Source organism: Gordonibacter sp. 28C (assembly GCF_003339845.1).
Classification (GTDB): Bacteria; Actinomycetota; Coriobacteriia; order Coriobacteriales; family Eggerthellaceae; genus Gordonibacter.
In genome coordinates, this window is record NZ_PPTR01000008.1 from 56,680 (window position 1) to 171,708 (window position 115,029).

100 protein-coding genes and 1 other RNA gene (1 of these 101 only partly in view) are annotated in these 115,029 nt (G+C 65.0%); 63 read left to right on the plus strand and 38 right to left on the minus strand.

Features of this window, described 5'->3' with window-relative positions:
* A protein-coding gene (locus tag C1878_RS10850) for an ABC transporter ATP-binding protein (protein ID WP_199519334.1) crosses the window boundary here: on the plus strand, positions 1-866 show its 3' portion. Its footprint begins 25 nt before the window's first position; only the last 866 of its 891 coding nucleotides appear in the window; its start codon lies beyond the left edge, outside the window; its stop codon occupies positions 864-866.
* Positions 863-2,347 carry a hypothetical protein gene (locus tag C1878_RS10855; RefSeq protein ID WP_114601646.1) on the plus strand — a complete coding sequence of 495 codons (1,485 nt, stop codon included), beginning with the start codon at positions 863-865 and terminating at the stop codon, positions 2,345-2,347. The genes C1878_RS10850 and C1878_RS10855 overlap by 4 nt, the downstream gene beginning before the upstream one ends.
* Positions 2,348-2,690: 343 nt before the next feature.
* Here C1878_RS10855 and C1878_RS10860 read toward each other — a convergent pair whose 3' ends face one another.
* Positions 2,691-4,151 (minus strand): radical SAM protein, encoded by a 1,461-nt coding sequence (locus C1878_RS10860; protein WP_114601647.1) that lies wholly within the window; start codon positions 4,149-4,151, stop codon positions 2,691-2,693.
* Between the two features lie 114 nt (positions 4,152-4,265).
* On the opposite strand from C1878_RS10860, the gene C1878_RS10865 reads away from it, so the two are divergent.
* The 15 genes from C1878_RS10865 to C1878_RS10935 all read left to right on the plus strand — a co-directional run bounded on the left by C1878_RS10865 (position 4,266) and on the right by C1878_RS10935 (position 18,820).
* Positions 4,266-4,925 carry a TetR/AcrR family transcriptional regulator gene (locus tag C1878_RS10865; RefSeq protein ID WP_158539792.1) on the plus strand — a complete coding sequence of 220 codons (660 nt, stop codon included), beginning with the start codon at positions 4,266-4,268 and terminating at the stop codon, positions 4,923-4,925.
* 177 nt (positions 4,926-5,102) lie between these two features.
* An RNA gene (gene ffs, locus C1878_RS10870) (signal recognition particle sRNA small type) lies at positions 5,103-5,198 on the plus strand.
* A gap of 36 nt (positions 5,199-5,234) precedes the next feature.
* Positions 5,235-6,071 carry a VTT domain-containing protein gene (locus C1878_RS10875; protein ID WP_114601649.1) on the plus strand — a complete coding sequence of 279 codons (837 nt, stop codon included), beginning with the start codon at positions 5,235-5,237 and terminating at the stop codon, positions 6,069-6,071.
* Between the two features lie 20 nt (positions 6,072-6,091).
* Complete coding sequence (gene dnaX / locus C1878_RS10880) at positions 6,092-8,407, plus strand: DNA polymerase III subunit gamma/tau (RefSeq protein ID WP_114601650.1); 2,316 nt, start codon at positions 6,092-6,094, stop codon at positions 8,405-8,407.
* A 64-nt stretch (positions 8,408-8,471) separates the two neighbouring features.
* Positions 8,472-8,819: a YbaB/EbfC family nucleoid-associated protein gene (locus tag C1878_RS10885; RefSeq protein ID WP_114601651.1), complete on the plus strand. Its 348-nt coding sequence runs from the start codon at positions 8,472-8,474 to the stop codon at positions 8,817-8,819.
* Between the two features lie 15 nt (positions 8,820-8,834).
* Positions 8,835-9,431 (plus strand): recombination mediator RecR, encoded by a 597-nt coding sequence (gene recR, locus C1878_RS10890; protein WP_114601652.1) that lies wholly within the window; start codon positions 8,835-8,837, stop codon positions 9,429-9,431.
* A 381-nt stretch (positions 9,432-9,812) separates the two neighbouring features.
* Positions 9,813-11,159 carry a molybdopterin-guanine dinucleotide biosynthesis protein B gene (mobB, locus tag C1878_RS10895; protein WP_241963705.1) on the plus strand — a complete coding sequence of 449 codons (1,347 nt, stop codon included), beginning with the start codon at positions 9,813-9,815 and terminating at the stop codon, positions 11,157-11,159.
* Positions 11,160-11,161: 2 nt separating this feature from the next.
* On the plus strand, positions 11,162-12,310 hold the full coding sequence (locus C1878_RS10900) for a 4Fe-4S binding protein (RefSeq protein ID WP_114601653.1): 1,149 nt from the start codon (positions 11,162-11,164) through the stop codon (positions 12,308-12,310).
* A 447-nt stretch (positions 12,311-12,757) separates the two neighbouring features.
* Complete coding sequence (locus C1878_RS10905; RefSeq protein ID WP_114601654.1) at positions 12,758-13,195, plus strand: Rrf2 family transcriptional regulator; 438 nt, start codon at positions 12,758-12,760, stop codon at positions 13,193-13,195.
* Between the two features lie 141 nt (positions 13,196-13,336).
* Positions 13,337-14,665, plus strand: a complete 1,329-nt coding sequence (locus tag C1878_RS10910) for a cytochrome c biogenesis protein/redoxin (RefSeq protein WP_114601655.1) — start codon at positions 13,337-13,339, stop codon at positions 14,663-14,665.
* A gap of 174 nt (positions 14,666-14,839) precedes the next feature.
* Entirely contained in the window at positions 14,840-15,676 is an 837-nt protein-coding gene (locus C1878_RS10915) for a transporter substrate-binding domain-containing protein (protein ID WP_114601656.1), read from the plus strand.
* 132 nt (positions 15,677-15,808) lie between these two features.
* Positions 15,809-16,462, plus strand: coding sequence for an amino acid ABC transporter permease (locus C1878_RS10920; protein WP_114601657.1), 654 nt, complete (start codon positions 15,809-15,811; stop codon positions 16,460-16,462).
* A gap of 16 nt (positions 16,463-16,478) precedes the next feature.
* Complete coding sequence (locus C1878_RS10925; protein ID WP_114601746.1) at positions 16,479-17,270, plus strand: amino acid ABC transporter ATP-binding protein; 792 nt, start codon at positions 16,479-16,481, stop codon at positions 17,268-17,270.
* 225 nt (positions 17,271-17,495) lie between these two features.
* Positions 17,496-17,963, plus strand: a complete 468-nt coding sequence (locus tag C1878_RS10930; protein ID WP_114601658.1) for a YbaK/EbsC family protein — start codon at positions 17,496-17,498, stop codon at positions 17,961-17,963.
* Positions 17,960-18,820, plus strand: a complete 861-nt coding sequence (locus tag C1878_RS10935; RefSeq protein WP_114601659.1) for a histidine phosphatase family protein — start codon at positions 17,960-17,962, stop codon at positions 18,818-18,820. The genes C1878_RS10930 and C1878_RS10935 overlap by 4 nt, the downstream gene beginning before the upstream one ends.
* Positions 18,821-18,929: 109 nt before the next feature.
* Here the strand turns inward: C1878_RS10935 and C1878_RS10940 are convergent, their stop codons facing one another.
* The 9 genes from C1878_RS10940 to C1878_RS10980 form a co-directional block, all read right to left on the minus strand.
* Positions 18,930-20,633 carry a helix-turn-helix transcriptional regulator gene (locus tag C1878_RS10940; RefSeq protein WP_114601660.1) on the minus strand — a complete coding sequence of 568 codons (1,704 nt, stop codon included), beginning with the start codon at positions 20,631-20,633 and terminating at the stop codon, positions 18,930-18,932.
* Between the two features lie 104 nt (positions 20,634-20,737).
* Complete coding sequence (locus tag C1878_RS10945) at positions 20,738-21,967, minus strand: MFS transporter (RefSeq protein WP_114601661.1); 1,230 nt, start codon at positions 21,965-21,967, stop codon at positions 20,738-20,740.
* A gap of 79 nt (positions 21,968-22,046) precedes the next feature.
* The gene (locus C1878_RS10950) at positions 22,047-22,391 is read right to left on the minus strand and encodes a 4Fe-4S dicluster domain-containing protein (RefSeq protein ID WP_114601662.1); all 345 of its coding nucleotides are present in this window, start codon (positions 22,389-22,391) and stop codon (positions 22,047-22,049) included.
* A 2-nt stretch (positions 22,392-22,393) separates the two neighbouring features.
* Positions 22,394-24,646 (minus strand): molybdopterin-dependent oxidoreductase, encoded by a 2,253-nt coding sequence (locus C1878_RS10955; RefSeq protein WP_114601663.1) that lies wholly within the window; start codon positions 24,644-24,646, stop codon positions 22,394-22,396.
* Positions 24,647-24,992: 346 nt separating this feature from the next.
* Entirely contained in the window at positions 24,993-26,456 is a 1,464-nt protein-coding gene (locus C1878_RS16905; RefSeq protein WP_241963706.1) for an SDR family oxidoreductase, read from the minus strand.
* Between the two features lie 148 nt (positions 26,457-26,604).
* Positions 26,605-27,945 (minus strand): MFS transporter, encoded by a 1,341-nt coding sequence (locus tag C1878_RS10965; protein WP_114601664.1) that lies wholly within the window; start codon positions 27,943-27,945, stop codon positions 26,605-26,607.
* 44 nt (positions 27,946-27,989) lie between these two features.
* Positions 27,990-28,838 (minus strand): MerR family DNA-binding transcriptional regulator, encoded by an 849-nt coding sequence (locus C1878_RS10970; RefSeq protein WP_114601665.1) that lies wholly within the window; start codon positions 28,836-28,838, stop codon positions 27,990-27,992.
* Positions 28,839-28,860: 22 nt separating this feature from the next.
* Complete coding sequence (locus C1878_RS10975) at positions 28,861-29,526, minus strand: GNAT family N-acetyltransferase (RefSeq protein ID WP_114601666.1); 666 nt, start codon at positions 29,524-29,526, stop codon at positions 28,861-28,863.
* 365 nt (positions 29,527-29,891) lie between these two features.
* Positions 29,892-30,881, minus strand: a complete 990-nt coding sequence (locus C1878_RS10980; RefSeq protein ID WP_114601667.1) for an endonuclease domain-containing protein — start codon at positions 30,879-30,881, stop codon at positions 29,892-29,894.
* A 440-nt stretch (positions 30,882-31,321) separates the two neighbouring features.
* On the opposite strand from C1878_RS10980, the gene ptcA reads away from it, so the two are divergent.
* The 3 genes from ptcA (at position 31,322) to aguA (ending at position 35,124) form a co-directional block, all read left to right on the plus strand.
* Complete coding sequence (ptcA, locus tag C1878_RS10985) at positions 31,322-32,356, plus strand: putrescine carbamoyltransferase (RefSeq protein WP_114601668.1); 1,035 nt, start codon at positions 31,322-31,324, stop codon at positions 32,354-32,356.
* 19 nt (positions 32,357-32,375) lie between these two features.
* Entirely contained in the window at positions 32,376-33,878 is a 1,503-nt protein-coding gene (locus C1878_RS10990; protein WP_114601669.1) for an APC family permease, read from the plus strand.
* 130 nt (positions 33,879-34,008) lie between these two features.
* A complete protein-coding gene (gene aguA / locus C1878_RS10995; protein ID WP_114601670.1) occupies positions 34,009-35,124 on the plus strand; it encodes an agmatine deiminase in 1,116 nt (371 codons plus the stop codon).
* Between the two features lie 54 nt (positions 35,125-35,178).
* Here aguA and C1878_RS11000 read toward each other — a convergent pair whose 3' ends face one another.
* Positions 35,179-36,066 (minus strand): C39 family peptidase, encoded by an 888-nt coding sequence (locus tag C1878_RS11000; protein ID WP_114601671.1) that lies wholly within the window; start codon positions 36,064-36,066, stop codon positions 35,179-35,181.
* Between the two features lie 327 nt (positions 36,067-36,393).
* Between C1878_RS11000 and C1878_RS11005 the strand changes: the two genes are divergently transcribed.
* Positions 36,394-37,203, plus strand: coding sequence for a GyrI-like domain-containing protein (locus C1878_RS11005; protein ID WP_114601672.1), 810 nt, complete (start codon positions 36,394-36,396; stop codon positions 37,201-37,203).
* Between the two features lie 710 nt (positions 37,204-37,913).
* Here C1878_RS11005 and C1878_RS11010 read toward each other — a convergent pair.
* From C1878_RS11010 to C1878_RS11035, 6 genes are all read right to left on the minus strand, one after another.
* Positions 37,914-39,326, minus strand: coding sequence for an aldehyde dehydrogenase (locus C1878_RS11010; RefSeq protein WP_114601673.1), 1,413 nt, complete (start codon positions 39,324-39,326; stop codon positions 37,914-37,916).
* A 121-nt stretch (positions 39,327-39,447) separates the two neighbouring features.
* On the minus strand, positions 39,448-40,635 hold the full coding sequence (locus C1878_RS11015) for an iron-containing alcohol dehydrogenase (RefSeq protein WP_114601674.1): 1,188 nt from the start codon (positions 40,633-40,635) through the stop codon (positions 39,448-39,450).
* 151 nt (positions 40,636-40,786) lie between these two features.
* A complete protein-coding gene (locus tag C1878_RS11020; RefSeq protein WP_114601675.1) occupies positions 40,787-41,314 on the minus strand; it encodes a D-alanyl-D-alanine carboxypeptidase in 528 nt (175 codons plus the stop codon).
* 128 nt (positions 41,315-41,442) lie between these two features.
* On the minus strand, positions 41,443-43,485 hold the full coding sequence (locus C1878_RS11025; RefSeq protein WP_114601676.1) for a hypothetical protein: 2,043 nt from the start codon (positions 43,483-43,485) through the stop codon (positions 41,443-41,445).
* Between the two features lie 59 nt (positions 43,486-43,544).
* A complete protein-coding gene (locus C1878_RS11030) occupies positions 43,545-44,408 on the minus strand; it encodes a hypothetical protein (protein ID WP_114601677.1) in 864 nt (287 codons plus the stop codon).
* Positions 44,409-44,608: 200 nt separating this feature from the next.
* Positions 44,609-46,075, minus strand: coding sequence for a hypothetical protein (locus tag C1878_RS11035; protein WP_158539793.1), 1,467 nt, complete (start codon positions 46,073-46,075; stop codon positions 44,609-44,611).
* Positions 46,076-46,342: 267 nt separating this feature from the next.
* Here C1878_RS11035 and C1878_RS11040 point away from each other — a divergent pair, with 267 nt between their 5' ends.
* From C1878_RS11040 to C1878_RS11125, 18 genes are all read left to right on the plus strand, one after another.
* Complete coding sequence (locus C1878_RS11040; RefSeq protein WP_114601679.1) at positions 46,343-47,773, plus strand: S1C family serine protease; 1,431 nt, start codon at positions 46,343-46,345, stop codon at positions 47,771-47,773.
* A gap of 203 nt (positions 47,774-47,976) precedes the next feature.
* Positions 47,977-48,756, plus strand: a complete 780-nt coding sequence (pyrH, locus tag C1878_RS11045) for a UMP kinase (protein ID WP_241963707.1) — start codon at positions 47,977-47,979, stop codon at positions 48,754-48,756.
* A 75-nt stretch (positions 48,757-48,831) separates the two neighbouring features.
* Positions 48,832-49,389, plus strand: a complete 558-nt coding sequence (frr, locus tag C1878_RS11050) for a ribosome recycling factor (protein WP_114601680.1) — start codon at positions 48,832-48,834, stop codon at positions 49,387-49,389.
* 175 nt (positions 49,390-49,564) lie between these two features.
* The gene (locus tag C1878_RS11055) at positions 49,565-50,344 is read left to right on the plus strand and encodes an isoprenyl transferase (protein ID WP_114601681.1); all 780 of its coding nucleotides are present in this window, start codon (positions 49,565-49,567) and stop codon (positions 50,342-50,344) included.
* Positions 50,345-51,286: a phosphatidate cytidylyltransferase gene (locus tag C1878_RS11060; protein WP_114601682.1), complete on the plus strand. Its 942-nt coding sequence runs from the start codon at positions 50,345-50,347 to the stop codon at positions 51,284-51,286.
* Positions 51,287-51,295: 9 nt separating this feature from the next.
* The gene (gene dxr, locus C1878_RS11065) at positions 51,296-52,561 is read left to right on the plus strand and encodes a 1-deoxy-D-xylulose-5-phosphate reductoisomerase (protein WP_114601683.1); all 1,266 of its coding nucleotides are present in this window, start codon (positions 51,296-51,298) and stop codon (positions 52,559-52,561) included.
* A gap of 45 nt (positions 52,562-52,606) precedes the next feature.
* Entirely contained in the window at positions 52,607-53,314 is a 708-nt protein-coding gene (locus C1878_RS11070; RefSeq protein ID WP_114601684.1) for a hypothetical protein, read from the plus strand.
* Positions 53,315-53,571: 257 nt separating this feature from the next.
* Entirely contained in the window at positions 53,572-54,681 is a 1,110-nt protein-coding gene (locus C1878_RS11075) for a site-2 protease family protein (protein WP_114601685.1), read from the plus strand.
* A 406-nt stretch (positions 54,682-55,087) separates the two neighbouring features.
* On the plus strand, positions 55,088-56,155 hold the full coding sequence (gene ispG, locus C1878_RS11080) for a flavodoxin-dependent (E)-4-hydroxy-3-methylbut-2-enyl-diphosphate synthase (protein WP_114601686.1): 1,068 nt from the start codon (positions 55,088-55,090) through the stop codon (positions 56,153-56,155).
* Positions 56,152-57,909 carry a proline--tRNA ligase gene (locus C1878_RS11085; RefSeq protein WP_114601687.1) on the plus strand — a complete coding sequence of 586 codons (1,758 nt, stop codon included), beginning with the start codon at positions 56,152-56,154 and terminating at the stop codon, positions 57,907-57,909. The genes ispG and C1878_RS11085 overlap by 4 nt, the downstream gene beginning before the upstream one ends.
* The gene (locus tag C1878_RS11090; protein ID WP_114601688.1) at positions 57,909-58,634 is read left to right on the plus strand and encodes an HAD family hydrolase; all 726 of its coding nucleotides are present in this window, start codon (positions 57,909-57,911) and stop codon (positions 58,632-58,634) included. Before C1878_RS11085 ends, C1878_RS11090 begins: the two co-directional genes overlap by 1 nt.
* A 284-nt stretch (positions 58,635-58,918) precedes the next feature.
* A complete protein-coding gene (gene accB / locus C1878_RS11095) occupies positions 58,919-60,811 on the plus strand; it encodes an acetyl-CoA carboxylase biotin carboxyl carrier protein (protein ID WP_114601689.1) in 1,893 nt (630 codons plus the stop codon).
* Positions 60,811-62,163 carry an acetyl-CoA carboxylase biotin carboxylase subunit gene (gene accC, locus C1878_RS11100; RefSeq protein WP_114601690.1) on the plus strand — a complete coding sequence of 451 codons (1,353 nt, stop codon included), beginning with the start codon at positions 60,811-60,813 and terminating at the stop codon, positions 62,161-62,163. Before accB ends, accC begins: the two co-directional genes overlap by 1 nt.
* Positions 62,160-62,507, plus strand: coding sequence for an Asp23/Gls24 family envelope stress response protein (locus C1878_RS11105; RefSeq protein ID WP_114601691.1), 348 nt, complete (start codon positions 62,160-62,162; stop codon positions 62,505-62,507). Before accC ends, C1878_RS11105 begins: the two co-directional genes overlap by 4 nt.
* A gap of 21 nt (positions 62,508-62,528) precedes the next feature.
* The gene (nusB, locus tag C1878_RS16910) at positions 62,529-63,209 is read left to right on the plus strand and encodes a transcription antitermination factor NusB (protein ID WP_241963708.1); all 681 of its coding nucleotides are present in this window, start codon (positions 62,529-62,531) and stop codon (positions 63,207-63,209) included.
* Position 63,210: 1 nt separating this feature from the next.
* Positions 63,211-63,501, plus strand: a complete 291-nt coding sequence (locus C1878_RS11115; RefSeq protein ID WP_114601692.1) for an exodeoxyribonuclease VII small subunit — start codon at positions 63,211-63,213, stop codon at positions 63,499-63,501.
* 18 nt (positions 63,502-63,519) lie between these two features.
* Positions 63,520-65,394 carry a 1-deoxy-D-xylulose-5-phosphate synthase gene (gene dxs, locus C1878_RS11120; RefSeq protein WP_114601693.1) on the plus strand — a complete coding sequence of 625 codons (1,875 nt, stop codon included), beginning with the start codon at positions 63,520-63,522 and terminating at the stop codon, positions 65,392-65,394.
* Positions 65,395-65,660: 266 nt separating this feature from the next.
* Positions 65,661-66,713 (plus strand): inorganic phosphate transporter, encoded by a 1,053-nt coding sequence (locus C1878_RS11125; RefSeq protein WP_114601694.1) that lies wholly within the window; start codon positions 65,661-65,663, stop codon positions 66,711-66,713.
* 106 nt (positions 66,714-66,819) lie between these two features.
* Here C1878_RS11125 and C1878_RS11130 read toward each other — a convergent pair whose 3' ends face one another.
* Together C1878_RS11130 and C1878_RS11135 are read right to left on the minus strand one after the other, a co-directional pair.
* Entirely contained in the window at positions 66,820-66,996 is a 177-nt protein-coding gene (locus tag C1878_RS11130; RefSeq protein WP_114601695.1) for a YegP family protein, read from the minus strand.
* 122 nt (positions 66,997-67,118) lie between these two features.
* On the minus strand, positions 67,119-67,628 hold the full coding sequence (locus C1878_RS11135; RefSeq protein WP_114601696.1) for a GNAT family N-acetyltransferase: 510 nt from the start codon (positions 67,626-67,628) through the stop codon (positions 67,119-67,121).
* Between the two features lie 252 nt (positions 67,629-67,880).
* Between C1878_RS11135 and C1878_RS11140 the strand changes: the two genes are divergently transcribed.
* The 4 genes from C1878_RS11140 (at position 67,881) to rpsA (ending at position 71,778) form a co-directional block, all read left to right on the plus strand.
* A complete protein-coding gene (locus C1878_RS11140; protein WP_114601697.1) occupies positions 67,881-69,155 on the plus strand; it encodes an ammonium transporter in 1,275 nt (424 codons plus the stop codon).
* A gap of 28 nt (positions 69,156-69,183) precedes the next feature.
* Positions 69,184-69,522 (plus strand): P-II family nitrogen regulator, encoded by a 339-nt coding sequence (locus tag C1878_RS11145; protein ID WP_114601698.1) that lies wholly within the window; start codon positions 69,184-69,186, stop codon positions 69,520-69,522.
* 307 nt (positions 69,523-69,829) lie between these two features.
* Positions 69,830-70,255 carry a Fur family transcriptional regulator gene (locus C1878_RS11150; protein ID WP_114601699.1) on the plus strand — a complete coding sequence of 142 codons (426 nt, stop codon included), beginning with the start codon at positions 69,830-69,832 and terminating at the stop codon, positions 70,253-70,255.
* Between the two features lie 293 nt (positions 70,256-70,548).
* Entirely contained in the window at positions 70,549-71,778 is a 1,230-nt protein-coding gene (gene rpsA / locus C1878_RS11155; protein WP_114601700.1) for a 30S ribosomal protein S1, read from the plus strand.
* A gap of 109 nt (positions 71,779-71,887) precedes the next feature.
* On the opposite strand, the gene C1878_RS11160 is transcribed toward rpsA, so the two are convergent.
* The gene (locus tag C1878_RS11160; RefSeq protein WP_114601701.1) at positions 71,888-73,825 is read right to left on the minus strand and encodes an acyltransferase family protein; all 1,938 of its coding nucleotides are present in this window, start codon (positions 73,823-73,825) and stop codon (positions 71,888-71,890) included.
* Between the two features lie 197 nt (positions 73,826-74,022).
* Between C1878_RS11160 and mnmA the strand changes: the two genes are divergently transcribed.
* From mnmA to uvrB, 3 genes are all read left to right on the plus strand, one after another.
* Positions 74,023-75,093 carry a tRNA 2-thiouridine(34) synthase MnmA gene (gene mnmA, locus C1878_RS11165; protein ID WP_114601702.1) on the plus strand — a complete coding sequence of 357 codons (1,071 nt, stop codon included), beginning with the start codon at positions 74,023-74,025 and terminating at the stop codon, positions 75,091-75,093.
* The gene (coaE, locus tag C1878_RS11170; RefSeq protein ID WP_114601703.1) at positions 75,090-75,686 is read left to right on the plus strand and encodes a dephospho-CoA kinase; all 597 of its coding nucleotides are present in this window, start codon (positions 75,090-75,092) and stop codon (positions 75,684-75,686) included. The genes mnmA and coaE overlap by 4 nt, the downstream gene beginning before the upstream one ends.
* Positions 75,687-75,764: 78 nt before the next feature.
* Entirely contained in the window at positions 75,765-77,915 is a 2,151-nt protein-coding gene (gene uvrB / locus C1878_RS11175) for an excinuclease ABC subunit UvrB (protein ID WP_114601704.1), read from the plus strand.
* A 39-nt stretch (positions 77,916-77,954) separates the two neighbouring features.
* Here uvrB and C1878_RS11180 read toward each other — a convergent pair whose 3' ends face one another.
* The 3 genes from C1878_RS11180 to C1878_RS11190 form a co-directional block, all read right to left on the minus strand.
* The gene (locus tag C1878_RS11180) at positions 77,955-79,259 is read right to left on the minus strand and encodes an MFS transporter (RefSeq protein ID WP_114601705.1); all 1,305 of its coding nucleotides are present in this window, start codon (positions 79,257-79,259) and stop codon (positions 77,955-77,957) included.
* 269 nt (positions 79,260-79,528) lie between these two features.
* Positions 79,529-80,410 carry a glycoside hydrolase family 25 protein gene (locus tag C1878_RS11185; protein ID WP_114601748.1) on the minus strand — a complete coding sequence of 294 codons (882 nt, stop codon included), beginning with the start codon at positions 80,408-80,410 and terminating at the stop codon, positions 79,529-79,531.
* A gap of 415 nt (positions 80,411-80,825) precedes the next feature.
* The gene (locus C1878_RS11190) at positions 80,826-81,569 is read right to left on the minus strand and encodes a biosynthetic peptidoglycan transglycosylase (RefSeq protein WP_114601706.1); all 744 of its coding nucleotides are present in this window, start codon (positions 81,567-81,569) and stop codon (positions 80,826-80,828) included.
* A gap of 229 nt (positions 81,570-81,798) precedes the next feature.
* Here C1878_RS11190 and C1878_RS11195 point away from each other — a divergent pair, with 229 nt between their 5' ends.
* A complete protein-coding gene (locus C1878_RS11195; protein ID WP_114601707.1) occupies positions 81,799-82,209 on the plus strand; it encodes an Rrf2 family transcriptional regulator in 411 nt (136 codons plus the stop codon).
* Between the two features lie 9 nt (positions 82,210-82,218).
* Here C1878_RS11195 and C1878_RS11200 read toward each other — a convergent pair whose 3' ends face one another.
* The 4 genes from C1878_RS11200 to C1878_RS11215 all read right to left on the minus strand — a co-directional run bounded on the left by C1878_RS11200 (position 82,219) and on the right by C1878_RS11215 (position 85,032).
* Entirely contained in the window at positions 82,219-82,932 is a 714-nt protein-coding gene (locus tag C1878_RS11200) for an ABC-2 transporter permease (RefSeq protein WP_114601708.1), read from the minus strand.
* A 74-nt stretch (positions 82,933-83,006) separates the two neighbouring features.
* A complete protein-coding gene (locus C1878_RS11205; protein WP_114601709.1) occupies positions 83,007-83,708 on the minus strand; it encodes an ABC-2 transporter permease in 702 nt (233 codons plus the stop codon).
* Positions 83,705-84,592 carry an ABC transporter ATP-binding protein gene (locus C1878_RS11210; RefSeq protein ID WP_114601710.1) on the minus strand — a complete coding sequence of 296 codons (888 nt, stop codon included), beginning with the start codon at positions 84,590-84,592 and terminating at the stop codon, positions 83,705-83,707. Before C1878_RS11210 ends, C1878_RS11205 begins: the two co-directional genes overlap by 4 nt.
* Positions 84,593-84,660: 68 nt before the next feature.
* Positions 84,661-85,032, minus strand: a complete 372-nt coding sequence (locus tag C1878_RS11215) for a GntR family transcriptional regulator (protein ID WP_114601711.1) — start codon at positions 85,030-85,032, stop codon at positions 84,661-84,663.
* 292 nt (positions 85,033-85,324) lie between these two features.
* On the opposite strand from C1878_RS11215, the gene C1878_RS16915 reads away from it, so the two are divergent.
* Genes C1878_RS16915 through C1878_RS11230 form a run of 3 tightly spaced genes read left to right on the plus strand, consistent with a single transcriptional unit; the run spans position 85,325 to position 86,568 of the window.
* On the plus strand, positions 85,325-85,726 hold the full coding sequence (locus C1878_RS16915) for a hypothetical protein (protein WP_241963709.1): 402 nt from the start codon (positions 85,325-85,327) through the stop codon (positions 85,724-85,726).
* Positions 85,710-86,156: a PIN domain-containing protein gene (locus tag C1878_RS11225; protein ID WP_158539794.1), complete on the plus strand. Its 447-nt coding sequence runs from the start codon at positions 85,710-85,712 to the stop codon at positions 86,154-86,156. The genes C1878_RS16915 and C1878_RS11225 overlap by 17 nt, the downstream gene beginning before the upstream one ends.
* A 46-nt stretch (positions 86,157-86,202) precedes the next feature.
* On the plus strand, positions 86,203-86,568 hold the full coding sequence (locus C1878_RS11230) for an arsenate reductase family protein (protein WP_114601713.1): 366 nt from the start codon (positions 86,203-86,205) through the stop codon (positions 86,566-86,568).
* Positions 86,569-86,634: 66 nt separating this feature from the next.
* Here C1878_RS11230 and dtd read toward each other — a convergent pair whose 3' ends face one another.
* Positions 86,635-87,081, minus strand: coding sequence for a D-aminoacyl-tRNA deacylase (dtd, locus tag C1878_RS11235; protein ID WP_114601714.1), 447 nt, complete (start codon positions 87,079-87,081; stop codon positions 86,635-86,637).
* Positions 87,082-87,265: 184 nt separating this feature from the next.
* On the opposite strand from dtd, the gene bilS reads away from it, so the two are divergent.
* The 10 genes from bilS (at position 87,266) to C1878_RS11285 (ending at position 97,104) form a co-directional block, all read left to right on the plus strand.
* Positions 87,266-87,787 carry a flavodoxin family protein BilS gene (bilS, locus tag C1878_RS11240; protein WP_114601715.1) on the plus strand — a complete coding sequence of 174 codons (522 nt, stop codon included), beginning with the start codon at positions 87,266-87,268 and terminating at the stop codon, positions 87,785-87,787.
* A gap of 58 nt (positions 87,788-87,845) precedes the next feature.
* Complete coding sequence (locus C1878_RS11245; RefSeq protein WP_114601716.1) at positions 87,846-88,106, plus strand: TfoX/Sxy family protein; 261 nt, start codon at positions 87,846-87,848, stop codon at positions 88,104-88,106.
* A gap of 110 nt (positions 88,107-88,216) precedes the next feature.
* Complete coding sequence (nrfD, locus tag C1878_RS11250; RefSeq protein ID WP_114601717.1) at positions 88,217-89,212, plus strand: NrfD/PsrC family molybdoenzyme membrane anchor subunit; 996 nt, start codon at positions 88,217-88,219, stop codon at positions 89,210-89,212.
* A gap of 17 nt (positions 89,213-89,229) precedes the next feature.
* On the plus strand, positions 89,230-89,634 hold the full coding sequence (locus C1878_RS11255) for a GntR family transcriptional regulator (RefSeq protein ID WP_114601718.1): 405 nt from the start codon (positions 89,230-89,232) through the stop codon (positions 89,632-89,634).
* The gene (locus C1878_RS11260) at positions 89,621-90,589 is read left to right on the plus strand and encodes an SPFH domain-containing protein (RefSeq protein ID WP_241963710.1); all 969 of its coding nucleotides are present in this window, start codon (positions 89,621-89,623) and stop codon (positions 90,587-90,589) included. Before C1878_RS11255 ends, C1878_RS11260 begins: the two co-directional genes overlap by 14 nt.
* Positions 90,590-90,887: 298 nt before the next feature.
* Positions 90,888-91,661 (plus strand): DmsC/YnfH family molybdoenzyme membrane anchor subunit, encoded by a 774-nt coding sequence (locus C1878_RS11265; protein ID WP_114601720.1) that lies wholly within the window; start codon positions 90,888-90,890, stop codon positions 91,659-91,661.
* Between the two features lie 22 nt (positions 91,662-91,683).
* On the plus strand, positions 91,684-94,311 hold the full coding sequence (locus tag C1878_RS11270; RefSeq protein WP_241963711.1) for a molybdopterin-dependent oxidoreductase: 2,628 nt from the start codon (positions 91,684-91,686) through the stop codon (positions 94,309-94,311).
* Between the two features lie 13 nt (positions 94,312-94,324).
* Positions 94,325-94,903 (plus strand): 4Fe-4S dicluster domain-containing protein, encoded by a 579-nt coding sequence (locus C1878_RS11275; protein ID WP_114601721.1) that lies wholly within the window; start codon positions 94,325-94,327, stop codon positions 94,901-94,903.
* A gap of 102 nt (positions 94,904-95,005) precedes the next feature.
* The gene (locus C1878_RS11280) at positions 95,006-95,776 is read left to right on the plus strand and encodes a molecular chaperone (protein ID WP_114601722.1); all 771 of its coding nucleotides are present in this window, start codon (positions 95,006-95,008) and stop codon (positions 95,774-95,776) included.
* Between the two features lie 26 nt (positions 95,777-95,802).
* The gene (locus tag C1878_RS11285; RefSeq protein WP_114601723.1) at positions 95,803-97,104 is read left to right on the plus strand and encodes a radical SAM protein; all 1,302 of its coding nucleotides are present in this window, start codon (positions 95,803-95,805) and stop codon (positions 97,102-97,104) included.
* 73 nt (positions 97,105-97,177) lie between these two features.
* On the opposite strand, the gene C1878_RS11290 is transcribed toward C1878_RS11285, so the two are convergent.
* The 4 genes from C1878_RS11290 to C1878_RS11305 form a co-directional block, all read right to left on the minus strand.
* A complete protein-coding gene (locus C1878_RS11290; RefSeq protein WP_114601724.1) occupies positions 97,178-98,683 on the minus strand; it encodes a basic amino acid/polyamine antiporter in 1,506 nt (501 codons plus the stop codon).
* A 120-nt stretch (positions 98,684-98,803) separates the two neighbouring features.
* On the minus strand, positions 98,804-99,760 hold the full coding sequence (gene hdcA / locus C1878_RS11295; protein ID WP_114601725.1) for a histidine decarboxylase, pyruvoyl type: 957 nt from the start codon (positions 99,758-99,760) through the stop codon (positions 98,804-98,806).
* Between the two features lie 324 nt (positions 99,761-100,084).
* Positions 100,085-100,405 carry a type II toxin-antitoxin system RelE/ParE family toxin gene (locus tag C1878_RS11300; protein ID WP_114601726.1) on the minus strand — a complete coding sequence of 107 codons (321 nt, stop codon included), beginning with the start codon at positions 100,403-100,405 and terminating at the stop codon, positions 100,085-100,087.
* A gap of 2 nt (positions 100,406-100,407) precedes the next feature.
* Positions 100,408-100,725: a type II toxin-antitoxin system Phd/YefM family antitoxin gene (locus tag C1878_RS11305; RefSeq protein ID WP_114601727.1), complete on the minus strand. Its 318-nt coding sequence runs from the start codon at positions 100,723-100,725 to the stop codon at positions 100,408-100,410.
* 192 nt (positions 100,726-100,917) lie between these two features.
* On the opposite strand from C1878_RS11305, the gene C1878_RS11310 reads away from it, so the two are divergent.
* Entirely contained in the window at positions 100,918-101,688 is a 771-nt protein-coding gene (locus tag C1878_RS11310; protein ID WP_114601728.1) for a MerR family transcriptional regulator, read from the plus strand.
* A gap of 132 nt (positions 101,689-101,820) precedes the next feature.
* On the opposite strand, the gene C1878_RS11315 is transcribed toward C1878_RS11310, so the two are convergent.
* Both C1878_RS11315 and C1878_RS11320 read right to left on the minus strand, forming a co-directional pair.
* The gene (locus tag C1878_RS11315; protein WP_114601729.1) at positions 101,821-103,344 is read right to left on the minus strand and encodes an ATP-binding protein; all 1,524 of its coding nucleotides are present in this window, start codon (positions 103,342-103,344) and stop codon (positions 101,821-101,823) included.
* A 37-nt stretch (positions 103,345-103,381) separates the two neighbouring features.
* Positions 103,382-104,932, minus strand: a complete 1,551-nt coding sequence (locus tag C1878_RS11320) for a VWA-like domain-containing protein (protein ID WP_114601730.1) — start codon at positions 104,930-104,932, stop codon at positions 103,382-103,384.
* A 115-nt stretch (positions 104,933-105,047) separates the two neighbouring features.
* Between C1878_RS11320 and C1878_RS11325 the strand changes: the two genes are divergently transcribed.
* Positions 105,048-107,093 carry a leucine-rich repeat domain-containing protein gene (locus C1878_RS11325; RefSeq protein WP_241963712.1) on the plus strand — a complete coding sequence of 682 codons (2,046 nt, stop codon included), beginning with the start codon at positions 105,048-105,050 and terminating at the stop codon, positions 107,091-107,093.
* A 45-nt stretch (positions 107,094-107,138) separates the two neighbouring features.
* Here the strand turns inward: C1878_RS11325 and C1878_RS11330 are convergent, their stop codons facing one another.
* Positions 107,139-108,464, minus strand: coding sequence for an MFS transporter (locus tag C1878_RS11330; RefSeq protein ID WP_114601731.1), 1,326 nt, complete (start codon positions 108,462-108,464; stop codon positions 107,139-107,141).
* Positions 108,465-108,789: 325 nt separating this feature from the next.
* Between C1878_RS11330 and recN the strand changes: the two genes are divergently transcribed.
* Positions 108,790-110,508, plus strand: coding sequence for a DNA repair protein RecN (gene recN / locus C1878_RS11335; protein WP_114601732.1), 1,719 nt, complete (start codon positions 108,790-108,792; stop codon positions 110,506-110,508).
* Here recN and C1878_RS11340 read toward each other — a convergent pair.
* The 3 genes from C1878_RS11340 to C1878_RS11350 all read right to left on the minus strand — a co-directional run bounded on the left by C1878_RS11340 (position 110,505) and on the right by C1878_RS11350 (position 114,830).
* Positions 110,505-111,947: an MFS transporter gene (locus tag C1878_RS11340; protein ID WP_114601733.1), complete on the minus strand. Its 1,443-nt coding sequence runs from the start codon at positions 111,945-111,947 to the stop codon at positions 110,505-110,507. The genes recN and C1878_RS11340 overlap by 4 nt on opposite strands.
* 119 nt (positions 111,948-112,066) lie before the next feature.
* Positions 112,067-112,594, minus strand: a complete 528-nt coding sequence (locus tag C1878_RS11345; RefSeq protein ID WP_114601734.1) for a PadR family transcriptional regulator — start codon at positions 112,592-112,594, stop codon at positions 112,067-112,069.
* A gap of 262 nt (positions 112,595-112,856) precedes the next feature.
* Positions 112,857-114,830, minus strand: coding sequence for an MDR family MFS transporter (locus tag C1878_RS11350; RefSeq protein ID WP_114601735.1), 1,974 nt, complete (start codon positions 114,828-114,830; stop codon positions 112,857-112,859).
* Positions 114,831-115,029 lie beyond the last annotated feature (199 nt).

Consider the following 115,029-nt stretch of genomic DNA (forward strand, 5'->3'; position numbering starts at 1 on the left):
GAGTGTCTAAAACCTACGCTGGCAACATCCGTGCCGTTGAGGATGTTGTTTTAGAGATAGGCCAAGGGATATTCGGGTTGCTCGGTCCGAACGGTGCGGGTAAGACCACGCTCATCAGGCTTATCGCCACGCTGTTGAAGCCCACGGCGGGCAGCATCGAGTTCGACGGTTGCGACACGCTGCGCGATCGCAGACGCTTTCGCGCACGTCTCGGCTACCTTCCCCAGCGATTCGGCCTCTATCCAAACCTCACGGCGCGCGATCATATTCTCTACTACGCCTCGCTCAAGGGCGTCAAGGGTCGGGAGGCGCGCGAGGAAACGGAGCGGCTGCTTGCGGCGGTGGGTTTGTCGGCGGATGCCGATCGATGCGTCGGCGCCTTTTCGGGCGGCATGAAGCAGCGAGTCGGCATCGCCGGCGCCCTCGTGGGGTCGCCTCGGCTGCTGGTGGTGGACGAGCCTACGGCGGGTCTCGACCCCGAAGAACGCATCCGGTTTCGCAGTATTCTGGAGGAAGCGTCCCGCGATGCGGTGGTCATCTTGTCTACGCACATCCTGCAGGACGTTGAACTGGGCTGCTCGCGGCTGGCCGTGGTTTCGCGGGGGCGTCTAGTTGCGGATGCGACGCCCGATGAGTTCGTCGCTTCGGCGCAAGGGAGCGTGTGGGAGGCAATCGCCTCGCCGCAGATTCTCGACGAGCTAAAGCGCGTTCGCACGGTCACGTCCGTAAAAGAACTCCCCGACGGAACGATGCGCATGAGGTACGTCGGAGAGGCGGCGAAAATCGGTGAGACGCCGGTTGATCCGCAGCTGGAAGACGCCTATGTCAACCTGATGCAAACGAGCAGACAGGGCGCGTGCGTATGAGTTCCGCGGCAGTTGCATTCAAGGCCGAGGTCGGCTTTCTATGGAAATCGCCTGCGCGTGTGGTTTGCCTGCTTTTGGTTGTCGCGGTGGGAATGGTGCTGGGCATGTCCAACTCGTGGCAGGGCTCCGATAAGAAACTTGCTGGTGATTTGTTCCAATTCGCGGCCATGGTGGCAGGGTTGGTGGCTTGCGGCTGGTCGGCGGGTCTTGTACTCGACGATCGGAGCGCCTGTCGTTTCGAGACGGTCGTATCTTCGGGGCGTGGCGCGGCGCGATACTTGGGCGCGAAGCTTTCGGCCGTGATCGCCGTGCTTTTATTGCCTGGGCTTGCCTTGGCGTTCGGGTCGCTCGTCGTGTGCATCGTTTTGCGTGGGTCGGCCGAACTGGCGCCTTTCCTAGCGGGATTCGCCTTCGTTTATCTTCCCATCGTCGTTTTCGCCTCTTGTTTCGGGGCGTGCGCGGGCACGTTGACGCGCAGCCGTATGGTGGGCATCGCGTTGTTCGCGATGCTCTGGGTGGCCGGCGTTCTTTACCTTCCGCCGGAAGCGAAGGTCGTCGACGTGACAGGGGAGGCTTTGAACTCGGCTTTCTTCCAAGAGGGCGTATCGCCGGACGATGCGTGGCTTCAAGATGTGCCGGAGGACGTCGCGCGAGAGGTGGTCGATTTCGATCGAGCGAGCCGGGCCTATTCGCGGTACAACCCTCTGTTTCTCGGGGTAGGTGCCATAGTGTCGATTGCCGCGCTTCTGATGTGGTTGCTCCGACGTTGGCGTGTTGATGCCTCCGCGCTTGTCGCAGGCGTTCGGGCTGAGAGGTTCCTTGCGGTGCCGTTGCCGCCGTGCTTGCTCGTCCTGCGCGCGATGAAGGCCGGCAAGCTCACGGCTTTGGCGTTCGCCGTGCTGTTGGCCGGTGCCGCGTTCATGGCGGCGAACGTTGCCTCGTCGGTCGATGCGCGTGTGGAGTCGGGCGTGCTATGCGTTTCGCTGGCACCTCTTGCGTTCTCGCTCGCCTATGCGGGCGTGTACGCTGCCGATGCGAAGGTGGGAACGTGCGAGGCTCATCGATGCCTTCCGCATCCCGGCAGGCCTTATGCGCACAGGTTAGTATTTGTGTCGGTTGCCGCCTTGGGCACGGTAGCCCTTCAAGCCGTCGGCTTCCAAGGTGTTCTGGGCATGGATTTCGCGTCGATCCTCATGATGGGCTTGGCGCCCACCTTGTTCATGGGCGGTATCGCCTATGTGCTCGGTGTTGCTACGGGCAGCGAGTCGGCCGCGGCGACGATCGCGGCGGCGTTGTGGGCGCTTCTTCATCTCCCGCCGGTTGCTGCCGTGTTCTCGCTGCCCGGCCTTGCATGGCTGTATCCGTTTGCTGTTGCGGACGCCGGGTGGGCGGCTCGCCTGCCCGTGCTCGCAGTGGGGCTCGCATTGTTCGCTTTGGGTCAAGCGCTGCTGGGCAAAACAGAGCGGCCGCTGGTCAAATAACCAGATGGCAGACGTTTCGAATGCCATCTGGTTATTTCAGAGCTTTCATTGCGGGATCGTGATTGGGCCGATGCATGGAGGTGGACGTATCCTGCACAAAATTCTGCGATGTTTGATGATCCGTTGCGCCAGCCATTCCTCTAGGATTTGCCTGGCTTGAGAAAAGCCTGTTCAAGCGATTGGCGCATAAGGGGGCACGGACGGCTGCGCCCCCTTATGCGCCCTTTCGAATCGTTCGAGGTCAAACGTCGCGGGTTTTTGTGCATTTCGCATCCGATTCCGTGCAGGAAGGCGCGTGATGGCGGCTCGTTGCTACGCTCGAGCCGCCATCCGGAGAAGCAGGCTACGCCGCCGGTTCGCCGGCCTGCGCCTCGTCGTCCAGGGGCTTGCGTTGCCGGCCCAGGCGGTCGAACTTGCTCTTGTCGGTGTCGGCCATGCCTTGGCCGGGGTCGTGGCGCTTGTCGAACTGCGGATCGGCGGGGTCGGTCCAGATGCGCTCGGCCACGGGTGCCCACTCCTCGATGGAGTTCGCGCACTTGGCGCACAGGTCCCGCGCGCTTTCCTTGGCCTGCAGGTCGGTGGAGTGCGCGCCGGCGGCTTCAACCATGTTCGCCAGCGCGTCCTGGTTCTCCAAGATGGGGCAGGGGCGCAGCAGGTTGTCGTTGAACGGCTGCTCCCGGTAGTACTCCATGAAGATGGGCGATTTGAGCGCGTCGAGCAGCGACGTCTCGCGGATGTTCGCGTTGGCGTAGTGCGCGAACACGCACGGCTCCACGTCGCCGGCGGCGTTGATGTGCAGGTAGCGCCGACCCCCTGCGATGCAGCCGCCCACGAACTCGCCGTCGTTTTGGAAGTCGAGCGTGAACAGCGGCTTCTTGCTGCGCATCTCGCGGACGAAGCGGTAGAGGTGCTCGCGTTGGTCGGCCCGCACCATCAACTCGGTGGGCGCGTCCACGCCCACGGGCATGTAGGTGAATATCCAAGCGAACAGGACGCCCTGGTCGATCATCCAGTCGAAGAACTCCTCGGACGCGATGGAGTCGGCGTTGGCGGACGTGTAGCAGCACGAGACGCCGAAGGGGAGGCCGTGCTGTTTGAGCAGCTGCATGGCCTTGCCGACTTTGGCGTACGTGCCTTCGCCGCGACGGCCGTCGGTGGCCTCCTCGAATCCCTCCACGCTGATGGCGGGGATGAAGTTCTTCACGCGCAACAGATCTTGGCAGAACTCCTCGTCGATAAGCGTGGAGTTGGTGAACGAGAGGAACGAGCAGTCGGGATGCGCCTCGCACAGTGCGATGAGGTCGCGCTTGCGCACGAGCGGCTCGCCTCCCGTGTAGATGTACACGTAGGTTCCCAGCTCCGTGCCCTGGCGGATGATGGAGTCCAGCTCGTCGTACGAGAGGTTCTCCTTGTGGCCGTACTCGGCGGCCCAGCAGCCGGTGCAGTGCAGGTTGCAGGCGCTCGTGGGGTCCATGAGGATGGCCCAGGGGATGTTGCAATGGTGCTTCTCGCGCATGGCCTCCTGCTTGGGCCATGCCATGAGGTTGCCGTCGATGAGGAACGTCTTGATGAAGTCGTTGCGCATCGCGGGGTTCAGCTCCAGCACGCGCATGATGAGCTGGTACCAGTTGTTCTGCTGGTCGATGGCGCTGCGGAAGGCGGTTCTCTGGCTGGGGAACAGGTCGGCCGGCGCCACCTTGTCCAGCATGTCCATGATCTTGGTGGCGTTGCGCTCGGGGTCTTCCAGAAGATAATCGAGCGTCTTCTCGAAGGCCGCGTGCTTGATTTGTTCGGTTGCCCTCATCGTGCACGTCCTTTCGTACGGCAATTATTCCACATATGTTGAATAATCATCTTATGTAGATTATAGTAACGAGGCGAAGAAGGGCAATCACCAGTTTGGAAACGAATGCGGCATATGCCGCGTTTTGCAGGGAATTGGGGTTCGATCACCTTGGCCGACAAGACGAAAAACTGCGTTTCGCGGATGGGCGACCGCCGCGTCGTCCGCACGAAGAGGGCCATCCGCGAGGCGTTCCTGAACTTGCTGCATGCAGAGGATTACGATCGGGTGACTATAACGGCCGTGGCGCACGAGGCCGACATCGACCGCAAGACGTTTTACTTGCATTACGATTCCGTCGACGACGTGTTGGACGAGATCATACGCGAGAGGGCCGAGCAGATAGTCGCCTCGTTGCGAGAGGAATCCTTGGCGCAGGGCGGGGGCGTGGACGTTGCGGACCTGTTCGCCCGGTTGAGCGTGGCGCTGGTGCAGGATTATTCGATAACCGAGAACATGGTGAGGCGCGTATCGTCGGAAAAGCTGCTCAACAAAGTGGAGGGCCCGCTCACCGAGGCTATCGTCGAGTGCGACGCGTTGGGCTTGGCCTCGGCCATGGGCCCGTACCTGAGCTTCGGCGTGTCGTTTCTCTGCGGAGGGCTGCTCTCGGCGTACCGCCACTGGCTCGCGATCGATTCCGACGTGCCGCTTGAGAACCTAGCCGCCTTGACGAGCGCGGCCATTCTTTCGGGAGTCGAGGGCTTCCTGCAAGGAGTTCCGATCGAGGCGAAGTAAGGGCGTTGCCGAGAGCGGTCGGCGGCCTGTTCGTGCGGAGGGGCGTAAGAAGCCGGGTTTTCACGGAGGACCTGCATAGGCGCTTCTTGTCTGTGGACATTTGGTTGCTTCATGGGCCGTTGCGAGGCGGGAGTTCGGCGCATCCTCTATACTGGAGCGGTTGTTATTTGAGTATCTCGAATGGGCCGGGGCGGCGCCATGTTCCGAACCTGGTCAGGTCCGGGAGGAAGCAGCCATAAGGGACCGCTGACGAGCGCCCCTGCCTATTCGAGATACTTTTTTGTATCAGGCTGTGACCGCGAGGACGACATGGACATCATCAACTTCTTCGTCAATCTGCTCTCCGATCCGCGGGGGGCTATCGCGGGTTGGATCATCGCGCTGGGACCGCTGTGGGTGTACTCGCCGCTGTTCCTCATCGTGTTCGTGGAAACGGGCCTCGTGTTCTTCCCGTTCTTGCCGGGCGACTCGCTGCTGTTCGCGGCGGGCGTGTTCTCGGCCGACGGCGGCGGCCTCAACGTTTGGGCCACGCTCATCGTGTTCTACGTGGCCGCCATACTGGGCAACACGTCGAACTACTGGATCGCACGGGTCTTCGGCGCGCGCATCATCGATTCCGGCAAGGTGAAGGCGCTCACGCCCGAGCGCATGGCCAAGCTCGACCACTTCTTCGCCAAATACGGTGGGCTCACCATCGTCATCACGCGCTTCATGCCGTTCTTTCGCACGTTCGCCCCGTTCATCGCGGGCACCGGCCACATGAACTTCGCGAAGTTCACGTTGTTCAACGTTATCGGCGGCGTGTCGTGGGTGAGCCTGTTCGTGCTGGTGGGATACTTCTTCGGCGGCATTCCGCTCGTGCAGGACCACTTCGAGGTCATCGTGCTGGGCATCGTGGCCGTGTCGGTGGCGCCGGCCATCGTGGGCGCCGTCAAGGCGGCCATGAGCTCGCGCAAAAAGAAGGCGGCCGACGGGCGCACCCAGGCGCAGGCCGAGCTCGACGCGGAACTGGCCGAAGAGTTGGAACTGCGCGGCGCGCATACGGCGACGGCCGGGGAGCCGGCTTCCGGCAAGCACGCGGCTCCGGCGGCAGGCCAGGAGGCGCCGCGCGGCGCGCATGCGAAGGCGGAGTCTGAAACGGAGTAGCAGGGAAGCGAGCATACGCGATGGCAGAGGCACTTTACCGTAAATACCGGCCGCAGATCTTCGAGGACGTCGTCGGCCAGGAGCACATAGAGCGCACCATCAAAAACGCGATCGAGCAGGACAAGGTGAGCCATGCCTACCTGTTCACGGGCCCGCGCGGCACGGGCAAGACCACCACGGCGCGCCTGTTGGCGAAGGCGCTTCTGTGCGAGCACGGCCCCACGCCCGAGCCCGACGGCACGTGCGACGACTGCGTGATGATAGCCAACGGCGAGCACCCCGACGTGTACGAGTTGGACGCCGCGTCGCGCACCGGCGTGGAGAACGTGCGCGAGGAGATCATCGGGCGCGTTCAGTTCGCTCCCACGCGCGGACGCTACAAGATCTACATCATCGACGAGGTCCACATGCTGTCGACGGCGGCGTTCAACGCGTTGCTGAAGACGCTCGAAGAGCCGCCGAGCCACGTGGTGTTCATCCTGGCCACCACCGACCCGCAGAAGGTTCCCGAGACCATCCACTCGCGCTGCCAGCGCTTCGACTTCCGGCGCATCTCGGCCGAGTCCATCGTGTCGCGGCTGGGCGCCATCTGCGTGGCCGAGGACGTGGAGTTCGAGGGCGAGGCGCTCGACCTCATCGCACATCGCTCGGAGGGCGGGCTGCGCAACGCGCTCACGTCGCTCGAGCAGCTCATCGCGTTCGGCGAGGGCAAGGTCACGCTGGAGGTGGCCGAGCGCTTGCTGGGCGGTTTGGACACGAACGATCTGGCCGAGATCATGCGCGCCATCGGCACGCGCGACGTGGCCACCTGCTTCCGTTGGACGGCGGACTACATCGAGACGGGCGCCGACCTCGCGCAGTTCACCCGCGATCTGGCCGAGCACGTGCGCAACATGTACGTGCTGACGCTGGCGGGCGCCGACGTTGCCCTCGAGGTGAGCGACGCCACGCGGCGCGAGCTGGCGCTGGAAATGCAATGGTTCGGCGCCGATCGGCTCGCGCGTCTGCTGGGCGTGCTGGGCGACCTTTCCGCCGAACTCAAAACGTCCACGAACCCCCGCTTGTCGTTCGAGATCGCGCTCACCCGCATGGTGCGCCCCGACTCCGACCTGACGCTCGAGGCGCTCGCCGAGCGCGTCGAGGCGCTGGAGAGCGGCCACTCGGCCGTCGCGCACGTTAGTTCCGCCGTCCTACCGGACGGCGGAACGGCCGACGCTGCGGCGCGCCCCGGCACCCGATCTGCGGCCGCTGGCGAAGGCTTGCGTACCGAAGTACGCGGCGCCTCCGCCATCGACCCCAGCTCGGGCACCGGGACGCCCCTCGCTGACGTTGGTGGACCTGCGGGTGGGCAAGAGCAACCCGCGGCGGGTGCCTTCGCCGGGGGTCAACCAGCGGCGAGTGCGCACGCGCCCCAGACGGATGCGCAATCTAGCTCCGATGTCGCGCAACCTGGCCCTGCGGCCGCGCAACCTGCTGCCGCTCCGGTGCAGCAGGCGAGCGCTCCGGCCGCGTCCCAGCCTGCCGCCGTGCAGGCCGCGTCCGTGGCCGGTGCGGGCTCCGCTCCTTCCGCGGAGCTCGCCGCGAGCCTGCAGAACCCCGCGGCCCTGCAGCGCATCTGGCAGGCCGCGCTCTCCACGCTCAAGAAGAACAAAGCCGCGTACGGCGTGCTGTTTCTGAACACGAAGGCCCTTTACCGAGCGGACAAGGGCCTGCTGGTCATAGAGTTCCCCGCCGAAAACTCGTTCGCGTTCAAGGCCGTGCAGAAGCCCGACGTGCAGGACGCCGTTCTGGCGGCGCTCGTGCAGGCGTGCGGCGCGGCGCTGCCGTTCACGTACGTTCAAGGGTCGGGCGCCGAGGTCGCCGCTCCCGCGGCCGCGACGGCTGCCGAAGCCGCGGTCCCCGCCGCGACGTTCTCGGCTCCCGCCGCGACCGCCGCCGCGCCGGCCCAGGCTTCGCCGGCTCCCGCGCAGCAGACGGCCCCGCAGCCGTCGACGCCTCCCAAACCCGATCCGGCGCCCCTCGACGCGTACGACCTGCCTCCGTACGACGACGAGATCGTTCCGTACGACGATTACGATTCCCCTGCTCCCCCGAGCGGCGGGGCGGGTTCTGCGCCGGCTCCTTCCGGGGCCGGCGGGTCTGCAAGCTCCCTGCGGCAGCCGTCGACCGCGCCCGAGCCCTCGGCCTCCGCGCAGCCCGGCCTGCCGCCCGAGCCCGACGCCCGCACGTCGCCTTCCGTGGATGCGATGGCGCCCGTGCAGTCGCCCGACGAGCTGGAGGCCATCCTGGCGGCCGGCTTCGGCGATGGCGTGATCGTGGAAGAAGTGAGAGAATAGCGCGAGGAAACGACCGCGGCAAGCAAGCGGTATCCGATAGACGAAGATCAGATAGGAGACGACGATGTCGAAGCGAGGCGGGTTCCCCGGAGGCGGCGGCATGGGCAACATGGGCGCCATGATGAAGCAGGCCCAGAAGATGCAGGCCGATTTGGCCAAAGCCCAGGAAGAGATCAAGGACATGGAGTTCGAGGCCACGGCCGGCGGCGGCATGGTGAAGGCGGTGGCCACGGGCGACATGGCCATCAAGAGCATAACCATCGACCCCGAGGCCGTGGACCCGGAGGACGTGGACCTGCTGCAGGACATGGTGCTCGCGGCGGTGAACGAGGCCCTGCGCGGCATGTCCGACGTGAGCGCCCAGCGTCTGAATTCCGTAACCGGCGGTATGAACATTCCCGGCTTGATGTAGGTTCGGGCAGAGACCGTGTACGCAGCGCCGTCCATCCAGAAGCTTCTCGACGAGTTGGAGCGCCTGCCCGGCATCGGCCCGAAGTCGGCGCAGCGCATCGCCTACTGGATCCTCAACACCGATAGGGCCACGGCGCTGCGTTTGTCCGAGGCCATCGCCGAGGTGAAGGACCAGGTGCATTTCTGCAAGCGGTGCTTCAACTACGCCGAGGAGGCCCTGTGCGACATCTGCCGGTCTTCCAAGCGCGACGCGAGCATCATCTGCGTGGTCAGCGAGCCTCGCGACATCCCGCCCATCGAGCGCACGGCCGTGTTCTCGGGCGTGTACCACGTTCTGGGCGGGGCGCTGTCGCCCATGGAGGGCGTCGGCCCCGACGACCTGCGCATCGCCGAGCTTATGAAGCGCCTGGCGTCGGGCGAGGTGCAGGAAGTGGTGCTGGCCACGAACCCCAACGTGGAGGGCGAGACGACGGCCGCCTACCTGGCGCGCCTCATCAAGCCGCTCGGCGTGAGCGTCACGCGTCCCGCCAGCGGCCTTCCGGTGGGCGGCGATCTGGAATTCGCCGACGAGGTGACGCTCGGCCGCGCCATCGAAGCGCGTCGGCCGCTGTAGAGCGGGGCCGGGAGCCGCAAATCAGCGTTTTCGGCGGCCTCCCTTTAGGGCAAGGGCTCAGCCCTTGCCCTAGGAGACCGGCGCAGCAGCGCTCCGTTCCCCTTCGAGAAGGCAAGAGGCCGCCGCGCTTTCGCGCGGCGGCCTCTTCGCACCCAAGAAAAGACAAAGGGTTCTGCCCCCTCCAAAAAACAGAACCCTTATCTTTACCGAAGCAACTAAGCCTCTGTAAATGCAGTGCTTAGTATACCACCCTCCTCCACAAAATCACAACACTTTTTTTCGGCGAAAGAACCCTCGAGCGTCGGGTGCGCCTCTGCTGCTCATACGTGAGGGGCGCAGCCGACGCGCCATGCTATACTTATGCGCCGAAAGGACGAGTGCATGAACATGGTGAACATTCCAAGCCCGGCCCTGGCTATCGTGGGCCGCCACAATTCAGGCAAGACCACGCTCATCGAGCAGCTCATCGCCGAGCTGGTGTCGCGCGGCCACGACGTGGGCAGCGTGAAGCACCACAGCCACGTGGGCTTCGATATCGACTACCCCGGCAAGGACTCGTACCGCCATCGCGCCGCCGGCGCGAGCGAGACGGTCATCGCCGCTCCGGGGCAGATCGCCCGCATCAAGTCGGTGGAGGGCGAGGTGGAGTGCTCCGACATCGTGCGCAGCATGTACGGCCACGACATCGTCATCGTGGAGGGCTACCGCAAGAGCGGCCTGCCCACCATCGAGATCATGCGCTCCGGCAACGAAGCCGATTCCCGCGTGGCCGACGTGTTCGCCGAGGGCGCGCGGCGCGGTTGGCCCCTGGGCACCGATTTCACGCAGTTCACGCGCGGCACCGTCCCGCCGGCCGACGACGAGGAGGCGCGGGCGGTTCTGAGCCAGACGGGAGGGGACGGCGAATCGGCGGCCGAGGGCTCGCACTTCAAAGTGCAGCACCCCGACCATGTTGACATCTCCAACAAACTGCCCACGTCCGACACGGTGGCGGTGGCAACCGACATCGAGGAGGCCATCCACGCCGCAGAGCTGTACAACGTGCCGGCGTTCGACCTGACCGATATTCCGGGCCTCGCCGACTTCGTGGAGCAGCACTACGTGCGGCCGCGCGTCACCGTGGTTATCCAGGCGGGCGGCGAGAGCCGGCGCATGGGCCGCAGCAAGGCAACCGTGCCGTTCGCGGGACGTCCGCTCATATCCCGCCTGGTGGAGCGTTTGGCGCCCGTGTCCGACGATCTCGTCATCACGACGAACGAGCCGGACAACCTGGCGTTCCTCCATGGGGAGTTCCCGCAGTACCGCATCCAGCTCGTGTGCGACGCGTTCGACTTCCGCGGCGCGCTGCCGGGCCTCTACACGGCCATGCAGGCCGCCCGCAACCCCTACGTGGCCGTGGTGGCGTGCGACATGGTGTTCGCGTCGGGGTCGCTCGTGGTGGCGGAAGCCCTTGCCATGAACGAGTCGGGGGCCGACGTGGTGGTGCCCGTGAACAAGCACGGCTTCGAGCCGTTCCACGCCATGTACCGCCGGATGGCCTGCCTGCCCGCCGTGCGCCGCGCGCTCGACCGGGGCGAGAAGCGCGCCCAGGCGTTCTTCGACGACGTGAAGGTGCTGGAGTTCCCGCAGAGCAAAGTGCTGGAGGCAGAGCCCATGGGCGGCTGCTTCATCAACGCGAACACCCCCGACGAGCTGCACGCGCTCGAGGAGTCGTTCCTGGAAGGATAGGCATGCCCAACCTTGTCGATATCGTGGAAGTGGCCGAGGCTCTGGAGAGCAAGGCCGTTTTCCTGGCCCCCGATCGTTGCACGGTGGTGCGCAACCGCCATTCGTCGTGCCGGAAATGCTCCGACGCATGCCCCACGGACGCCGTGGGCGCGGTGGACAACGTGCTCTCGCTGGACAACGAGCTGTGCGTGGCCTGCGGAGCGTGCACGGTCGTGTGCCCCACCGAGGCGCTGATCCCGCTGCGTCCGCTCGACGAGGACCTGGCGGAAGCCGTGGCCAACGCCGTGGTGGCCTCCGAAGGACGCGCCGTGTTCGCGTGCGCGCGCATCGCGTCGAAGCACAAGGGCGACCCGTCGAAGTTCGCAGCGGTCCCGTGCCTCGCGCGCATGGAGGAAAGCGTGCTGCTTGAGCTGGCCTCCCGCGACGTGCGCGACATCTTGCTGGTGGACGGCACGTGCGCCACGTGCAAATTCCGAGCGAACGTGCCCGGCATCGACGCCACCGTGGCCTCGGCGAACCAGCTGCTGGCGGCCCAAGGGTCGGACATCCGCGTAGAGCGCGCCTCGGAATTCCCCGACGACGTGCTTCTGGAGGACCAGCGCAGCCTGCTCGGCGCCTCGCGCCGCGGCTTCTTCTCGCAGGCCAAGGGCACCGCCCTGACCGCAGCCGAGAAGACCGTGGAGGTTGCCTTCATCAAGAAGGGCGGCGCGGCGGGCCCAACGCTCCGCGAGCGGTTGCGCATGTCCGATGCCGGCACGTTGCCGCAGTTCAATCCCGTGCGGCGCATGCACGTGCTCGACGCCATGGACAGCCTGGGGCCGTCGGTGGTGCCCGAGGTGGACACCCGCCTGTTCGGCAGCGTGCAGGTGGACGCGGAGGCCTGTTCGTCGTGCGGCATGTGCGCGGTGTTCTGCCCCACGGGCGCGCTCAAGAAGAGCGACCTGGTTCCCGAGGAAGGGGAGGGCAGCTTCCTGGAGTTCTCGGCGTCCGACTGCGTGCAGTGCAACCTGTGCGCCGACGCCTGCTTGAAGAGCTGCCTGGAAGTGAGCCCCGTCGTGTCCACCGACGAGCTGTTCGACTTCGAGCCGCGCCTCATCCACCTGCCGAACCCGCCCGCGCGCCCCGGCATCCTGTCCAGCCTGAAGCGCTAGGGGCGGTGGGCGCTACGAGGGAGCGTTCTGGAAGCTTGCCGAAAAGAACCGACCCTCGTGCGCGATGTCCTTTCAAGACGCGGCCGGAGACGCGGCCGGCGGCTGCAAGGATTTCCGCCTCCGATGCACAAAAAGTGGCGACGTTCGACGATGAGACGCCCCTAACAAGACCCGTGGAATGACAGCCGGAAAGGCTTCACATCGCTGACCTGGCGGTTCGTTTCGGCGGACTGCGAGCCTGCCGGTTTGCGAATCGGGAAAAGTCGGACGTCGGCACTTTTTGTGCAAAATCGGTCCGTTTCCATGCTGAACGGGGGCCGGCGCGGCCGTGTTTGTGCATTTCCTGAACTGTACCTTTCTTTTATACAGAATATACTGTATAAGTAACAGAAACAGTTGAAGCGAAGGCCCGGCGGTGTCGGGTCGGTGCGAAAGCGGGCGATGGGAATGAACAGCGATTTCATAGTGGCGGTGCATGCCTTGGTGTTCCTGAACCACAAGCAGGGCGTCGTGTCGAGCGAGGCGCTGGCGGAGAACGTGTGCACCAATGCGGCGCGCGTGCGCAAGATCATGGCGCCGCTCAAGCGCGCCGGATTCGTCGAAACGCGGGAGGGCAACGAGGGCGGCTACCGGTTCGCCGGCGACGCGGCCCGAACCGATTTGGCCTCCGTCGCCGAGGCGCTGGACGTGCGCTTCGTGGAGGCTCGATGGCATAGCGGCGATGCCGACAAGGAGTGCCTGGTCGCCTCGGGCATGGCCGGCATCATGGACGACATCTTCGCCGATTTGGACGCCGGGTGCCGCGAGCGTTTGAGCCAGATCACGGTCGGTTCCATCGACAGGCGCATTTTCGGCGACGGGGCGGGCGCGCCGAAGTCTGCGTAGCCCGGCCTCGGGCAATCGAACTCTGGGACGGCTGTCCGGCCGTTCCGTCTGATGGGGCGGCCATGGGCGCGTCCCTGCTTCGCCCTTCTCTTTTCCGCGATCGGCGCGCCAACGCGTCGACGACGACCGCTAGGAGCAACCATGGGTTTCTCGCTTGAAACGAGCGTTCCGGCGCTGACCGTGTTCGTGCAAGGGCTGTTGAGCTTCTTCTCTCCGTGCGTGCTGCCGCTCATCCCGCTGTACGTGGGCTACTTGGCCGGCGGGGCTGCAAAGAGGAGCGACGACGGCACCATCGAGTACCCTCGCAAGAAGGTGCTGGTGAACACGCTGTTCTTCGTGGTAGGCGTGAGCTTCGCGTTCTTTTTGCTGGGCTTCGGCTTCACGGCGCTCGGGCAGTTCTTCACGGGCAACCAGCGCGTGTTCTCGGTGGTGGCCGGCATCGTGATGGCGGCGTTCGGCCTGTACATGCTGGGCGCGTTCGGCAAGACGCGCGTCATCGAAACCGAGCGCAGGCTGCCGTTCAACCTGGGCCGATTCGCCATGAACCCGCTGGTGGCGCTCGTGCTGGGCTTCACGTTCAGCTTCGCGTGGACGCCGTGCGTGGGGCCCGTGCTGGCCAGCGTGCTGCTGTTGGCGTCGTCGAGCGCCTCCGCGGCTATGGGCTACGCGCTCGTGGGCGTGTACACGCTGGGCTTCGTGCTGCCGTTTTTGGCGGTGGGCCTGTTCACGGGAGAGGTGCTGCGCTTCTTCCGCACGCACGGCAACGTGGTGAAGTACACGGTTAAGGTGGGCGGCGCGCTGCTCATCGTCATGGGCCTTATGACCGCGACCGGGTGGATGAACGGGGTGACGAGCTATCTCTCGTCGTTCGGCGCCGCGCCGTCCGCGCAGGAACAGCCGGCGGAGGCGGGCGGTTCGGGCGACAAAGCCGGAGATTCGGCCAGCGCAGGCAGTGGCACGTCCAAGGGCGAGTCGGGCGGCAGCGCGGGCTCGTCCAACGCGAGCGCCCAGGCGGCCCCGCTTTCCGATGTGACGCTGGTCGACCAGAACGGGACGGAGCACAAGCTGTCCGACTACCGCGGCAAGACGGTGTTCCTGAACTTCTGGGCCACCTGGTGCGGCCCGTGCCAACGCGAGATACCCGACATCGAGGCGCTGTACCGCGACCGCGGCGAGAACGAGGGCGATCTGGTGGTGCTGGGCGTGGCGAACCCCAAGACGGCGGACCGCCCGCAGAACAGCGACGTGTCCGTGGACGAGGTCAAGGCGTTCATCGACAAGGAGGGCATGACGTATCCGGTGCTCATGGACACGTCCGGCCAGCTGTTCAGCGCTTACAGCGTGAGATCGTTCCCCACCACGTTCATGATCGACAAGGACGGCAACGTGTTCGGCTACGTGGCGGGAACGCTGACCGCCGACGTTATGAACAGCATCGTGGAGCAAACCATGACGGGCGTGCGCAAGTAGGGCGCCGCGCCGCTGGCGCCCGAGCAAAGCGCGGATATCGGAGAAGCGTGTACGTTGCGAATTCCTATGCTATACTTGCGCAAGCACTTTAGCGCAGTAAAGTAGAAAAGCAGCCGAGGGGCGCGCGACCGGGGGAAGCGGGCGTCGGCTGCGGGGACACGGGAGGATGAACCTATGAAGAAGAATCTCAAGGCGCTCGTCGTCGCGGCGGCGACGCTCGCGCTCACGGCGGTTGTGCTGGCCGGCTGCTCCGGCGGCGGCGACGCGCAGAAGTCCGAGGGAACGGGAGACGGCGCCGCGGACGCCACCACGTTCACCGTCGGCTTCGACAAGGCGTACCCGCCCTACGGCTTCGTGGGCGACGACGGCGAGTTCGCCGGCATCGACCTCGACATGGCCAAGGAAGTGTGCGAGCGCAACGGCTGGGAGCTGAAGCTGGAGGCCATCGACTGGGATGCCAAGGACGCGCTCATCGACAGCGGCGCCATCACGTGCATCTGGAACGGCTTCACCATCGAAGGCCGCGAGGCCGATTACGCCTTCACCGAGCCGTACATGCTCAACGAGCAGGTCATCGTGGTGAAGAAGGACAGCGACGTGAAGTCGATCGACGACCTGGCGGGCAAGACGGTCATGACGCAGGTCGATTCCGCCGCGCTCGACGTGCTGGAGGGCGAGGACTACGCCGACGCCGTGGCCAAGTTCGCCGCGCTCGACACCATCGCCGACTACAACACGGCGTTCATGCAGCTTGAGTCCGGTGCCGTCGACGCCGTGGCCTGCGACCTGTCCATCGCCGACTACAACATGGCGGGCAACGACAAGTACGTGAAGCTGGCCGATCCGCTGTCGTCCGAGCATTACGGCGTGGGCTTCAAGAAGGGCAACACCGAGATGGCCGACAAGGTTACGGCCACGCTCAAGGAAATGTACGAAGACGGCACCATCAAGCAGCTGTGCGAGAAGTACGCCGAGTACGGCGTGTCGTTCGACAACTGGGTGCTGAAGTAGGTCGATGCGGTTTCGCGGCAGCCGCCGCGCAAGCGCCATGCGTACGCCGCGAAGGGCGCGCAGGCAAAGAGGTCCGAAGCGGGCGGGAACGAGGTTCCCGCCCGTTGTCGCGTCGTGAGAGAGGTTTGACCGGTGGAGTTTTCAACGATGGTGGGCATGCTGGCCCAGGGGTTCGGCGTCTCGCTGCAGATATTCTTCCTCACGCTTCTGGGGGCGCTGCCCCTGGGCGTGGTGGTGGCGCTCGCCCGCATGAGCAGGTTCAAGCCGCTTGCCCTGGTCACGCGCTTCTATATCTCGGTCATGCGCGGCACGCCGCTCATGCTGCAGATGTTCGCCATCTTCTTCGGGCCGTACTACCTGTTCGGCATCTCGCTGGGAACCGACTACAAGTTCACCGCCTGCATCATCGCGTTCATCATCAACTACGCGGCCTACTTCGCCGAGATCTACCGCAGCGGCATCCAGTCCATCCCCCAAGGGCAGTACGAGGCCGCGCACGTGCTGGGCTACTCGCGCTTCCAGACGTTCATGCTGATCGTTCTGCCGCAGGTCATCAAGCGCATCCTGCCCGCCATGGGCAACGAGATCATCACGCTGGTGAAGGACACGTCGCTCGCGTTCGTCATCGGCGTGGCCGAGATGTTCAGCGAGGCGAAGGCACTGGTGGCCTCCATGAAGAACCTCTGGGCGTTCGCGGTGGCGGCGCTGTTCTACTGGGTGTTCAACCTGGCTATCGAGGTCGTTTTGAACCGTATCGAGAAGAAGATGGACTACTACCATGAATAGGGAGGCGAACGCGGGCATGGCTCAGGGCGCAAGCGGGTCGGGGGCGGACGTCGTCGTCAGCCTTGAGAGCATAGAGAAGAGCTTCGGCGACACCGTGGTGCTGCACGACATCAGCCTTTCGGTGCGGCGGGGCGAGGTGGTGGCCATCATCGGTCCCAGCGGTTCGGGCAAATCGACGTTTTTGCGCTGCGCAACGCTGTTGGAGACGTTCGAGCGCGGGTCGCTGTCCTACGGCGATCTGGAGGTGGCGAAAAGCGGAGCGGACGGACGGGCCGTGTACGCGGGGAGGGCCGTGCAGCGCGAGGCGAAGTCGCGCTTCGGGCTGGTGTTCCAGAACTTCAACCTGTTCCCGCACTACAGCGTGCTGCGCAACGTGGCCGACGCGCCCATCCGCGTGCAGAAGCGCGACAAGGCCGAGGCCGAGCGGCAGGCGCGCGCCGTGCTGGCCAAGATGGGTCTTGCCGGGAAAGAGGACATGGTGCCCTGCGAGCTGTCGGGCGGCCAGCAGCAGCGGGTGGCCATCGCCCGCGCGCTCGCGCTCAACCCCGACATCCTCTATTTCGACGAGCCCACGAGCGCGCTCGACCCGGAGCTCACGCAGGAGGTGCTCAGGGTCATCCGCGATCTGGCGGCCGAGCACATGACCATGGTCATCGTCACGCACGAGATGAGCTTTGCGCGCGACGTGGCCGACCGCATCGTGTTCATGGCGGACGGCTACGTGGTGGAGGAAGGCGCGCCCGACCAGGTGATCAACAATCCGCAGCACGAGCGCACGAAGGCGTTCCTCGCGAAGTACGAGGGGTAGTCGCCCGTGCTCTCGCAGTCCCCGTAGGGGCGGGCTGCTGGCCGCCCGGCGCGGTATCGTCCGACAAAGCTTATCGTGCGGCGAGCGTAGCAAGCGCTCGCCGCATTGTTTTCCTTTCTGCGGATTCTCCGCTCCGGGCGGCCGGCAGGCCACCTCTACGGGTGATTTGTTGCTGGTGGAATTGCTATACTGAGGCGAAAACGGCTGCGAGATGGAAGGTTCGGCATGGCCATCGACAAAGTGAAGGCGTATCTGCGGGAGCGCGGCATGGACGACCGCGTGCTGGAATTCGAGACGTCGAGCGCGACGGTGGAGCTGGCGGCCGCGGCCGTGGGCTGCGAGCCGGCGCGCATCGCCAAGACGCTGTCGTTCCACGTGGGCGAGCGGGTGGTGCTCGTGGTGGCGGCCGGCGACGCCCGCATCGACAACGCGAAGTTCAAGGCGCGGTTCGGCTGCAAGGCGAAGATGCTTGCCGCCGAGGAGGCCGAACCGCTCATCGGGCACGGCGTGGGCGGCGTGTGCCCGTTCGCCGTGAACGACGGCGTGGACGTGTACCTGGACGAGTCGCTGCGCCGGTTCGGCACGGTGTACCCGGCGGCAGGCAGCGCCGCGAGCGCCGTGCGCCTGGCTCCCGACGAGCTGGAGCGCTGCGCCGAGCCCTGCACGTGGGTCGACGTGTGCAAACTGCCATGACGGGGGAGGTTCGCCCCGACGGGCTCGCCGCGCTCCGCCGGGCACCTTCGCTGCCTGCCGCCGGCTTTCCCGTGGAGGCTGCGCCCGTGACGTTCTACGTGGTGCGCCACGGGCAGACGCTGTTCAACGTCATGGGCAAGGTGCAGGGCTGGTGCGACACGCCGCTCACGGACGAGGGCGTGCGCGGTGCCGAGGCGCTCGGAGGCGGCTTGGCCGACGTGGAGTTCGCCGCGGCGTTCTCCAGCGACAGCGGACGGGCCGTGCAGACACTCGACGCGCTGCTGGGCGCGCGAGCCGCGCGGCGCGGCGAGCGGTACGCGCCGCCCGAGACGTTCCTGCCCACCTGCGTGCCGAACGGCCCCTCGTCGGCCGTCGAGTACGGCGGGCTGCGTCCCGTGCGCTGCGCCGACGCGCCGTTCCCCCTCGCGCACGACCCGCGCCTGCGCGAGTGGTGCTACGGAGACTTGGAGGGCGAGCCAGGCGAATTGCTGCATGCGGCGCTCACCGCCGGGTTCGGCGAGGACCTGCCGTTCGAGGAGCACAACCGCCGGCTTCCCGAGGTGGCCGACGTCATCGCGCGCGCCGACACGTCGGGCCGTGCCGAGCGCTTCGACGCCATCGAGCAAAGGCTGTCGGGCTTCTTCGCCGAAGCGGGGGAGGCCGTGAGGCTGGCCGGCGGCGGCAACGCCCTCGTGGTCACGCATTCGTTCGTGGTGCGCACGCTGGTGTACCTGCTCGACCCCGCGCGCGTGAACGACCCGGTGAAGATTCCCAACGTCAGCGTCACCTGCATCGGCTACGACGGCCACGCGTTCTCGCTGGGGGAGATCGGTTCCACGGACTGGCAAAAGGCTTGAATCGAAGGTGCACCAGACGTGCCGCCAAGCCCCTTTTTTGTAGGGCAGAGCCCTCGCCCCACGGGGCGAGCGCGAAAACTGCGCAGCCCTACGGCCTCCACGCGCTTCTCTACAGCTTGGCTTCGACCATGTCGATCAATTCCTGCTGCGAGTGCACGCCCAGCTTCTTGTAAATATGGTAGGTGTGAGTCTTTATCGTGTGCGGTGAAATGAACAGTTCTTCCGCAATGTAGTGCTGGTTTCGCCCGCGCGCCAGCATCGTGTGGATTCTCGTCTCCTGATTGGTCAGCTCGTGCGCTTCGGCGATCTCTTCGCACGCCGCTCTCCACTTGTCCAGAAACGCGTCCGCCTGCGGCTCGCCGGATTCCTCCTTCCGGCTTTTCACGAGATCCCACACCAGCAGCATCACCAGCGCGATGACGATGATTATCGAGAAGACGGAGAAGCCCGTGTCGAACCCCGTTTTTCCCAGCCTGGCGTACAGCAGCGCCCCCACCGACCACCCGATAAAGATGCCCACGAAGTTGCCGATGGTGGGCGGCGCGTACGACACGTATATCGGCAGCTGGCGGTCGCTTATCTCGTCCGCCAAATCACCCCAGGTTATGGCGTCGAAGCAGGTAAATCCAAAAATGACCAGCGCCAGGAAAAAGATCTTGAGCAGTTCCGGAACATAAGGGAACGGCAGCACCGCAAGGGCGATGAGGGGAAGAAGGAGCATGCGGTACAAATCGGAGTCGGCCTCCACCTTCTTCGACAGCACGTACACCGCAAACGCCAAAGACGATACCGCTATCGAGGCGGCAATCACCGCAACCAACCCGTTCTCCACGGCGAGGTTGAGCAAGGCATAGGACGTCACGCCGAAAACAAGCGCGTACAAAAGGGTGCGCGGCAGCGTGGGGACGAACTCACGGAACCGTTCGAGAACCGTTTTGAGGTAGGTGCGGTAAGACGCGGCGGCTTCGAGGCGCTTCGGTTCTATGCCTTTGTTCGCCAGGTGCGAGCACGCAACGGAAACGAGCGGGAAGGAGGCTATCATGACGATGCCCATTACGGGATTCATGAACAGCGGCAAAACATACAAAAGCGAGGCCAGCAGGAACGCGAGCGCAATGCTGCGCATAAGCTTGGCGCGCCGAAGCCATACGAAGAAAGGGCCGGTCTTCAAATAGACGAACGAGGACGCAAATCCTCCGAGTGCGAACAGCGCGCCCGCTTGCGAGAAGTCGAGTTCGCTTCCCATCTGCCCGAGAAACGCCGGAACCTCCGCCAGAATCGACAGCAAAGCGACGCCGACCGCAAACCACCTGCGGTCGACGAGGCGCTGCAGATACCAGCCAAGCAAGGCGAACACGACCATGCTGAGCGCGGAGGAGCCCGCAACGATAACGCAGAGCAGAAGATAGGCGCTGAAATCCGCCGTGGTGAACGGGTTCAGCACGTTCGCATGGAAAATCGAAAAGATCCAAGCCCAGTAGGCGGCCAGCGCGACGATGCCCAAGATGACGCGTCTCGAGCTATTGCCGATGAGTAAGTCGCGGGCGTTGCCTTCGGTCGGCTTGGCGCTCTCGTTTCCAGGGAATAGTTGCCTCTCTTGGGTAGTCAACGGTCTTCTCCTGTGATCTCGACTAAGCCTCGTCTTTTCTGCGCTGTGCGGTGAAAACCGTCCAAGCCGCCTTTCGTTCCGGGCGAGGCGGGGAAGACGAAGCCGCAGGTTTTGCACGCCTTCGAGCCGCTTTCGTTCATGCTCATGCAGGCGGGGCACAAACCTTGGCGGTAGGGGGGATGGCATTTCCCGCAGTTCCGACACGGAAAACAATGCTCCCTCACAACGATACCTCACCTCGAATCTTCAGGTTGGGCGTCGACCGAAATCGACGCCCAACCGTTTCAAATAGCGTATTCGACCTGTTGCTATTCGAGCGTGCTGCGGTTGCTCTTGTTGTAGATGCGACGGAACGCGAACAGGCAGATCGCGCACGCCGCCAAAGACAGCACTCCCATGGTCGTAGCCGCCGCGCTGTAGCCGGCGCTGTCGAGAATCATGCCGACAATCGCGGGCACCGCCAACGTGCCGCCGTTTTGCCCGAGCACCACGACGGCGGTTGCGGCGCCAACCGTTTTCGGCGAACGCGCAACTTCGGGAGCCATCGCGAAAAAGACGGTCGGGGCGGCACCGAGGAAGCATCCAAGGACAAAGGCGACGACATACGTTCCGACAACGCCGATGTCCAGATTAAACCACAGGAAGAGGCCGATGGCGCACACCAGCATATCGACGAAAAGAAGCATGCCCTTGTCCTTCGTCCGTGCGAGAACAAGGCCCATGGCGGTGCCGCCAACCAGCATACCTGCCGCCGCAATGGTCGCGCACATGTTCGCCGCACCCTCGCTCCAGCCGTTCTCGACGTTCAGGAAAGGAATGGTGAAAGCGTTGAACGCGTCGGTCGAACCGCCGACGAGGAAGAACATGACGGCGCTTAAGAGGGACAACGGCGCAAGGTAGCCCCACAGAACCCCGTGCTTCTCGGAATCTTCTTTGACGCCGGTGGATTCCTCCAGATCCTTGCGTTCGGATTCGGCGGGAGCCTTGACGCAAACGATCACGAGCAAAAAGGCCAACACGGCACCGACGAGGCCGAACACCCACATGCCGGTCCAGTTGCCGCTCTCCATGATGGGGGTGGCGGACAGCGTCACGATCATCATGGCGAAGCCGACGTTCGCGCCCCACACGCCGTTGGCGAGCCCACGCTTCTTCGGCTCGTACCACATGGCGATAATGCCCGGTCCGGCGGTCATGGCCGCGCCGTACCCGCAACCCTCGAGTGCACGGGTTACCAGAATGCCCACGTCGCTTGTCCATAACAAGCCCACGACGTTGCCCACGATGGAAACGAGCAAGGCGATGCTGACCACCTTGCGCGCGCCGAAACGGTCCATGAGCGCGCCGCCGAACAGCGCCATGACGACGGCCGCGATGGAGAACATCGTCATCATGAGACCCTGGGTGGTGTAGGAGATGCCGAGCACCTCCATCATGTTTGGTGCGGCGGGCGGCACCTTGCCGTACTCGAACGCGATGAACACGCTGGCTATGATGATGGCCCACACGGGTATCCATGCCCGACTTTTCTTGCTCATTATTGGTATCCCCTTTCTTGTCTGTCGGCGCCGAACGGTATTTCCCCTCTTGTCGGCGCCGACACGAATACGTTTGGTTCTACGCCGACGCCTCGCAGGAGAACAGGGTTTGCTTTGGCTTGCGGGCGAGCTCCTGCGCCAAGCCTTCAAGATCCCCGTACTTCAAAACCTGCGCTTGGCAATGCTTCACGCAGGTGGGCTCATGGCCCTTCGCGATGCGATCGGCGCACAAATCGCACTGGTCGGTGGGCGCGGGCAGGTAGCTGTACTGCCATTTCTTCGGGGCGTATTCCCACGGACCCACTTCGTGCACTTTGATGCCCCATTGATCGCTCGGGTAGCCGTGCTCAAGCTGGCAGGCCACCTCGCAGGTGTGGCAGCCCGAGCACCACTCGTAATCGACCAGCAATCCTTTCGCGCCCATAGCTACGCTCCTTCCCCTGCCGGATACATTTTGCATATCGTGTTCTTGTAGTTCGCGCCGAAGCCGGATGCGCCGCAGTCGTAGGGCAGGAGGTTTTCGACGGTGAGGTCCCACAGGTCGTAGAGGCCATCGTCGAGCTCGCAAGGCGCTTCCGGGCGCCACCAGGCATGGTCGGTGTTTATGGTGTGCTCGTTCACAATAGGGGTTTCGCGTACCTGGCGTTTGCATCGCCCGTGCTGGTTCTCCAGCCATACCCAGTCCCCGTCTTTCACGCCGTGCTTCGCGGCGGTAACCGGGTTGACGTAAACGAGCGGCTCGGGGTGAAGGGCGCGCATGCGCGGTATCTGGCGATGCTCCGAGTGGAACATACTCCAAACGCGGGCGCCCGTCGTGAGCACGAGCGGGTACTCCTCGAACAGCTCCGGCGTCGATCGAGGACTGGGAACAGGCTCTTCGTACGAGGGAAGCGGGTCGAGACCCAAGGAGTTGTACATGGTGCACCACAGCTCGATGCGCCCGGTTGCGGTTTGGAAGCCGGCGCCGCCGTCGGCGCGCAGAAGGCCTTTCTCGTGCATGCGATAGTCGAACGGCGGATAGCCGGGTGCCAGCTCTTGCATTTCCTCGAAGGAATGGCCCGTCTCTTCGAGGATGTCGGAGTACATGTCCTCCACGGTTTCCCAAGGCCAAGCCTCCGGCGAGATGCGTTTGCCGATTTCGAGGGCTATCTGCATGTCGGACTTCGACTCGCCCAAGGGCTCTATCGCCTTGTTGATGGTTTCGGCGCGCTGCGCGCCGTCGCCGATGCGCAGTCCGTTGCGCTCCGCGTACGTGCACGCGGGCAGGAAGTAATCTGCCAGCGCCATCGCCGTCGGCGTCATGAACAGGTCCACGCACACGATGGTGTCGATGTTCATGTGCGCGGCGAGGGTGCGCTTCGCGTCGACGCCCGTGCAGGCCAAAGGGTTGGTGGTCTGCATCCACGCGACCTTGATGGGGTAGGGTTTGCCCGTCTCGAGGCACCTGATGTAGTCGTCGGTCACGCACTCTTGGAAGCCCATCTTGATAAGCGGGTGCTCCTCCTGGCCGATGCGTTTCGCCTCCTGCTCCGGCGTGAGGAATTCGGAGCCCCAGCCGGCTGCGTAGTTGAGGATGCTTGCGGGCTGCTGCATCGTGCCGGGTTTGCCGATGTTGCCGGTTATCTCGAACAGGGCGAGCACGGCCTGCGCGGTCGGGATGGTCTCCTTGATCTGGTCGATGGCGACGCCCCATTGGAGGATGGCTCGCTCGGCCGTGCCGATGCGGCGAGCGGCGGCAGCGATCTCTTCCGCCGGGATCTCCGTGATCTCGGCAACCTCGTCAAGCGGGTAGTCTTGGGCGCGTTTCGCCAGCTCGTCGAAGCCGTAGCACCACAGATCGACGAACTCGTGGTCGTAGAGGTCGTTTTCAACGAGGTAGTTAACCATGCCGAGGGCAAGGGCGCCGTCGGTGCCGGGGCGAATCTGCAGGAAGAGCTCGGCCCGCGAGGCGAGCCAGGTGAGGCGGGGATCGACGACGATGGCCGCAGTGCCCATCTTCATGCAGTCGACGACCCAGTGCCCGTACAGGCCGTCGGAATTCGAGACGACGGGGTTGTTGCCCCAGATAACAATGAGTTCGGGCCGCTCCCACTGCGGGTTGTCGTAGCGGTCGGGGAACTGCTGCGCATAGTCGCCGACCCAAAACGAGCCCGAGGTGGAGAAGCAGCCTGCGACGCGGGGCGAATAGCACGACTGGCCCGACATCATGAACACGAAGTTGGGGCTGTTGAATCCCCAGCACAAGCGCGTGATGTACTGCCCGATGTCGCGGCCGGTCCCGGAGTAGAACGCAACGGATTCCGGGCCGTACTCTTCCTTGGCTTCTAGTATCTTCCCGGCGATTTCGTCGAGCACCTCGTCCCAGCCCACCTGTTCCCATCGGTTCTTGCCGCGGTTCTCGGGGTCGCGTTTCATCGGGTGCAGGATACGGTCCGGCGAATAGACGACTTCGGGCAAATCGAGGCAGCGGACGCACAGGCGCCCTTGGTTGAAGGGATTCTCCGGGTCTCCCTCCACTTTGACAAGCTTGCCGTCGTCGTCGGTGTACAGCAGGACGCCGCAGCCGAGATGGCATCCCGGCGCAGACCATCCACACCCCCTGGTTACGTGCAGTCCGTCTTCGTCGTAGCGATACGGTTTTTCGTGTTCGACGGTGGTGTAGTCTCTCTTCTCTACCATCACGCTCCCTCTCCTTCCATGTTCCCCAGAATCTGCGGTCTTGACTCGACGGCCGCACGAGGTGAGGCTCGTTGAGCCAAAGCCTGCTGGTATGGTTCCACAGCGGTGCGCGTTGGGAAATCGCTCGCTGGGCGTATATGAAAGTTTCGAGAGGTGATTTATGTATGTACCCCCTTCTCCTACCGATGGTATGAGAAGGGTGGATGTTGCGAATTCGCAGTTCAGGAGGATAAAAGGTTTTTCTCCAACGACGGCCACGCGTTCTCGCTGGGGGAGATCGGCTCCACGGACTGGCAAAGCTGAGGGCCGGACTCGAATCGAGCCCGGCCGCATGGAGGGGTTGGTCCTATTCGGCGTAGGGACCGTGCCAGGCGAACCGGCCGAGGCCGATGGGCTCGCCGTCGCGCTGCGGGCCTGCATGGCGCTTTTCGCCGTCGGACCGCTCGCCGGACTTTTTCTGCTGCGCGTCGTAACCGGGGTTCTTCTGCTTCGAGAGGTCGCAGCCGAGCGTTGCCGCGCGGTAGCCGCGACCGCCTCCGCAGGGATCGTTCGCCGTCGCGCCTTTCTGCTGGGAGGCGTGCTCGAACGTGGGCGGGAAGGCTTGGGGGGCCTGCTGGCCTGTCTGGCCATGCTGCTCGCGGGCGTTCCGCTCGTTTTCGAAACGGTCGTAGCCGGGCGACACGTTCTGGCGCGGCCAGGCGTTCGCGTGCTGCTCGTGCTGGAATATCGCTTGGACGCCGGCGACTTTCCGCGCTGCCGCCGCCCAGGGGCTCTTGCGGGCCAAGCGCCCGCCCTCGTAGTATCCGCGCTGGTCGTCGCGGCCTAGCGGATGCTGGCGCTCGTAGCCCTTCGACGGGTCGCGCGGCGCGCCGCCGTCGTCGGACGACGGCGGACGGCCGTCTTTCCGGCCCTCGCCGTGCTGGTCGCGTCCGTGTCGGTGCTTGCGCGAGCAGTGCTTCTTCCCGCCTTCGCCGCCTTTGCCCTCTGCGCTTCGATTCTCCTCCGAGGGTTCGTTTCCCTCGTGGTCGAGCGGGTGCTTGCGCGTGCCTATGAGCCACTCGCCCACGCTCAGCTGCATATCCATGGGCATAAGGCGCACCGAGACGGCTCCCACTTTGTTGTACCAGCCGGTCACGGCGCACAGCTCGCCGCGCATGAGCGCGCGGTACACGCGGATGGCCGTCTCGTCGGCGTTCATGGAGAAGTACTTCCAAGCCGGCGCGTTCTGGAGACCGGCGTTCTTCGGGAAGTTCGTGCGCGTGGCACCGGGGCAGGCGGTGGTCACGGTCACGCCCGTGCCCTTGAGTTCGCGGGCGAGCGCGGTGGAGAACGACAGCACGAACACCTTCGCCGCGCCGTAGAGCGCGTTGTAGGGGCAGGGGGTCTTCGCCATCATGGAGCTCATGTTGAGGATGCGGCCGTGTCCGCGCTCGAGCATGGGCTGGAGGAACACGCGCGTGAGCTCCGCCAGGCTCGTCACGCTCACCTGGATCATCGCGCGGATGTCCGCGACGGGCAGGTCGGAGAACTGGCCGGCGGGGCTGTACCCCGCGTCGTTGACGAGGACGTCGATGTGCTTGCCCGCCTCGCACACGCGTTTGAATATGGTGCGCGCGGAGTCGGGGTCGGACAGGTCGCAGGCGACGGGCAGCACGTCGACGCCGAGCACGCGCAGCTCGTCGGCCTGCTTGTTCAGGGATTTCTCGTCGCGGGCGACGGTGACCAGATCGTAGCCGTCGCTGGCGAACAGCAGGCAGAGGGACTCTCCGATGCCGCTCGTCGCGCCGGTTATCAAGGCGGTTTCAGCCATGGGGCGCTCCTTTCGTTGAGGACGCCGGATTTCGCGGCGTCCGGGTCGTGAAGCCTGCATGGTACGCCGCTCGGCGACCTGCTTTCCGCGTGTCCGCCGTGCGTTGCGAAGGCGCAACGCACATGCCATCAACCTGAAAGCGCGGTCGCTAGGAGGCGTCGGGCCCCTGTGCGAGGTCGGCGGCGACCGCAGGCTCGCATTCGTCCAGGAAATCGAGCTTCCGCATGCTCTTGACGACCAACGCCCCCAGCGTGACGAGCATCCAAGCCACCACGAGGACGAGCGCCGCGACGGCCGTGCCCGCGGCGGACACCACCACTGAAGTGGCGAACATGGCAACCGGCGCGGCTGCCAGCAAAAGCGCGTTCTGCGTGCCGAGGGCGCTGCCGCGGCGCTCGGCGGGAATGCGATCGTAGGCGAAGAAGCCGAGCAGGGCCGACGCGGGCCCGGCGGTGATGCCGAGCACGACCGCGCCGGCTATCAAGGCGGGGAAGGAGGTCAGCGTGCCCATGACAGCCACGCCCGCCGCCATGCCGGCGAGCGACGCGACGTACCAGGCTCGCTTGCGGGCGCGCGGTGCCAAGGCGGCGTAGCCGAGCGACCCTGCCAGCATGCCGGCAGAAAGCGCCGAAAGCACGTATCCCAGCTGCTCGGGACGGCCCGTCTCCGTGAAGTGCATGGGCAGCACGAGTCCCTGGAAGCTCCCCATGACCATGACGATGCCGAACGTGAGCAAGGTGGAGGCCCGCAGCACGGCGTCGTCTTTGAAAAGGACGCGCACGCCGTCTGAGAGCGAAGCCCGCGCCGCGGCGACAACGCTGCGCAGGGGCGACGTGTTGTCGCCGACGGCTGCTCCCGCCTCGCCGTTCGCAGCGATTTCGGGGCTTGCGGCCGTGCGCTCACCGGCGGACACGGCGCCCACGTCGCGGGGCAAGGTGGCGGTGACGAGCGCCGCCGAGCAAGAGAGGGCTGCCGTGACCCACAGCGCGTTGATGTCGCCGCCGAACCCGATGAGGAAGGCTGCGAGCGCGGGCCCTATGATGGTGACGAGCGAGTCGAGCGACTGGCTCACGCCCAGGAACTGCTGCAAGTCGACGCCGTCGCGCTTGGTGACGGCCGGCAGCAGGGTGTCGCGTGCCGTCATGCCCGGGATGTCGCCCACGGCGCCTAGCAGCCCCAGCACCACGAACCAGCCGAAGCTCAAGCCCCACACCATGTCCACCACGGGCATGAGCGCGATGCTCGCGGCCGACACGAAGTCGGACACGATGGACACGTTGCGGCGGTTCAGCCGATCGAGCAGGGCCCCTCCCAGCAAGCCGGCCAGCATCTGCGGCACGGCGCAGACGAGGGCGAGCGTGCCCGCCGCCAGCGCGTCGCCGGTGCGGGCGAGCAGCACGAGGGGCAGCACGACGCTCGCAACGGAGTTGCCCAGCAGCGACAGCGCGCTCGAGGCGAGGAATCTGACGGTGTTCGGTCGGTGCGCCATGATCGTTCCTTCCCAATGACAATTGGTTCGGGAACGATCTAAAACTACGACGTTACGTCGGAGTCAAGAAGCAACCTGCCAGTTGTGGAGGACCTTTGAACGGAAGCGCTTCCGGGCACTTTGCGCGCGACGATCATCTCTTCGAGGGCTTGGTAGATGCGGTTGAACACGTCGCTTTGCGCCTCGTTGTATATAACGTTCTGGTAGTCCATCACCATAAGCTCCGAGGGGGTATGGGGCCGGTTCCAGTTCGATTCGTCGAAGGCGTCGAACAGCGGTGCGAGCAGCTCCACGGCCTCGGCCACCAGCGCCGCGCGATCGTTCTCGCTCGCGTCTGGCGGCAATTCTCCCACGCGTCGGTCGAGGTCGAGCGTTTTTTCGGAGAGCCCTCGGTCGCGTATGGCGACTGCGACGTTTTCGAGTTCGACGAGGGCCTCTTCGTCGAAGACGTTCGCGGCCAGCTGCAGCAGGGTGCGTTCGCTTTCCGATGAGCCGTCGGCATCGTCTTTGGCGTCTGAGATCATCTTCATGGCTTGGGCGAACCGCACCGGCAGATCGGGGTCCAAACGCTCGCGTTTAAGCAGCGCGATGGTGCGGCGCTGCTCTTCCAGCCGCTCGATCTGCGCCGCCAGTTCGGCGTCGAGCTCATCGAGCGAGCCGTCGACCGTGGACTCGGGTGCGTCGAGCTCGTCGATGACCGCGCCTGCGCGCTCGAGCGAGAACCCCAGCGTGGTGAGCCGTTTGACGCGCAGCAGGCGCGCCAGATCGTCGAATCCGTACTCGCGGTAGCCGTTCGCGCCGCGCGGCGGCTCGGGCAAGAGCCCGATGGCGTGGTAGTGGCGCAGCGTTCGCACCGAGACGCCGGCCAGGTCGGCTATTTCCTTCGAGCGCACGATGCCTTCCTTCTCGCCGCCGCTACCGGGGGCGACGCACCATGCAGCGTTCGACCAGGTCGAAGCCGGGGGCTGTCTTGCGTTCCACCGTTTCGAAGCCGTAATGCCCGTAGATGCCTTCTAGGCGGTCGGTGTAGCAATCGAGGTAGCACGCGATGCCGCGCTCGTCGGCGCAGGCGAGGAAGGGCCTGAACAGCCGCCCGAACGCGCCGCTGCCGCGGCGGTCGGGGTCGACGCCGGCGGAGATGAAGTACAGGTAATCGTCGTCGGGGCCGGCGCAGGCAAGGGGCCAATTCGTGTCGGAGAGGGGCTCCATGGCCTCGGCGCGCGGGAAGAGCACCTCCTGCTCGCGCGCGGTGAGCGCGCTTTCCAAACGGCGCGCCGACTGTTCCTCCAGCTTGGGCCAGCTTGTATCGCCCAGCTCGCTGCGCACGTACACGTTCGCCGCTCCCGCACGGTCGTCCAGCGTGTAGACGCATCCGTAAGGGGAGGTGATCTCGTAGTCCGCGCGGATGACGGCCTGCGTGATAGCCAGCTTGCGGCTCCGATCCGCTCCGAGGTCGTCGAGGACTTCGAGCCAGGTCGTGTGCCACTTCTCTTCGAGGAAGCACGTGCCCACCATGTTGGCGAGCTCGTCGAGGAGCGCGGCCTGATCGTGCGGTACGGTGACGAGTCCGGGTAGCTGCATGGCGGGAGTCCTTTCGGTCGCGAAGCGTCGAAGCACCGTCGATTCTCCCATGTTCTCGCCGCCTTGTCGAGCGAGCGCGTCCGTGCTCGCTACTGTGCGACGCCATTGCAGAATACCGCTCGTGTGCGACGAGCGCGCTTCCTTTACGGGTGGCTGCATGCGATTTCCGGTATTTCGCACAAAAAGTGCCGACGTTTGACTTTTGGAAATCGGGAGCGTGGCCGAAAAAGGCTCCAGTCCATGCCGATCGCCTTCGAACTGCGGGTTTTCAAAGATGGTCTGCGTCCTCGTTTTCGCGCTTGCTTGCAAGGAATCGAACGTCGGCACTTTTTGTGCGAAAAACCGCTTTCGAGGTGCACCGGCGATTAGTTGTACCCGACGGGAAGGCCGAGTTGCCTGCGCAATTTCAATTTTCTTGCATGGTAGCCGGACACGCGCACCTGCGATCGCTTCCCCAGATGTCTTCGAATCGTATCCGCGATCGTGTCAGTGGCGACCATACTGTCCAATTCGTCGTTCGTGATGCAGAAGACCGTCCACCCCATGGCGGCAAGGGCGTTCGTCCTTCGGGAATCCTCGAGGCGTTTTTCCTCTCCGGAGTGCGATTCCCTGCTTTGATATTCGACGTCGAGTTTTGCCTCCGGCCAGCACAGATCGCACCGGAAGCTCGATTTTCCCGTGAGCGCTCGCGCGGCCGGACTTGCCCTCACCTCGTAGTTCATACGGGGAATGCCCAATCCGTATCCTCCGTACATCAGGGGGAGGCCGAGCACGAGAGCTTGCTTCGTCTCGCGCGGAGAGGCGGAGCCGTTGGTCATGTAGTGTAGCGTTTTCGCGGCTTTGGCAGCGCCTCGAAGCGATGGGTTTCGTGCGATGAAGGCTTCGAGGGCCCGGATGGAAGCCAATGGCTCGACTTGGTAGCCTGATAGCACGCCGGTTCGCCTGGTTTGATACGTGCCGCAAAGCTCGTATCCCAGTTCCAGCAAGGCGATCGCGCTTTTCTCCTGCGCGGCAAGATGGGTGAAAGCGAGGGCGGCCGAGCTGGTGTACACGCCGTCTTGAAGCCGGAGAAGCGAGCACCCCTGCAACTCCGCCGAGCAGGCGTGGGCCGTGAACGCGCTTGAAGATCGGCATTGAGATGTGCGGGACACCAGGATGTGGGCCGGCTGCTCGATAACCATGGTGGGGTGGGAGGCCCTGAGCAGCTCGATCGATCGGCAAAAAGTTTTCGCGTTTGGCGCTTCGCTCGGCAATGTGCGCGGACCGCTGCGCAAAAGGCTGCGTTCGCTCGTGTTCGTCGTGCGCAGTATCTGCAATGCCGTTATGTGTCCGAAGCATAGAGGGATTGGATGCACCGTGCCTCCTCGTGGCCCTGAGGTTTTGAGGATCTTGCGGGCGTGGAAAAGGAAACGAGGGCACGTTTTCCATGATGGGCCGCTTCGCGAGAAGGGCGCCCGTACTGGCTCTTCGATGGCGTCATTCTAGCATGTGAAGTTCGCTCTGAGAAGATTTCATGTTCCGAGGGGTCTTCGGGCTTCAACGAAACGGCTTCGGCTACGAAAGGCGTATTCCTTGCGGCAAGGGGGGCTTCTTGGTTACCCCGGTCTTTCTGCGCGATGGGTCCTTCTCGGGTGTCGTGCCGGTTGAACGCGGCAAACGCTTCGGCTTCAACCGAGGGTCGGTGCCTGCGTCCGCACGGCCTTTCGGCACAATCGGGTGCGTATGAACAGGCGCGCCGCCCATCTTCTGCCTACAGGTAGGGCTGCGCGTGCAACCCGACCGACAGGAGGACGCCATGGCACATTCGACCAAGAAAGACTTCATCGACACCAACGATTTCACGAAAGAAGAGCTGCTCGACATCATCGATCTGTCGCTGGCCATGAAGCATATGATCCAGAAGGGCGCCTACCCGCTCGTGCTGAAGCACCGATCGCTCGGCATGATCTTCCAGCAGGTTTCCACCCGCACGCGCATCTCGTTCGAGACGGCCATGACCGACCTGGGCGGCGCCGGCGAGTTCTTTGCGCCGGGCACCATCCAGTTGGGCGGGCACGAGACCATCGAGGACTCCGCGCGCGTCATGGGCCGTCTGGTGGACATCCTCATGGCCCGCGTCGACCGCCACGAGGATCTGGTGAACCTGGCGAAGTACTCGCCGGCGCCGGTCATCAACGGCATGTCCGACTACAACCATCCCACGCAGGAGATGGGCGACCTGCTGACCATGATGGAGCATCTGCCCGAGGGCAAGAACATCGAGGACTGCAAGATGGTGTTCGTGGGCGACGCCACGCAGGTGTGCGTGTCCGAGATGTTCATCTGTTCGAAGATGGGCATGGACTTCGTGCAGTACGGCCCTCGGGGCCATCAGATTTCCGACGAGCTTCTGGCCGTCGGCAAGAAGAACTGCGAGGTGTCAGGCGGTAGCGTGTCGGTGACCGACGACCGCGAAGCCGCCATGAAGGACGCCGACTTCGTATACACCGACGTGTGGTACGGCCTGTACGACAAGGAGCTGTCGAAGGACGAGCGCATGGCCATCTTCTACCCCACGTACCAGGTGACGCCCGAGCTCATGGACATGGCGGCTCCGGACGCCAAGTTCATGCACTGCCTGCCCGCCTCGCGCGGCGAGGAGGTGACGGACGCCGTGATCGACGGTCCCAAGTCCATCTGCTGGGACGAGGCGGAGAACCGCAAGCATTCCATCCGTGGCCTCCTGGCGTACTTCTGCCCTGAGACCGTGAAGGACGAGGACGCCACGAGCGACGCCCGCGACCGCGTGAACGAGATGCTGGAGAAGATCGGCAAAGTACCGGTGGCGTAGGGCGGAAGGAGCCTGTCTCATGGCAAAGAACAAGAAATTCCGCCTCGTCGACGCGATACTCTCGGTCATCACGGTCGTGTTCGTGGCGGAGGCGGCGGCTCCGGCCGCCGCCATCGGCAACTCGCAGTTCTTCTGGTGGATATTCCTCATCATCGCGTTTCTGCTGCCGTACGGCCTGGTGGTGAGCGAGCTGGGCACCACCTACGACGACGAGGGCGGCCTGTACGATTGGGTGCGCCGCGCGTTCGGCGACAAATGGGGCAGCCGCGTGAGCTGGTACTATTGGATCAACTTCCCGTTATGGATGGCCTCCCTCGCGTTTTTGTTCCCCGAGACCATCCAGATGATCACGGGCATGGAGCTCGACATCCTGCCCACGCTGCTCATCGAGCTGGCGTTCATCTGGATCGTCGTGTTCCTGAGCTTTTCGAAGGTGTCGGACTCGGCGTGGATCCTCAACCTGGCGGCCGTGCTCAAGGTGGCCATAGCCGTGGTGGTGGGCGGCTTGGGCATCTGGTACGCCGTGAACTACGGCTTCGCCAACGACATGGCACCCGAGACGTTCCTGCCCACCCTCGACTCGAACAGCCTCACGTACCTGTCCATCATCCTGTTCAACTTCATGGGCTTCGAGGTCATCACCACCTACGTGGGGTCGATGGAGAACCCCAGCAAGCAGATACCCAAGGCCATCATCGCCGGCGGCATCGCCATCGCGGCGCTGTACCTGTTCAGCTCGTTCGGCATCAGCGCGGCCATCCCGACGTTCGACGTGTCGCTCGACTCGGGCATCATGGACGCGGTGGGCATCATGTCCGGCGTGGGCAGCCTGCTGTTCGTCGTGGTGGGCATCGTGTTCCTTGTCACGCTGTTCGGCAACATGGTCAGCTGGTCGTTCGGCGTGAACTTCGTGGCCGAGCACGCGGCCCGCAAGAAGAACATGCCCAAGCCCTTCGCGCACGAGAGCAAGAAGAACCAGATGCCCACCGGCGCCGCCATCATCAACGGCATCGTGGCGAGCGTGCTGGTGCTGCTGTCGCCGCTCATGGAGATGGCCGGCTTCGACGGGTTCTTCTGGATCTTCTTCTCCATGAACATCGTGTTCCTGCTGATCAGCTACATTCCCATGTTCCCGGCGCTCATGAAGCTGCGTCGGGTTGACCCCGCCGCGAACCGCGTGTTCAAGGTGCCGGGCGGGCGTGGCGTGCTGCTGGTGGTCACGTGGCTGCCGGTCGTGCTGCTGGTGCTGGCCATCATCGCCACCATCGTGCCGCTGAACGGCTCCGAGGAAGAGCTGTCGAAGATCCCCATGCTCATCGGCGTGCTGTGCTTCGTGGTGATAGGCGAGATCGTGCGCGTGCTGTCGGCGCGCGGGCGCAAGGACGACTACGGCGGCATGGGGTCGCACGGCGACCCGCTGGCGTTCGACGTGGCCCACGGCTACGAGGAGATGCCCGAGTCGGAGAAGATCGCCATCGAGGAAGACGAGCTCATCGGCCGCGAACCGCGCGATTTGGTGTAGCTGCCCCTGTCATCCTGAGCGGTGCGCCGTAGGCGCGGAGTCGAGGGATCGCGCGCGGCAGCCGCGAGCCCGCCGGCGGACGCCTCGCGGGCTTCGGTATACTGATACGACGTTTGAAAGGACGAAGCGCATGGAAACCATTTACGAAGAGCAATCCACCCCCAAGCAGGACGGCTACCGCATGCCGGGCGAGTTCGAGCCGCAGGAGCGCGTCTGGATGCTGTGGCCGCATCGGCCCGACAACTGGCGCGACGGCGCGAAGCCGGCGCAGAAGGCCTACGCCGAGGTGGCGCGCGCCATCGCGCGCTTCGAGCCGGTGTGCGTGGGCGTGAAGCCCGAGGACTACGAAGCCGCGCGCTACACGCTGTCCGACGACGACAACATCCTCGTCGTGGAGATGGAATCCGACGACGCGTGGATCCGCGACTGCGGCCCCACGTTCGTCAAGAACGACGAGGGCGACGTGCGTGCCGTGCACTGGCACTTCAACTCGTGGGGCGGGCTCGTGGACGGCCTGTACTTCCCATGGGACCAGGACGCGCTCGTGGGCGTGAAGGTGGCCGATCTGGCCGGCGCCGTGCGCTACCGCCCCGACGACTTCGTGCTGGAAGGCGGCTCCATCCACGTTGACGGCGAGGGCACGGTCCTGACCACCGAGATGTGCCTGCTGTCCGAAGGCCGCAACCCGGAGCTCTCGAAGGAGGACATCGAGGGCTACCTGCGCCAGTACCTGGGCGCGGATAAGGTCATCTGGATCAAGGACGGCATCGACCCCGAGGAGACGAACGGCCACATCGACGACGTGGCGTGCTTCGTGCGCCCCGGCGAGGTGGCCTGCATCTGGACCGACGACGAGGACAACCCGTTTTACGAAGCCGCCCACGCCGCCTACGAGACGCTCTCGAACGCCACCGACGCGAAGGGCCGCCAGCTCAAGGTGCACAAGCTCACCATGCCGAAGGTTCCCACCTACATGTCGCAGGAGGAAGTGGACGCCATCGACGTCGTGGAGGGCACGCTGCCCCGCACCACGGAGGACTACGCCATCGCCTCGTACATGAACTTCCTCATCGTGAACGACGCCGTGATCTTCCCGCAGTACGGCGACGAGTACGACGAGCTGGCCATGCAGCAGGCGCAGGAGATGTTCCCCGACCGCGAGATCGTGGGCGTTCCCACCCGCGAGATAGCCTACGGCGGCGGCAACATCCACTGCATCACCCAGCAAGAGCCTGCCCGCGGGTAGTTTCGCTGTCCGATGGTGGCAGAACCCCGTCCGCGCTTGGTGGGCGGGGTTTCTTTACGTCGAGCGCAGCACCACGGCCTGCGCGCCCAAGGCGTAGTAGCGGGCCGCGAACGTTTCCAGAGGGTAGGCCACCTGCCCGGCCAGCGAATCGCTGGCCAGCACGATGCCGGCGTCCAGGTCGTAGCCGCGCACGACCACGCAGTGGCTGTTTGTGAACAGGCGGTACTTTCGTCCGTTCACCTGCGCCGTGCGGTAGTAGTCGCCCGGCTCCTCCAGGCCTATGGTGCACCAGGCGATGACGGGGTTTCCGGCGGCCACTTCGTCCAGCACGTCTTGGAACGGCGCGCCCGTGAGGTCGACGGCCTCGAGATCGGCTCGCTGGGCGTCGAGGTAGGCCGAGGCTGTGCTCGCGATGGCGGGGGCCATGCAGGAGTTTCCGTCGGGGGAGGCGGGATCGCCTAGGAACGCGTGCACGAAGTCCTGGTCGCTCGTGGGGAGCCAGTTCTCGGCTATCTCGGTTTTTCGCAGATCGAACCCGCAGGCGATGAGCGCGTTCGTAAGCGCCACCGACTCGCATCCTGTGGGAAGCTCGGGATACTGGGAAAGCGCCGGAACGTCGAAAGCCACGCTTCGCACCCTACCGCCGGTTTCGCTTTGCAGCAAGGCCGCCTCGGCCGCCGCCCGCGCCTCGATGTCCACGTCGGCCGCTGCCGAGGAGGAGGCGAGCAGCGGAAGCGCGAGCGCGCCCGCGAGCACGAGGACGCCGGCGCCGAAGCAGGCGAGCGCCGCCCTCCATCGGGCGAGCATGCGGCCCGCGCGAGAGGCGGAACCGCGGCGAAAGAGCGGACGGCCGCCGCGACGCGCGCCTGCCGCGACGGGACGGCGCCGATACGTCGTGATACCATGGATGGTGCTCTGGCGTCTTGTCGGCTTGTCCGCCATGTCTGCCCTTTCGCGCGGTTTCTTGAGAAGGCGAGGGTACCGTCCGAACTTGAAAACAACCTGAAAGCTCGCGCCTCCGCCTGCGCCGATCATCGCGACTCCACGATTTTCGGCTTCTATCAAGAACACGCGCGATGCCGTCGGAACGTTTCGCCCGCTGCGGAATCTCCTTATTTCTCCGCATCGGGCGCGCGGTGCGCAAGGGTGGCGCGCGACTCGCGTGCAGAACGTGCGAGAGCGCCTCGCTCGACGCGCGAGATTTCTCAAAATAGTCCTTGACCCTCCTCGTGCGGGAGGCTGTTGAATGCGATGTGAAAGGAGGTGCGCATGTACTACATCGGAGAGTTCTCGAAGATGGGGAAGACCACCATCAAAACGCTGCATTACTACGACCGCATCGGGCTCTTGCGCCCGGCGGCGGTGGACGGCTCGACCGGCTACCGGCTCTACACCACGGGTCAGCTGTTCGACCTGCACCGTATCCAGTCGCTGCGGCAGGCAGGGCTGTCCGTGGACGAAGTCGTCGCCGTCATGGGCGGCGCGGACCCTCGCCCGATCTTGGAGCGTCGCCAAGCCGAGCTCGTCCGGGAACTCCGCGAGCGCCGAAGCCAGCTCGCACGCATCGCATTCATGCTGCATCACGAAGAGAAGGAGCTTTTCATGGATTACCAGGCAACCGTCAAGGACATTCCCAGCTGCATCGTGTTCACCAAGCAGCTCACCGTGCCCGACTACAACTCGTACTTCGAAGTCATCCCCGCCGTGGGACGCGCGGTGTCGGCCGCGAACCCCGACCTGCAGTGCGCCGTGCCCGAGTACTGCTTCATCAGCTACCTGGACGCCGAGTACAAGGAGCGCGACATCAGCTTCGAGTACAACGAGGCCGTGACCTCGTTCGGCGTTGAGACCGACGGCATCGTGTTCCGCGAGATCCCGGCCGTGACGGTGGCGTCGGTCATGCACCGCGGCTCGTATGCCGACCTGCCGCAGGCCTACGCCTTCGCTCTGGATTGGGTGGAGAAGAACGGCTACCGCGTGGCGGACAGCCCGCGCGAGAGCTACATCGACGGCGTGTGGAACAACACCCCCGAAGCCGAATGGCTCACCGAGATCCAAGTGCCCATCGAGAAGGCGTAAACATTCGGTATAGCGCGAGCGGATCGCGTGGCGATCCGCTCAGTCGCGCATTTTATCGCAGCGAACAGCGCGTCGGCGGCGTTGTGGGCCGATATCTCTCCTCGACTCCGGTTTCGCTCTGGATTTTCAAATCATTTCTCGACGGACGTATAACTTTCGTTTGTCGGGCTGATGTAAGCATGCATTACTGCGTGAGGGCGTACTCGACAAAGTAGAAGTCAGGGCAAATATGCAACAAGAAGCAGACCGCAATCTGGTACGGGTCGATCATGAGACGGCCCCCCGGTTGTGCCGATGCATGTTTCGGTGTCGATTTTGCACAAAAACCCGCGACGTTTGACTCTCGGCGAGAAGCGTTTCGTGCCACCGACCAGTCCCGGCAGGGAAATCCCTGGTCGTAGGGACGGCGCATTTTCCACTGCGCGACGACGGCAGCGGGAAGCCCTCCTCGGCCCCGCAATCATCGAACGTCGCGGGTTTTTGTGCATTCCGGACGTGATTTCTTACGTTGTCGACTTATCTCGCAGGTTGACCCCCCCCATCCATGAACAGTCCGCAACCCCCCCCCTCGCAACGCCGCGCAGGTTGCAAGCCGCCACAGAAAAGCTCGCCGCCCCCGCTCGGGGCCATGCCGTGCGGTACGACGAACTTTCGCGAAGTGTGTGAGGAGTGCCGTACGGCATGGCCCCGAGCGGGGGCGCCCAAAGCCGCTACTTCATCAGCATCTTCAAAAGCTTCATCTTCGTATCGTCGAAGGGCGGGTTGCGGATGGGCATCTCCAACCAGGTGCCCTTCTTCAGCGTGGACTTGTAGTGCGTGAAGCAGTCGAAGCCCACCTTGCCGTGGTAGGCGCCCATACCGGAGTTGCCCACGCCGCCAAAGCCCATGTGGTTGTTCGCCAGGTGGATCACCACGTCGTTGATGGTGGCGCCGCCGAACGGTAGCTCGCGGATGACGCGCTGCTGCACGGCCTTGTCGTCGCTGAACACGTAGGTGGCCAGGGGCTTTTCGAAGGAGCGCACGATGGCGAACGCCTCGTCCAGCGTCTTGTACGTCAGCACCGGCAGCACGGGACCGAATATCTCCTCGCCCATGACGGGGTCGTCCAGCGTCACGCCGCGCAGGCACGTGGGCTCGATGCGCAGCGTGTCCGGGTCGCCGTGGCCGCCGAACGCCACCGACGCGTTCGGGTTGCGGTTCTCGATGAGGCCCATGACGCGCTCGAAGTGGCGCTGCGATATCATGTGCGGCCACTGCTCGCACGCGAGGATGTCCGCGCCGTAATACTGGTGGAAGCACGCGTCTAGCTGCTTCACCAGGTCGTCCGCCACGCTCTCGTGCACGAGGAAGTAGTCGGGCGCCACGCAGGTCTGCCCGCAGTTGATGCCCTTGCCCCAGGCGATGCGCTGCGCCGCGCGCTTCACGTTGGCCGTTTCGTCCACGATGCACGGGCTCTTGCCGCCCAGCTCCAGCGTGACGGGCGTGAGGAACTTCGCCGCCGCCTCCATGATGGTGTGGCCCACGTTCGGGCTGCCGGTGAAGAACAGCTTGTCCCAGCGCACGTCCAGCAGCCAGTCGTTCATGGCGCCCGACCCGGGGAACCCGCACACGAACTCGGGCGGGAACACGTTGGCCAGGATGTCGATCAAAAGCTCGCTCGTGTGCTTCGACGTGCGCGAGGGCTTCAAGCCCACGCAGTTGCCGGCCGCGATGGCGTCCACGAGCGGCACGAGCGCCAGCTGCACGGGGTAGTTCCACGGGCTCAGCACCAGCACCACGCCGAGCGGGCTCGGGTGCACCTTCGACGTGGAATGGAAGTGCACGATAGGCGTGCGCACGCGGCGCGGCTTCGACCAGCTGCCTAGGTGCTTCAGGCAGGCGTTGATCTCGTCGTACACCAAGCCGAGCTCCGTGGCGTAGCCTTCGAAGGGGGCTTTGCCCAAATCGGCGGTCAACGCGGCCAAGATGCGCTCCTCGTTGCCCTTGAGGTAGGCCTTCAGCTTCACGAGCGCCTGGCGGCGGTAGTCCACCTGAAGCGTGGCGCCGGTGGCATAGAAGGCGCGCATCCGCTGAGCCTGCGCTTCGACGTCGGCGACGCTTTCGAATGTGGGTGCGGTGGTCATGGCGGTTCCTTCTCTTGCGGCGGCCGGTTCGCGCCCGCGGTCGTCCAGGGGCGCCTCGGATCGTTCGCCAACCATTATCGCCAGGCGGCCTTGCGGCCGCCCGCGAAGGTTGGCGGCGTTGTTAATACGTTGCCTCCAGTATCTCCAGGGCGTCTTCCAGCGTTATCTCCACTTCGTTGTAGAGGGCCGCGCCGTCGTAGCGGGCCTGTTTGGCCACGGCGGCCAGCTGGCCGTGCTCCACGCCCAGCTCGGACAGCTTGAGCGGCACGCCGTACTCGCGGTGGTAGCGCTCGTTCATCGCGAACAGCTCGTCGCAGAAGGCCAAGTCGCGCTCGGCGGGCATCGCCGCCGGCCCCAGCTCGGTCGCGCGGTCGGGCGCCAGGTGCGCCAGCAGCTCGCCGTAGACGCCCGCATGGACGCCGTGGTAGAGGTTGAAGCGCACGCAGTGGGGGAGCAGCATCATCATGGCCTGGCCGTGAGGGACATGGCAGAGGCCGCCCAGCGAATGGCCGAGCGCGTGCACGACGCCCACCATGGCGTTCGAGAACGCCGCGCCCGCCAAAAGCGAGGCCAGCGCCAGGTTCGCGCGGGCGTCGGCGTCGTCGCCTTGCGCGCAGGCGCGCGGCAGGTTCTGCGCGATGAGCTCGATGGCCTTGCACGCGAACGCGTCGGACACGGGGTTCTTCTGGATGGAGGTGTACGCCTCGATGGCGTGGGTGAGCGCGTCCATGCCGGTGGTGGCCGTGAGCTTCGGCGGCAGCGAGCTGGTGAGCGCCGGGTCGAGGATGGCGGCGTGCGGCACGAGCTTGTACGAGGTGAACGACAGCTTCGCGTGCTTCTTCGTGTCGGCCACCACGGCCACGAGCGTGACCTCGCTGCCGGTTCCGGCCGTGGTGGGCACGGCGACGAACGGCGGCAGGTCGGCGTGGAGGATCTCGGACCCTTGCAGCGTGGCGAAGTCGACGCCCTCGCAGGCGAGCGACGCAGCCGCGCCCTTCGTGGTGTCGATGACCGAGCCGCCGCCGATGGCCACGAACCCGTCGCAGCCGCGCGCCTCGTACAGGTGCGCCACCTCGTTCACCACGTCCATCGAGGAGTCGGGCGGCACCTGGTCGAACACGTCGTAGGCGACGTCGGCCGCGTCCAGCACGTCGGTGAGCTTCGCGGCCACGCCCAGCTTCATTAGGCCCGCGTCCGTCATGACCAGCGGATGCGACACGCCGCGGTCTTTCAGCTCGTCGGGCAGCTTGTCGAGCGCATGCGCTCCCGCTATGATCTTGGTGGGACAGGCGAACTCGAATGCTTTCATGGGCAACTCCTTCTGCGCGATTTCCGTTCCGCGTCCGTATCGAAAATCCTCGTAGGGGCGATCTCCAGATCGCCCGTTCCGGCGAAGCCGGAAAATTCAACTGCGCTCGCGTTTTCGCGCTGTGCGCGAACGGGCGATCAGGAGATCGCCCCTACGGGACGGGCACGGCGGTCGGTTTCTTTCCGCGGTACGCCTTGCGCCAGCCGAAGAACATCTTCAGCAGCGCCGTGAACATATAGGTGAGGGCGACGCCCGTGTCGTTGGGGCCGCGCGTGGAGAACGCGCGCTGGGCGAGCGCGTCCTGGAGCGTCATGCCGCCCGAGAAGCAGAGGAACGCGTAGGCGAGCGAGCGGAAGTCGATGACGTAATCCACGGCGACGGCGCTCTTGTCGGCGGAGTCGAGCCCGCTTCCCGGTTCCACGTCGCGGGCCACGGTGCGCGGGGGCACGCGCTTGAACGAGCCTTTGGCGGTTCGCGTGCACACGCAGGCCAGATCCGTCCCGCGCACGGACAGCATGAACGTGTAGCCCGGCGAAAGATAATCTACTTCGGCGCGGATTCTCGGCGACGTGTGCCGGAACAACGAAATCAGGTGCGGCAGCAGACGCAGCATGACGCGCACGTACAGCGATTGGAAACGCTGCGCGGCGGTGCGTCGCGGAGGCGTTTGGTCGGGCATAGGCGCTCCTTGCACATCCTCGATGACGATGGTGCCCATCATACCACGCTTGATGTGTGGAGAAAGCGAAACCGCCCAGCCGCAGTGTGCGGAGCAGGACGGTTTCGACTAGATGCGCGGGAGTTTTTCTAGTACAGGCAGGCTGCTATCTCGTTGGTGGCAACGCGCTTTTTGGCGTTAGCGAAAACGAGCTCGCCGGATCCCTCTATGCGAATGTCTCCCGTGTTGGCACATTGGTCGATGGTTGTGAGCAGCTTCGGCGCAACGCCCACTATGCCGCCCAGCATTCGTCGCGCTTGCAGCGCTTGCTCGTCGGTTATCTCATCGTCGTCTTTGCTGAGATTGTCGAGCACGGTGTCTATGTTCCCATCGTTCGTGCACGATCTTAAGGTGATGCAAGTGGCTTCGGAGGCAATGTTTCCCACAATGCCTCCCAGATAGCAGAATTCGTTGGCCGTTACGGCTCCGCTATTGTTGCAATGTGACACCTCTATCGCCATGGACTCTTGGCGTCCGGGAGACATGAGCATGCCCACAATGCCGCCGGAGCCGAACGTTCCCTTGTCAAGCGCCACATCGGTTTCGTTCGAGCAGGCGGTGATGGAGATTGCCCCGTTCGCCTTGTCGATGGATGCCAACTCATCTGCAGTGAGCGGATCGGGCAGCGTGCCGTTTTCGAGATAATCGCTCGAAAACGAAGGGGCTTGTCCTGACGTCCAGGTTTGGAGCCAGCCGAGGATGCCGCCCTTGATGGAACCGGTATTTGTGCTGCTGTTGAGCTCCCCTTTGTTCATGCAGCTGTCAATGTTCAGCGAAGCGGAGGTTTGAACGAGGGCAGTGGCGCAAATACCTCCTGTGGTGGAGTTGGTGCCTGAGATATCCCCGGCGTTCTCGCAGGATTCTATGCGGCACCTGCCCGATTTTGTCGCGTGGGCGGAACCGACGATGCCCCCCGAGCTGGAAAGCGCGAAGTCCGGGGTCCCGCTTTCGACTGATCCGGTGTTCTTTGAACGAGAGATCACGATGGTCGGGTTCTCGTTGGCAAGGGCGGCGTTCAGCGGTTCGTCGACCCACGCCTTTCCGGCGATCCCTCCCAACGTGCCCTCGTTCGCCCGTACCGTTCCGGAATTCTCGCACGAGTCGATAGTGATCGACGATTGGCTGGAGTAGGCGCTCCCGCATACACCGCCGGCGAAATTCCCGCTGTTGGCCTGATCGCATGCAACGGTGCCGTTATTCGCGCAGTTCGTCACCATCGTGGGAACTTCCTCGAACGTGCCTTCGGTGTAGTTGGTGTTCCCTCCGTCGGCGATTTCGCCCGCGATGCCTCCCGGGGTTGCGCTACCAGCGGAAGTGACCGAGCCACTGTTCGTACAGGAATCGAGCGACTTTTCCGAAAACCTCCCTACGATGCCGCCGACGGCGCCCTCGTTCGCTGTCGCGCTTCCCTTGTACTGGCAAGAGAGCACGTCCGTTTTAATGGTTTCGCCCACAATGCCCCCCGTTCCACCGAGGGCTCCCGATTGGCATGCGAGCTCGGCTTCCACGATGCAGTTTTCCACCTGCGACCGATAGGCAAAGCCGACCAATCCGCCACATGCTCCCACTTGGTTGAACGTGCGCACGAGCGATTTTTCGATACCGACGTTTTTGATCGATGCCTTGTTCGCTTTGCCGAAAAGCGCCGGGTAAACGTTGTGACCGGTGCTTTCGGTGCAGAGATACAGGCCCGAGACAACGTGCCCGGCACCATCAAACGTTCCCGTGAATTCGTGCACTTGATCGGTTCCGTTGCCGATGGGCTCCCAGCCGAAGCGGGGGGCCGCTTCGGTCCACGTCTCGTAATCTCCTGTGTCATTGAGGGCGATGTCGGAAACGAGAACGTAGTGGGCCGATGCGAACGGCTTGTCGTCGGTGGAATCGGAATTGACCTTGTCGGCCATGAAAGCGAGCTCCTCCGCTGTGCCTATCTGGTAAGGGTCGCTCTCGGTTCCCGATCCGGCCGCAAAGGACGCGGCTGCGGTGTACGGTTCGGCCCGCAGCGCGTCAGGAACCTGCTTAAACGCATCGGCCTGCTCTGTCGCGGTATCAGCCGGGTTCTGCGCGCACGCCGTCAGCGTCGTTGCCGCTATTGCCAACATGGCCAGTGTTTTCGTGAGGCGTTTCAACATAGGGTTCTCCGATCAAAGAAAATGAAAATTCTGCTCTTTTGCATCATGTTGAAGTCTCTTTATATTATTTCGATTGGAAGATACTCCCAGGAGCTCGGATCGTAGTCTACGATCATGTAAATACCGGGGCTCACATTATCTAAATTTATTTTGAAGTATCCGTCCTTGGTTTTTTCGACAAGCGCGTCCTCGTAATTCAGATTATTGGTTTCGAGGGAGTCGTATGCATAATAAGGAAGATTAACTTGGAGAGTCATATCTATCCATTGGCTGCCTTTGTAAAAACCGGCTGAGGCGGAGCTCGGTGTTTGGGAGTGCAAAAATTTAACGTAGCGACCGAATTGAAGCGTTTGACTCTTGGTCACCCAGTTTTTTCTCAGAGACACACCTGTTTGGGCAAGAGCCTTTGCCGTGGCGTCATAATCCCCGTTCACTTCGATTCCGTTTACCTCATCGAAGTCTATTGGTTCGTAACCGAGGCAATAACCGTAATCTACGACGGGATACATACAAAACTCTGAAGAGGTGTAGATAATTCCGTCGCCGTTATTGCGGTCGACGGTAAGCAAGGTTTCGTCGCCGCTGTTGCCAACGTCGAAGCCATATGTGTCTTTGCTCAAGCTTCCGTCCTCGTATACGAGTCCCATGTGTCCATGATCTTCGAATAGCGCGAAGCTCGTGAATCCCTTATAGCACCTACCATTTTTTACGATGTACGTATGGGGGCCGGAATAGCTGGCTTCGTCGAGAGAGATCGAGCCGTCCGTGACCTCGGGAACAAAGTCGCTCTCGTTGTGTCGATTTTCGTCGGCTTGATTCGAAGGGTAGCTCGTTTCTTTGCTTGCGTCACCGTTGCTGCAACCAGACAAAAGCCCCATGCTCACGCTTATGGCGATGGCGAGTACCGTACGAAGCAATTTCATTGGTTTCTCCTTCCGTTCCCTCTCGATACTTAGTTCACTTGAGCTTGATTTTTCCTGTTCCTTTTTATTGTTTCTCACTTATATCGTGCCGTCGTGTACGTACCAGCGAAGGTGCTTCCCATTAAAAAGGGTCGAATGCGCATGCGCGGGTGATTGAGATACTCATGATGATATAAGTCATCTTTTAGAGAATGAGACGATTAAAAAGCGATGAGGGGATAGCCCTCTTCGTCGAGTTCTCTTTGGAGGCTGGATGCTACTATGGGTACGCCCTCAGATGCCGAGCCCGATATTGTTGGGGAATTTCCGTTGAAGGAAATGATGTATTGAACCCTGTTTTCTATCGTGCAGGTTAGGCATTCAGATCCCCCGTTTTCCCATGTGCCCAAGATTCCGTTGAACGTTCCCGTGCCGTCCTCAAATAGCTCAATCGATACGAGCGGTTCTCCGTTTTGCATATCTACGGTTTCCCATTTTCCAATGGCGAATTTGTTTTTCAGGTTTTGGAAGAAATCGGGCAGAGCGGGTGCTTCCGCGGACTTGCTGTTTTCAACGTACTCATACGTTTCGTATGTAAATCGAGGATCGAAGGAGTTCAAATATCCGCTTGATTTGATCTCTGAAGCGAGTCTCCCCAAACTATCGTAGGCGAATGTTTGGATGTCCAGCGACTGATCTGTTTCACCGTCCACCTTTGTTAATGTCATGATTTGCAGAGGCTTACCGTCGGCAGTGTAAGTCCCGGTCATTTTCGTCAAGATGGGACCGTCGTTGGAATACGATTGATATTTGCTTGTGCAATTGCCCGAGCTGTCGTAGCAAAACGTCGTATCTATAGTGCTTTCACTTTGGACGAAGTAGTCGGTAAGTTCTATGAGATTGCCGGAATCATTGTATTGACGGGTGCGTTGAAATGCCAATGATCCGCTGGGGTCGAATACTTCTATGCGTGCAGGGCTATCCCCTGCGTCAAAATCGACGGAGAGTCCATTCCATTCGCGTCCTCCGTCGTAGTACGTTTTTGCGGTTCCCACCAATTGGCCTTCGGCTCCGTAGCCTGTGATGGTGAGTACGTCGGAAGGCTTGTCGTATTCGAACGTCGTGCGATGGGAATACTGCATCATGGCAGGCGTCCACCCAATCCACGCTAGTTCGGCTCCCTCCTGTATTTTCTCGGCAAGGTAGCCGGAGTCATCGTAAAGATAATATTTCGCTTCATCCACAGGTTCGTCTTTTGACTTGGCCGACGACCAAGAGAGAACGCGGCCATCCAGATCATATTCCCATTGCTGAAACGCAGTGCTGGTTTCCTCGGAAACGATTTGATTGTTTTCGTCATAGGCATAAAAGGTTGTCGAAGGGGAATTCGATTGGTCGGAATAGCGGAGCTTCTTCGATACGAGTTGCTCCCTCGGCGAAATCGTTTGCTGGTCTTCTGTCTTCTTACTCACGCCAGGCGTATCCGATCCGGATTCCCTTGCAGTAGGGGCGCTCGAAACGGTGTTCGAACTCGAGCAGCTTGCGAGCGCAGGTGAAAAACCAAGGGCGAGCAGGGAAATGAGAAGGAGTTTGAGGGTCAAAGAGGTCACTTTCATCGTTGCCCAATCTTTCGTGGTCCAAGCCTTGAAAAGGCGTCTTTCTCCATCATCTATTTCGTATATTATCATGAATTGACGCTTATATCGGGTTATTGAATACGAGAAAGTATGTATGTTGCTCTGGTGCGGTCGGTGTCCTCATGTTCTGGGTTTTCTTTTCGCACGGCTTCATCCAGCCGGTGTACGCCCAGTACACCAAACGGTGTAATTCCATGACGCGAAGATGACATTTGCGTCAAAGGATGCCTGATCAACTACTCACGTGCTATGGTAGCGCCATCATCTACTGAGTATGGCGATCATCGACCACCACGATACCCAAGGAGTGTGAACCACATGACCGATATGCACGGAAACACCCCCGCCGGCGGATCCGTTCCGCCGAAGCCGGGCGACGAGCATGCCCAGCATGCCGCCCAGACGGGCCAGCAGCCCTATTACCAGCAGCCCTACCAACAGGCCTATCAGCCGCAGCACACGCCCGGCCAAGTCGCCGTCGAGAAGAAGTCGCACGGCTTGCGCACGTTCTTGCTCGCCTTCGCGGGCGCGGCGCTCGCCTGCGTCATCGGCCTCGGCGGGTTCGGCATCTGGCAGGCCGCGAACGGCTCATCCTCGAACGGCGGTTCCCAGACCGTCATCGGCTCCACGGACGGCGGCTCCGTCAACGCGAACGACGAAGACCTCACGCTGCCCGAGGCCGTGGCGAAGAAGTCGCTGCCTTCCGTCGTAGCCATCGACGTGTACACGAACCAGTCGGCCGGCATGTACGGATACGGCTACGGCTCGTCCAACAGCGGGTCGGGCACGCTCACGCAGTCGTCGCTCGGCAGCGGCGTCGTGTTGACGAAGGACGGCTACATCATCACGAACAACCACGTGGTGGAAGGCGCCGACGCGCTTAAGGTGACCATCGAAGGCGAGCAGTACGACGCCGAGGTCGTGGGCACCGATCCCAGCTCCGACCTGGCCGTGGTGAAGGCCAAGGACGCGAGCGACCTCAAGCCCATCGAGATCGGCGATTCCGACAACCTCATCATCGGCGAGTGGGTCATGACCATCGGCAGCCCGTTCGGCCTCGAGCAGTCCGTCGCCACCGGCATCGTGTCGGCCACGAGCCGCTCCCAGATCATGGACGGCTCCAGCTCGGCCCAGCAAGGCGGCTCGGGCACGACCACCATCTACGCCAACATGATCCAGACCGACGCCGCCATCAACCCCGGCAACTCGGGCGGCGCGCTCGTCGACTCCGACGGCAAGCTCATCGGCATCAACACGCTCATCACGTCGTACTCGGGCAACTACTCCGGCGTCGGCTTCGCCATCCCGGTGAACTACGCGGTGAACATCGCCCAGCAGATCATCGACGGCAAGACGCCCACCCACGCGCAGCTCGGTGTGTCCCTGTCCAACGTGAACGCGCAGAACGCCCAGCGCTACGGCCTGTCCGTCGACAGCGGCGCCTACGTGGCCAACGTGTACAGCGGCTCCGGCGCGGCCGAAGCGGGCATCGAGCAAGGCGACATCATCACCAAGTTCGACGGGAGCAACGTGGAGTCCGCGAGCGACCTTATGCTGGACATCCGCGCGAAGAACCCCGGCGACAAGGTCACGCTGGAAGTGAACCGCAACGGCGAGACGAAGCAGATCGAGGTCACGCTGGGCTCTGACGACAGCTCCCAGGGCGCCACGCAGCAGAACAGCTCGTCGTCCTCCATGCTCGAGCGCCTGCTCGGCGGCGGCAGCGGCTCCAACCAGAACGCGGCATAGCCCTCCGGCCGGCTCTTCACGGCAACCTGCCCTTGCAACCCCCTCGGTTTCGCCGAGGGGGTTGCTTCGCTCTGGGCCTTTTCCCGTTTGCTCATTGCGTGAAATGCCTGAAAAAGGCCCTGCAAATTGCACGGCCCCGTTCTTTTTCGGGTAAGATTGGCCCAACGTATGCACACAGAACGGTCGTCGAAGGGGTTGGATTCATGGCGGATGAAAGGGCCAAGGCGGAAGAGAACGTCGAGGAGCTTGAGAAGTGGGCGCGCGTGCGCGAGCGCGGCTACGCGTACCCACGCGTGCTGCTGAAGCTCTCGGGCGAGGCGCTGGCGGGCGACGTCGGCTACGGCATCGACCCGAAAGTGGTCGACGCGCTGGCCGACGAGATCGCCGACATCGTTGAGGACGAGGTGGAGGTGGCCGTGGTCGTGGGCGGCGGCAACATCTTCCGCGGCCTGGCCGGTTCTGCCGAGGGCATGGACCGCGCGCAGGCCGACTACATCGGCATGCTGGCCACGGTCATGAACGCGCTGGCGCTGCAGGACGCCTTCGAGCGCCACGGCATCTTCTCCCGCGTGCAGAGCGCCATCACCATGCAGGAGGTGTCCGAGCCCTACATCCGCCGCCGTGCCGTGCGCCACTTGGAGAAGGGCCGTGTGGTCATCCTGGCCGCCGGCACGGGCAACCCCTACTTCACCACCGACACCACGGCCGCGTTGCGCGCCTGCGAGCTCGATGTGGACTGCCTCATGAAGGCCACGAAGGTGGACGGCGTCTACGACAGCGACCCCTCCAAGAACCCGGACGCGAAGCGCTTCGACCGCATCAGCTACATGGACGTGCTCTCGCGCGGGTTGAACGTCATGGATTCCACGGCCACGTCGCTGTGCATGGACAACAACATGCCCATGATCGTGTTCGACCTGACGGTCGAAGGCAACATTTCGCGCGCTTTGAAGGGCGAAAGCGTGGGAACCACGGTAGAATAGACACGCATCCGCGCTCCGGCGCGGACGATCGGTGCGCAGCGCCGCACCGCAGGGAGTTGGGTGAAAGGAGCCGCTATGGTTGACGATATTATGCTGCAGGCCGAGGAGCGTATGGAGAAGGCGCTCGCGTCGCTGGGCGACGCGTTCGGCTCGGTGCGCACGGGACGGGCCAACGCCATGCTGCTCGACCGCATCAAGGTCGATTACTACGGCGTGCCCACGCCGGTGAACCAGATGGCCGGCATCAAGACGCCCGATGCGCACATGCTGGTCATCGAGCCGTGGGACAAGGGCGTTCTGGGCGCCATCGAGCATGCCATCATGGAGAGCGACCTGGGCGTCACGCCGTCGAACGACGGCTCGTGCATCCGCCTGCCGTTCCCCTCGCTCACCGAGGAGCGCCGTCGCGAGCTGGTGAAGCAGTGCAAGAACTACGCCGAAGAGGCCCGCGTGGCCGTGCGCAAGGCTCGTCAGGACGCCAACGCCGCCATCGAGCGCTCCGTCAAAGAGGACAACCTCCCCGAGGACGACGAGCGCCGCGCCCAGGCCGAGGTGCAGAAGCTCACCGACAAGTACGTGGCCCAGGTGGACGAGGCCTTCAAGAAGAAGGAAGCGGAAGTGATGGAAATCTAACTGCGGGGGAAACCTCGCAGGTTGACCCCGTAGGGGCGATCTCCAGATCGCCCGTTCCGGCGAAGCCGGAAAAGCAGCTGCGGTTCGTGTTTTCGCGCTGGCGCGCGAACGGGCGATCTGGAGATCGCCCCTACGAATCGCGCTTCTGTCCCCTTTCGTCCGAAACGTGCCGCACATGAACAAACCGCTCGACTACATATTCCCGAACCCGCCGGCGGATCTCGATCCCGCGAGGCTCGACCCTGCCTCGGTGCCGGAGCACGTGGCCGTCATCATGGACGGCAACGGGCGCTGGGCGAAGGAGCGGGGGAAGAACCGCCTGTTCGGTCACAAGGCCGGTATCGAGGCGGTGCGCGAGACCATCCGCTGCGCGTCCGACGTGGGCGTGCGCTACCTCACCATCTACTCGTTCTCGTCGGAGAACTGGAAGCGGCCCCAGGACGAAGTCATCGGCCTCATGAACCTGTTCGCCACCACCATGCTGGCCGAGGTCGACGGGCTGCACGAAGAAGGCGTGCGCGTCATGACCATCGGGCGCACCGACGAGCTGCCGAAGAAGACGCGCGACGCGTTTGCCAAGGCGTGGGAGAAGACGAAGGGCAACGACGGCATGACGCTCGTGGTGGCCGTGAACTACGGCGGCCGCGTGGAGCTGATGGACGCCATGAACTCGTTCATGCGCGACGCCCACGAGGCCGTGCGCGCAGGACGTGCCCCCGAGCCCCTGACGGAGGAGGCGTTCGCCCGGCACCTCTACACGGCGGACATCCCCGATCCCGATCTGCTTATCCGCACGAGCGGCGAGATGCGCGTGTCGAACTTCCTGCTGTGGCAGATCGCGTACTCCGAGTTCGTGTGCACCGACGTGCTGTGGCCCGATTTCGACCGCTACGAGTTTCTGCGCGCCCTGCTGGAGTTTCAGGGACGCGACCGGCGGTTCGGGGCGGTGAAGTAGGTGGCGGGGCGGCCCGACGTCGACCTCGAGGCCAAGATCGCGGCCGACGAGCGCACGCGCAAGGAGAAGCTCAAGAATTTCGCGCAGGAGAAGACGCCCAAGAAGCTGAAGAACCCCACGAACCTGCAGGTGCGGTTCCGCACGGGCTTCATCTACATCGCCGTTTCCGTGATCTGCGTGCTGGCGAGCGAGTGGACCACGCTCGCGTTGCTGGTGGCTACGGCCGGCATCTCGGCCGGCGAGTTCTACTACATGCTGCGATCCGACGCGAAGCTGCCCAACGAGATGCTGGGCATCATCGCGGCCATGCTGTATCCCGTGAGCGTGTTCTTCCTCGGTTTGAACGGGGCGCTGTACGTGAGTCTGGCGCTGCTGCTGGCGCTGATCGTGTGGTACGTGTTCTGGATGCGGGCGCGCGTGCCCGACGTGGGTGTGAGCTTCTTCGGCGCCGCGTACACGGGGCTTTTGCTGTCCGGCATCGTGGTGGTGCGCAGCGCGCTGCCCGAGCCGTGGGGCGGGGTGCTCGTGCTGGGCATCTTCCTGAGCGTGTGGGCGAACGACTCGTTCGCGTATCTGGTGGGGAGCAAGTTCGGGAAGCACAAGCTGGCCCCGCGCACGTCGCCGAAGAAGAGCTGGGAGGGCTTCCTGGCCGGCCTCGTGGCCTCCATGCTGTTCTGGTGGGGCATGTCGTTCATTCCCGGCGTGACGATGAGCGTGTTCCAAGCGCTGGCGTTCGGCCTGATAAGCGGATTGATGGGCGTGCTGGGGGATTTGGCCGAGAGCCGCATCAAGCGCAATTCGGGGTTCAAGGACTCCGGCACCATCATGCCGGGGCACGGCGGGCTGCTCGACCGGTGCGACTCGCTGTTCCTCGTGGCCGTGACCTCGGCCATCTTGCTGGTGGGCTTTAACTGCATACCGTTTCCCATTCCGTTTCTCTAGGAGGCGCGCATGAAGCGCATCGTGGTTCTGGGGTCTACCGGGTCCATCGGCACGCAGACGTTGGACGTGGCGCGGCGGCACGCGGACGAGCTGGAGGTCGTGGGCTTGGCTGCGGGCACGCGGGCGGGGGAGCTGCTGGCCCAGGCGCGGGAGTTCGGCGTGCGCCATCTGGCGGTGGGCGACGAGCGGCTGGCGGGCGAGCCGGTGGCCGACGAGCTGCTCGAGCAGGCGCGCGGCGGCACGGAGAGCGCCGCGCCGTCGTCGCTTTCCCAGGCCATGGCGCAGCGCGGCGAGGGCTCGCTCGGCTTCGGCGCCGATGCCGTGGTGGATCTGGCGCGCCTGCCCGAGGCCGACATCGTGGTGAACGCGCTCGTGGGCGCGGCCGGGCTGCGCGCGAGCTACGAGACGCTGCGCGCGGGCAAGGTGCTGGCGCTCGCCAACAAGGAGTCGCTCGTCGTGGGTGGCGACCTCATCATGCCGCTCGCGGCCGCCGTGGACGCGCGGCGGCGCGCGGACGGCACGGCGCCCGCCACGGGGCCGGCCGGCGCGCTCATGCCCATCGATTCCGAGCACGGCGCCATCTACCAGTGCCTGCTGGGCGAGGACGCGCGCGAGGTGGCGCGGCTGTGGGTGACGGCTTCGGGCGGCCCGTTCCGCGGGCGCACGCGCGACGAGTTGGGCGGCATCACGCCCGCTCAGGCGCTCGCGCACCCCACGTGGAACATGGGCGCGAAGATATCCATCGACTCGTCCACGCTCATGAACAAGGGTCTGGAGGTCATCGAGGCGCACCACCTGTTCGCCATGTCCTACGACCGCATCAGCGTGGTGGTGCAGCCGCAGAGCGCCATCCACTCCATGGTGGAGTTCGCCGACGGCAGCGTGAAGGCGCACCTGGGCACCACCGACATGCGCATCCCCATCCAGTTCGCGCTGTCGTATCCCGCGCGCTGGGACGCGCCGGTGGAGCCGCTCGATTTCACGAAGCTGGGCTCGCTCGAGTTCGCCGCACCCGACACCGACACGTTCCGCTGCCTCGCGCTCGCGCGCGCGGCCGGCGAGCGGGGCGGCACGCTGCCTTGCGCCATGAACGCCGCGAACGAGGTGGCCGTGGCCGCGTTCTTGGCCGAGCAGGGCACGTACTTGGGCATCGCGGAGTGCGTCGAGGCCGTCATGGATGCGCATGACGTGCAGCGCGTGGAGAGCCTCGACCAACTGGAGGCCGTTGACGCCTGGGCCCGCGCCGAAGCGCGCGCGTGGATCGCGAGGCGTTAGGAGCGAGAGCCGGCCGATCGGGGTTCGAAGGCGAGGAGGTTCGAGATGGATGCGACGTATGGGCGGGCGATGCGGCCCGGCTTTGTTCGGGCGGCATTTTGCGCCCTCGTGCTTTCGACGCTCGGCGGGTGCCTCTTGGCAACGGGGTGCTCCTCCGCGCCGCCCTCGACGGAGAACCCGCCGCTCGTTCATGTGGTCGACGGCGCAGTCAACTTCCCCCATAAGGTGACGGTGGGCCGTACCTCCCTGGGCTACCCCGACACCCTGTGGGAGATCGACGAGCTGGAGCCGAGGACGACGGATCTGTTCGGCAAGGAGGTCGTGGTTTCGCAGACGCTGGTGGGCGATGACGATTTCTCGCATGGGTTCTTGCTGGGGGAGATCTCGGGCATAGCCTTCGACGATCTGCTGGGATACGCCGAGAAGGCGCAAGAGCAGGCTCCTGCACGTGCCGCGATGCTGGAGGAAAAGGCCAGGGAATCGGAATCGACGGCCCAGATATTCGGGGGCTTGGCAGAGCACTATCGAAACGTCGTTTACTCCGGGCCCGAGCCCATCGTGTTGAACGGGAGTCGCGCCTTCATTTTCAGCGAGTCCAGCGCGCGCGAGGGCGCCACAGGGATATCCAAGATGTACTTCGTCGAGGCGGGTCGGGATACCGTCGGTTTCGCGGTTTGCGGCTACCATGATTACGAGTACGACGCCGATCCGGCGTTCTGGGACGACATCTTCGCCAGCCTCAAAGTGCGCTAGACCGGCTGCGGCGACGGCCGCCTTGCTTTCGTTGCGCGCCATCTCCCGCTTTTTCCGTCAACTTCTTTCGCGCGCCTCCTTCGATCGTCGGCCTCCGCTCTGCCCCTCCTTTATTCCGTACTCGTGTACGTTTTCCACAGCGCTTGTAGGTTTTTCCCGTACCCTGGCCTGCGGGGCCTTCCGTTTCCTATAATGGGCGCACGCGCAGTGGTTGCGCGTTGCGGGCTTTCGCCTCGTTCCCGAAAGGATTCGAGTTCATGGATATAGTTTTGATGATCGTATACGCCACGATCCTGCTCGGCTTCCTCGTGTTCATCCACGAGGGCGGGCACTATCTGGCGTCGCGTGCGTTCGGCGTGCGGGTGACGGAGTTCATGCTGGGCCTTCCCGGCCCCAGCATCGGCTTCACCAAAGGCGGCACGCGCTTCGGCGTGACGGCCGTGCCGCTCGGCGGGTACGCGAAGGTGTGCGGCATGGAGGCGGGCGAGATGAGCCCGCATCTGGAGCAGGTGCTCGCCGCGCTGTACCGCCGCGGCACTGCCAATATGGAGGACGTCGCGCGCGACTGCGGCATTTCCGACGACGAGGCCTACGATGCCCTCGAGGAGCTGGTGGAGTGGGGCAGCGTCAAGGGCCCCACGAAGAAGGACCAGTACAACACGTACCGCGCCGCCGAGGTTCGCCCCACGAAGAAGCAGGTGCGGGCCGCCGAGGCGGCGTTGCAGCCGACGCCGCCGACCTACGCGCTTGGCGAGGCGCGCCCCGTGGCCGACGCCCATACGCTGTTCGAGAACGAGTATCGGCAGCAGTACCGGGCGCTGCCGTTTTGGAAGCGCTCGGTCATCCTCGTGGCCGGCGTGTTCGTGAACCTGCTGTTCGCGATGCTGCTGTTCGTGGTCATGTTCTCCGTTATCGGCTATGAGGTGCAGAGCCCGAACACGGGTATCTTCTATCATGCGGTCATGTCGCCGCTGCAATCGGTGCAAGCGGGCTTCTCCTATATAGGCCAGGTGGTTCAGCTGGTGGTCAGCCTGTTCAATCCGGCGACGGCCGCCAACACCGTGTCGAACTCCACGTCGATCATCGGCATTGCCGTCATGTCCAAGGACGCGGTCGACATGGGGCTCATGGGCATCTTGAGCTTCACGGCCATGATCTCCGTTTCGCTCGGCATCATGAACCTGCTTCCCATCCCGCCGCTCGACGGCGGCCGCTTCGTGGTGGAGGTGTTCCAGAAGATCTCGCGGCGCATCGTGTCCACGAGGGCGCTCAACTACATCTCGGCGGCCGGCATGCTGCTGTTCCTCGGGTTCTTCCTGATCATGGCGAACCAGGACATCCAGCGTTTCGTGTTCGGAAACTGGTAGGTTCCGCGGGCCTACGGCCCGCGGAACGACTCGACGCTGCGAAGCCCCTTCGGGTTCCGTCGGCCTGACGGCCGCCGGAACTGCTCGACGCTGCGAGGGGGCCTCTCGCTGACTTACTACGCCAACCTGGGCGTCCGTTATGCGGCCTGCGGCCGCATGGCAGGCGTCGCTTCGCTCGCTCGCCGTTCACCTGCGCGGTTGTTTCGCGCTTGCGCGCGAACGGGCGCTCTGGAGAGCGCCCCTACAGCCAACCCGGGCCTTCTCTCTCAAGCAGCCCTCTCATCGCCCTCGTTCTTCGCTCCCTGCACGGTTTTTGCGGAAGACTTCGTGAAAGGGGGTCGGGCGAGGGCCTTTCGGCGGTACAATATCCCGACATGCGATCAAGCGCGTGGGATGGGAGAGGCGTATGTCCTGCACAGCAAAGCCGAACGAGGCGACCCGGCGGGTCATGGTGGGCGACGTGCCGCTCGGCGGCGGCGCGCCCGTCGTCGTGCAGTCCATGCTGAACGCCCCGGCCGACGACGTGGCGGCGAACCTCGCGCAGATCGAGGCGCTGGCCGCCGTCGGCTGCGAGATCGTGCGCATGGCCATTCCGCGGCACGCGTGCCTGGACGCCTTCGAAGCCGTGTGCGCCCAGTCGCCGTTGCCGGTGGTGGCCGACATCCACTTCTCGGCGGACATCGCGGTGGAGGCGGCGCGGCGCGGGGCGGCGAAGCTGCGCATCAATCCCGGCAACATCGGGGGGCTGGCCAAAACGCAAGCCGTGCTCGATGCGGCGGGGGAGGCCGGCATTCCCATCCGCATCGGCGTGAACGCCGGCTCGCTCGACGCCGAGCTGGCCGCGCGCGACGATCTGACGCTGGCGCAGAAGCTGGCGCGCTCGGCGGCCGACTACGTGCGGTACTGCGAGGGGCGCGGCTTTTCCGATTTGGTGGTCAGCGCGAAGGCGCACGACGTCATGGCCACGGTGGCCACGTATCGCCAGCTCACTCGCGAGCTTCCCCACGTGCCGCTGCACATCGGCGTCACGGAGGCCGGCACCACGTTCCAAGGCGTCATCAAGTCGGCCTGCGGCTTGGGCATTTTGCTGGAAGAGGGTATCGGCGACACGCTGCGCATCTCGCTCACCGACGATCCCGTGCAGGAGGTTCGTGCCTGCTGGACGCTGCTCGCAGCGCTCGACCTGCGCAGACGCTCGCCGGAGCTCATCAGCTGTCCCACATGCGGGCGCTGCCAGGTGGACCTCATCGGGCTGGCGCGGCAGGTGGAGGAGCGTATCGCGAACCTGGACAAGCCGCTCAAGGTGGCCGTCATGGGGTGCGTGGTGAACGGACCGGGCGAGGCCGCCGACGCCGACATCGGCGTGGCGTGCGGAGCAGGGTCGGGCGTGGTTTTTTCCCATGGTAACGTCGTCCGCAAGGTGGAGGAGAACGACATTGTGGACGCTTTGATGGAGGAGATAGGAAGATTATGACGAACGCGAATATCATGCGCATGAGCGAGCTGTACGTGCCCACGCTCAAGGAGGATCCCACCGACGCGGAGATCGCCAGCCACAAGCTGCTGCTGCGCGCGGGCATGATCCGCAAGACGGCTTCGGGCGTGTACACGTTCCTGCCTTTGGGCAAGCGCGTGCTGTCCAAGGTGGAGCGCATCGTGCGCGAGGAGATGAACGCCATCGGCGCGCAGGAGATCATGATGCCGGCGCTGCAGCCGGGCGAGCTCTGGCACGAGAGCGGCCGCTGGGACGACTACGGCCCGGAGCTCATGCGCCTGGTCGACCGCCACGACCGCGAGTTCTGCCTCGGGCCCACCCATGAGGAACTCATCACCGCGCTCGTGCGCAACGAGCTGCGCTCGTACAAGGAGCTGCCGCTTTCCCTCTATCAGATTCAGGTGAAGTTCCGCGACGAGATCCGTCCGCGCTTCGGGCTTCTGCGCAGCCGCGAGTTCATCATGAAGGACGCCTACAGCTTCCATGCCAGCCAAGAGTCGCTGCAGAAGACCTACGACGAGATGAGCGAGGCCTACGGGCGCATCTGCGACCGCATGGACATGGACTACCGTCCCGTCGAGGCCGATTCCGGTCAGATCGGCGGCAGCGTGACCTGCGAGTTCATGGCGCTTGCCGATGCAGGCGAGGCCGAGCTCGTGCACTGCACCTGCGGGTACGCGGCCAACGCCGAGGCGGGCGACTGCCTGGCGCGCCCGACCGTCTACGACGTGCCGGCCATGGAGAAGGTGGCCACGCCGGGCGTGCACACCATCGCCGAGCTGGCGGCGTTCCTGGACATTCCCGAGTCGTCCACCGTGAAGGCGCTGTCGGGCAAGAACGATGCGGGCGACCTCGTGGTCATGTTCATCCCCGGCGACCACGAGCTCAACGAGCTCAAGGCGGAACGTGCGGCCGGCGGCTTCACGCTGCTCACCGACGAGGACATGGAGGCGTTCGGCTTGCACAAAGGCTCCATGGGCCCGGTCGGCCTGCCGGAGAGCGCGCACGTCATTGCGGCCCGCAGCCTGCAGGCCGTGCCGAAGTGGGTCGTGGGCGCGAACGAGGACGGCTACCACTACGTGGGCGCGCAGCTGGGCGTCGATTTCAAGGTGGACGAATGGGCCGACCTCTGCATCGTGAAGCCCGGCGACAGCTGTCCGAAATGCGGGCTGCCGCTCGAGGGCGCGCGCGGCATCGAGGTGTCGCAGGTGTTCCAGCTGGGCGACAAGTACTCGAAGGCCATGGGCGCCACGTTCATGGCCGAGGACGGCAGCGAGCAGCCGTTCCTCATGGGCTGCTACGGCGTGGGCATCTCGCGCACCATGGCCGCCATCGTGGAGCAGCACAACGACGAGAACGGCATCGCGTGGCCCTTCTCGGTGGCGCCGGCGCACGTGTGCGTGCTGCCGCTCACCGTGGGCGACGACGAGGTGCAGCCGGCGGCCGAGAAGCTGGCAATCGATTTGGCCAAGCTCGGCTTGGAGGTCGTCATCGACGATCGTAGCGAGCGCGCCGGCGTGAAGTTCGCCGACGCCGACCTGGTGGGTTGGCCGTTGCAGGTCGTGGTGGGCAAGCGTGGGCTTGCCGAAGGCAAAGTGGAGATCAAGCATCGCAAGACGGGCGCACGCCGCGATATCTCGCTCACGGCGCTCACCGAGGCCATTGCGTTCACGCAGCGAAACACGAAGGTTTGGGGCTCCGAGGCCGACCTGTTCGGCGAGCTGTTCGCCTGATGAGCGTCGAGTTCGGCGGTGACGCGGCCGTGGAGGCCGCGTCACCGTTTTCTGCATGCTCGTCTGAGGATTCTCTCGCGGGCACGCGCGGGGTTCTCTTCGATCTGGACGGCACCCTGCTCGACACCGAGCGTTTGATCTTGGTGTCGTTCCGCCATGCGGTGGAGGCGGTGCTGGGGAAGAGCATCCCCGACGAGCTGCTCATGGCGAAGGTGGGCCAGCCGCTTACCGTCCAGATGTGGGATTTTACGGACGACCAGGCGGTGCACGACGAGTTGCTCGGCACGTACCGCACGTACAACGAGCGGGTTCACGACGATCTCATCCGCATTTTCCCCGGCGTCGCCGACGTGCTCGCCGAGCTGCGGGGCAGGGGACTGGATTTGGGCGTGGTGACTTCGAAGCGCCACGAGGCCGCTCTGCGCGGCCTGGCCGTGTTCGGGCTGGATCGCAGTTTCGACTTCCTCGTAGGTTCCGACGACTGGCCTACTCACAAACCGGATCCCGGCCCGGTGGCTCACGGTTGCGACCTGCTCGGGCTGCGACCCGAGGAATGCCTCTACGTGGGCGACAGCCCCTTCGACATCCAAGCCGGGAACGGGGCCGGCTGCACGACCGTGGCGGCGCTATGGGGTATGTTCCCGGAGGCGGTGTTGGAAGCCGAAGGCCCCGATTGCGTTTGCCGGACCATCGACGAGCTGCCGAAGTTGCTTGCAGAGGTATAGGGGCGGCAGGGCATTCGTCTCAAGCCCCCGTCGTTCGCCCTACAATTTCGCATGCCTATCGCTCAGCACCCGCACATTCTCGCCGAACATGCGCGCAAGACCTGCTCACGACGCCCCGCTAGCGCCCAGCCGTTCCCTTCGGGCGCGGTGCACAACATCCTCCCACCCCGCGATTCTGTTGCTTGCCGGTGAATTTCCCGCCCAAACTCCCCCTTGAGCCACCCTTCCTCTATAATCGGTTATTCGATCTTTGACTAACTGCAAATCGAAGGGGGTGTGAGTTCATGCCGAGACTTCAAATCATGGATACCACGATCCGCGACGGCCAGCAGAGCCTGTGGGCCACGCGCATGCAGATCGGGGACATGCTGCCGATCCTGCCGAAAATGGACCGGGTCGGGTACTGGGCCATCGAGGCGTGGGGCGGTGCGACGTTCGACACGTGCCTGCGCTTCCTCGACGAGAACCCGTGGGAGCGTCTGCGATCTATCAAGGCCAACACGCCGAACACGCCGCTCGCCATGCTGTCCCGCGGCCAGAACCTGGTGGGGTACAAGCATTACTCGCGCGAGATCTGCAACCGCTTCATCAAGGCGGCCAAGCGCAACGGCGTGCACGTGTTCCGCGTGTTCGACGCCCTCAACGACATCCGCAACGTGGTGGACAACGCCGAGGCCATCAAGGAATGCGGCGGCCACTTCGAGGGCGCCATCTCCTACACCATGTCGCCGGTGCACACGCTCGACAGCTACCTGGACTACGGCCAGAAGATGAAGGACCTGGGCGCCGATTCTATCGCCATCAAGGACATGGCCGGCATGCTCACCCCGTACCGCACGGAGCGCATGGTCAAGGCGTTCAACGCCGAGATCGGCCTGCCGCTGCACATCCACTGCCATTACGTGGGCGGCATGGCCCCCGCCAACATCATCAAGGCCGCCGAGGCCGGCGCCGCCATCGCCGACACGGCCCACGCGCCGCTCGCGTTCGGCAACTCGCACCCGGCCGTCGAGATGATCGTGGCCGCCCTCCAGGAGAGCCGCTACGACACGGGCCTCGACCTGGACCTGCTGTTCGAGATCGCCGAGTACTGGGAAGAGGTGCGCAAGCGCGGCCACTACAAGCGCGGCGTGTCCTCCCTCACGCACATGAAGGTGTACTCGCACCAGGTGCCCGGCGGCATGATGTCGAACCTGGTGTCCCAGCTGGAGATCCAGAACGCGGGCGACCGCCTGGGCGAGGTCATGCAGGAGATCCCGAAGGTGCGCGCCGAGGTGGGCTACCCGCCGCTCGTCACGCCCATGTCCCAGATCGTGGGCACGCAGGCCGTGTTCAACGTGCTCACCGGCAAGCGCTGGAGCGTCGTGTCCAAGGAGATGAAGGATTACATCTGCGGCTACTACGGCAAGGCGCCGGGTCGCATGGACAAGGACATTGTGGCGAAGGTCGTGGGCAATTCCGAGATGCTGCCGCCCGACGTGGCGCCCGGCTCGCTCGTAACCACCACGTACTCGCAGGTGGAAGACGAGATCGGCGATCTCGCGAAGAGCGAGGAGGACGTGCTCATGTACGCCCTCTTCCCGAACGAGGCCCGCACGTACCTGAGCAAGCACCGCACATCCGAGAAGGTCGACTTCCTCATGGAGCAGGAGTCGAGCCATACCAAGGAGGACGATTACGTGGACATCAATCAGATTCGCGAGCTGGTTCGCGTCGCCGAGGAGAGCGGCGTCGGCGAGATCGTAGTCGAGGAAGAGGGCACGCGCATCGCCGTGCGCATGCCGGGCACGTTGTCCTCCGACGCCATGGCGGCCGCTGCCGCCGCCGCGCCGGTCGCCGCCGTGGCCCCGGCCCCCGTGGCCGACGCGCCGGCCGCCGCCGACGACGGCGTGGAGCGCCCCTCGAACTGGTACGCCGTCACGGCTCCCATGGTGGGCACGTTCTACGAGGCCCCGGCTCCCGGCGAGCCGCCGTTCGTGAAGGTGGGCGACGAGGTTGCCGCCAACCAGACGCTGTGCATCGTCGAGGCCATGAAGCTCATGAACGAGATCACGGCCGAGGAGATGGGTACGGTGCGCGAGGTGTGCCTCGAGGACGCCACGCCCGTCGAGTTCGGCACGCCCCTGTTCTACATCGAGCCCCACGGAACCCCGGCCCCGGCTCCGGAGACGGCGTAATGTTTAGCAAGATACTGGTTGCCAATCGCGGCGAGGTGGCGCTGCGCATCATGCGCGCCTGCCGCGAGCTGGGCGTGAAGACGGTCGCGGTCTACTCGACCGAGGACGCCGACACCTATCCCGTGCAGTACGCCGACGAGGCCGTGTGCATCGGCCCCGCCCAGGCGAACAAGAGCTACCTGGTCATACCCAGCATCATCTCCGCGGCGAAGAACGCCGGGGCCGAGGCCATCCACCCCGGCTACGGCTTCTTGGCCGAGAACGCCGACTTCGCCCGCGCCTGCGTCGAGAACGACCTGGTGTTCATCGGGCCCTCCGCCGACTGCATCGAGCGCATGGGCGACAAGAGCATGGCGCGCGAGACCATGAAGGGCTGCGGCGTTCCCACCGTTCCCGGTTCCGACGGCTGCATCGAGACGGCGGCCGAGGCCAAGGCCTTCGCCGACAGCGTGGGCTATCCCGTGCTCATCAAGGCCACGGCGGGCGGCGGCGGCAAGGGCATGCGCGAGGTGCACGACCCGGCCGACCTCGAGGCCCAGTACCAGGCGGCCCGCAACGAGGCGGGCGCGGCCTTCGGAAACGACGGCGTGTACCTGGAGAAGCTCGTGCTGCGTCCTCGCCACGTGGAGATACAGGTGCTGGCCGACGACTTCGGCAACAATCTGGCGCTCTGCGAGCGCGACTGCTCCGTGCAGCGCCGCCACCAGAAGCTCATCGAGGAGGCGCCCTCGCCGGCGCTCACCGAGGATTTGCGCCGCGCCATGGGCGTGGCCGCCATCAAGGCCGTGCGCGCCGTGAACTACAAGAACGCCGGCACCATCGAGTTCCTGCTCGACGAGCGCGGGAACTTCTACTTCATGGAGATGAACACGCGCGTGCAGGTGGAGCATCCGGTAACGGAGCAGATCACCGGCACCGACATCATCAAAGAGCAGCTGCGCATCGCCTCCGGCGAGCCCATCAGCTGCGCCTCGCGCGCGCCGTTCGCCCCGTTCGGCCACGCCATCGAGTTCCGCATCAACGCGGAGGACCCGGCGCACGCCTTCCGTCCGTGCCCCGGCACCATCACGAGGTTCGATCCTCCGGCGGGCCCCGGCGTGCGCGTGGAGAGCTACGTGCGCACGGGCTCGCGCATCTCGCCGTACTACGACTCGCTCGTGGCGAAGCTCGTGGTGTACGGCCAGGATCGCGAAGAGGCGCTCCAGCGCGGGCGCCGCGCCCTCGACGAGTTCGTCATCGAAGGCATCGAAACCACCATCTCGTTCCATCGCCGCGTGCTGGACAATGCGGTGTTCTGCGCGGGCGAGGCGACGACCGACTTCATCGAAACCCAGATGGGAGACGTGCTATGAATGAACTGAATCTTGACGGCATGGCGTTGGCGCCGGGCGTCGTCGAGACCATCGTGTCCATTGCCACCAACGAGGTCGAGGGCGTGGCTTCGGTCGGCTCGGCGGCTTCGGGCGGCCTGCGCTCCGTGTTCGGCTCCAAGCCGTCCACGCAGGGCATCGACATCGCCGTGGACGAGGACGACAAGCTGGCCATCTCGGTGCGCGTCGACGTGTACTACGGCTACGTGCTGCCCGATCTGGCCGCGAACGTGCGCCAGGCCGTGGCCGACGCGGTCGCCAGCCAGGTGGGCGCGCAGGTGTCCTCGGTCGACGTGTACATCGACGGCATCCAGTTCGCCGGTTAGCCGGAGGTTTGCTGAACTTTTATGGCTGCTAAACGACATGAACGCACGCGTGCGCGCCGATCGGCGCTCGCGCTGCTCTACACGAGCGAGATAACCGACGAGGGCGCCACCAAGATCGCCGAAGAGGGCCGCTACCTGGCCGAGGACGGTCCGCTGCCCGAATACGCCGAAACGCTGGTTCGCGGCGTGGAGGCGCATCGCGCCGCCATCGACAGGCACCTGGTCGCCACGTCGGAGAACTGGGCGCTCACCCGCATGCCCATCGTCGACCGCTCCATCCTGCGCCTGGCCGCCTACGAGATGATGTACGTGGCCGACGTGCCCACGTCCGTCACCATCAACGAGGCCGTGGAGCTGGCGAAGGATTTCGGCGGCGAGGACGAGTCGCCGCGCTTCGTGAACGGGGTGCTGGGCCGCATCGCGAAGATACTGGAAGCCGAGGCGGCCAACGGGGAAGGGATGCCCGGCGTCGCTCCCGCGGGCGGCAAGGCCGCTCCTGCCGAGGCGGTCGGGATCCCCGCGACCCCTGCCGGGGTGCCTGGCGACGCAGCCTCCCCCGAAGGGCCCGAAGAGGCCGCCGGAGCGTTTGAGGCTCCAAGCGCGGCGGCCGAAACCGTCGCAGCGGTGCCCGCTGCAGCGGAACCCGAGGCCGCGCCCGCGCCTGCCGAGGCCCTGGTCTTCGGAACGCCGAAGGGAGCGTGACGTGGCGCGCGAATCGTACGAGACGTTCGACCAGGTGAAAACCCGCCTCGACGAGATCGTCGACGCCGTGGGCTCCGAGGAGATGCCCCTCGACGAGGCGCTTTCCCTGTACGAGGAGGCCGTGGGCCTGGGCCTGCGTGCCAGCGAGCTGCTCGAGGAGAACATCGAGGCCCGCAACGAGTTGGACGACGCGCAGGACGGCGAGGTCGAAACCGAGGCGGATGCCGAAACCGAGGCGGATGCCGCAAACGCCGGCTCGGACGCGGAGGCGCCCGAGCCGGCAACGGCGTAGCGAAACGGGAGCGTGACCATGGACCATCGCATTCTCGATATGATCTCGTCGCCGGCCGATCTCAAGCTGCTGGACGACGACGAGCTTTTCATCCTCGCTCGCGAGATTCGCGAGGAGATCGTGACCGTGACGTCGGAGACGGGCGGCCACGTGGCCTCGTCGCTGGGCGCCGTGGAGATCATCCTCGCGGTGCACAGCATGATCGATTGCCCTGTCGACCGCTTCGTGTTCGACGTGGGCCATCAGTCCTATGCGCACAAGCTCGTGACGGGACGGCTCGACGAGTTCAAAACGCTGCGCACCTACGGCGGCCTCTCCGGCTTCCCGAAGCCCGACGAGAGTCCCTACGACGTGCACCCTTCGGGCCATGCGTCCGATTCGCTGTCGGTGGCGCTGGGCCTGGCGAAGGCGCGCGACCTTTCCGGCGGTGCCAACAAAGTCGTGGCCCTCATCGGCGACGCGGCCCTGTCGGGCGGCATGGCGTTCGAGGCGCTCAACCACATCGGCCAGGCGCAAACGCCCATGGTCATCATCCTCAACGACAACGAGATGTCCATCTCGCGCAACGTGGGCGCGCTCATGAAGCACCTCGGCAACATGCGCGCCTCCTCCCAGTACCGCCAGACGCGCGACTCCGTGCAAGAGAAGCTGGAGAACAGCGGCGCCCTCGGCACGGCGCTCGCGAACTTCGGGCGCAACATGAAGGAGTCGATGAAGCAGTTCGTGCTTCCGCGCACTATGATATTCGAGCAGCTGGGCATCGTGTGCACGGCTCCCATCGACGGCCACGACATCGGCGCGATCAAGGAGACGCTGGGCTTGGTGCTGGCCGCCGACGCTCCCGTGCTCATGCACGTGGTGACGAAGAAGGGCGCCGGCTACGAACCTGCCGTGCGCAACCCCGAGAAGTTCCACGGCGTCGCCCCCTACGACATCGCCACGGGCGAAGTGAAGAAGAAGCCCGCAACCGCCCCGTCTTACACGAGCGTGTTCGGCAAGGCGCTCGCCGAGGAGGCGCGCGCCGACGACCGCATCGTGGCCATCACGGCCGCCATGAAGGACGGCACGGGCCTTTCGGACTTCGCCGAGGAGTTCCCGAGCCGCTTCATCGACGCGGGCATCGCCGAAGAGCACGCCGTGGGCCTGGCCTCGGGGCTGGCCGTGGGCGGCAAGAAGCCCGTCGTGGCCATCTACTCCACGTTCCTGCAGCGCGCCATCGACCAGCTCGTCGTCAACAACGCGCTGCCGAACCTCGACGTGGTGTTCGCCATCGACCGCGCCGGCGTCGTGGGCGAGGACGGCCCCACGCACCACGGCATATTCGACTTGGCGTACACGCGCATGGTGCCGCATATGCGCGTGCTCGCGCCGTCGAACGAGGCCGAGCTCGTGCACGCCCTGCACACGGCGCTCGCGCTGGGCGGCCCGTTCGCCATCCGCTATCCGCGCGGAGCGGCCGAAGGGGTGCCCCTGCCCGAGAACCCCGAAGTGCTGGAAGTGGGGAAGTCGCGCACGGTGCGCGAAGGCGACGACGTGGCCATCCTCGCGTTCGGGCGCATGGTGGGCCGTGCGCTGGGGGCTGCGGAGCTGCTGGCCGAGCGCGGCGTCGAGGCGCGCGTCGTGGACATGCGTTGGGCGAAACCGCTCGACGCCGACGCCGTCGCCCGTGCCGCCCAGACGAAGCTCGTCGTCACCGTGGAGGGTGGCGTGGTCTCCGGGGGTGCGGGGGAGGGCGTGCTCGGCGAGCTTGCCCGCCAAGGTCTCGCGGTGCCTGCGCTCACGCTGGGGGTTCCCGACGTGTTCGTGCCCCAAGGCAAGGCCGACCTGCTGCTGCGCGACCTCGGGCTCGACCCGCAGGGCATCGCGGATTCCGTGGAGGAGCGCTTGGGATAGTAGCCTGTCCGTCGGCTCGGGTGCCCGTTTGTGCCCGGTGGTCTGCTTACCCGGTTGCCCGTAGGGGCGCTCTCCAGAGCGCCCCTACGGGCGGCAACGCGAACCCCACCGTTCAGCGACTTTACCCAAACTTGATCTTTCCCTTGCAATGTCTTGATAAAACTCCCCTATTATCAAATATTCGTATGCTTTGTCGCCGACGCCGTGTAAGGGGATGAGTTGGACGTGCTCGCCGGTTCGCGCTCCCTGTGCGGGAGGGAGTTCGCATGAGCTTTGATTTCGGCGCGTTCGCTGCGGCGTTCGCGAGCGATCCCGTTCTCGCGCTCATCGTCATCTTGACGCTGGGCGCCACGGTGGTGAACGGGGCCACCGACGCCCCCAACGCCATCGCCACCGTCGTGGGCACGAAGGCCATGAAGCCCACGCCCGCCATAGCCATGGCTGCGGTGTGCAACTTCGTCGGCCTTGCGGCCATCACCATGATCTCGTCGGCCGTGGCGGCCACCATCTTCAAAATGGTCGACTTCGGCGGCGACAACCACGCCGCGCTCATCGCGTTGGCGGCGGCCATGGTGGCCATCATCGTGTGGGGCGTGACGGCTTGGTACTTCGGCATTCCCACGTCGCAAAGCCACTCGCTCATCGCAGGCATCACCGGAGCCGCCATCGCCCTGCAGGGCGGGCTGGCCGGCGTCAACGGAGCCGAGTGGATGAAGGTCGTTTACGGCCTGGTCATATCCACGGTGCTCGGTTTCGGCACGGGATGGCTGTTCACGCGCATGATCAAGCGGCTCTGCCGGGGAGCCGACCGCGTCAAGGCCAACTCGTTCTTCAAGTGGGCGCAGATCGTCTCCGGCGCCGGCGTGGCCGTGCTGCACGGCGCGCAGGACGGCCAGAAGTTCCTGTCGCTGTGCATGCTGGGTATCATGCTGGCCATGACGGGGCAGTCCGGCGGCGATGTGACGTTTCCGTTCTGGCTGATCATCCTCGTATCGGCAACCATGGCGCTGGGCACGGCGGTGGGCGGCAGGAAGATCATCAAGTCGGTGGGCATGGACATGGTGAAGATGGAGCAGTACCAGGGCTTCGCCGCGTGCCTGTCGGCCTGCTTCTGCATCGGCCTGGCCACGTTCACGGGCCTGCCGGTGTCCACCACGCATACGAAGACCACGGCCATCATGGGCGTGGGAGCCGAGAAGAGCCTGCGCAACGTGAAGTGGGGCCTGGCCGGCCGCATGGTGGGCACCTGGGTGCTCACGTTTCCCGGCTGCGGCCTGCTCGCGTTCGCCTTCACGCATCTGTTCCTGACGTTCTTCTGATGCCTTGTCGGGTCGCCCCTACGAACAACCTGCAATGTGTTTCATAAAGAAAGCCTCGGGTCATGTCGACCCGAGGCTTTCTTGCGCAGCAGATGGCAGGAGGGATCTACGCCTCTTCCTCCACGACCTCGGCGTCGGGCGCGTTCTTCTTAACGCTCTCGATGCCCTTCTTGCAGGATTCCTTCGACTTGTAGTGCTGGGACGTGGCGATGATCTCGCCGTTGTCGGCCTTCAGCACGAAATGGCATCCCGTGTCGGACGTCTTGATGACGAACTTTCCCATGGGCTTCTCCTTCTCTTCGCGAACGATATTGAAGATGATACACCGCTCGAAGCCGCAGGTCGGAGCAGCCACGCGATTGAACCAAGGTTTGAAGGTCGCCTGCGGACAGGCACGCTGTCCGGCTAGTTCACGCGCTTTTCCATGACGAAGTCGTCCATGATGAAGCCGCGCCCGATGTCCGTCTCCACGGAATCGATGGTTTCGAACCCCTTGCCCCGGTAGGCGCGCACGCCCAGGTCGTTGTGCTTGTTCACCGTCAAATACATTGCGTCGAACCCGCGCTCGCGGCACAGGTCCTCGTAGAAGCGGACGGTCTGGCTGGCGAATCCGTGCCCGCGCTCCTCGGCCAGCAGGTATATCTTCGAGATGAAGAAGCGGTTCGTCTCGGGCTCGGAACGTCCGCCCGTGTAGCCTGCGATGCGCCCGTCGTCGGCGCGCAGGAACCAGTACTCGTAGCCGTGTTCGGCCATGTCGCGCTCGATAGCCTCCAGGCTTTGGAACTGCTCCACCATGTAGTCGGTTTGCGCCTCGCCGATGAGGGCGGGCCAGTACTCGTGCCATATCTCGTCGGCGAGCGCCGCCAGGCGCCGCCGGTCCTCGGGTGTCTCGACCGCAACGAACTCGATCGTCATGCAATGCTCCTTCCTTTGTCACGTGCCTTCCCACTATACCGCAACCGGCACCGCGCGCGTCCACCTCTCGGGACGATTCGCGCGATCGTCTTGCGGGCCATGTTTCCGTTCAGTAACGCCGGTGCTTCCCGTTTGTTAAAAGGCGTTTCCAAGCGCGTTAACAGTGGGCAGTTTTACGTATTACCTGATGAAACGATGCGATCATCGAATGCGTCACCTGACGGGAAGCTTGGATAGAGGAGGTAGATGCATATGTTTGACACAGGTTCGACGGGGTTCATGATCGTTTGCGCGATGCTCGTCCTGCTGATGACGCCGGGCTTGGCGTTCTTCTACGGGGGGTTGAGCCGCCGCAAGAACGTGGTCAACACGATGATCATGGTGTTCGCGGTTCTCGGCATCGTCGGCATCACGTGGACGGTGTGCGGGTGGTCGTTCGCCTACGGCGGAGACGGTTCGATCCCCTTCTTCGGGGGCTTCGATCAGCTTGGACTCTTCGGCACCACGCAAGGCATGCTCGCTGAAGCGGAAGCAGTCCCCGAAGACGCGGTTTATCCCGGAATCGTCGACGTCGTGTTCCAGATGGCGTTTTGCATGATCACCACGGCCATCATCACGGGCGCGGTGGCCGGGCGCTTCAAGTTCGGCGCCATCTGCGTGTTCGTGGCGATCTGGACCATCGTGGTGTACCCGCCGCTCGCCCACATGGTGTGGGGCGGCGAGGGCAGCCTGGTGGGCGACATGATCGGCGCGCTCGACTTCGCCGGCGGCGACGTCGTGCACATCAGCTCCGGCCTGACCGGCCTCATCCTGTGCATCCTGGCGGGCAAGCGGCGCGGGTTCGGCATGATGAACTACCGGCCTCACAACGTGCCGTTCGTGGCTCTGGGCGCGGCCCTTCTGTGGTTCGGTTGGTTCGGCTTCAACGCGGGCTCCGAGTTCGCCGCTGACGGCATCGCCGCGCTTGCGCTGGTCAACACCGTTGTCGCTTCGGGTGCTGCGCTGGTTTCCTGGATGGTCGTCGAGCGCATGAAGGTTGGCAAGCCCACGCTCGTCGGCGCCGCCACGGGTCTGGTGGCCGGTCTCGTGGTCATCACGCCGGGCGCCGGCTTCGTGGAGCCGTGGGCCGCGATCGTCATGGGCCTTGTCGTGTCGCCCGTCTGCTACTTCGCCATTTCCTTCTGCAAGCAGAAGATCGGCTACGACGACGCGCTCGACGCGTTCGGGTGCCATTGCGTGGGCGGCGTCGTGGGCGGCATCCTCACCGGCCTGTTCTGCGTGCCCGAGCTGTCTTGGACCGACTTCGGCGGCCTGCTCTACACGGGCGATCCGTCGCTTCTGGTCAGCCAGATCCTGGGCATCTTGGTCACCATCGTGTTCGTGGGCGTCGCCGACGTGGTCATCGGCCTTGTCGTCAAGCTGTGCTTCAAGGGCAAGCTGCGCGTGAGCGAAGAGGACGAGGCGCGCGGCCTCGACGTGGCGGCTCACGGCGAGAGCGCGTACCCGGCTTACGTCGGCTTGGACTAAACTGAGATAAAGCGAGAGGAGTGAGACCATGAAGAAGATTACCGCGATCGTCCGTCCGGAAAAGCTCGAGCCGCTGAAAGACGCGCTGTTCGCCGTCAAGGTCAACGGCATGACGATCTCTCAGGTGCAAGGCTGCGGCAACCAGCACGGCTGGAAGGAGTACTACCGCGGCACCGAGGTCATGCTGAACATGATTCCCAAGGTGAAGTTCGAGCTGGTCGTCGATGACGAGCAGGTCGATTCCCTCGTCGAGCTGATCCGCTCGACCGCCCGCACGGGCGAGGTGGGGGACGGCAAGATATTCATCTTCCCGGTGGACGAGGTCGTGCGCATCCGCACTGGCGAGCAGGGCGACGCCGCCGTGTAGGCGCGCGCGACGCACGGTGTCGAGCGACGGCCCGTCCGGTAGAACCGGGCGGGCCGTTCCGCGTGAGAAGAGGTGGACGGGGCATGGCGGGAAACGTGCGGAGTGCGGCCGAGGCGGCTCGAAAGGAGCTCGACGCGTGCGCGCCTTCCGCGCAAGCCCGTGGCCCGATGTCCGCCTCCACCCTTCCTCCACGGTTCGGTGTCGTTTCCCAAAGCCCCTTTCTCGGTTCGCGTTAATGATATATAATCCTATTTGACTTAAGATACGGATTAATACCTTATCATCCTCGGCGCGAAAGGGGCCTCCCATGGCCGGTACGGTTTCCGACAAGCAGGGAAGCGCGGCGACGCGCAACACGATTCAGAGGGCGCTGGTGCTGGAAGCGGTGCGATCGCTGCACGACCATCCCACGTCGGCCGACGTGTACGATGCGGTCCGCCGCACGTACCCGAACATATCGCGGGCCACGGTCTACCGCAACTTGGGCGTGCTGGCCAACCGCGGCGACGTGCTGCGCGTGGAGGTGCCCAACGGCGCCGACCGCTACGATTTCTTCAACGAGCCCCACTACCACGCGAAGTGCCGCGTGTGCGGGTCCATCGTGGACGTCGACATGCCCTACGAGTCCGACATCGCCTCGAAGGTCGCCGACGCGCACGGGTTCGCCATCGAGGGGCACGAGATCATCTTCGACGGCGTGTGTCCCGCCTGCCAGAACGCCGGCAACCGCTAACGCCGACGGGGCTGCCGAAGTGCGGCCCCGCTTTTTCGCTTGGTGCAGTTTGCGCGTCCTGTCTTGTTTAGCTGAAAATCTTCGCCGCACCTACGACAAGAATCAAAAGCGCATCGATTTTTGTGCTATACTAATGCGGCTTATCGGGAAACCTCCCATAAGCCACGTAACTGCAGGCCCCCGAGACATGTTTTTGTTGCACAGCTGAGCGAGCAAGCTTTTGCAGAGCGAACATGGTGTAAGCAATCAATCATGACGAAGGGTCCCCGACTTAAGTTTGAAAGGGGTCCGTTTTGACCGACATCAAGAACACGTCCGTCATCGACTTCAGCGACATCTCCGACGAGCAGATGAACGAGATGATCGACGGCACGCTGACCGAATTCGACGAGGGCGATCTCGTCGACGGCACCGTCGTCAAGATCGAACACGACGAAGTGCTCGTGGACATCGGCTTCAAGAGCGAGGGCGTCATCCCCTCTCGCGAGCTGTCCATCCGCAAGGACGCCGATCCGTCCGACATCGTGGAGTTGGGCGAGAAGATCGAAGCCCTGGTGCTCCAGAAGGAGGACAAGGACGGCCGCCTCATCCTCTCCAAGAAGCGCGCCGAGTACGAGCGCGCGTGGATCCGCGTGGAAGAGAAGTTCAAGGCCGGCGAAGTGGTCACCGGCGAGGTCATCGAAGTCGTCAAGGGCGGCCTCATCCTCGACATCGGCCTGCGCGGCTTCCTGCCCGCCTCCTTGGTCGACCTCCGTCGCGTCAAGGACCTCGACATGTACCTCAACACCGAGATCGAGGCCCGCGTCATCGAAATGGACCGCAACCGCAACAACGTCGTGCTGTCCCGCCGCGTGCTGCTGGAGGAAGGCCGCAAGAACGAGCGCGCCGAGATCCTCGCGAAGCTGTCGAAGGGCATGCGCCTCAAGGGCACCGTTTCCTCCATCGTCGACTTCGGCGCGTTCGTCGACCTGGGCGGCATCGACGGCCTGGTGCACATCTCCGAGCTGTCCTGGAACCACGTCAACCATCCGTCCGAAGTCGTCAAGGTGGGCGACGAGGTGGAGGTCGAGGTCTTGGACGTCGACCTGCAGCGCGAGCGCATCTCCCTCGGCCTCAAGCAGACGACGGAGGATCCGTGGATCAAGCTCGTCGAGAGCTATCCGGTGGGCACCATCGTCGACGGCAAGGTGACGAAGATCGTGCCGTTCGGCGCGTTCATCGAGCTGGGCCAGTCCATCGAGGGCCTGGTGCACATCTCCGAGATGTCGCAGCGCCACATCGACACGCCGGCGCAGGTCGTGCATGCCGGTGACGAGGTGAAGGTCAAGGTCATGGAGATCAACCCCGAGCGTCGCCGCATCTCCCTGTCCATGAAGGCCGCCGCCGAGGAGCTGGGCTTCGAGATCGAGGTCGACGAGTCCATCCAGGCCGAGGAGAAGCCGGCCAAGAAGAAGGCCGACAAGCCGAAGGAAGAGGCTCCCGCCGCCGAGGAAGCTCCCGCCGAGGAGCCCGCTGCGGAGTAACCCGCACTTCCGTTTAGAGTGAACTGACGAGGGCCGACGCGCAAGCGCCGGCCCTCGTTGCGTACGGGGAGCGCTCGCGCGGCTCCGCTCTGAAGGCGGCAGGCCGCCCCTAAGAAATCGGACCCACCATGTCGTGGGCGGCGGCTTCAACGCCGGCACGGGTGGCTGCCGTGACTTCCTCCACGGCCAGCTCGGCGGGTGTCTTCACGACCGCCACGTCTTCGTCCTCGTGGTGTTCGGGCAGCTGGTCCGCGACGGCTTGGTAGACCAGATCGACGTAGAGCCGCGCGCCTTCCTCGGTCAGGTGGGTGCCGTCGCCGTCGAAGAGGTCGTCGCGACCGGCGCTCTCGCCGTACCAGTCGACGAGGTGCACGTTGTCGTAGCGCTCGGCGGCGCTTGCCAAGGCGTCGTTCGTGGACTGCACCCAGTCGCGCGGACTGCGGGTGTTCACCAGCCATATCTGCTTGTCGGCGCCCACGTCCCCGATGATCTCGTCCAGCTGCTCGTCGGTGGCCGGGCCGTTCGTGCCCAGCGCCAGCACCACGATGCCTCCCACGAGGTCCTGGTCTTTATACTGGTCGTACACCTCGCGACCCACGTAGAGCTGCCGGTTCACGGCGGCGTCGATGGCCCCGTAGGGGAACGTCTGCTCGAAGTAGGGCACGGCGCGCACCGATACCGAGTCGCCAATCATGAGCACGTCGAACTTCGGCTTCTCCGCGGCCGCTTGGCCGTCGGACGCCCCCTCGGGCGCTTCGGGCAGGTTCGCCGGCCCTTGGCTCTGCTGCTCCTCGGCCTGTTTCAGCAAATCGCCTCCCTCGAGGGCCGACGTCGAGGGCACGAGCACGAGGCCGCCCACGGCCACGATCACGAGCGCCCCGGCACCTGCGACGGGCGCGACGTGCTTGCGCAGCCAATCCGGCAGCGACACCTCGCCCGCCCGCACGTTCTTCGCCAAGCGGCCGATGGCGCCGTGGCGAATGGGGTTCTCCACGAAGCGGTACGAGAACGCGGCGCAGGCGAACACCGCCGCCAGCTGCAGCAGGTAGAGCCACCATGGCGTCGCGCTCACCGTGCCCGCGTCCATGAGCAGCAGAAGCGGATAATGCCACAGGTATATGCCGTAGCTGCGCTTGCCTATCCACACGAGAGGCGCCGCGCCGGCCACGCCGCCCAGACGGCTGGCCGGATGCACCATGACCGCGATGACCACGGCCGTGAGCACCGAGCACAGCACCAGGCCGCCCCGGTACAAAAACGGCGAGAACCCGTTCGAGAACACCACCAGCAGCACCAGGCCCACCAGGGCCGCGGCTCCTACGCCGTCGAACACGGAGCGCTCGCGCTTCGTCAGGCGCACGCCGCTTTTCGCGCCCAGCATGTGCGAGGGCCACACGAACGCGAGCCATGCGCCTATGAGCAGCGAGAACGCGCGCGTGTCGGTGCCGTAGTACACGCGGCTCGGGTCGGCGGTGGGGCTGAACAGCAGCGCCATCTCCACGGCCGAGAGCACGGCCAGCACGAGCGTGGCGTTGCGCAGCGACGTTTTCTTCACGCCCTTCCTCAAGCAGAGGAACAGCGCCACGGGCCATATGAGGTAGAACTGCTCCTCGATGGCCAGCGACCAGAAGTGGGCGAGCGGCGAGGGCGACCCCAAGGCCTCGAAGTACGACACGTCGTGGAATATCTGCCACCAGTTGTTGAAGAAGAACAGCGACGGCACCACGTCGGGGCGCATCTTGGTGAGCAAGGCGTGGTTGAACACGGTGCAGAGCACGGCGGTGCACGCGATGACGAACACGATGGCGGGCACGAGCCGGCGCACGCGCCGCAGCCAGAACTGGGGAAGGTCGATCTTGCCCGTGTTGTCGAACTCGATGAGCAGCAGGCTGGTGATGAGGTAACCCGACAGCACGAAGAACACCGTGACGCCCAGCAGGCCTCCCGGAGCCCATTCCATGCGCATATGGTAGGCGATGACGGCGAGCACGGCGAAGGCCCGCAAGCCGTCGAGCGCCGGTATGTAGCGGGATTTCGAGCCCGACATGGTGCGTTCCCCTGTTCTCTGGTTCGTTTTTGGTGTGCGGAAAGCGCAATGATTCAGTATAGCGCTCCGCAGAACACCAAAAGCGCATCATAACGCTGCCCGGCCGTTCTGCGTAGGCTCTTCACGAATCGTTGAAAGGTTATCATCTATACTTGCCTTGGAAGGCGGAATCGGGCATATGACGGAAAGGAAGGCCGATGGCGGTTGCCGACGACGGTTCGCGGAGCGTGGCGCTGGGCATGAGCGGAGGCGTGGACAGCGCCGTGTCCGCCGCGCTGCTCATGCGCGCGGGGTACGACGTGGTGGGCGTGACGTGCCGTTTCACGGACGACGGCGCGGCCGACCGCGCGGCGGCCGACGCGGCGGCCGTGTGCGCCCGCTTGGGCGTGCGCCACATCGAGCGGGACTGCTCCGGCTTGTTCGAGCGCGAGGTGGTGGAGCCGTTCGCCCGATCCTACGCCTGCGGCCTCACGCCCAGCCCCTGCGTGGGCTGCAACGCCCGTTGCAAGCTGCCCGCGTTGCTGGACGCGGCCGACGAGCTGGGCTGCCGCGCGGTGGCCACCGGGCACTACGCGCGCATCGCGCAGCTTGCGGAAAGCGGCCGGTACGTGGTGAAGGCCGCCCTCGACGCGCGCAAGGACCAAAGCTACATGCTGGCGTTGCTTGCTCAGGACCAGCTGGCGCGCCTCGTGCTGCCGCTGGGCGGCACCACGAAGGCCGAGGTGCGCGTGATGGCATCCGACCTGGGACTTCCCGTGGCCGAGAAGCCCGAGAGCCAGGACGTGTGCTTCGTGGACGGTGACTACCGCGCGTTTCTGCGCGAGCGCGGCGTGCGCGACGAGCCGGGCGCCATCGTCGACCGAAACGGCACCGTGCTCGGGCGGCACGAGGGGCTCGCCAACTTCACGGTGGGGCAGCGCAAGGGCATAGGCGTCGCGGCTCCCCAGCCGTACTACGTGCTGGGAAAACGGCCGGAAGCGGCCGAGCTGGTGGTGGGTTTCGCGGACGAGGCGCTCATCGGGGGCGTGCTCGCAGGTCCGATGAACTGGCAGGCCATCGAGCGCTTGGACGAGCCGCGCGCCGCCAGCGTGAAACTGCGGTACCGCAGCCGGGCCGTTCCGTGTATCATAGAGCCGGAACCCGAAGGGCGCGTGCGCGCGGTGCTGCGCGAGCCCCAGCCGACCACGGCGCCGGGTCAGTTCGCCGTGTTCTCCGTAGGCGACACCGTGCTCGGAGGCGGCATGATCGAGGAGGTAGCATCGGTATGAAGAAGCTGTTCATCATCGGCGGCATGGGCGCCGGCAAGTCGACGGCCCGCAAGGCCCTTGTGGACGCGGGCCTGCCGTACATCGACCTCGACCAGGTGGGCCACGACGTGCTCGCCTGGGACACCGTGAAGGAGGAGCTGGTCGACACGTTCGGGTCCGACATCATGGACGGCGACGCGGTCAACCGCAAGGCGCTCGCGCACAAGGCTTTCGTGAGCCCTGCCGAAACGCGCAAGCTCAACCGCATCACCGTGCCGCGCATCGAGGACGCCTATCGCGACCAAGTGGCCGAGCTGGAGGCTGCGGGCAGCAAGGCCGTGGTGGTGGAGCATTCCGTGTTCAAGAACCGCACCTCGTCGCTCGCCTACGACGCCGACGTGGTTATCGCCGTGCTCGCCCCGCTCGACCTGCGCATCGAACGCGCCGTGGCTTCGGGCTTCGACGAGGCCGACGTGCGCCGGCGCATCGCCCGCCAGATCACCGACGCCGACCGCATCGAGGCCGCCGACGTGGTGTTCAACAACGACGGCACCCCCGAGGAGCTGCGCAACCAGGTTATAGCCTGGTGGGACACCTACAGCAAAGATCTGTAACAACTCAATTACGAACATCTGTTCATAACCGATGCGCTGTGCTACACTAGTTCCCTTACGTACGCGGGAAGGAGCGGCATGGCGCATCTGTCCAACCTCGAAGGTCTTGAAATGGCGGGCAAGCTGCCGGAGGTGCGGCTGGCCAACACGCCGCTTCAAGTGGTGTCGCCCTACGAGCCGGCGGGCGACCAGCCTCAGGCCATCGAGAAACTGACCCAAGGCATCGAGGAGGGCCTGCGCTACCAGACGCTTCTGGGCGTGACGGGCTCGGGCAAGACGTTCACCATGGCCAAGACCATCGAGGCCGTGCAGAAGCCCACGCTGGTCATGGCGCCGAACAAGACGCTCGCCGCGCAGCTGGCCAGCGAGCTCAAAGAATTCTTCCCCAACAACTCGGTGGTGTACTTCGTGAGCTACTACGACTACTACCAGCCCGAGGCCTACGTTCCCTCGTCGGACACGTTCATCGAGAAGGACGCCTCCATCAACGAAGAGGTGGAGAAGCTGCGCCACGCGGCCACGTCGGCGCTGCTCTCGCGGCGCGATTGCATCGTGGTGGCGTCGGTGTCGTGCATCTACGGCATCGGCAGCCCCATGGACTACGCCGGCATGGCCGTGTTCGTGGACAAGCAGAAGGAGATGGATCGCGACCAGGTCATCCACGAGCTCATCGACATCCAGTACGATCGCAACGACTACGACCTGAAGCGCGGCACGTTCCGCGTGCGCGGCGACAACCTGGACGTGTTCCCGCCCTATGCGGACAACCCGTTGCGCATCGAGTTCTGGGGCGACGAGATCGAGCGCATCGCCGAGGTGGACAACGTCACGGGTGAGGAGCTGAACGAGTTCGAGGCGCTGCCCATCTGGCCGGCGTCGCACTACGTGGCCACGCGCCCGAAGATGGACCGCGCGCTGGGCACCATACGCGACGAGCTGAGGGAGCGCCTGCAGCAGTTCAAAGAGGAGGGCAAGCTGTTGGAGGCGCAGCGTTTGGAGATGCGCACGAACTACGACCTGGAGATGATGGAGACGATGGGCTTCTGCTCCGGCATCGAGAACTACTCGCGCCACATCGACGGGCGAGCGCCGGGCGAGCCGCCCTACACGCTTATCGACTACTTCCCGAAGGACTTCCTCTGCATCATCGACGAGAGCCACGTGACGGTGCCGCAGATCCGCGGCATGCACGAAGGCGACCGCTCGCGCAAGATCACGCTGGCCGAGCACGGGTTCCGCCTGCCCAGCTGCCTGGACAACCGGCCTTTGCGCTTCGACGAGTTCGAGGAGCGCATCCCGCAGTTCGTGTACGTGTCGGCCACGCCGGGCGACTACGAGCAGAAGGTGTCTCAGCAGCAGGTGGAGCAGATCATCCGCCCCACGGGGCTGTTGGACCCCGAGATCATCGTGCGCGGATCGGCGTCGCAGATCGACGACATCATCGACGAGTCGAAGGACCGCGCCGCGAAGAACGAGCGCGTGCTCATTACCACACTTACGAAGAAGATGGCCGAGGACCTGACCGACCACTTGCTGGACCAGGGCGTGAAGGCGCGCTACATGCACTCGGACATCGCCACGCTCGAGCGCGTGGAGATACTGCGCGAGCTGCGCCAGGGCAAGTTCGACGTGCTGGTGGGCATCAACCTGCTGCGCGAGGGCCTGGACTTGCCCGAAGTGTCGCTCGTAGCCATCCTCGACGCCGACAAAGAGGGTTTCCTGCGCAACCACCGCTCGCTCATCCAGACCATCGGCCGTGCCGCCCGAAACGTGTCGGGCCAGGTCATCATGTACGCCGACAAAACCACCGACTCCATGGCCCTGGCCATCGAAGAGACGAAGCGCCGCCGCGCCATACAGATGAAGTACAACCAGGACCACGGCATAGAGCCGCAGACCATCCGCAAGGCCATCAACGACATCATGGACTACGTGACCGACGAGGTGGGCAACACCACGGCCGAGCAGGTGAACATGGAGCTGGCCGCGCTCTCGCGCGAGGAGGTGCTGCGCATCATCGCGTCCATGGAAGACGAGATGGCGTCGGCGTCGCTCAGCATGGACTACGAGGAGGCCGCCCGCCTGCGCGACCAAGTGGTGAAGCTGCGCGCGAGCGTGGAGGGCGCGAGCGAGGAGGACGTGCTGAAGGATCTGAAGAAGGGCGCCCGCAAGGGCAGCGCCTTCGGCAACCGCAAGCACGCCGCCTACGGTTCGAGCCGCAGCTCGTAGGCGGCGTGCTCGGCATCGCGTGCGAACGCGATGCCGGCTTTAAGCCTGGTTCTCCAGGTTCGCCGAGTCGGTGTCGAGTTGCGCGGACTCCGGTTTCGCGCGGTCGAGCGCGCGCACGCTCTTCGGCAGGTACACCACCGCGCCCAACGCCAGGCAGATGGCGCCGTCCACCACGAAGAACGGGGCCACGCCTATGCTCTCGGCCAGCATGCCGCCCAGCGCGATGCCGACGGGAGAGGCCAGTCCCATGGCCGCCATGCACAGCCCCAGCGCGCGCCCCGTCTTCTCCTCGGGCACGTTGCGTTGGATGAGCGTGATGAGCGGCCCGTTGAACCAGGCGCAGGCCACGGCCATGACGGCGCACAGCACCACGAACGTCCAGAACATCCCCGGCGTGAGGAACCCGCAGGCCATGGTGGTGGCTCCCACGATAAGGGCCGCCACGCCGATGAGCAGCGCCAGGCGCTTGCCGCCGCCCCAGGCCATGAGCACGACCGATCCGGCCACCATGCCGACGCCGAACGCCGCTTCCACGATGGAGGCCGCGTAGCCGTCGCCGCCGAAGTGGTCGAACGTCATGAGCGGGAAGATGGCGCCCAGCGGCGCGAACGCCACCATGCCCACGGTCACGCCGGCTATGAGGATGACCAGGCCGCGATTCGCCGAAAGCGCGCGCCAGCCGTCGCGCAGGTTCGCCAGCACGTGCTGGTTCTCGGCCGCCTTGTCGATCACGGTGGGGATCTTCGCCAGGGCCAGGCCCGCCACGGCCACGAGCGCGCCGGCGAAGTCGAGGAACATGACGGAGTGGAAGCCGATGGTGGTGTACAGGAAGATGCCGAACGCCGGCGCGCCGATGGACGCCACGCTCATGAGCAGCTGGTCGAGCGTGTTGATGCGCAGCAGGTGCTTCTCGGGCACGAGCAGCGGCATGGCGGCCATCATAGCGGGCCCGTGGAAGGCCTGACCGATGCTGCGCACGATGACCAAGATCATGAGCAGCGCGAACGAAACCTGGCCCAACAGTATGGCGATGCCCAGGCCGAGCGACACCACGCCCACACTCAGGTCGGCCACAATCATGACGGTTTTGCGGTTGTGCTTGTCGGCGATGACGCCTCCGAACGGCGAGAGCAGGCCCTGCGGCAAATACGCGCAGATGGCGGCTGCGGACAGCATGAGGGCGCTGCCGGTGGTCTCGGTGATGTACCAGACCACCGCGTAGCCGGCGGCGTAGCTCGTTATCATGGAAACGGCTTGGCCGATCCAGATGGTGGCGATGACGGCGAGCCAGCGCTTGGGAAGCGGATGGCCCGCGGCGCTCAGGGTCACGGTGGATTCAGTCATGAACGAAGCTCCTTCAAGGTCGATGCGATGGGCGGCCGCGCAACGTGGAGTCGGGCGGTGTGCATTTCAGTGTGGGGTTGCGGACGCGGCCGTGCCAGCCATTTCAGTTGGCAAAAAGAGGTGCAACGGGAAGTTGCGATGGAGATCGGCGCGCGCAAGCGTGCCGACTACAGAAATGCGTGGTGCATCAACACAGAGCTCCTTGATAGGTTTCCGGTCCGCATAGTCTACTGGCGCATGCAGAGCGTGTCAAGCACGGGGGAAGCCTTCTACTTGGTATCGAGCAGCAGGTTCAGGTCCACGTTCGTGTCGATGCCGGCCACGGTGCCGCCGTTCGTGTACTGCCACATGGTGAAATCGAACTGAGCATGGGGCTGCGCGGCATCGTACTCTGCGAACCAGACGGGGCGGTCGCCCAGGTCGGCGCGGTCGTAGCGCGCCATGTCGCCGCTGTTGCCGTAGATCATGGTGGAGTAGCCGCCCTGTTCGATGCGTTCGCAAAACGCCCGGGCGCAGGCGGTGAGCGTATCGCGGTCGAGGTTGTTCGCGCGGCCCGCGGCGTCGCTCACCGGCTCGTGGTCGTACACGACGGGTAGGGCCAGATGGCGGCCCGCCAGAAGGTTCAGCACGAACTCGGCTTCCTCGCGCGCCTCCTCGACGCTCACGGCTTGCGAAAAGAAATACGCGCCCACGTCCAGCCCTGCGTCCGTCGCGCCTTCGATGTTCTCCGCGTACCGGTCGTCGGCGTACAGCACGCCCTCGGTGTAGCCGCGGTTGCCCACGCGCACCATGGCGAACTCGACGCCGTCGGAGGCAACCGCGTTCCAGTCGACGGCGCCCTGGTGGTCGGATACGTCGACGCCCAGGCGGGAGCGCAGCTCGCCGTCCTCGTAATAGGCCAGCCGATCGCCGGAGCGCTCGAGGCCGCTCCAATCGTAGGGGCTCACGTAACCCGTTGGGGAGGCGACGTCGTTCGGGGACGTGCAACGCGCGGACAGCAAGCCGAAGGCGCCTGCCACGAGCGCCAGTACGACGAGGCCCGCGACAACGCGCAGGGACGCAGGGCTCTTGGAGGCCTGCGGGGCGACGCTGCGTGCCGTGCGCCGCGTTGGGCGCGGTGCGCGGGGTGGGAGGGGTCCTTTCGTGTTCATGCGGTTCATCCTAGCAAAGCCTCTCGCGCTCGCGGGCGCTCCGCCGCCGACACCGCTGCGATTACAGAATTCCTGCCGGTGCGTCCGGCGGCCTCTTCGGCCGTCAAGAGGGCTCGAGTGCAGCGGAAGGGCCGATTTTTGAGCAGAATTGACGGTAGGATACGCCCTTCGAAGGCGCAGGAGCGCTTTCGAAGGGCCTTTCGCACCCACGGGGCGATTCCCAAAATGCACGAGCAGGGGAAACGTCGTCGCACCGTTCGAGCGTGGAGCCTCGGCGCGTACCCTACCGTCAATTCTGCTCAAAAGATGGGGGGCTACTTGCAGTGCGTCGGTCGGCGGGCCGTCGCGGCCGCGCCTGCGCCCAGCGACCCGCCGGTCGCACTCACGACCGGCGGGTCGCTCCGGGCGGCGCATCCTAGGCGAATGCGCCGCCTAGGATGCGCGCGACATCGGTTTCCTCGAGGTAGTCGTAGGTCACGAGCTTCTTGAGCACTTGGAGCTGGCGCTGGTGGGCGAGATCGGGGTTTTCCGAAAGCGCGTAGGCGCTCGGGGCGTTCGGAATGCCGGCCAGCAGGGTGCATTCGCTCGCGTCGAGCGCGCGCGGCGGCTTGTCGAAGTAGCCGGCGCTCGCGTTGCCGATGCCCTCGTAACCGTCGCCGAAATAGATGGAGTTCACGTACATCTCCAGTATCTGCCGCTTCGAGAAATGCCGCTCCATGGTCAGCGCCATGAACACCTCGGCCACCTTGCGCTCGAGCGTTTGCTCTTGGGTGAAGTACTCGTTCTTCGCCAGCTGCTGCGTGATGGTGCTGCCGCCCTCCACCACGGCGCCGGCTTTGATGTCGTTCACCAGCGCGCGTCCGGTGGCGATGATGTCGAAGCCCGGATGGGCGTAGAAACGATGGTCCTCCACGGCCACCACGGCCTGCAGGTACAAATCGGGCAGCTCGTCGATGGGCGTGAACCCCGCCTGGCTCTCGATGCGCTGCTCCAGCTCGCTTAGGGGCTGGGCCTCGAGGGCGTCCCGGTACAGGTTGAAGCCGCGTGCCGCGAAGAACGCGCCTGCGAGCACGACGAGGACGGCCGCGAGGGCAAGCAGGTGCCCGACGACCCGGGCGACGCGCTCGGCCGTGGTGGTGCGGTGAGTGCTCGGAGCCATGATGGCCGCCTTTCCCTTGGATGCGTGTCTACGCTATCCGTTATACCAAGCCTTCCTTAAGGAAACCTTACCCACCGCTTGCCCCGGTCTTACATTCCTGAAAGGAAGGACGGTGCGGATATGATACCTTTACGCTATACTTAGTGCGGATGAACGGCAACACCCTCTTGCTACGAGGGGGTTTGCGTTTCGCAAACTGTTATGGCGGCGCGGTGAGGATGGTAGGAACATGATGATTTCGACGAAGGGGCGCTACGCCTTGCGACTCATGATCGATATCGCCAGCCGCGAGGACGACGGCGTTCCCGTGACCATGCGCCAGGCGGCCGAGCGCCAGGACCTTTCCGTCAAGTACCTCGAGCAGTTGGGGGGCGCGTTGGTGAAAGCCGGCGTGCTGAAGAGCATCCGCGGCGTGAGCGGCGGCTACCTGCTGGCGCGGCCGGCCGAGGACATCACCGCCGGCGACGTGCTGCGCGCCACCGAGGGCAGCTGCGCGCCCGTGGCCTGCCTCGAGGAGGGCGCCGAGGCGTGCCCGCGCCGCGACGAGTGCGTGGCCATCAACTTCTGGCGCGGTTTGGACCGTGCCATCGAAGACTACGTGGACGGCGTCTCGTTGGCCGACCTGGTGAAGATGGGCTAGCGGCGGACGCTAGAAATCGAGCCGCCGGCAGATCATGAGGCACGCGGCGCAAGATACGAGGTAGAACGCCAAGGCCGCAACGGCCAGGATACCCGCTGCGACGAGGAAGCTCTCGGGCGACGCTGCAAGCGAGGCGAGCCCGCGGAAAAACGGCGGAGCCGTCTCCGGCCTCACCCAGACGTTGATGGCGGGGTTGATGGCAAGGATCGAAACCATCATGAGCAAAGCCATGGCGTAGCGCGTGGCGTTTGCGAAGCCGAAGTTCAGGAACGTGGGCAGCATGATGCCCCCGGTGACGAGCGCCAACGCGAGCGACACGGCGACGGACCAGGCAAGTCCGACGACGTCCAGGCCGCCCGAGCGCATCGCGATCGCCGCGTAGGCGGGCACGCTCTGCACGGCGAGGGTCACGAGAAGGTAGACGGCCACGCCTATCAGCGTGCCCGCAGCGGCGACGGCCGCGAGGAACGCGTAGCGCCCGAGCACGACGTCGGCGCGGGTGAGGGGCAGGACGAGGCGGAAGTGATTCCAGTCGCGCTGGTCATCGTACGCCGCCAATGCCTGCGCGACCGAGATCGCAGAAAGCTCGCCGAAGTAGGGGATGATTCCCGGATGGCTGCCCATGATGAGCGCGGCGATGCCGCCCATGCCCAAGAGCAGCAACAGGTAGCGCCTCAGCAGCTTCTTCGTGGTGGCGAAGTCCATCAGGAACATCGCTTTCATGGAGCTCCTTCCGTTGCGCGATCCCGAGGACCGGCGGATTCCGGGTATCTCGAGATCGCGCGTTTCGCTTCGTCTTAGAACTCCCGCTTTTCGTACAGCTTCACGGACAGCAGGCAGGAGAGCGCGGAGAGCACGGCCACGAAGGCGAGAACGGCCAGCGCCAAGACGATCGTGCCCTCCGAGGTGAGGGCCCAGGTGACCAGGTCGACGACGAACGCAGGCGGCGGGCCCGCTTTCTGCGCGAGCGCGGTGCCTAAGGGCAAAAGGATGATGAACGCGAGCGGGATGAAGCGCACCGCCTTCGTCATGCCGAAGCGGGCGACCAGAGGCAACGCGATGAGCCAGAGGACGAGCGAGAACGCGATGGAGGCCACGGCCATTGCCAGCAGCACCTGCCAGCCGAGCGGCTCCGAAAGCGCGGAGAGTATCGGCGCGTCCGGCATGGCCTGGGCCAGGCCGTAAACGATGGCGGTGAGCAGCGCGCCCACGGCCAGCCCCACCAGCGTCATGATGACGAACGTGCCGTAGCGGCCGCGGATGATGTCCGCGCGCGAGAGGGGCAGCGTCAAGCGGAAGCGCTCCCAATCGTTGCGCTCATCGTAGGCCACGAGCGTGAATCCAACCGAATAAGCCAGCATGAGCGCCATGATGGGCATGATGGTCATGGGGGTTTGGGTGGACACCGCGATGACAAGGGACACGACCACGCCCAGCACCATCTGGGACATCGCGATCTTCTTGGCCGTGAGCAGGTCGAACATGAGCATGGTTTTCATCGGGCGCCTCCCTTCAGCATGAGCGACATGTACGATTCGATGTCGGCGCGGTCGAGCGCGATGGCGGGGAACCGCGCGGCGAACGCCTGGCGGTCGGGTACGAGGACGGACGTGCCGTAGGTGTTGCGCTCGTAGCGCATGGCGCCCGGCGCGAAGAAGCCGCTGTCCGCCACGGCGTCGAACTCGGCCGCACGGCACTGGGCTACGCCGGCCATCTCGGTGATGACGTCCTTCTCCACGGAGAACACGATGCGGCCCCCGTCGATGCACACGATGTAGTCGGCGATCTTCTCCAGGTCGCTCGTGATGTGGCTGGACATGAGGATGCCGCGACGCTCGTCGTTCATGAACAGGCGCAGCGTGTCGAGCGCCTCTTCGCGGGCCATGGGATCGAGGCCGGCCGTGGCCTCGTCGAGCACGAGCAGGTCGGGGTTGTGCGCCAGCGCGCACGCCAGCGACAGCTTCATGCCCATGCCGCGCGAAAGCTCTTTCACGGTTTTGTCCAGCGGCAGTTGGAAGGCGTGCGCGAACGTGCGGAACGCGCCGGGATTCCAGTTCTTGTAGCACTGGTCCATGAGCTTGCCCACCATGTCCACCGAGAGCTCTTCAGGGAACGAGCACGTGTCGAACACCACGCCGATGCGCTGCTTGAGCTGCGCGAGGCGCTTTTCGGGCGCTCCGGTTACCTCCTCGCCGAACAGCGAGACGGAGCCGCCGTCGGGCCTGATAAGGCCGAGCACGGCCTTGATGGTGGTGGTTTTGCCGGCGCCGTTGGAGCCGATGAAGCCCACGACGCTGCCCGTCGGCACGCTGAGGGAGACGCCTTCGAGGTCGAAGTCGTCGTAGTGCTTCTCCAGGTTTTGTATGCGCAGTAAATCGCTCATCAGTCGTCACTTTCTTCTTGCGGTTGAACGGTCGGCGGATCCGAGCCCGTGCGGGCGAGGCTCCGCGATCAGTCCTCCATGAGGAGGTCGAGCATGTCGTGGAGCTCTCGCGCATCGACGCCGGCGCTTCTCGCCTCGTCCACCGCGCCGCCCAGCAGCTCCTCGATGTGCCGCAGGCGCTCCTCGCGCAGCAGCTCCATGTTGCCGCCGGCGACGAAGCTGCCCTTGCCCTGCACCGTCTCGATGAACCCTTGGGCCTCGAGGTCGGCGTAGGCGCGCTTCGTGGTGATGACGCTGATGCGCAGGTCGTTCGCCAGCGCGCGCATCGAGGGAAGCTGGGCCCCTTCCGCGAGCGTGCCGTTCATGATGAGGTTCTTCATCTGGGCGGTTATCTGCTCGTAGATGGGCTTGTCGCTTGCGTTCGAGATGATGATGTCCACGGTGCTCCTTTATGGTTCCAGCGGGGAAGCGCCCGGCGTCCCGTGCGCTTCCGGCGGTGCGACGGCGACGTCTCGCCATCGCACCTGAACGACGGGAAACACGTTCTTTCCTGTCGCCCGAGGGCCTTCCCTCCGCATGGCTTCTGTTCGGAAGTGTGCAAAGTGTATATACCCTCTATGCACACTATAAACACTATGCGAGGCGAGTGTCAAGCAGAATAGGAGGAGAATTTTGCGACTTGAAAGTAATACTGTATTACGATATATTGGGTGCAAAGAAAGGAGGCCAGCCATGGAAGCTGCAGCCGAAAAGGGAGCCCCCAAGAAGACACCGAGGAAAACGACGGGCAAGGCTCCGGCGAAGCCGAGCCGGACCGATTCCATCGTCACGGCCCGCGTGCCGCAAGAGATTCGGGAACAGGGGAACAAGGTGCTGAAGAAGATCGGCGCGACTCCGACGGAGCTGGTCAACGCCGCCTACGAATACGTTCTCGAGCACGAAGAGCTCCCCAAGGTCACGCCGTCGCTTGAGGAATTGCGAGGAAAGCGGCGCGAACTTACGCCCGAACAGAAGGAGAAGCTGCGGGAGCGTGCGCGTTCCATGACGCTCAAGGCGCCCGATGATTGGGAAGGCAAATCGTTTAAAGAGCTGCTCGACGAGGCTCGGGGGGAACGTTATGCGCGCTTTGCTTGATACGAACGTCATGGTCGATCTGTTCACTGGCCGACCGCCTGAAGGGGAATACGCAATGAAACTTCAGGTCATGCAGGAGCTTGACGATATAGAGCTGTGGGTTTCCGCGAAGTCCTTCACTGACGCCTTTTACGTGATGAGGAAGAACAACAAGAGTGCAGACGTGCAGCGCGCGTTTGTCAAGAGCATGGGGTTTTTGAACGTGTGCGCCGTAGACGCCGACGATATCCGCATGACCGCCGAGCGATGCTGGCCCGATTTCGAGGACTGCCTGATCGACGTATGCGCGGAAAAGGTCAAAGCGGACTATCTTCTCACGTGGGATCGCAAAGGGTTCAAAAACTCGCATACGACGGCGCTGTCCCCGCGGGATTTCTTCGCAAAGCTGGAATCGGAACTCGGACTTGTCTACGAGGCTATCGACCGGTAGGGAGACTTGCCTGATGTTCGATAAGTGATTTGAAAAGGAGCGATTGATGGGCGACGTGCTGTTTGTGGAGTATCCGAAGTGCTCTACCTGCAAGAAGGCGAAGGCGTGGCTCGACGCGCACGGGGTGGCGTACGCCGACCGGCATATCGTGGAGGACAATCCGGCGGCGGACGAGTTGGCGGCGTGGCACGCGAGAAGCGGGCAGCCGCTGCGGCGCTTCTTCAACACGAGCGGCATGCTGTACCGCGAGCGCAACGTGAAGGCGCTGCTGGATGCCGGCATGGGCGACGAGGACGCTTATGCGCTGCTCGCCGAGAACGGCATGATGGTGAAGCGCCCGATCGTGGTGGGGGACGACTTCGTTCTCGTGGGCTTCAAAGAAGCGGAATGGGAGCGCGCGCTGCTGGGCTAGAACCGAGCGTGCAGGCCGACCTGCGACGCGAGGCGGCTTGCACGGGAACGCAATCTGGAGATGCGCTTACAGGTTGTCGGTGTCGAGCACGAGTGTGAAGGGGCCGTCGTTCACCAGGCTCACGTCCATATACGCGCCGAAGCGGCCGGTTTCCACGCGGGGGACGTCGCGTCGGGCGCGGTCGGCGAACCATTCGTAGAGGCGGTTCGCCTCGTCGGGCGCTCCGGCCTCGGTGAACGAGGGCCGGTTGCCCTTCTTGCAGTTGGCGTACAGCGTGAACTGCGACACCACCAGCACGTCGCCCGCCACGTCGGACAGCGACAGGTTCGTCTTGCCGTCGGCATCCTCGAATATGCGCAGACGCGCGATCTTGCTCCACAAGCGCTCCGCCTGCTCCTCGCCGTCGTCGTGACCCACGCCCAACAAGATGAGCAGCCCGTGCCCGATGCTGCCCGCCGTTTCGCCGTCGATGTCGACCCGCGCGCTGCTCACGCGTTGAATGACTGCCCGCATGGATGCCTCCTTCGAGACGCCGCCCGCCGCGCCGTTCGCCTTCGCGTGCGCTGCGGTGCCGCTGGTTTTGCCGTTCGGTTTAGTATAACGGGGTTTACAGCGGTGCCGGGCGGGCGTATAACCGTCGCATCCGATTCTCCGACGGCCTTGCGCCGTCGATCCGAGCACGAGAGGGGCGCCGCCTATGACGTACGCCATCGTATACGATAGCAGGACCGGCAACACCGAGCAGCTTGCCCGCGCCGTTGCCGAGGCGCTGCCGGAAGATGGCCGTCTGGCGTTCGGGCGCGTGGGCGAGGTGGACGCCTCCGTCGCAGCGCGGGCCGACCGCCTGTACGCGGGCTTCTGGACGAACCGGGGCGACTGCACCGACGAGATGGCGGAGGTGCTGGCCGGTTTTAAGGGCAAGGAGGTGTTCCTGTTCGGTACGGCCGGGTTCGGTGCCGACGAGACGTACTTCGCGGGCGTGGCGGCGCGCGTGGCCGTGCACGTGCCCGAGTCGGTGCAGGTGGTGGGCGCGTTCATGTGCCAAGGACGCATGCCGCGCACCGTGCGCGACCGCTACGAGCGCACGGCCGAGCAGAACCCGGCGCAGGCCGCGCGCATGGGGCAGCTCATAGAGAACTTCGACGAGGCGGCCGACCATCCCAACGCCGACGACCTTGCGCGTTTGCGTGCGAAAGTGCAGTCCGTGCCGCTGGATTGACGGGCTCGCGCACGCCCGACGGCTCATCTCGCCCGACCCGAACAGGAACGGAGACGCTATGACAAAACTCACCGACCTTCCCAACATCGGCCCCCACGCCGCCGGGCAGCTCGCCGAGGTGGGCATCGAGACGGCCGAGGATCTGCTCGCCATCGGCGCCGAGCAGGCGTGGCTCAAAATGCAGGTTGTCGACCCCGGTGTGTGCATCATGCAGCTGTACGACCTGGAAGGCGCCGTGCAAGGCATTCCGAAGAAGGAGCTGGGCCCCGCACGCAAGCAGGAGCTCAAGGCGTTTGCGGCCGCGAACAAGCCCGCGTAGTTTTTTGGCGGTCCCCGCTCAGGATGACAAGGGGGCCAGCAGGTCGCTCTTAGGGGGATCACCCATCGTAAAAGTTTTCGTTTCTTGAGCGATTTTGCTCGTTATCCTCGGTGGGGCTGATTGTCGCACGACAAAATGCTATCCTGTGTGGCGAACCCGAAAGCGGCGAGAGGGGAGCGGTGGCGTTCGGCGAGCTTATCGTGTGGTACCTGTTCCTCGGCGGCACCGCCGCCGGGACCTTCGCGGTGCTCTCGGCCATCGATCTCTACACGGCCTTCTCTCCGGCGGTCAACCCGCGTTTCGCCCGAACGCCCCGCGGATACCTGGGAAGCCGGTCGCACTCGTCGACGCAGAGGCGCATCGCGCGGACGGGGTACGCGATAGCCTTCGTCCTGCTCGTGGTGGGCATGTTGTGCCTGCTCGCCGACCTGGGGCGGCCCGAGGCGTTCTATATGCTCTTCCTCTATCCCACGAGCAGCTTCGTTTCCATCGGCACGTTCGCACTCACGCTGTTCGCGTTATGCCTGGCTATCGCGCTTGCGGAGTCGGTGCTCGCGCTCGGACCCGTGTGGGAGAAGATATCGCTCGCCGCGAAGGCGCTCGGCGCGATCCTCGCGCTGGTCGTCATGGTGTACACGGGGCTGCTTCTTGAGAACGTCGTTGCGGTGAGCCTGTGGCGGTCGGCTTGGTTGCCCGTCCTCTTCCTGCTCTCGGCGCTCTCGTGCGGCTGCGGAGTCGTTTTGCTGAGCACCTGCCTATGCGAGAACTACACGGGCGCGCTCGCGTGGATCCGCGGCCTTTCCCTCGCCGATGCGGTCGTCATCGTGCTCGAGGCGGTTGCGGCTGCGGCATGCGCGGCGACGGTGAACGCCGCGAGCACTGCGCGGCCGTTCGACGCGCTGCTGGTTGGCGACCAGTCCGTCGTGTTTTGGCTCGGTTTCGCGGGGTGCGGTATACTTGCGCCGCTGGTCCTCGAAACGTCCGCGCTGGTTGCTCGGCGCAGCCACCGAAGCAGCGTCGTGGCCGTCATGGCGGTGCTCATCCTAATCGGCGGTCTGAGCTTGCGGTTCGTGCTCGTGAACGCCGGCGTCCAAACCGCGGTCTGAGGAAACGGCGAGACAGAATGGTGACGAAGGAAATACCGGCATTTGCTTTCAACGACCAGAGCGATCTGCCGCTTTGGGTGCAGCTGCGCGACCGCATGGCGTTCCTCATCAGCTCGGGATACTACAAGCCCGGTGAGAAGCTGCCCACCGTGCGAAAATACGCCGCCGACCTGCACATAGCTTACAACACGGTCAGCAAGGCGTACATGGGCCTCGAGCGGGACGGCTACGTGACCACGGTGCGCGGCAGCGGCGTATTCGTGAACGATCTGGGCGCATCGCATCGCGAGGACGGCCACGTCGACGTGCTGGTCGAGGAGTTCGTGAGAAGCTGCCTGGAAGAGGGGATGACGTACGACGACATCCCCAAGCTCGTGTCCAAGCACATTCGGAAGGTGAAGAGGGCCCATGAAGAGAAATAGCAGAGAGCGCGCCGTGCGGGACGAGCGGGATTCGTATCGGCGCTCCGAGATGGAGTTCGGCGTGGCGGCCGACGCCTACCGCTCCGATCCCAGCAGGAAGGCCACGCGCAACGGGGCCGTGATGGTGAGCGTCGTGCTGGCGCTGGCGGCTTTCCTCGCGGTTCTCGCGCTGTGGTACGCGGTGTCGGGAGGCTTCAGCTTGGTCGGCATCGCCGTGGCGGTGATCGTGGGGCTTGCGGTGCTCTCGTCCGTGCATGTGTGCCTCGAGTGGGAACGCGCGGTGATCATGCGGCTGGGGCGCTTCAACCGCCTGGCGGGTCCCGGCATCTTCTTCAGCATCCCGCTGATCGAGTTCAGCACGTTGCGCGTCGACCAGCGCACGACCGCCACCCCGTTCGGGGCGGAGGAGGCGCTGACGAGCGACCTCGTGCCGCTCGACGTGGACGCCGTGCTGTTCTGGATGATATGGGACCCCGAGAAGGCCTGCATGGAGGTGGAGGACTGCCGCTTCGCCGTGGCGCTGACCGCGCAGACGGCGCTGCGCGACGCCATCGGACGCGCGTCGGTGTCCAACGTGGTGATGCGGCGGCACCAGCTCGACCAGGAGCTGCAGGAGGCGGTGGAGGCGAAGGTCACCGACTGGGGCATCACGGTGCTCTCGGTGGAGATCCGCGACATCATCATCCCGAAGGAGCTGCAGGGAGTCATGTCCCTCGAGGCGCAGGCCGAATGCCGCAAGAACGCGCGCATAACGCTCATGGAGGCCGAGCGCGACGTGTCCGCCATCCTGCAGGAGGTCGCGGAGACCTACACGCACGACGAGATCGCGCTCTCGCTCCGCAAGATCCACCTGGTGTACGAGGGCATGCAGGACAACGAGGGAACCGTGGTGGTGCCGAGCGCCTACAGCGAGGGTTTCACGATGGACCCGAACAAGGACGCTCCGAAGAAGTAGCCGCAGCGGCCGTTCCATAGAGGGCGGTTTCTTCCGTCGTATATACTTCAAAATAGAATAAATCTAGTAAAAATTGTCGTGCGACACTCTTGATTGTCGCACGACAATTTTTCATAATGAGCACTAGAGGGATTTGGCCGATTTCCTGCAAGACACGCATCCGGCGATCATCGCGCTGGTGCCCTTCTCGAGGGAAGGGCGCGCGCTTCGGACGCTCGGATGGGGCGTGCGCCGACCGGCGCGCGTCGCAAAGCGAACGCCTGCTGAAAGCGGGCGTGAGGGAAGTGGAGGCTTGAGCATGGGGCTTGAATCTTTGTATCTGTTCACTATGCTGGGGGGCTTGGCTGCCGGCGCGTACGCGTTCGAAACCGGCTTGCGCCGCAAGCGCGAGGGCGCGCGGCCTTGGCTCGTTCCCCTGGTGGTCGTCGTGCTGTTCGCCGCGGGGATGATCGCGGCGGCGACGCACGTGCACAGCATTCCGCGCGCCATCGAATCGGTGTTCGGCGGCACGGTCAACTTCGGATCCGGTATGATTCAGGAAGTGGCCGTCGCCGGGTGCTTCTTCGTGCTGGCCGTCATCGACCTTGTCGTTACGCTGGTCAAGAAGGGCAGCCCTTACGCGCTGCGCATCGTGACGGCCGTCGTCGGCGTGGTCTGCATGGTCATGATGGGCTTGGCTTACACCGACATATACGGAAGCCCCGTCTGGTGCAACGCTCCGGCAACCGTCGTCTCGTTCCTCGCCGGCGACCTGGCGATGGGCCTGGCGCTGTTCGCCCTGCTGGGTTCCGCGAGCTATAGCGAGAAGCCGGTGCGCTGGTCGGCCTTTATCGTGAACGCCGCGCTGGCCATCGGCCTGTGCCTGGAGGCCGTCGCGTTCAACGGCGTCGGGCTGAGCCCGATAACCCAGATCGCGGGGCTCGTCATCGCACCGGTTGCATCCGTCGTGCTCGTGGCGCTTTCGTCGAAGTTCAAGAACAAGATGGTGCTCGCTCTTGCCGTCTGCGTCGTATCGATTGTCGGCATCGCCATCGCGCGCTACGCGTTCTACGCGGCATGCATGGTGGCATAAGGAAGCGAAGGGGGATTTAATCGTGAGCATTCAATCCAAGAACATATCGCGTCGCGGCTTTCTCGGAGCCTCTGCGGCGGTGGCGGCGAGCGTCGCGCTGCTTTCGAGCACGGGCTGCTCCGCCGAGTCGAGCCTCGACGTCGCCGACAAGCACCAGCTGCCGACCGACCCGGCCGAAGGCGGCGAGTGGGTTCCGGCCGCGTGCTGGCACAACTGCGGCGGGCGCTGCATGAACAAGGTCATGGTCAAGGACGGCGCCGTCGTCCGCCAGAAGACCGACGACACGCACGAGGACTCGCCCGACTACCCGCAGCAGCGCGGCTGCGTGCGCGGCAAGGCCCAGCAGCAGCAATGCTTCGGCGCCGACCGCCTCAAGTACCCCATGAAGCGCAAGAGCTGGTCGCCCGAGAACCCGAACGGCGAGAAGCGCGGCATCGACGAATGGGAGCGCATCAGCTGGGACGAGGCCATCGGCTACATCGCCGACCAGTTCAAGACCATCAAGGAGAAGTACGGCAACCAGGCCTTCCTCATCGGCAGCTACGGCTCGCGCCTGGCGTTCGCGCCGCTTCTGGCGTACGGCGGCCACACCTCCGTCGCCGACTCCACCTCCCACGGCGCGTACCTGCTGAACACGGCCGACACCATCGGCATCCCGCGGACCGACGCGGGCGTGTGCAACGACCGCACCGACATGTTGAACGCGGAGACCATCGTGCTCTACGCGTCGAACCCGGCCTGGTCGGCCGCCGGCACGCCGAGCTACCACTACATCCGCGCCAAGGAAGCGGGCGTGAAGTTCATCACGGTCGACCCCATCTACACGGCGTCCGCCCAGATGCTCGACGCCTACTGGATCCCCATCCGCACGGGCACGGACACGGCGTTCATGCTGGGCGTTGCCTCCGAGATGATCCGCCTGGACAAGGCGGAGGGCGACGTCGTGGACTGGGAGTTCCTGGACAAGTACACCGTGGGCTTCGACGCCGACCACAAGCCGGCCGACCTGGCCGAGGACGTCAACTTCCTGGACTACCTGAACGGCGCCTACGACGGCGAGCCCAAAACCGCCGAATGGGCGTCCGCCATCTGCGGCGTGCCGGTCGAGCAGATCACCTACTTCGCCCGCGAGATCGGCAAGACGCACGACGTGTGGATGCTCCACAACTTCGCGGCCGCCCGCTGCAACGGGTCCGAGAACGTCCCCCAGCTGTTCATGACGCTCTCCGCCATGGGCGGGCACTACGGCAAGCCGGGCAACTGCTCCGCCAACAACTACCACGCCAACGCCGGCAACGGCGGCCCGGCCCTCGTGAAGGGCGGCGCTTCCGGCCTGCCGAGCCTCAAGAACCCCATCGAGGGCGTCATTCCCGGCCCCCAGGCCTGGGAGGCGTGCTTCACGGGCAAGTACCGCAACGTGGGCGACTGGTACAGCGGGTCCGGCGCGCACGCGGGCGTCGACGAGACGTGCGACATCCACTGCATCGTCCACGACGAGAACGCCTACCTGCAAACCGGTCCCAACATGAAGCGCGGCATCGAGGCCCATCGCAAAATGGACTTCGTCATGGCGAAGGCCCAGTTCCTCACGACGCAGGCCCTTTACTCCGACATCGTGCTGCCCGTGACGACGCAGTGGGAGGTCCCCGGCGGCCTGGCGGCCTCCAACCGCGAGTTCCTCTACTGCTTCTCCAAAGTGACGGAGCCGCTGTACGAGGCGAAGACCGACGTGGAGATCAACACGCTGATCATGGAGGCCCTGGGGCTCGACCCGAGCGCCGTCTACCCCATCAGCGAGACCCAGGCGTTCTTCAACCAGATCGCCGGCGCCACGGTCGTCAAGGAGGACGGCTCCGGCAAGTACGAGCCGCTCGTCACCATCACCGAAGCTGACATCAAGGAATGGGGCGTCACCGGCAAGCCGCAGACCGGCCGCGTGGGGCTCAAGGAGTTCATCGACAACGGCGGTTATCAGGTGGAGCGCAAGCTCGGTGACCAGTACAGCTCGTTCATCGGCTACGCCGACTTCGTCAAAGACCCCGAGGCGAACCCGCTGAAAACCAAGAGCGGCAAGCTGGAGATCACCTGCCAGGCCAAGGCGGACCTGTTCAACAGCATCGGCCTGATCGATTGGGAGTACCAGCCCTATCCCGAGTACCTCGTGCCCACGGTGGGCTACGAGACCACGTTCAAGGACGGGAAGATCGACGGCGAGGCGGGCGAGTACCCGTACCTGATGTTCAACCCGCATTACTTCAGGCGCTCCCACAGCGTGTTCAACAACTGCCCGTGGCTGCGCGAGGCGTGGCCGAACCCGGTGTTCCTCAACGCGAGCGACGCCGAGGCGAAGGGCATCGCGGACGGCGACACCGTGCGCGTGTGGACGAAGTACGGCGAGGTGCTGCGCAAGGCCTGCTGCATGGAGAACATGCGGCCGGGAGAGGTGGGCATTCCCCACGGGGCATGGGTGCGCGTGGACGAGAGCACGGGCGTCGACCACGGCGGCGCCGACAACTACCTCATCGGCAACGACATTTCCGGTGGCGGTTTGACCAGCTACAACAACAATAACTGCAACTTCGAGAAGTACACGGGCGCCGCACTGGAAGACGATTGCGACGTCGACAAGCGCATCATCGAGCTTGGCTAGGGGAGGAGGAATCATGGCTGTTGGATTTTACCTTGACGTGACGCGTTGCATCGGTTGCCGTGCGTGCCAGGTTGCGTGCAAGGACAAGAACCGCCTCGAGGTCGGTACGCTGTACCGCGAGGCCCATAGCTACACGGTGGGGACGTTCCCCGAGGTCGACGGTTACAGCTATTCGTTCGGCTGCAACCATTGCGAGGAGCCCATCTGCTTGAAGAACTGCCCGACGGGCGCCATCTACAAGGCTCCCGACGGGACGGTCGTGCAGGACCAGAGCAAGTGCATCGGGTGCCGCATGTGCGTCATGTCGTGCCCGTACGGCCAGCCGAAGTACTTCCCCGAAGCGGGCGTGTCCGGCAAGTGCGACGGCTGCTACGGCCTGCGCGAGGCCGGCGGCGACCCGGCGTGCGTCGCGGGGTGCCCCAACCGCGCGCTCATGTTCGGCGACATGGACGAGCTGCGCGCCGAGTTCGGCGGCGATTTGGACAACGGCAGCATCGCCGTGCTGCCCTCTCCCAGCGAGACGCATCCGAACATCCTCATCAAGACGAAGGATTGCGCGTTCGACCAGGGATACCGGGAACTGAACTGGTAGCTCCCGTTCCCGCCGCGCCGCAGACCCCCTCCTGCGGCGCGGCGATTTTTCTTCGTGCGGACGACCGGCCCGCCTCGGCGGCCGCGTAAGACAGGAGCCGTTATGCCCAACAACGAGCGCGAAAGCGCGATAGCGATGATGCTCGCCCGCCGGGCGTACCTGTACCGTTTGCTGCACGTCGTGTTCGGCGGCCGGCCGAGCAGCGACGTCGTTTCCTCGATGGTCGGCCAGGAGACCCTGGCCTCGTTCGCATACGTGAAGGAAACGCTCGCCCAAGACGACTTCGCCGACCTTGCGGCGCGCCCCCTGGGCACGACCGGTCGCAGCCTGGCCGCGTGCGTCGACGAGGTGATCGCCCGCATCGAGATAGCCGGACGCGAGGCGGCCGACCCGGCGCTGGCCGACGGGTTCGTCGATGGCCTGCGGACCGACTACGACCAGCTGTTCCAGGTGCCCGGCGACCGCTACGTGCATCTGTGGGAGTCTCCCTACACGGGCCAGGAATCCATGGTGTTCCAGGAGAGCACGCTCGACGTGCGATCGTTCTACCACGACGCCGGGTTCAAGCTGCGGGCCGAGAAGCGTTTCCCCGACGACCATATCGCTGCTATGATGGACTACCTAGGCTGCATGGGCCAGCGCGCGTACGAGGCGTTTGCCGACGGTTGCGACGACGAGGTGCTCCGGACGCTCGCGACGCAGCGCCGGTTCGCCGAGCGGCATGTGCTGAACTGGGTCGACCTGTTCGCCGACAAGGTCGTCGAGCAAGACGTCCACGGGTGTTACGCCGCGTTCGCGGCCGGCATGGCGGCGTTCGTTCGCTTGGACGACGAGATGGTCGGCAGGCTCGAGAAGGAGCTGGCCGGGAAATAGACGGGCGTTTCGACAGGAGGGGCAGCGTGGATCTCAGGGAATACGCGCGGGCGTTCGACGAGGCCGAGCAGGATTTCGAGGCCGCGGTCGAGGAGTACGGCGTTCCGTTCGAGCGCGCGGAAACCTGCCCCCGCGAAGCGCGCAGCCGCACGGCGGAATCGTGCGGGTGCCGTTGCGAGAACGGTGCCGCCTCGCTGTGGCGGAACTGGATATCGCCCGCGTGCCTGGCCTGCCGCACCGGCGAGGAGACGGCGACGTTCTTCGTCGATCTCAGGTGCACGAAGAACTGCTACTTCTGCTTCAATCCGAACCAAGACCACTACGAGTACTTCCTCGGCCATGCGCGCGACATCGTGGCCGAGCTCGAGCAGGCGCACGCCGCGGGGGCCCGGTTCCGCTGCCTTGCCGTAACGGGCGGCGAGCCGCTGCTGTACCCCGACCGGGTGAACGCCTTCCTCGAACGTGCCGCCCAGCTGTACCCGGGCGTCCACACGCGCCTGTACACGAGCGGGGATTTGCTCGACGAGGCGGGTCTGCGGGCTCTTGCCGAAAGCGGGCTCTCCGAGATACGCTTCAGCATCAAGCCCCCCGACTCCGACGACGGGCAGGACCGCGTGTACGAGCTCATGGAACAGGCGGTGGGCGTGGTCCCCGACGTGGTGGTGGAGGTGCCCGTGATACCGGGTTCGCTCGCCGAGATGAAGGACCTGCTGCGGCGGTCGGACGCCATCGGCATCAGCGGGGTCAACCTGCTGGAGTTCTGCTTCCCCCTGCACAACGCCGCTGAGTTCACCAAACGCGGCTTCGAGCTGCGCAAGCGCCCCTTCACGTTCCTGTACAACTACTGGTACGGCGGCGGGATCCCCGTTGCCGGGAGCGAGGCCGAGGCCCTGGAGCTTCTGGAATTCGCCCATCGCGAAGGCCTGAAGCTGGGAATCCACTATTGCAGCTCGGACAACAAGAACACGGGGCAGATATTCCAGCAGAACAAGGCTTATCTTGCCGATCCGGCCCTGCGGCAGGCTTATCCGTGGATGCGCGCGGACGAAGGAGACCGGTTCCTGAAATGCGCGAAGGCCTTCGGCGACGATGCGGAGCTCGTGCGCTCATGGGCCGATGCGGTCGGCTTGGACGGCTACGGGTACGACCCGGACGTGCCGAGCATCGCCTTCCCGAGCGACTGGGTCGACGAGCTGCGGGAGGCCGTCCCCGCGGCGGTTCTGGGCGAGAGCGTGAACGTGGTGGAGGAGCGCGAGCCGCAGGCGGGTCGCGCCGCGGCCTGCCCCGACCTCTACCTGCGGGAAGTGGCCGTGCGAGAGCTTTCCTAGCGAGAAGGACCGGGACCGTCGCGAGGCGGTCCCGGTCCTTCCGGCGCAACGGATGCGTTCTATCCGGGTGCGCCTAGATCTTGACGTGCCCGAACGTGACGACCGAGTAGATAAGGCCGGCGATGCCCAGCACCATCACCACCGCCACGATGACCTTGTCGGAGGTCTTCGCGAACAGCTTCGCCTTCGGGTCGTGCTGGCGCACGCCCACGATGTAGAGCGGCAGGCCGATGGCGTACACGATGCACGCCACCATGAGGTAGTTCAACCCGGCGGCGTAGACGAGCCACAGGCCGTAGAGCGATCCCGCCGCGCCGGTGAACACGGCCATGTTGCGGCTGGCGAAGATGCCCTGGGGGTACTCTTTCTTTATGGCTATCTTGAACAGGAACAGCGTGCAGAACAGATAGCAGGGCAGCGCCATGACGCTGGTGATGCTGATCATGGTGGTCCAGGCGTTGCTGCCGATGAAGAACGAGATGAGCAGCACCGCCTGCACCACGATGGTGGTCCACAGAAGCGACGTGGACGGCGAGCCCTTCTTGTTCTCCTTCGTGAACGCCTTGGGGAAGATGCCGCTCTTCGAGGCGGCCAGGGGCATCTCGCCCAGCATGAGCATCCACACGAGCCAGGAGCTCAAGACCGAGATGATGACGCCGGCGTTCACCATGATCTCGCCCCATTTGCCGAACTTGTCCAGCATGATGGCGGCCATGGACGGGTTGGCCATGGTGCCGATGTCGGCCTGCGAGTACACGCCCAGGGGCAGCAGCGACACGATGATGTAGAGCGCCAGGGTGACCAGGAAGCCGATGGTCGTGGCCTTGCGCACGGCGGCCTGCGACTTCGCCTTGCCCGACACCACCACGGCGCCCTCGATTCCCAAGAACAGCCACAGGGTGACGAGCATCGTCGCCTGCACTTGCGGCATGACGTTGTCCCAGGTGAAGCTGAGGTCGATGGTGCCGTGCATGCCCCAGAAACCCTCCATGAACACGGAGAGCTTGAACACGGTGGCGACGGCCAAGATGAAGATGGCCACCGGCAGCAGCTTGCCGATGGTGCCGATGATGTTCAGGAAGCTGGTCTGCTTCGCACCCTGCAGGGCCAGCAGGTACATGACCCAGGTGATGATGGACCCGCCGATGATGGACGGGATGTTGTTTCCGCCCGTGAAGTCCGGCACGAAGTAGTTGAGCGTGGCCATGACCAGCACGGAGTAAGCCACGAGGGCGAAGCAGTTGCAGATCCAGTAGCCGTAGGCCACGAAGAAGCCGATGAGCTTGCCGAAGCCCTTCTCTGCGTAGGTGTACAGGCCGTTCGTGAGCTCCGGGCGGGCGGCCGAGAGGATGCGGAACGTGTTCGCGATGAACCAGATGCCGATGCCCGTCACCACCCAGGCTATGATGATGGCTCCTGCGGAGGCGTCCTGCGCCATGTTCTGGGGGAGGCTGTAGATGCCTCCGCCGATCATGGCGCTGATGACGATGCCCACGAGGCCTATCAGGCCAACCTTCTTCGTGCTGTCCTGGGCCTTCGCCGACGCGGCGCTGGAGCTGGATGTGGTTTTGTCTGCCATGATTCCAGTCCTTGTCGAATAAGAGCGCGCCCGCGAAGGGCGGACGCGCGTTTTGCCGATGATTGCGCGCTCGGCCGTCCGGCCGATGCGCTCATGCGGGGAGAGCGGTCCCCGTTGCCGTTACTTCGAGAGCCTCGTGAGGGACTTGAAGTCCATCTCCTTCAGCCAGTCGGACAGGTTCATGTTGTTGAGGGAGTCGAAGCCGGTCGTGGGCACGGCGTTTCGGGCGAGCGTGATGTAGGGCCCCACGGTGATGGCGTTGCCGATCTCGCCCGGCTTCATCATGCGGTGCGCGAAGCCCACGTAGGTGCGGTCGAACAGCACGTTGGAGTCGCGGCCGCACTCCACGACGGACCAGACGATCTCCTTGCGGTGCTGCTCCAGGAAGGCCACCATGTCCTTCTCGTTGTCGTTCTTCGTCCAAATGCCGGCGTCCTCGATGAACAGGTCGGCTGCGAAGTCGCGGTCGGCGGACAGCGAGATGGCGATGAACGACCACACGCCGTAGCCTTCGCCGTCCTTCAGCGCGCGGTCCTTCTTCGGACGGTAGGCCGTGACGCCCTTGTTCGCGCAGATGGTGTGCGCGCCGGGAATGGGATGGTAGCGGCGGTTGTCCGCCGTGCCGAACAGCTCGATGCCGGCGTTCAGCAAAGGAGCGGCGTCGAACACCTTGAGCTTGCTGCCGTCGAACTGCTTCTCGGTGAACAGCGGCTTGCTCTTGCCCGAAGCGATATCGTCGTGGCGGGCCAGGTCGTAGCCCCATACCTGGCCGGCCATGCCGCAGAACGACGAGGCCGTGAGCATGTTGATCTGGCCGATGTAGGCGTCGGCCGTCTCGGCCTTGTCGTAGGTGACGATGCGGTCGATGAGGCCGTCGCTGGTCTTCTCCACCGTGCCCGCTGAAACCTTCAGCACCGACACGTAGCCGTTGCCGTAGGCGCCGGGCATGCCGTAGCCGTCGCTGTAGTCGTCGTAAGGGCTGATGGCGGTCTTGTCGATGTGCGGCGCGCGCATGCTGGCGTGGTAGTTGGCCTCCCGGGCGATGGTGCGGTTCCTGCGTTCCTCGATGTTCTTCATTGAGGAGTCTCCTTTCGATGGGAACGGTTTTCAGCGGTGATTGTAGGGCGCTCCGCTCATGATGGGTTTCGCACGGTGGTTTCGACGGCGAGCCGTGTTTTCCCTGAAACCCGGAAGTCATCGGCGTGAAAGGAGGGCGTTGATTTTTCGCGCGCGACGGCCGTTCGCGCGGGGTAATGGTATCAACACCATAACGATTGAGATGAGGGGAGAAAAGCTGTGTCAACGACCGTATGCGGGATAAGGATGGGCGCCGAGACGCGTCGTGCGAGGTGCCGGACGAGGAAGGGGAAGGGGCTTTTGGGGGTCGCGGTGCCCCGAGCGTTATTCGGGGAGGTCGATGAGGGCGTACGTGTCGATGTCTCGGCGCTGGTGGAGGATGCGGTACACCGTAAGCGTCGAATCGTCGAAGCGATAGTAGACGGTGTAGGGGCTCGCCAGCACCGTGCGGTACTCCTTGAAGTGGAACCCCTCCATGGCGAAGCGGCCTCCGGCGTCGGGAAAGGCGCGCACGTGGTCGATGGCGGCATCGATGCGCGCGATCGCGGCAAGGGCTGCCCGGGGGTTCTTGCATTCGAGGCCCAAGTAGATGGCGATCGACTCTCTATCGAGGTGGGCGCGCGGCCTCCATGCGAGATCGAGCATGGTCAGTTCCCGCTCGACGCGTAGTCGAGGCCCCAGAGCGCGAATATCTCGCGCATGTTCGCGTCGGATTCCTCGGCGGTAAGGGCGGTGGGGCGGTACTGCTCCTCGATTTCCGCCTCGCGCAGCGCAAGGTAGATGCGGTTGCGCCGTTCCGCCGCTTCGTACGCGTTGCTGTCCATGAGGACGAACGAGGCCACGCCGTTTTTGGTGAGCACGATGGGCTCCTGCGCTTCGCTCGCTTGCGTGCACACGTCGTTGAGCTGCGTGCGCAGGTCGGTGATGGGCCTGATGATGGGAAGCGGCGCGGCAAGTGCTGGCATGACGGTTCCTTTCGATGTACTTTATTCAAAACATAATACCATGCATAATAAAGTAATGCACAGCATTGAAAAAGCTGTGTTTTTAGCCTTGACCCTCACGTAGCGTGAGGGCGTATGCTGTGCCTGCACGACGAAGCGAGCGCTGAAACCCGGGAGCGGCTCTGTCTGTGCGCAAGGCGAAAGGAACGCAGGATGGCCAGTGGAAGAACCTACACGGTGCACGAGATGGCCGAGCTGTCGGGCTGCACGGTGCGTGCGCTGCACCATTACGACGAGTTGGGGCTGGTGCGGGCGCGACGCGCGGAGAACGGATACCGGCTGTACGGGCCGGAGGAGGTCGACCGCTTGCAGCAGGTGCTGCTGTACCGCGAGGCCGACATGGCTTTGGCCGACATCAAGCGGCTGCTCGACGACCCGTCGTTCGACGCGTGCGACGCGCTGGCCTGCCACCTGCGCGAACTGCGCTCCCGCCGGGAGCGTTTGGAAGGATTGATCGCGAGCGTGGAGAAAACGCTCGCCAGCATGGAAGGAAGCGAACCGATGAAAGACGAAGAGAAGTTCGAGGCGTTCAAGCAGAGCCTCGTGAACGAGAACGAGGCGACGTACGGAGCGGAGGTGCGCGAGCGCTGGGGCGACGAGGCCGTCGACGCCAGCAACGCGAAGATGATGGGCATGAGCGAGAAGGAGTACCGGCGCACCCAGGAGCTGGAGGCGCAGATCAAGGAAGCGTTGCTGACCGGCATGGTCGCTGGCGACCCGGCTGGCGAGGACGCCCAGCGCGCCGCCGACCTGCATCGCCAGTGGCTGTGCGCCTTCTGGAAGGACGGCACGTACTCGAAGCAGGCGCATGCGGGCATGGCCGAGATGTACGTGGCCGACGAGCGCTTCAAAGCCTACTACGAGACCTGGGCGCCCGGAGCCGCCGAGTTCCTCCGCGACGCCGTCAAGGCGTACTGCGCGTAAGGGGTCCGACGCGCTCAGCTGCGTCCCGTCGCTTTTGCGCAGCGGCGGGACGTATTGTCGCTCGAAAGCCGTGGTATCCCAAGAAAAAACAAGGCTTTCGAGCGACAATGCCATCGAGCCGACGTGCGGGCGCTATCCCTCGCTCAGATCCAGTTGGTTGATGCGGTCGGCCAGGTCGGAGCCTCGTTCGTTGAACAGGAGGGCCTCGTTGTGGGCGAAGTAGCGCTCGCAGCCGTGGTCGTTGATGAAGGCCATGCCGTAGCGGTTGGCGGACAGGTCGGTCACCAGCAGCAGCATCTCCTGGCCTTCGCCGAACGCGTCCTCCACGAAGCGGAAGGCGTGGTCGAGCGCCGCCGACGCATCCGCGATGCGCGCGTCAAGGGCGTCGACCGTCTCGTCGAACAGGTTTTTGACCTGCGAGAACGAAATGCTCCCTGCCGCATCGACCCGCTGGGCGCGGTCGAGCAGCGCGAGCGTGCGCTCGTAGGCCAGGTACTTCTCGTCCGAGAGCAGGCCGCTTTTGCGCTCGGCGTCCAAACGGCGCTGGAGGGCGGCCGTTTCCTCGCGCACGAGCGGCAGCGCGTCGGCGGCGTCGACGTCGGACGCGCCCGCGGCCTCCAGGGCGTTTCTCATCGCCGCGAGCCTGCCGTGGGCGAACGCGACGGCCTTCTCCTCCAGCACGGCGTCGCGCACCCGCCCTCCCAGCGCGTCGGTGACGAGCCCCATGAGCGACACCCGCTCGTCGAACGCGGCCGCGCGGGCGCGTTCGACGATGCCCTCGTCGGCCTCGCCCGCCAGGATGCGGTCGATCTGGTAGTCGGCGCGGTACTTCGAGAACAGGTCGTAGTACACGCTGAAGCGCTTCGCGATCTCCGCGTTCTGCACGTACTGGCCCACCAGCAGCTCGTCGACGGGGATGCCCTGCTCCTCGTACAGCTTGCAGATGGCCGAGAGGTCGTCCCAGCCGCGCGCCGTGACGAACGACTTGCCGTCCACCGTGGTCTCCACGCGGTAGAAGTGGTCGCGCTCGATGTCCAGGTACGTGAGCACGGCCGGGTGCACGCCGGACTCCACGGCGAAGGCTCGCCAGGCCGCGAAGTCGGGCTCCACGTCGATGCGCTTGAGACGGTCCCACGTTGCTATGTCGAAGTCGTGCGCCGTGCGGTTGTACTCGGGCGGGTTGCCGGCCGTGACCACGATCCAACCGTCCGGCACGCGATGGCGCCCGAACACCTTGTACTGCAAGAACTGCAGCATGGCCGGCGTGAGCGTTTCCGACACGCAGTTGATCTCGTCGAGGAACAGGATGCCCTCGGGATGCCCCGTGTCCTCCATCGCGTCGTACACGGCGGCGATGATCTCGCTCATGGTGTACTCGGACACGTCGTACTCCACGTCGCCGTAGGTTTTCTTCGCGATGAACGGCAGGCCGAGCGCGCTCTGGCGCGTGTGGTGCGTCATGGAGTACGACACGAACCCCACGTCCAGCTCCTGCGCTATCTGCTCCATGATGGCCGTCTTGCCGATGCCCGGCGCGCCCAGCAGGAACACCGGGCGCTGCCGCTCGGTGGGCAGGCGGTAGTTGCCGAACTCGTCCTTCGCGAAGTACGCGAGCATGGCGTTCTTGATCTGCTGCTTCGCTTGCTGGATGTCCATGGTTCCTCCTGATGTCCTAATTGGGGACAGTCCCCAATTAGGACATTTTCCCTTGCCGGTATTCCTCTAGTGCTATCGTCTCGTCCAGAACCACTTTCATGGCCCAGGTGGGGACGGGCGGGCTCGCGGCGGCGGTGGCGTCGTCCACGAACACGAACGCCGCGTCGTAGTCGGGCTTGCGGGCGGGGTAGGTGCCCTGGCCGTCGGTGAAGTAGATGAGTCCGCCCAGGTTCGTCAGGTCGCCGCGTTCCACGGCGGCGTCCACGTAGGCGAACACGGGGCGGAAGTCGGTGCCCCCCAGCCCCTTGATCTCCAGGTCGTCGAGGTAGGCTTCGAGGTCGGCCGGCGACCCGATGCGGGCGACGTCCGCGATGGCGGCGTCGCACTGCACCACGAGCACGTTCATGTCGGCGAAGAAGCTGGTCTCGGCTTCGAGGATGGCATAGGTCTTCTCGATGAAGCGGCGCACGAGGCCGTCCTTGGTGGAGGCCGAGGTGTCGATGGCGATGACGAAGTCGCGGATGCGCTTCTCCTCCACGTACTCCAGTGGCTCGACGAGCGGCAGGTTGCCGTACGTGTCCAGGCCGTAGCAGTAGTACACGTAGTCGAACTCGTCGTCGTTCACGCGTATCTGCTCTCCCATGCGGGCGAACTTGCGCAGGAACTCCCGGTAGTCCTGCTTCTCGCGCGTCACGGCGCGCAGGTTCATGGCCAAGTTCGCGCCGTTCACGCCCCAGAGCTTCGCGTACGCGTCCAGCTGCACGCCCATCTCCAGCGCGGCGTTCTTCCATTGCTCGCGGGAACGGTCGAGGTTCACGGTGTCGGCGAAGCGCTCGCCTGCGGCGCGCGCGGCGTTCTCGGGAGCCTGCTTCTGCACGATGTCGGCGGGGTCCATGCCGCGCTGCGACGCGTGGCTGCGCTTGGCGGCGGCCGCGTCGGGCGGCAGGTCGGCGTCGGTGCCGTTCTCCGCCGGGCCGGCCGCGGGCGCGACCGCGTCGCCTTCCTGCTCTTCGGCGCGGCCGTCGCCTCCGTCCGCGTTCCCGGCGCTTTCGGCGACGCGGGGGCGGTGCCAGGGCTCGTGGTCGTCGACGAAGAACGGCGCGCGGAGGTCTTCGAGCTCTTCGGCGGAGAGGCTTTCGTCGGCCAGGTAGCGGTAGACGGTCTCGGCCGTCGCCACGGGCAGCGCGGCGTCGACGCGTGCGAGCGTCGCGTGCTGGCGGGCGGCTCGGGCGGTGCGGGTTGCGGGCAGGTCGAGCTCGGCTATGGTCCGCTCCACCGCGATGTCGCAGGCCGCGTCCCAGAGGGCGGCGTCGACGCCGTCGCCGGCGAAGGGGTGCAGGAACACGTTGTGCAGCACGACGTGCAGATAGGCCCGCGAAAGCGACGCGGGCTCGGCGGCGTAGGAGCGCGCGAGGTTTGCGGGATCGTAGCGCAGATGCGCGCCGTCGGTGGCCAGGGTGGAGCCGGGCACGGGCAGGGGGGCGAGGCGCGCGAAGGCGGCGTTCATGAACCGCAGGTTCACGAGCAGCGCGTTCTTCGCAAGGTCGAGCGCTTGCCGGGCAAGCGGTTCGACGGCTTCGGCGGCCATGGTCGCTCCTTCGGGACGTTGACGCTTGCCTTTGCCTCCGTCCGCAGTGTAGCATGGGGGCTGCGCGTGGTAAACAGATACGTTGCCGATATGTTTTGGGAGGTCGCACAATATTATGACCGGGAATTTGCTGGTGTTTTACGATGCGACAACCGATGTAGACATTTTGGTTGATCAGGTGAGCAAAAATCCTCCCAGCTTGGACGCGCGCGACGTCGAGGTTGTCCGTGCGGCGAAGGCCGCCGAGGGGGAGGTGTGGTCGCCTCGGTTGCTGCCGTACCAGGACTGGTCGACGCGGGTCGAGGTGGGCGGCTGCGGGGATGGTTCCGACGGGGGCGGGGTCGACGGCGACCTGCTGGTCGTGGGCGCGTTGGGCATGGGCCTTGCGGACGACGAGCGGGAGCGGCTGCTCGCGCGCGCAACCGAGCGGCAAGGCGACGGCGTGCCAGCCCCCGTGCCCGCGTTCGAGCGTATGGACGACGGTTTGCGCGGGGCGCTGCGCGTGCGGCAGGACGAGGACGGGTACGCGCTCGTGGGCGTCGATCTGCGCCGGCTTGCCCAGGCGGCGGGACGGGACGACGGCCTCGTCGTCCGCCTTCCCGCGTTCGTGGACGGTGTGCCCGTCGTGCGCGTGACGGCCGAGGCGTTCGCGCGGCGGCTCGTGCAAGGCGTGGGGGTGCGCGTGCTCGCGGTGCCCGACACCGTGGAGAGCATCGGCGCCGGCGCGTTCTTGGCGCTGTCGGCCCAGCGCATCCATCTGGGTCGCGGCGTGCGCGTGCTGGGCGAGCAGCCGTGCGACCTGGCGGGCGTGTCGCCCCGGCTGGCGCGGCGCGCGTACTCCGTCGACGCGCGCAACCCCTGCTTCTCGGCGCGCGAGGGCAGCCTGTTCGCCGACGGGGGAGCCGAGCTGCTGTTTCTGGCATCGCCCTATCCTGCCCACGAGGTGCTTCCCGACGGCGTGGAGCGGGTGGGCGCGGCCGCGTTCGCCGCAGGGTGCGAGCCGCCGTCGGTCGTGGACTTTCCGGCTTCGCTCGCCCGCGTGGATTCGAAGGCGTGGGACGACGCCGTATGGCGTTGCCCGCAGCGCACGGCCGCCCACCGCGCGCTGGCCAAGCGCGGCGTGCGCCTGGCCGGCCCGCGCGCCGTGGAACTCGACGGATGCTGGTACGACTTCGACGACGTGGGCGCCGTGCTCGTGGCCGGTCCGCCGGCGCCCACCTCGGTTTCGAAGCGGTTCGCGGTCGAGGCCGCCGCACGGGCGGCGGCCGCGCGCGGGCAGGGCGCGGAGGGCGACGGGTTGCAGGCGGCGGATGCGGACGGGGCGTCATCGGCGGGGGCGGCTTCCCGCCCCGCTGCCGCGCCGAGGGATGCGCTCGTGCTGCCGCGCGAAGTGGAGGGACGGCCGCTCGTGCGCATAGGCGTCCGTGCGTTGCCGTTCGCGCCGGAAACGCTCGTCGTGCCCGACACGGTGCGCGTCGTCGAACGCGACAACGCCTGCCGGGGCACGAAGCGCCTCGCGTTGCCCAAGGGCCTGCGCTCCATCGGCGCGCACTGCTTCTGGTCGCGGGCGCTGGAGGGGCCCGTTCCCATCCCCGCGAGCGTGGGCGCCGTGGGCGAAGGCAGTTTCGAGTACGCCGTGTGCCGCCTGGAGCACACGGGCTCCGTCGTGCACGTGTCGGCCGACCAGCTGCTCAGCTGCTTCGTGGGGGAGTCGTTGGACGGGGCGCCTGCGGTCGGGGAGGGGGTCGCGGCGGGCACCTGCCCGGATGCGCCGCCCGTTCCGTTCGACTTCGAGCGCTACGACGAGCTGCTGCGGTCGGGCAAGAACCTGCCCGACCGGCTGGGCGCCGTGCTGCATCGCCTGGCCGTTCCCTACCGCTTGTCTTCGGAGACGCGGGCGGCGCTCGCAGCCTACTTGCGCGAGCACGAGCGCGAAGCCCAGGAGCGCGTGGCACGCGAGGGCGACCGCGCCATGGTGGAGGCGCTCGTGGACGCCGGCTTCATCGACGAGCGCACGTTCGACCGGCAGATCGAGCTTTTGCGCGCCGCCAACCGCACCGACTGCGTGATCTACCTCATGGAGGAGCACCGCAAACGAACCACGCAGTTCGGGAAGGCTGGTGGCCCTGCGCCCTCCGCTCGCAGCCGCTTCGCGCTATAGCATCCTAGAATGTCCCAAATGGGGACTGTCCCCTTTTGGGACATTTTACTTGACGGCGGGGAGGGGCTTCTCGCGCTCGACTGGAGCAACGTCCTCAGTGGTCTCCGCCGCGTCGAGCGCCTTCACGCTGGGAAGCAGGGCCGCCACGATGCCGATTCCCAAAATGAACACGCCGTCGACCACGAAGAAGCTCGTCACGCCGATGCCCTCCGCCAGGGCCCCGCCCAACGCGGTGCCCAACGGGATGCCCAGCCCCATGAGCGCGGACAGCAATCCCATCACGCGACCGAGCTTGTCCTCGGCCACGTTCTTCTGCAGAAGCGTCATGAGAGGTCCGTTGAACCAGGCGCATGCCACGGCCATGAGGCCCATCGCCACCACGAACGCCGGGAACAGGCCGGACGGCAGCAGGCCGCCCACCGTGGTGGCCGCGCCCACCGCGAGCGCCGCCACCACGATGACGCGCGTCAGCCGGCTGGCGTCGCCGCGCGCCATGAGCGCGAGCGAGCCTGCCAGCATGCCGATGCCGAACACGGCCGTCACCAGCGAGGCCATATAGCCGTCGCCGCCGAAGTGAGACGCAACCATGAGCGGCAGTATGGAGTCGATGGGCCCGTAGGCCATCATGCCCAGCACCACGGCGAGCACGAGCGCGAGCAGCCCCTTGTTGGAAACGAGCGCTCGCCAGCCCTCCACGACGTTCTGCCGTGCGCTCTGCTTGACGGTCTCTTCCGACACGACGGTGGGGATGCGGGCGAACAGCATGGCGGCCACCGAGGCCAACGCGCCGGCGGCGTTCAGGAACAGCACGGCTTGGAACCCGATGGTCGTGTACAGGAAGATGCCCAGCGCCGGAGCGGCTATCATGGAGAAGCTGCCCAGCAGGTTGTCCAGCATGTTGATGCGCAGCAGGTGCTTCTCGGGCACCATGAGCGGCATGGCCGAATTGAACGCGGGGGTGCGGAACGCCTGGCCCACGCCGCATGCGCACACCAAGACCAAGATGAGTTCGAGCGACACGTGCCCGAGCGCGATGCACGTTCCCATGATCAGGGCCACGGCCGCTATGAACAGGTCGCATACGATGATGATGCGTTTGCGGTTGAAGCGGTCGGCCATCACGCCGCCCAAGGGAGACAGCAGTCCCACGGGTAGGAAGGCGCACACGTACACGAAGGCGAGCGCGAGCGGGCTGCCCGTCGATTCCGTGACGTACCAAACGGCGGCGTAGTTCGCGGCCATGCTGGCGAAGCTGGTGAAGGCGAAGCCCACCCAGACGGTCGCCACCACGGCCAGCCACCGGCGCGGCAGCGGGCGTCCGCCCACGGCGGTGGCGGGAGAGGCGTCGTTGTTCTCAGGATTCGTGCTCATGCTGGTTCTCCTTGCGGTTCTCGGTTCTCTTTCGACACTGCCCATCGTGAGGTTGCGGTGCGGTTTCCTCCACCGATTCCAATAGGCAAACGCCGCAATTATTGGTTGCGGGGGCCGAAACAAGGTAAATCCGATGCGGAATTCGCCTCGACGCACCGCGTGTTGGCGGAAAAGCGCCAAACGTCGGAAGACCGCTCGAGGGGCGTTGGGTTTTCGTTGGGTTTGCGCAAGGTTCGCACGGTTGTCCGAATCGCCTTTCACGCGTTCGGCGCCGCTGGTATACTTGATGGCTCCGAAGCTGTTTTGCAGGCAAGAGAGGTGCGCGATGATCGATGAGATCCAGGTTGAGAACCTTGCGCTGATCCGCGAGGCGGCGCTCGAGCCGGCACGGGGCTTGACGGTGCTCACGGGCGAGACCGGTGCGGGCAAAACGGCGTTGCTCTCGGCGTTGAAACTGCTCATGGGCGCGCGTGCCGACAAGGAGGCCGTGCGCGACGGCGCCGAGGCGCTCGCGGTGTCGGGCCGGTTCTACGGCGCGTTCCCCGCTGCGGTCGCAGAGGATTCCGACGCGCCCTGCGCCGAGGCGCCCGCTGCGGCCGCAGAGGCGTCGGGGGACGACCGCGCGGACGACGTCGAGCTCGTGGCCGCGCGCCGCGTCACGGCGGACGGCCGCTCGCGCGTCACGCTCGACGGGCGCATGGCGAGCGTGGGGGAGCTCGCGCGCGCCATCGCACCCACCATCGACCTGTGCGGCCAGCACGAGCACCAGCAGCTCATGAGGCCCGCCGTGCACGTGCGCATGCTCGACGCCTGGGCCGGCGAAGCCGTGGCCGAGGCGCGCGCCGCGTACGAGGGGGCGTTCGCTGCGGCTGCTGCCGCCGCCGCGGAGCTCGCGCGCGTGCGCGAGGCCGGCGAAGCGTCGTCGGCCAAGCTGGACGAGGCGCGGTTCACGCTCTCCCGCATCGACGCGGTCGATCCGCACGAAGGCGAGTACGACGAGCTTGCCGCCGATCTGGCGAAGGTCGAGCACGCCGAAGCGCTGGCGACCGCCGCGAACGCGGCCCACGAGGCGCTCGCGGGGGAGGACGGGGCCATCGACGCCCTCAACGCCGCCGTGTCGGCCCTCGACGGCGGCGCGCGCTTCGACTCGGCGCTCGGCGCCTATGCGGAATCCTTGCGCGAGGTGGGCTACGTGCTGGAGGACGTGGCCCGCGAGGCGCGCGATTACCGCGACGGCGTGGAGTTCGACCCCGAGACGCTCGCGCAGCAACAGGAGCGCATGGCCGCGCTGCAGGGGCTCATGCGCGCGTACGGCCCGCGCATGGACGACGTGCTGGAGCGACGCGCCGAGGCGGCAGACCTCGTTTCGCTCGTGGACGACGCCGCCGAGCGCGAGCGCGCGGCGCAAAAAGACGTCGACGCGGCGGAGGTCGCGCTTGCCGACGCCGCCCGCGCGCTGGACGCCGCCCGCGCCGACGCCGCCCCCCGCTTCGCCGACGAGGTGGGGGCGCAGATGGACCGCTTGGAGATGGGAGGGGCCCGGCTCGTGTGCGACCTTGCGCCTCTCGATCGCGAGCAGTGGACGAAAACGGGCCCCTCGGCCGTAGAGTTCCTGTTCCGCCCCGGCCCCGGCATGCAGGCGCGCCCGCTGGCGCGCATCGCGTCGGGCGGCGAGGTGAGCCGCGTCATGCTGGCCATCAAGGTGGTGCTGGGCTCCACCGACGACGTGGACACGCTCGTGTTCGACGAGGTGGACGCCGGCGTGGGCGGCTCGACCGCCGTGGCGCTGGCCGAGGTGCTGGCCGACCTCGCGCGCACGCACCAGGTTATCGTGGTGACGCACCTGGCGCAGGTGGCCGTGCGCGGCGAGGCCCACTACGTCGTGCGCAAAGTCGAAGGCGCGGGCGGCATGCCCGAGACCGATCTGCGCCGTCTCGCCGCAGACGAGCGCCCCGCCGAGATCGCCCGTATGCTCTCCGGCGATGCCACCGAAACATCCCTCGCCCACGCCCGCGAGATGCTGGAGGGCGCGCTGCGCGGCTAGCTTGGGATCTCCGCCGGCTTCGAGGCCTCAGGTGCTCGAGCGGCCGAGCTTTCTCGGCTCGGCGCCCCCGGCGACGCCCCTTTCCGCTCGATACGGCGGGGGAGCGTTCGCGTCATGGCGGTGCCCACTGCGGCCGCGCCGATGCACAGGGCGAACACGGGTAGCGCGCTATTCACGAACGACGCGCCGGCCGCCGCGCCGCATGCGGCCGATCCCACGGTGCCTCCCATTCCGCGGAAGAACAGCGAGAGCGAGGTCGCCTTCCCCATGTCGCGCGGTTCGACGGCGGTTTGGGCTGCGATGTTCGTCATGGGCATGTTCGCCCCGATGCCGAATCCGAGCACGGCGGACGAGCACGCGAGCTGCACCATGCCGGTGGTGCGGTCCACCAGGCATAGCAGCAGCGCCCCGGCGCCCAGCACGATGAACCCCACGCGGCTGATAGCCCGCATTCTCCCGTTTGCGCCGAAGATCCTTCCCGACAACGTGCTCCCCACCACCAACGCGAGCGTCATGGGGATGGTGGCCAGCGCCGAGGCGGTCGACGACAGGCCGAGCCCCTCCTGCACGAATCTAGGCACGAACATAACGCCCACGAGCAGGACGAACTGGGCGCAGAATCCCAGCGCTATCGCCCCGTTCATCTGCGCGCGACCGAAAAACGACACGGGGACGATGGCGTGCTCGCGGCTGCGCTCGACCAGTGCGAGCACGACCGCCATGGCGGCGGCCAGCGCGAGCAGCCCGAAGAACGGCGCCGACCACCAGGAAAAGACGCTCCCCGTGAGGCTGAACGCGAGCGTCAGCGGAACGACGACGGCCGTCGCGCACACGGCGCCCGAAACATCGAACGAGCGCGACGCGTGCGCCTGCTTTCCCGGAAGGAACCGCACTACCAGCACGAGCGCGATCACGCTCAGGGGCAGGTTGACAAGGAATATCCAATGCCAACCGGCCAGGTCGGCGATGAGCCCGCCTGCGAGAGGCCCGGCGATGCTGGCCAGGCCGTACATGGACGAGAGGATGCCCATGTACTTCCCGCGCACGCGCGGCTCGAACAGCTCGGCCATGGCTATGAACACACCGGCCTCCACCAAGCCGCCGCCCGCGCCCTGCGCGGCGCGCCATGCCGCGAGCGCGTCCAAGCTGCTCGACAGGGCGCAGCAGACCGAGGCGACGGCGAACACGGTGATGCCGCAGGCGAACACCCGCTTGTGCCCGAACCGCGCCGAGCACGCCCCGCACAGCAGGGTCGCCAGCGTGCAGGTGAGCAGGTAGGTGGTGAACGGCCACGTGTAATGATCGAAGCTGTTCAGGCTTTGCGCGATACGCGGCATGGCCGTGCTCACGATGGTGGCGTCGAGCGCCGCCATGAACAGGCTCAAAGCGAGGCCCGCCAGCACCGCCCCTGTAGGGAAGGGTTTGTTCTGCATGTTCATGCTATCTCCTATCTTAAATACTACTATCAGTGATAGTTATTAGTTGAAAAAGAAACCGGGCGAACCGGTTTCCGTCATCGAGCCCTCCCGCTGCCAGACGCTTGAGGCGAGGGTTCGTTTCAAGGCTTGCCGTAGAGATCCTCCTTGAACCGTTCCAGATGCTCCGCCACCAGGCGGTAGGTGGCGGAGCACAGCTCCATGGTCGCCCGCGCTTCGATGCGGTCGTAAGAGGGGATCATCCCGTCGACGCGTTCCGCCGTGCCGAGGTGCGTCTCGACAAGCTCGTCGATCAGGGCGCGCCCCGTATCCTCGCTCACCAGGGTGATGTTCGCCAAGATGGGAAGGAACCCGAAGTCCACCCGCGCGGGCAGCGCCGCCGCCTCGTCCATGAGCTCGGCGAACCGCTCGCGTCCCTTGTCGGTGATGGTGTACACCGTCTTCTCGGGCATCTCGCCCTCTTTGACGACCGTGCCGTCGGCGCAGCCCTCGTCGCACAGGCGAATAAGGTTGCGGTACACCGAGGGCGAGCTGATGCGTATCCAGCGCCGGACGTTGCGCTGTTCCATCGTCTTGTCCATCTCGTACGCGCTCATGGGACGCTCGATGAGCGCGCCCAGAATCATGATCTCGATCGAATGGCTTGCCATCGTTCGCCTCCTCGGTCTCTGTCGTGGCATATACTATCACTGATAGTATGAAAAGCAAGGGGAGAATCCTGTAGGGGCGCTCTCCAGAGCTCCGTTCCGGCGAAGGCGGAAACGGGCCAAACGTTCCGCAAAGCGCTCGAACGGGACGAACGTTTCTTCAGCGGAAAACCGGTCGCCCCGCGACGCACGGCGTACGCGCGCAAAAAAAACGAGGGCGCGATGCCCTCGTTTTCCCATCGATTGCTCTTGGGCGCGCCCCTCGCTAAATCGAAGATGCCACGGCCTCGTCGTCCGGCAGCGCGGCGGCCTCTTCGGCGCGCTCGAGCTTGGCCCGTCCGTCCTCGCCGCGCTCCTCCAGGTACTTCTCCATGGAGAAGTGGGTGATGTCGGATCGGTTGATCACGCCCACCACCTGGCCTTCGTCCAATACCGGCACCTTCTTCAGATGGTTCTCGCCCAGCACGCGGCACACTTCGGGCAAGTCGGCGTGCACGTCCACGCCGATGATGCCCTTCGAGCCGATGCTCGTGGCCGGCATGCCCATGAGCGCCTCGAGCTTGCGGGCGAAGTCCTTGTTGTCGGCGTCGGCGTCCACCGTCTGCATGATCATGACCACCGGGTCCATGAGCATCTGCGAGCGCTTGGACAGGTAGCGCATGATGTCGCCGTCGGACACGAAGCCCACGGCCTGGCCGGCGGCGTTCACGAGGGGCGCCGCGCTGATGTGCTTGTCCACCAGAAGCTGCATGGCCTCGGCCACGGTCGCGTCCGCCGGCAGCGTGTACACGTCGCGCTTCATGATGGATTCCAGCACCGTGCGGCGCGAGTTGTCCTTGTCTTTCTCCGCGGCCTCGCCCGGCTTGTTCTTCACCAGCGCCACCACCATCACGAATCCGATGAGGCACAGCACGCCGGCCAACGCGAACGCCACGTCGATGCCGAAGATGCTGGCTTGGAGCGACCCCATGCTCTCGGTGTTCATGTTCGTGGCGATGGTGGACGCCGACACGATGATGGCCGTGCCCAGCGAGCCCGCCACCTGGCGGAACGTGTTGTTGACCGACGTTCCGTGGTTCACCAGCTCGTTGTCGAGCGCGTTCATGCCCCAGGTGGTGATGGGCATGTTCACCAGCGACAGCGAGAACAGGCGCACGGTGTAGAGCACGGTGAGCGTGAGGATGCCTGTTCCCGTGCCCAAAAACGCGAAGCAGAACGTGGTCACCGTGAGCACGCCCATGCCGATGAGGCTGAGCACGCGCGGCCCGTGCTTGTCGAACAGGCGGCCGGCGATGGGTCCCATGGCGCCCATGATGATGGCGCCGGGTAAAAGCACCAAGCCCGAAACCGTGGCCGAGTAGCCCATGAGCGACTGCAGGTAGATGGGAACCAAGATGCCGGCTGCCAGCAGCGCGCCCTGCACGAGCATGCCGATGATGGTGGCCACCAGGAACTTGCGGTTCTGCAGCACGCGCACCTGCAGCATGGGCTTTTCCATCTTCAACTGGCGGCGGAAGAAGAACACGAGCGCCACCACGCCCACGAGCGTGCCGGCGATGGCGTCGACGCGCAGCCCGAACGAGCCGATGGTGGACAGGCCGTACAGCAGGCCGCCGAAGCCGAACGACGACAGGACGACGGAGGGAACGTCGAGCGTGACGTCCTTCTTCGTCTCGCCGCCCTTTTGCAGCACGAACGCGCCGATGAGCACCACGAGGGCCGACAGCGCCGTGATGATGTAGAACATGTCGTGCCAGGTGTAGCGGTCGATGATGACGCCGGCCACGGTGGGGCCGATGGCCGGGCCGAACGCGATGACGATGCCGAACAGGCCCATGGCCGTGCCGCGCTTGTCCACGGGGAACGTCCACATGAGCACGGTCATCACGAGCGGCATGAGGATGCCGGCGCCGGCGGCCTGCACGAGGCGGCCGCCCAGCAGCACGACGAAGTTCGGCCCCCAGCCCGCCAAGAAGCTTCCCAGCGTGAAGATGACCATGGACACCAAAAACAGCCGTTTGGTGGTGAAGCGGTCGGTGAGGAACGCCGTGATGGGGATCATGATGGCGTTCACCAAGGTGAACCCGGTGGTGAGCCACTGGGCGGTGGAGGCGTCCACGCTCATTTCCGTCATGACCGACGGCAGGGCGGGGGCCACGACGGTTTGGTTGAGCACGGTGACGAACGTGCCGAACACGAGCACGGCCAGCATGATGATTTGTTTGCGCGTAAGACCCATGTAGGTGCTTCCTCCTGATGCTTCGATGCCGCGAACAAAAGCGCCTTCGAGAAGGGCCGCACGCAGCCCGCCTACGAAGACGCTCGGTTCGCATCCGATTGAATCAATTTACACTCAGTATAAATATTCATTCGGTAAATGAAAAGAGATAGAAACAAAAGTTGTGGTACGCTGCACGGAAACCGCACATCATGAACTC

Excerpts from the sequence above, each read along its gene's own strand:
- C1878_RS10855 (WP_114601646.1), top strand. The coding sequence starts at position 863 with ATGAGTTCCGCGGCAGTTGCATTCAAGGCCGAGGTCGGCTTTCTATGG.
- C1878_RS10860 (WP_114601647.1), bottom strand. The coding sequence starts at position 4,151 with ATGAGGGCAACCGAACAAATCAAGCACGCGGCCTTCGAGAAGACGCTC.
- C1878_RS10865 (WP_158539792.1), top strand. The coding sequence starts at position 4,266 with ATGCCGCGTTTTGCAGGGAATTGGGGTTCGATCACCTTGGCCGACAAG.
- C1878_RS10875 (WP_114601649.1), top strand. The coding sequence starts at position 5,235 with ATGGACATCATCAACTTCTTCGTCAATCTGCTCTCCGATCCGCGGGGG.
- dnaX (WP_114601650.1), top strand. The coding sequence starts at position 6,092 with ATGGCAGAGGCACTTTACCGTAAATACCGGCCGCAGATCTTCGAGGAC.
- C1878_RS10885 (WP_114601651.1), top strand. The coding sequence starts at position 8,472 with ATGTCGAAGCGAGGCGGGTTCCCCGGAGGCGGCGGCATGGGCAACATG.
- mobB (WP_241963705.1), top strand. The coding sequence starts at position 9,813 with ATGAACATGGTGAACATTCCAAGCCCGGCCCTGGCTATCGTGGGCCGC.
- C1878_RS10900 (WP_114601653.1), top strand. The coding sequence starts at position 11,162 with ATGCCCAACCTTGTCGATATCGTGGAAGTGGCCGAGGCTCTGGAGAGC.
- C1878_RS10905 (WP_114601654.1), top strand. The coding sequence starts at position 12,758 with ATGAACAGCGATTTCATAGTGGCGGTGCATGCCTTGGTGTTCCTGAAC.
- C1878_RS10910 (WP_114601655.1), top strand. The coding sequence starts at position 13,337 with ATGGGTTTCTCGCTTGAAACGAGCGTTCCGGCGCTGACCGTGTTCGTG.
- C1878_RS10915 (WP_114601656.1), top strand. The coding sequence starts at position 14,840 with ATGAAGAAGAATCTCAAGGCGCTCGTCGTCGCGGCGGCGACGCTCGCG.
- C1878_RS10925 (WP_114601746.1), top strand. The coding sequence starts at position 16,479 with ATGGCTCAGGGCGCAAGCGGGTCGGGGGCGGACGTCGTCGTCAGCCTT.
- C1878_RS10930 (WP_114601658.1), top strand. The coding sequence starts at position 17,496 with ATGGCCATCGACAAAGTGAAGGCGTATCTGCGGGAGCGCGGCATGGAC.
- C1878_RS10935 (WP_114601659.1), top strand. The coding sequence starts at position 17,960 with ATGACGGGGGAGGTTCGCCCCGACGGGCTCGCCGCGCTCCGCCGGGCA.
- C1878_RS10945 (WP_114601661.1), bottom strand. The coding sequence starts at position 21,967 with ATGAGCAAGAAAAGTCGGGCATGGATACCCGTGTGGGCCATCATCATA.
- C1878_RS10950 (WP_114601662.1), bottom strand. The coding sequence starts at position 22,391 with ATGGGCGCGAAAGGATTGCTGGTCGATTACGAGTGGTGCTCGGGCTGC.
- C1878_RS10955 (WP_114601663.1), bottom strand. The coding sequence starts at position 24,646 with ATGGTAGAGAAGAGAGACTACACCACCGTCGAACACGAAAAACCGTAT.
- C1878_RS16905 (WP_241963706.1), bottom strand. The coding sequence starts at position 26,456 with ATGGCTGAAACCGCCTTGATAACCGGCGCGACGAGCGGCATCGGAGAG.
- C1878_RS10965 (WP_114601664.1), bottom strand. The coding sequence starts at position 27,945 with ATGGCGCACCGACCGAACACCGTCAGATTCCTCGCCTCGAGCGCGCTG.
- C1878_RS10975 (WP_114601666.1), bottom strand. The coding sequence starts at position 29,526 with ATGCAGCTACCCGGACTCGTCACCGTACCGCACGATCAGGCCGCGCTC.
- ptcA (WP_114601668.1), top strand. The coding sequence starts at position 31,322 with ATGGCACATTCGACCAAGAAAGACTTCATCGACACCAACGATTTCACG.
- C1878_RS10990 (WP_114601669.1), top strand. The coding sequence starts at position 32,376 with ATGGCAAAGAACAAGAAATTCCGCCTCGTCGACGCGATACTCTCGGTC.
- aguA (WP_114601670.1), top strand. The coding sequence starts at position 34,009 with ATGGAAACCATTTACGAAGAGCAATCCACCCCCAAGCAGGACGGCTAC.
- C1878_RS11000 (WP_114601671.1), bottom strand. The coding sequence starts at position 36,066 with ATGGCGGACAAGCCGACAAGACGCCAGAGCACCATCCATGGTATCACG.
- C1878_RS11005 (WP_114601672.1), top strand. The coding sequence starts at position 36,394 with ATGTACTACATCGGAGAGTTCTCGAAGATGGGGAAGACCACCATCAAA.
- C1878_RS11010 (WP_114601673.1), bottom strand. The coding sequence starts at position 39,326 with ATGACCACCGCACCCACATTCGAAAGCGTCGCCGACGTCGAAGCGCAG.
- C1878_RS11015 (WP_114601674.1), bottom strand. The coding sequence starts at position 40,635 with ATGAAAGCATTCGAGTTCGCCTGTCCCACCAAGATCATAGCGGGAGCG.
- C1878_RS11020 (WP_114601675.1), bottom strand. The coding sequence starts at position 41,314 with ATGCCCGACCAAACGCCTCCGCGACGCACCGCCGCGCAGCGTTTCCAA.
- C1878_RS11025 (WP_114601676.1), bottom strand. The coding sequence starts at position 43,485 with ATGTTGAAACGCCTCACGAAAACACTGGCCATGTTGGCAATAGCGGCA.
- C1878_RS11030 (WP_114601677.1), bottom strand. The coding sequence starts at position 44,408 with ATGAAATTGCTTCGTACGGTACTCGCCATCGCCATAAGCGTGAGCATG.
- C1878_RS11035 (WP_158539793.1), bottom strand. The coding sequence starts at position 46,075 with ATGATAATATACGAAATAGATGATGGAGAAAGACGCCTTTTCAAGGCT.
- C1878_RS11040 (WP_114601679.1), top strand. The coding sequence starts at position 46,343 with ATGACCGATATGCACGGAAACACCCCCGCCGGCGGATCCGTTCCGCCG.
- pyrH (WP_241963707.1), top strand. The coding sequence starts at position 47,977 with ATGGCGGATGAAAGGGCCAAGGCGGAAGAGAACGTCGAGGAGCTTGAG.
- frr (WP_114601680.1), top strand. The coding sequence starts at position 48,832 with ATGGTTGACGATATTATGCTGCAGGCCGAGGAGCGTATGGAGAAGGCG.
- C1878_RS11055 (WP_114601681.1), top strand. The coding sequence starts at position 49,565 with ATGAACAAACCGCTCGACTACATATTCCCGAACCCGCCGGCGGATCTC.
- dxr (WP_114601683.1), top strand. The coding sequence starts at position 51,296 with ATGAAGCGCATCGTGGTTCTGGGGTCTACCGGGTCCATCGGCACGCAG.
- C1878_RS11070 (WP_114601684.1), top strand. The coding sequence starts at position 52,607 with ATGGATGCGACGTATGGGCGGGCGATGCGGCCCGGCTTTGTTCGGGCG.
- C1878_RS11075 (WP_114601685.1), top strand. The coding sequence starts at position 53,572 with ATGGATATAGTTTTGATGATCGTATACGCCACGATCCTGCTCGGCTTC.
- ispG (WP_114601686.1), top strand. The coding sequence starts at position 55,088 with ATGTCCTGCACAGCAAAGCCGAACGAGGCGACCCGGCGGGTCATGGTG.
- C1878_RS11085 (WP_114601687.1), top strand. The coding sequence starts at position 56,152 with ATGACGAACGCGAATATCATGCGCATGAGCGAGCTGTACGTGCCCACG.
- C1878_RS11090 (WP_114601688.1), top strand. The coding sequence starts at position 57,909 with ATGAGCGTCGAGTTCGGCGGTGACGCGGCCGTGGAGGCCGCGTCACCG.
- accB (WP_114601689.1), top strand. The coding sequence starts at position 58,919 with ATGCCGAGACTTCAAATCATGGATACCACGATCCGCGACGGCCAGCAG.
- accC (WP_114601690.1), top strand. The coding sequence starts at position 60,811 with ATGTTTAGCAAGATACTGGTTGCCAATCGCGGCGAGGTGGCGCTGCGC.
- C1878_RS11105 (WP_114601691.1), top strand. The coding sequence starts at position 62,160 with ATGAATGAACTGAATCTTGACGGCATGGCGTTGGCGCCGGGCGTCGTC.
- nusB (WP_241963708.1), top strand. The coding sequence starts at position 62,529 with ATGGCTGCTAAACGACATGAACGCACGCGTGCGCGCCGATCGGCGCTC.
- dxs (WP_114601693.1), top strand. The coding sequence starts at position 63,520 with ATGGACCATCGCATTCTCGATATGATCTCGTCGCCGGCCGATCTCAAG.
- C1878_RS11125 (WP_114601694.1), top strand. The coding sequence starts at position 65,661 with ATGAGCTTTGATTTCGGCGCGTTCGCTGCGGCGTTCGCGAGCGATCCC.
- C1878_RS11130 (WP_114601695.1), bottom strand. The coding sequence starts at position 66,996 with ATGGGAAAGTTCGTCATCAAGACGTCCGACACGGGATGCCATTTCGTG.
- C1878_RS11135 (WP_114601696.1), bottom strand. The coding sequence starts at position 67,628 with ATGACGATCGAGTTCGTTGCGGTCGAGACACCCGAGGACCGGCGGCGC.
- C1878_RS11140 (WP_114601697.1), top strand. The coding sequence starts at position 67,881 with ATGTTTGACACAGGTTCGACGGGGTTCATGATCGTTTGCGCGATGCTC.
- C1878_RS11145 (WP_114601698.1), top strand. The coding sequence starts at position 69,184 with ATGAAGAAGATTACCGCGATCGTCCGTCCGGAAAAGCTCGAGCCGCTG.
- C1878_RS11150 (WP_114601699.1), top strand. The coding sequence starts at position 69,830 with ATGGCCGGTACGGTTTCCGACAAGCAGGGAAGCGCGGCGACGCGCAAC.
- C1878_RS11160 (WP_114601701.1), bottom strand. The coding sequence starts at position 73,825 with ATGTCGGGCTCGAAATCCCGCTACATACCGGCGCTCGACGGCTTGCGG.
- mnmA (WP_114601702.1), top strand. The coding sequence starts at position 74,023 with ATGGCGGTTGCCGACGACGGTTCGCGGAGCGTGGCGCTGGGCATGAGC.
- coaE (WP_114601703.1), top strand. The coding sequence starts at position 75,090 with ATGAAGAAGCTGTTCATCATCGGCGGCATGGGCGCCGGCAAGTCGACG.
- uvrB (WP_114601704.1), top strand. The coding sequence starts at position 75,765 with ATGGCGCATCTGTCCAACCTCGAAGGTCTTGAAATGGCGGGCAAGCTG.
- C1878_RS11180 (WP_114601705.1), bottom strand. The coding sequence starts at position 79,259 with ATGACTGAATCCACCGTGACCCTGAGCGCCGCGGGCCATCCGCTTCCC.
- C1878_RS11185 (WP_114601748.1), bottom strand. The coding sequence starts at position 80,410 with ATGAACACGAAAGGACCCCTCCCACCCCGCGCACCGCGCCCAACGCGG.
- C1878_RS11190 (WP_114601706.1), bottom strand. The coding sequence starts at position 81,569 with ATGGCTCCGAGCACTCACCGCACCACCACGGCCGAGCGCGTCGCCCGG.
- C1878_RS11195 (WP_114601707.1), top strand. The coding sequence starts at position 81,799 with ATGATGATTTCGACGAAGGGGCGCTACGCCTTGCGACTCATGATCGAT.
- C1878_RS11200 (WP_114601708.1), bottom strand. The coding sequence starts at position 82,932 with ATGAAAGCGATGTTCCTGATGGACTTCGCCACCACGAAGAAGCTGCTG.
- C1878_RS11205 (WP_114601709.1), bottom strand. The coding sequence starts at position 83,708 with ATGAAAACCATGCTCATGTTCGACCTGCTCACGGCCAAGAAGATCGCG.
- C1878_RS11210 (WP_114601710.1), bottom strand. The coding sequence starts at position 84,592 with ATGAGCGATTTACTGCGCATACAAAACCTGGAGAAGCACTACGACGAC.
- C1878_RS16915 (WP_241963709.1), top strand. The coding sequence starts at position 85,325 with ATGGAAGCTGCAGCCGAAAAGGGAGCCCCCAAGAAGACACCGAGGAAA.
- C1878_RS11225 (WP_158539794.1), top strand. The coding sequence starts at position 85,710 with ATGCGCGCTTTGCTTGATACGAACGTCATGGTCGATCTGTTCACTGGC.
- C1878_RS11230 (WP_114601713.1), top strand. The coding sequence starts at position 86,203 with ATGGGCGACGTGCTGTTTGTGGAGTATCCGAAGTGCTCTACCTGCAAG.
- dtd (WP_114601714.1), bottom strand. The coding sequence starts at position 87,081 with ATGCGGGCAGTCATTCAACGCGTGAGCAGCGCGCGGGTCGACATCGAC.
- bilS (WP_114601715.1), top strand. The coding sequence starts at position 87,266 with ATGACGTACGCCATCGTATACGATAGCAGGACCGGCAACACCGAGCAG.
- C1878_RS11245 (WP_114601716.1), top strand. The coding sequence starts at position 87,846 with ATGACAAAACTCACCGACCTTCCCAACATCGGCCCCCACGCCGCCGGG.
- C1878_RS11255 (WP_114601718.1), top strand. The coding sequence starts at position 89,230 with ATGGTGACGAAGGAAATACCGGCATTTGCTTTCAACGACCAGAGCGAT.
- C1878_RS11260 (WP_241963710.1), top strand. The coding sequence starts at position 89,621 with ATGAAGAGAAATAGCAGAGAGCGCGCCGTGCGGGACGAGCGGGATTCG.
- C1878_RS11265 (WP_114601720.1), top strand. The coding sequence starts at position 90,888 with ATGGGGCTTGAATCTTTGTATCTGTTCACTATGCTGGGGGGCTTGGCT.
- C1878_RS11275 (WP_114601721.1), top strand. The coding sequence starts at position 94,325 with ATGGCTGTTGGATTTTACCTTGACGTGACGCGTTGCATCGGTTGCCGT.
- C1878_RS11280 (WP_114601722.1), top strand. The coding sequence starts at position 95,006 with ATGCCCAACAACGAGCGCGAAAGCGCGATAGCGATGATGCTCGCCCGC.
- C1878_RS11290 (WP_114601724.1), bottom strand. The coding sequence starts at position 98,683 with ATGGCAGACAAAACCACATCCAGCTCCAGCGCCGCGTCGGCGAAGGCC.
- hdcA (WP_114601725.1), bottom strand. The coding sequence starts at position 99,760 with ATGAAGAACATCGAGGAACGCAGGAACCGCACCATCGCCCGGGAGGCC.
- C1878_RS11300 (WP_114601726.1), bottom strand. The coding sequence starts at position 100,405 with ATGCTCGATCTCGCATGGAGGCCGCGCGCCCACCTCGATAGAGAGTCG.
- C1878_RS11305 (WP_114601727.1), bottom strand. The coding sequence starts at position 100,725 with ATGCCAGCACTTGCCGCGCCGCTTCCCATCATCAGGCCCATCACCGAC.
- C1878_RS11310 (WP_114601728.1), top strand. The coding sequence starts at position 100,918 with ATGGCCAGTGGAAGAACCTACACGGTGCACGAGATGGCCGAGCTGTCG.
- C1878_RS11315 (WP_114601729.1), bottom strand. The coding sequence starts at position 103,344 with ATGGACATCCAGCAAGCGAAGCAGCAGATCAAGAACGCCATGCTCGCG.
- C1878_RS11320 (WP_114601730.1), bottom strand. The coding sequence starts at position 104,932 with ATGGCCGCCGAAGCCGTCGAACCGCTTGCCCGGCAAGCGCTCGACCTT.
- C1878_RS11325 (WP_241963712.1), top strand. The coding sequence starts at position 105,048 with ATGACCGGGAATTTGCTGGTGTTTTACGATGCGACAACCGATGTAGAC.
- C1878_RS11330 (WP_114601731.1), bottom strand. The coding sequence starts at position 108,464 with ATGAGCACGAATCCTGAGAACAACGACGCCTCTCCCGCCACCGCCGTG.
- recN (WP_114601732.1), top strand. The coding sequence starts at position 108,790 with ATGATCGATGAGATCCAGGTTGAGAACCTTGCGCTGATCCGCGAGGCG.
- C1878_RS11340 (WP_114601733.1), bottom strand. The coding sequence starts at position 111,947 with ATGAACATGCAGAACAAACCCTTCCCTACAGGGGCGGTGCTGGCGGGC.
- C1878_RS11345 (WP_114601734.1), bottom strand. The coding sequence starts at position 112,594 with ATGGCAAGCCATTCGATCGAGATCATGATTCTGGGCGCGCTCATCGAG.
- C1878_RS11350 (WP_114601735.1), bottom strand. The coding sequence starts at position 114,830 with ATGGGTCTTACGCGCAAACAAATCATCATGCTGGCCGTGCTCGTGTTC.